86 protein-coding genes (2 of these 86 cut by a window edge) are annotated in these 115,343 nt (G+C 66.3%); 65 read left to right on the forward strand and 21 right to left on the reverse strand.

Annotated features, from left to right (window positions below):
- The 5 genes from LJ656_RS00265 to LJ656_RS00285 form a co-directional block, all read left to right on the forward strand.
- Positions 1-4,149, forward strand: partial view of a beta strand repeat-containing protein gene (locus tag LJ656_RS00265; RefSeq protein WP_230507213.1) — the 3' portion only. Its footprint begins 558 nt before the window's first position; only the last 4,149 of its 4,707 coding nucleotides appear in the window; its start codon lies beyond the left edge, outside the window; its stop codon occupies positions 4,147-4,149.
- A 401-nt stretch (positions 4,150-4,550) separates the two neighbouring features.
- Positions 4,551-5,711, forward strand: a complete 1,161-nt coding sequence (locus LJ656_RS00270) for a DUF2827 domain-containing protein (protein ID WP_230507216.1) — start codon at positions 4,551-4,553, stop codon at positions 5,709-5,711.
- Positions 5,708-6,868, forward strand: a complete 1,161-nt coding sequence (locus LJ656_RS00275; protein ID WP_230507217.1) for a DUF2827 domain-containing protein — start codon at positions 5,708-5,710, stop codon at positions 6,866-6,868. Before LJ656_RS00270 ends, LJ656_RS00275 begins: the two co-directional genes overlap by 4 nt.
- A 31-nt stretch (positions 6,869-6,899) precedes the next feature.
- Positions 6,900-8,027 carry a DUF2827 domain-containing protein gene (locus tag LJ656_RS00280; protein WP_230507219.1) on the forward strand — a complete coding sequence of 376 codons (1,128 nt, stop codon included), beginning with the start codon at positions 6,900-6,902 and terminating at the stop codon, positions 8,025-8,027.
- Positions 8,028-8,335: 308 nt separating this feature from the next.
- Positions 8,336-9,130: an SDR family NAD(P)-dependent oxidoreductase gene (locus tag LJ656_RS00285; RefSeq protein ID WP_230507221.1), complete on the forward strand. Its 795-nt coding sequence runs from the start codon at positions 8,336-8,338 to the stop codon at positions 9,128-9,130.
- Positions 9,131-9,237: 107 nt separating this feature from the next.
- On the opposite strand, the gene LJ656_RS00290 is transcribed toward LJ656_RS00285, so the two are convergent.
- Both LJ656_RS00290 and LJ656_RS00295 read right to left on the reverse strand, forming a co-directional pair.
- Positions 9,238-12,552: an ATP-binding protein gene (locus tag LJ656_RS00290; RefSeq protein WP_230507223.1), complete on the reverse strand. Its 3,315-nt coding sequence runs from the start codon at positions 12,550-12,552 to the stop codon at positions 9,238-9,240.
- Positions 12,552-13,205, reverse strand: coding sequence for a response regulator transcription factor (locus LJ656_RS00295; protein WP_329958768.1), 654 nt, complete (start codon positions 13,203-13,205; stop codon positions 12,552-12,554). The genes LJ656_RS00290 and LJ656_RS00295 overlap by 1 nt, the downstream gene beginning before the upstream one ends.
- A gap of 470 nt (positions 13,206-13,675) precedes the next feature.
- Here LJ656_RS00295 and LJ656_RS00300 point away from each other — a divergent pair, with 470 nt between their 5' ends.
- Both LJ656_RS00300 and LJ656_RS35080 read left to right on the forward strand, forming a co-directional pair.
- Positions 13,676-14,047, forward strand: coding sequence for a hypothetical protein (locus LJ656_RS00300; protein ID WP_230507226.1), 372 nt, complete (start codon positions 13,676-13,678; stop codon positions 14,045-14,047).
- 110 nt (positions 14,048-14,157) lie between these two features.
- Positions 14,158-14,487: a transposase gene (locus tag LJ656_RS35080; RefSeq protein ID WP_425605884.1), complete on the forward strand. Its 330-nt coding sequence runs from the start codon at positions 14,158-14,160 to the stop codon at positions 14,485-14,487.
- Here the strand turns inward: LJ656_RS35080 and LJ656_RS00305 are convergent.
- Positions 14,459-15,337, reverse strand: a complete 879-nt coding sequence (locus tag LJ656_RS00305) for a LysR family transcriptional regulator (RefSeq protein ID WP_230507228.1) — start codon at positions 15,335-15,337, stop codon at positions 14,459-14,461. The two genes, LJ656_RS35080 and LJ656_RS00305, sit on opposite strands and share 29 nt — an antisense overlap.
- Positions 15,338-15,484: 147 nt before the next feature.
- On the opposite strand from LJ656_RS00305, the gene LJ656_RS00310 reads away from it, so the two are divergent.
- From LJ656_RS00310 to rfbC, 8 genes are all read left to right on the forward strand, one after another.
- Complete coding sequence (locus LJ656_RS00310) at positions 15,485-17,251, forward strand: acyl-CoA dehydrogenase family protein (RefSeq protein ID WP_230507230.1); 1,767 nt, start codon at positions 15,485-15,487, stop codon at positions 17,249-17,251.
- Positions 17,248-18,531 carry a CaiB/BaiF CoA transferase family protein gene (locus tag LJ656_RS00315; RefSeq protein WP_230507231.1) on the forward strand — a complete coding sequence of 428 codons (1,284 nt, stop codon included), beginning with the start codon at positions 17,248-17,250 and terminating at the stop codon, positions 18,529-18,531. The genes LJ656_RS00310 and LJ656_RS00315 overlap by 4 nt, the downstream gene beginning before the upstream one ends.
- Before the next feature lie 100 nt (positions 18,532-18,631).
- Positions 18,632-19,945, forward strand: a complete 1,314-nt coding sequence (locus tag LJ656_RS00320; RefSeq protein ID WP_230507232.1) for an MFS transporter — start codon at positions 18,632-18,634, stop codon at positions 19,943-19,945.
- 177 nt (positions 19,946-20,122) lie between these two features.
- Positions 20,123-21,673 carry a cysteate racemase gene (gene cuyB, locus LJ656_RS00325; protein ID WP_230507233.1) on the forward strand — a complete coding sequence of 517 codons (1,551 nt, stop codon included), beginning with the start codon at positions 20,123-20,125 and terminating at the stop codon, positions 21,671-21,673.
- A 227-nt stretch (positions 21,674-21,900) separates the two neighbouring features.
- On the forward strand, positions 21,901-27,864 hold the full coding sequence (uvrA, locus tag LJ656_RS00330) for an excinuclease ABC subunit UvrA (RefSeq protein WP_230507234.1): 5,964 nt from the start codon (positions 21,901-21,903) through the stop codon (positions 27,862-27,864).
- A gap of 326 nt (positions 27,865-28,190) precedes the next feature.
- Positions 28,191-28,469: a hypothetical protein gene (locus tag LJ656_RS00335; protein ID WP_230507235.1), complete on the forward strand. Its 279-nt coding sequence runs from the start codon at positions 28,191-28,193 to the stop codon at positions 28,467-28,469.
- A gap of 147 nt (positions 28,470-28,616) precedes the next feature.
- A complete protein-coding gene (locus LJ656_RS00340; RefSeq protein ID WP_230507236.1) occupies positions 28,617-29,615 on the forward strand; it encodes a GlxA family transcriptional regulator in 999 nt (332 codons plus the stop codon).
- Positions 29,616-29,762: 147 nt separating this feature from the next.
- Positions 29,763-30,314, forward strand: a complete 552-nt coding sequence (gene rfbC, locus LJ656_RS00345) for a dTDP-4-dehydrorhamnose 3,5-epimerase (protein ID WP_230507237.1) — start codon at positions 29,763-29,765, stop codon at positions 30,312-30,314.
- A 240-nt stretch (positions 30,315-30,554) separates the two neighbouring features.
- Here rfbC and LJ656_RS00350 read toward each other — a convergent pair whose 3' ends face one another.
- Both LJ656_RS00350 and LJ656_RS00355 read right to left on the reverse strand, forming a co-directional pair.
- Positions 30,555-30,716 carry a DUF1328 domain-containing protein gene (locus LJ656_RS00350; RefSeq protein ID WP_075296833.1) on the reverse strand — a complete coding sequence of 54 codons (162 nt, stop codon included), beginning with the start codon at positions 30,714-30,716 and terminating at the stop codon, positions 30,555-30,557.
- Between the two features lie 271 nt (positions 30,717-30,987).
- Positions 30,988-31,437, reverse strand: coding sequence for a diacylglycerol kinase (locus tag LJ656_RS00355; RefSeq protein ID WP_230507239.1), 450 nt, complete (start codon positions 31,435-31,437; stop codon positions 30,988-30,990).
- 439 nt (positions 31,438-31,876) lie between these two features.
- Here LJ656_RS00355 and bcsB point away from each other — a divergent pair, with 439 nt between their 5' ends.
- Genes bcsB through LJ656_RS00400 form a run of 9 tightly spaced genes read left to right on the forward strand, consistent with a single transcriptional unit; the run spans position 31,877 to position 47,290 of the window.
- Positions 31,877-34,279, forward strand: coding sequence for a cellulose biosynthesis cyclic di-GMP-binding regulatory protein BcsB (gene bcsB / locus LJ656_RS00360; RefSeq protein WP_230507241.1), 2,403 nt, complete (start codon positions 31,877-31,879; stop codon positions 34,277-34,279).
- A 3-nt stretch (positions 34,280-34,282) separates the two neighbouring features.
- Positions 34,283-35,587 carry a cellulose synthase complex periplasmic endoglucanase BcsZ gene (bcsZ, locus tag LJ656_RS00365; RefSeq protein WP_230507243.1) on the forward strand — a complete coding sequence of 435 codons (1,305 nt, stop codon included), beginning with the start codon at positions 34,283-34,285 and terminating at the stop codon, positions 35,585-35,587.
- Positions 35,566-39,597: a cellulose synthase subunit BcsC-related outer membrane protein gene (locus tag LJ656_RS00370; RefSeq protein WP_230507245.1), complete on the forward strand. Its 4,032-nt coding sequence runs from the start codon at positions 35,566-35,568 to the stop codon at positions 39,595-39,597. The genes bcsZ and LJ656_RS00370 overlap by 22 nt, the downstream gene beginning before the upstream one ends.
- A 32-nt stretch (positions 39,598-39,629) precedes the next feature.
- Positions 39,630-41,810, forward strand: a complete 2,181-nt coding sequence (gene bcsE / locus LJ656_RS00375; protein ID WP_425605885.1) for a cellulose biosynthesis protein BcsE — start codon at positions 39,630-39,632, stop codon at positions 41,808-41,810.
- Positions 41,807-42,034 carry a hypothetical protein gene (locus tag LJ656_RS00380; RefSeq protein ID WP_230507247.1) on the forward strand — a complete coding sequence of 76 codons (228 nt, stop codon included), beginning with the start codon at positions 41,807-41,809 and terminating at the stop codon, positions 42,032-42,034. Before bcsE ends, LJ656_RS00380 begins: the two co-directional genes overlap by 4 nt.
- Positions 42,031-42,852: a cellulose biosynthesis protein BcsQ gene (bcsQ, locus tag LJ656_RS00385; protein WP_230507248.1), complete on the forward strand. Its 822-nt coding sequence runs from the start codon at positions 42,031-42,033 to the stop codon at positions 42,850-42,852. Before LJ656_RS00380 ends, bcsQ begins: the two co-directional genes overlap by 4 nt.
- On the forward strand, positions 42,849-45,380 hold the full coding sequence (bcsA, locus tag LJ656_RS00390) for a UDP-forming cellulose synthase catalytic subunit (RefSeq protein ID WP_230507249.1): 2,532 nt from the start codon (positions 42,849-42,851) through the stop codon (positions 45,378-45,380). Before bcsQ ends, bcsA begins: the two co-directional genes overlap by 4 nt.
- A 57-nt stretch (positions 45,381-45,437) precedes the next feature.
- Positions 45,438-47,027, forward strand: a complete 1,590-nt coding sequence (gene bcsG / locus LJ656_RS00395; RefSeq protein WP_230507250.1) for a cellulose biosynthesis protein BcsG — start codon at positions 45,438-45,440, stop codon at positions 47,025-47,027.
- Complete coding sequence (locus LJ656_RS00400; RefSeq protein ID WP_230507251.1) at positions 47,027-47,290, forward strand: hypothetical protein; 264 nt, start codon at positions 47,027-47,029, stop codon at positions 47,288-47,290. The genes bcsG and LJ656_RS00400 overlap by 1 nt, the downstream gene beginning before the upstream one ends.
- On the opposite strand, the gene LJ656_RS00405 is transcribed toward LJ656_RS00400, so the two are convergent.
- A complete protein-coding gene (locus tag LJ656_RS00405) occupies positions 47,274-47,918 on the reverse strand; it encodes a LysE/ArgO family amino acid transporter (protein ID WP_230507252.1) in 645 nt (214 codons plus the stop codon). The genes LJ656_RS00400 and LJ656_RS00405 overlap by 17 nt on opposite strands.
- Positions 47,919-48,031: 113 nt before the next feature.
- Here LJ656_RS00405 and LJ656_RS00410 point away from each other — a divergent pair, with 113 nt between their 5' ends.
- Positions 48,032-48,925 carry a LysR family transcriptional regulator ArgP gene (locus tag LJ656_RS00410; protein WP_230507253.1) on the forward strand — a complete coding sequence of 298 codons (894 nt, stop codon included), beginning with the start codon at positions 48,032-48,034 and terminating at the stop codon, positions 48,923-48,925.
- 30 nt (positions 48,926-48,955) lie between these two features.
- On the opposite strand, the gene LJ656_RS00415 is transcribed toward LJ656_RS00410, so the two are convergent.
- Complete coding sequence (locus tag LJ656_RS00415; RefSeq protein ID WP_230507254.1) at positions 48,956-49,906, reverse strand: LysR family transcriptional regulator; 951 nt, start codon at positions 49,904-49,906, stop codon at positions 48,956-48,958.
- Positions 49,907-50,030: 124 nt separating this feature from the next.
- Between LJ656_RS00415 and LJ656_RS00420 the strand changes: the two genes are divergently transcribed.
- Together LJ656_RS00420 and LJ656_RS00425 are read left to right on the forward strand one after the other, a co-directional pair.
- A complete protein-coding gene (locus LJ656_RS00420; RefSeq protein WP_230507255.1) occupies positions 50,031-51,203 on the forward strand; it encodes a M20 aminoacylase family protein in 1,173 nt (390 codons plus the stop codon).
- A gap of 127 nt (positions 51,204-51,330) precedes the next feature.
- Complete coding sequence (locus LJ656_RS00425) at positions 51,331-52,728, forward strand: MFS transporter (RefSeq protein WP_230507256.1); 1,398 nt, start codon at positions 51,331-51,333, stop codon at positions 52,726-52,728.
- Between the two features lie 102 nt (positions 52,729-52,830).
- Here the strand turns inward: LJ656_RS00425 and LJ656_RS00430 are convergent, their stop codons facing one another.
- Together LJ656_RS00430 and LJ656_RS00435 are read right to left on the reverse strand one after the other, a co-directional pair.
- Positions 52,831-54,090: an MFS transporter gene (locus tag LJ656_RS00430; RefSeq protein WP_230507258.1), complete on the reverse strand. Its 1,260-nt coding sequence runs from the start codon at positions 54,088-54,090 to the stop codon at positions 52,831-52,833.
- On the reverse strand, positions 54,087-55,232 hold the full coding sequence (locus LJ656_RS00435) for a PRC-barrel domain-containing protein (protein ID WP_425605886.1): 1,146 nt from the start codon (positions 55,230-55,232) through the stop codon (positions 54,087-54,089). Before LJ656_RS00435 ends, LJ656_RS00430 begins: the two co-directional genes overlap by 4 nt.
- A 421-nt stretch (positions 55,233-55,653) precedes the next feature.
- Between LJ656_RS00435 and LJ656_RS00440 the strand changes: the two genes are divergently transcribed.
- Together LJ656_RS00440 and LJ656_RS00445 are read left to right on the forward strand one after the other, a co-directional pair.
- Positions 55,654-57,036: an NCS2 family permease gene (locus LJ656_RS00440; protein WP_230507260.1), complete on the forward strand. Its 1,383-nt coding sequence runs from the start codon at positions 55,654-55,656 to the stop codon at positions 57,034-57,036.
- 108 nt (positions 57,037-57,144) lie between these two features.
- Positions 57,145-57,888 carry a DUF899 domain-containing protein gene (locus LJ656_RS00445; protein ID WP_230507262.1) on the forward strand — a complete coding sequence of 248 codons (744 nt, stop codon included), beginning with the start codon at positions 57,145-57,147 and terminating at the stop codon, positions 57,886-57,888.
- Between the two features lie 15 nt (positions 57,889-57,903).
- Here the strand turns inward: LJ656_RS00445 and LJ656_RS00450 are convergent, their stop codons facing one another.
- Together LJ656_RS00450 and LJ656_RS00455 are read right to left on the reverse strand one after the other, a co-directional pair.
- Entirely contained in the window at positions 57,904-58,086 is a 183-nt protein-coding gene (locus LJ656_RS00450) for a hypothetical protein (RefSeq protein ID WP_230507264.1), read from the reverse strand.
- A 188-nt stretch (positions 58,087-58,274) separates the two neighbouring features.
- Complete coding sequence (locus LJ656_RS00455) at positions 58,275-59,189, reverse strand: NAD-dependent epimerase/dehydratase family protein (protein ID WP_230507266.1); 915 nt, start codon at positions 59,187-59,189, stop codon at positions 58,275-58,277.
- Positions 59,190-59,651: 462 nt separating this feature from the next.
- On the opposite strand from LJ656_RS00455, the gene hutH reads away from it, so the two are divergent.
- The 10 genes from hutH to LJ656_RS00505 all read left to right on the forward strand — a co-directional run bounded on the left by hutH (position 59,652) and on the right by LJ656_RS00505 (position 71,263).
- Positions 59,652-61,172 carry a histidine ammonia-lyase gene (gene hutH, locus LJ656_RS00460; RefSeq protein ID WP_230507268.1) on the forward strand — a complete coding sequence of 507 codons (1,521 nt, stop codon included), beginning with the start codon at positions 59,652-59,654 and terminating at the stop codon, positions 61,170-61,172.
- Between the two features lie 26 nt (positions 61,173-61,198).
- Positions 61,199-61,894, forward strand: a complete 696-nt coding sequence (hutC, locus tag LJ656_RS00465; RefSeq protein WP_230507269.1) for a histidine utilization transcriptional repressor HutC — start codon at positions 61,199-61,201, stop codon at positions 61,892-61,894.
- Positions 61,895-61,957: 63 nt separating this feature from the next.
- The gene (gene hutU / locus LJ656_RS00470) at positions 61,958-63,646 is read left to right on the forward strand and encodes a urocanate hydratase (protein WP_230507270.1); all 1,689 of its coding nucleotides are present in this window, start codon (positions 61,958-61,960) and stop codon (positions 63,644-63,646) included.
- A gap of 20 nt (positions 63,647-63,666) precedes the next feature.
- Positions 63,667-64,293, forward strand: a complete 627-nt coding sequence (locus LJ656_RS00475; RefSeq protein ID WP_230507271.1) for a HutD/Ves family protein — start codon at positions 63,667-63,669, stop codon at positions 64,291-64,293.
- Positions 64,294-64,350: 57 nt separating this feature from the next.
- Positions 64,351-65,583: an imidazolonepropionase gene (gene hutI, locus LJ656_RS00480; RefSeq protein WP_230507272.1), complete on the forward strand. Its 1,233-nt coding sequence runs from the start codon at positions 64,351-64,353 to the stop codon at positions 65,581-65,583.
- 10 nt (positions 65,584-65,593) lie between these two features.
- Positions 65,594-66,991 carry a formimidoylglutamate deiminase gene (locus LJ656_RS00485; RefSeq protein ID WP_230507273.1) on the forward strand — a complete coding sequence of 466 codons (1,398 nt, stop codon included), beginning with the start codon at positions 65,594-65,596 and terminating at the stop codon, positions 66,989-66,991.
- Between the two features lie 79 nt (positions 66,992-67,070).
- A complete protein-coding gene (gene hutG / locus LJ656_RS00490; RefSeq protein ID WP_230507274.1) occupies positions 67,071-67,883 on the forward strand; it encodes an N-formylglutamate deformylase in 813 nt (270 codons plus the stop codon).
- Positions 67,884-67,972: 89 nt separating this feature from the next.
- Positions 67,973-68,311, forward strand: coding sequence for a hypothetical protein (locus LJ656_RS00495; RefSeq protein WP_230507276.1), 339 nt, complete (start codon positions 67,973-67,975; stop codon positions 68,309-68,311).
- A gap of 307 nt (positions 68,312-68,618) precedes the next feature.
- Complete coding sequence (locus LJ656_RS00500; protein ID WP_230507277.1) at positions 68,619-69,284, forward strand: hypothetical protein; 666 nt, start codon at positions 68,619-68,621, stop codon at positions 69,282-69,284.
- 53 nt (positions 69,285-69,337) lie between these two features.
- Entirely contained in the window at positions 69,338-71,263 is a 1,926-nt protein-coding gene (locus LJ656_RS00505) for a DUF3857 domain-containing transglutaminase family protein (RefSeq protein ID WP_425605887.1), read from the forward strand.
- Between the two features lie 73 nt (positions 71,264-71,336).
- Here the strand turns inward: LJ656_RS00505 and LJ656_RS00510 are convergent, their stop codons facing one another.
- The 5 genes from LJ656_RS00510 to glgC all read right to left on the reverse strand — a co-directional run bounded on the left by LJ656_RS00510 (position 71,337) and on the right by glgC (position 77,451).
- Positions 71,337-72,488: a branched-chain amino acid ABC transporter substrate-binding protein gene (locus LJ656_RS00510; protein ID WP_230507279.1), complete on the reverse strand. Its 1,152-nt coding sequence runs from the start codon at positions 72,486-72,488 to the stop codon at positions 71,337-71,339.
- Positions 72,489-72,934: 446 nt separating this feature from the next.
- Positions 72,935-73,396 (reverse strand): hypothetical protein, encoded by a 462-nt coding sequence (locus LJ656_RS00515; protein WP_230507280.1) that lies wholly within the window; start codon positions 73,394-73,396, stop codon positions 72,935-72,937.
- Between the two features lie 116 nt (positions 73,397-73,512).
- Positions 73,513-74,379, reverse strand: coding sequence for a pyridoxal kinase PdxY (gene pdxY / locus LJ656_RS00520; RefSeq protein ID WP_230507281.1), 867 nt, complete (start codon positions 74,377-74,379; stop codon positions 73,513-73,515).
- Positions 74,380-74,691: 312 nt separating this feature from the next.
- A complete protein-coding gene (gene glgA, locus LJ656_RS00525; RefSeq protein WP_230507282.1) occupies positions 74,692-76,152 on the reverse strand; it encodes a glycogen synthase GlgA in 1,461 nt (486 codons plus the stop codon).
- 39 nt (positions 76,153-76,191) lie between these two features.
- Positions 76,192-77,451, reverse strand: coding sequence for a glucose-1-phosphate adenylyltransferase (gene glgC / locus LJ656_RS00530; RefSeq protein WP_230507283.1), 1,260 nt, complete (start codon positions 77,449-77,451; stop codon positions 76,192-76,194).
- A 713-nt stretch (positions 77,452-78,164) separates the two neighbouring features.
- Here glgC and LJ656_RS00535 point away from each other — a divergent pair.
- From LJ656_RS00535 to LJ656_RS00545, 3 genes are all read left to right on the forward strand, one after another.
- The gene (locus tag LJ656_RS00535; protein ID WP_230507285.1) at positions 78,165-79,277 is read left to right on the forward strand and encodes an alpha/beta fold hydrolase; all 1,113 of its coding nucleotides are present in this window, start codon (positions 78,165-78,167) and stop codon (positions 79,275-79,277) included.
- 372 nt (positions 79,278-79,649) lie between these two features.
- The gene (locus LJ656_RS00540; RefSeq protein WP_230507287.1) at positions 79,650-82,220 is read left to right on the forward strand and encodes a toll/interleukin-1 receptor domain-containing protein; all 2,571 of its coding nucleotides are present in this window, start codon (positions 79,650-79,652) and stop codon (positions 82,218-82,220) included.
- Between the two features lie 591 nt (positions 82,221-82,811).
- Entirely contained in the window at positions 82,812-83,420 is a 609-nt protein-coding gene (locus tag LJ656_RS00545) for a hypothetical protein (RefSeq protein ID WP_230507288.1), read from the forward strand.
- 70 nt (positions 83,421-83,490) lie between these two features.
- On the opposite strand, the gene LJ656_RS00550 is transcribed toward LJ656_RS00545, so the two are convergent.
- Positions 83,491-84,486: an LLM class flavin-dependent oxidoreductase gene (locus LJ656_RS00550; protein ID WP_230507290.1), complete on the reverse strand. Its 996-nt coding sequence runs from the start codon at positions 84,484-84,486 to the stop codon at positions 83,491-83,493.
- Between the two features lie 370 nt (positions 84,487-84,856).
- Here LJ656_RS00550 and LJ656_RS00555 point away from each other — a divergent pair, with 370 nt between their 5' ends.
- The 20 genes from LJ656_RS00555 (at position 84,857) to LJ656_RS00650 (ending at position 107,776) form a co-directional block, all read left to right on the forward strand.
- Positions 84,857-86,458, forward strand: a complete 1,602-nt coding sequence (locus LJ656_RS00555; protein ID WP_230507291.1) for a rhodanese homology domain-containing protein — start codon at positions 84,857-84,859, stop codon at positions 86,456-86,458.
- Positions 86,459-87,045: 587 nt separating this feature from the next.
- Positions 87,046-87,597 (forward strand): outer membrane protein assembly factor BamE, encoded by a 552-nt coding sequence (locus LJ656_RS00560; RefSeq protein WP_230507292.1) that lies wholly within the window; start codon positions 87,046-87,048, stop codon positions 87,595-87,597.
- A 103-nt stretch (positions 87,598-87,700) separates the two neighbouring features.
- Positions 87,701-88,660: a patatin-like phospholipase family protein gene (locus LJ656_RS00565; protein ID WP_230507293.1), complete on the forward strand. Its 960-nt coding sequence runs from the start codon at positions 87,701-87,703 to the stop codon at positions 88,658-88,660.
- Positions 88,661-89,235: 575 nt separating this feature from the next.
- Positions 89,236-89,925: an ABC transporter permease gene (locus tag LJ656_RS00570; protein WP_230507294.1), complete on the forward strand. Its 690-nt coding sequence runs from the start codon at positions 89,236-89,238 to the stop codon at positions 89,923-89,925.
- A 5-nt stretch (positions 89,926-89,930) separates the two neighbouring features.
- Positions 89,931-90,644, forward strand: coding sequence for an ABC transporter permease (locus LJ656_RS00575; RefSeq protein ID WP_230507295.1), 714 nt, complete (start codon positions 89,931-89,933; stop codon positions 90,642-90,644).
- Positions 90,645-90,707: 63 nt separating this feature from the next.
- The gene (locus LJ656_RS00580; protein ID WP_230507296.1) at positions 90,708-91,499 is read left to right on the forward strand and encodes an ABC transporter ATP-binding protein; all 792 of its coding nucleotides are present in this window, start codon (positions 90,708-90,710) and stop codon (positions 91,497-91,499) included.
- 55 nt (positions 91,500-91,554) lie between these two features.
- Positions 91,555-92,598, forward strand: a complete 1,044-nt coding sequence (locus tag LJ656_RS00585) for a GlxA family transcriptional regulator (RefSeq protein WP_230507298.1) — start codon at positions 91,555-91,557, stop codon at positions 92,596-92,598.
- A 124-nt stretch (positions 92,599-92,722) separates the two neighbouring features.
- Positions 92,723-93,955, forward strand: coding sequence for an aspartate aminotransferase family protein (locus LJ656_RS00590; RefSeq protein WP_230507300.1), 1,233 nt, complete (start codon positions 92,723-92,725; stop codon positions 93,953-93,955).
- 79 nt (positions 93,956-94,034) lie between these two features.
- On the forward strand, positions 94,035-95,087 hold the full coding sequence (aruF, locus tag LJ656_RS00595) for an arginine/ornithine succinyltransferase subunit alpha (protein ID WP_230507889.1): 1,053 nt from the start codon (positions 94,035-94,037) through the stop codon (positions 95,085-95,087).
- Positions 95,084-96,121, forward strand: a complete 1,038-nt coding sequence (gene astA, locus LJ656_RS00600; RefSeq protein WP_230507302.1) for an arginine N-succinyltransferase — start codon at positions 95,084-95,086, stop codon at positions 96,119-96,121. The genes aruF and astA overlap by 4 nt, the downstream gene beginning before the upstream one ends.
- 2 nt (positions 96,122-96,123) lie before the next feature.
- Positions 96,124-97,587, forward strand: a complete 1,464-nt coding sequence (gene astD / locus LJ656_RS00605; RefSeq protein WP_230507304.1) for a succinylglutamate-semialdehyde dehydrogenase — start codon at positions 96,124-96,126, stop codon at positions 97,585-97,587.
- 9 nt (positions 97,588-97,596) lie between these two features.
- Complete coding sequence (astB, locus tag LJ656_RS00610) at positions 97,597-98,937, forward strand: N-succinylarginine dihydrolase (RefSeq protein WP_230507306.1); 1,341 nt, start codon at positions 97,597-97,599, stop codon at positions 98,935-98,937.
- Positions 98,921-99,991, forward strand: a complete 1,071-nt coding sequence (gene astE / locus LJ656_RS00615; RefSeq protein WP_230507308.1) for a succinylglutamate desuccinylase — start codon at positions 98,921-98,923, stop codon at positions 99,989-99,991. The genes astB and astE overlap by 17 nt, the downstream gene beginning before the upstream one ends.
- A 161-nt stretch (positions 99,992-100,152) precedes the next feature.
- On the forward strand, positions 100,153-100,947 hold the full coding sequence (locus LJ656_RS00620) for an ABC transporter substrate-binding protein (protein ID WP_230507309.1): 795 nt from the start codon (positions 100,153-100,155) through the stop codon (positions 100,945-100,947).
- Between the two features lie 226 nt (positions 100,948-101,173).
- Positions 101,174-101,836 (forward strand): PepSY-associated TM helix domain-containing protein, encoded by a 663-nt coding sequence (locus LJ656_RS00625; protein ID WP_230507311.1) that lies wholly within the window; start codon positions 101,174-101,176, stop codon positions 101,834-101,836.
- A 36-nt stretch (positions 101,837-101,872) separates the two neighbouring features.
- Positions 101,873-102,397 carry a DUF2271 domain-containing protein gene (locus tag LJ656_RS00630; protein WP_230507312.1) on the forward strand — a complete coding sequence of 175 codons (525 nt, stop codon included), beginning with the start codon at positions 101,873-101,875 and terminating at the stop codon, positions 102,395-102,397.
- A 79-nt stretch (positions 102,398-102,476) separates the two neighbouring features.
- The gene (locus tag LJ656_RS00635) at positions 102,477-103,301 is read left to right on the forward strand and encodes a DUF4198 domain-containing protein (RefSeq protein WP_230507313.1); all 825 of its coding nucleotides are present in this window, start codon (positions 102,477-102,479) and stop codon (positions 103,299-103,301) included.
- A 12-nt stretch (positions 103,302-103,313) separates the two neighbouring features.
- Positions 103,314-104,462: an FAD:protein FMN transferase gene (locus LJ656_RS00640; RefSeq protein ID WP_230507314.1), complete on the forward strand. Its 1,149-nt coding sequence runs from the start codon at positions 103,314-103,316 to the stop codon at positions 104,460-104,462.
- Between the two features lie 47 nt (positions 104,463-104,509).
- Entirely contained in the window at positions 104,510-106,156 is a 1,647-nt protein-coding gene (locus tag LJ656_RS00645; protein WP_230507315.1) for a flavodoxin domain-containing protein, read from the forward strand.
- 216 nt (positions 106,157-106,372) lie between these two features.
- Positions 106,373-107,776, forward strand: coding sequence for an EAL and HDOD domain-containing protein (locus tag LJ656_RS00650; protein ID WP_230507316.1), 1,404 nt, complete (start codon positions 106,373-106,375; stop codon positions 107,774-107,776).
- A gap of 111 nt (positions 107,777-107,887) precedes the next feature.
- Here the strand turns inward: LJ656_RS00650 and LJ656_RS00655 are convergent, their stop codons facing one another.
- Positions 107,888-109,345 carry an HDOD domain-containing protein gene (locus LJ656_RS00655; RefSeq protein ID WP_230507317.1) on the reverse strand — a complete coding sequence of 486 codons (1,458 nt, stop codon included), beginning with the start codon at positions 109,343-109,345 and terminating at the stop codon, positions 107,888-107,890.
- 94 nt (positions 109,346-109,439) lie between these two features.
- Complete coding sequence (locus LJ656_RS00660) at positions 109,440-111,257, reverse strand: putative bifunctional diguanylate cyclase/phosphodiesterase (protein WP_230507318.1); 1,818 nt, start codon at positions 111,255-111,257, stop codon at positions 109,440-109,442.
- A 391-nt stretch (positions 111,258-111,648) separates the two neighbouring features.
- On the opposite strand from LJ656_RS00660, the gene LJ656_RS00665 reads away from it, so the two are divergent.
- Together LJ656_RS00665 and LJ656_RS00670 are read left to right on the forward strand one after the other, a co-directional pair.
- Positions 111,649-112,950 carry an EAL and HDOD domain-containing protein gene (locus LJ656_RS00665; RefSeq protein WP_230507320.1) on the forward strand — a complete coding sequence of 434 codons (1,302 nt, stop codon included), beginning with the start codon at positions 111,649-111,651 and terminating at the stop codon, positions 112,948-112,950.
- A gap of 197 nt (positions 112,951-113,147) precedes the next feature.
- On the forward strand, positions 113,148-113,720 hold the full coding sequence (locus tag LJ656_RS00670; RefSeq protein ID WP_425605897.1) for a peroxiredoxin: 573 nt from the start codon (positions 113,148-113,150) through the stop codon (positions 113,718-113,720).
- Here LJ656_RS00670 and LJ656_RS00675 read toward each other — a convergent pair.
- Positions 113,686-113,838, reverse strand: a complete 153-nt coding sequence (locus tag LJ656_RS00675; RefSeq protein ID WP_230507322.1) for a hypothetical protein — start codon at positions 113,836-113,838, stop codon at positions 113,686-113,688. The genes LJ656_RS00670 and LJ656_RS00675 overlap by 35 nt on opposite strands.
- A gap of 114 nt (positions 113,839-113,952) precedes the next feature.
- Here LJ656_RS00675 and LJ656_RS00680 point away from each other — a divergent pair, with 114 nt between their 5' ends.
- Positions 113,953-114,417 (forward strand): hypothetical protein, encoded by a 465-nt coding sequence (locus LJ656_RS00680; protein WP_230507323.1) that lies wholly within the window; start codon positions 113,953-113,955, stop codon positions 114,415-114,417.
- Positions 114,418-114,436: 19 nt separating this feature from the next.
- On the opposite strand, the gene LJ656_RS00685 is transcribed toward LJ656_RS00680, so the two are convergent.
- Positions 114,437-115,343, reverse strand: the final stretch of a protein-coding gene (locus LJ656_RS00685; RefSeq protein ID WP_230507325.1) for an efflux RND transporter permease subunit. Its footprint extends 2,414 nt past the window's final position; only the last 907 of its 3,321 coding nucleotides appear in the window; the start codon falls outside the window, past its right edge — the gene reads right to left on this strand; the stop codon is at positions 114,437-114,439.

Genomic DNA, 115,343 nt, shown 5'->3' on the forward strand with positions numbered 1-115,343 from the left:
CTGAGCACGGCGACTAGCGGCATCAGCTCGCTATCGACGGGTTTGAGCACGACCAACAGCAATGTCGCTTCGCTGTCGGCGTCGACCTCGACGGGTCTGAGCACTGTGACCAACAATCTGTCCACCCTGAGCACGTCGATTACGAACGGCACGGTTGGCCCTGTCCAGCGTACCGGCACGGCAGGCACGCTGGCTCTCGTCGCGGCGGGTGGCACGGGTGCGACGCCGGGTGCTGCACAGGTGCTCACCAACGTGGCGAACGGCCAGGTGTCGGCGGCCAGCACGGACGCCATTAATGGAAGCCAGCTGTATTCGCTGTCGGCCTCTACCTCGACGGGTCTGAGCACGGCGACCAGCGGCATCGGCTCGCTGTCGACGGCGCTGAGCACGACCAACAGCAACGTTGCTTCGCTGTCGGCCTCGAGCTCGACGGGTCTGAGCACGGCGACGAGCGGCATCGGCTCGCTGTCGACGGGTTTGAGCACGACCAACAGCAATGTTGCTTCGCTGTCGGCCTCGACCTCGACGGGCCTGAGCACGACGACCAGCAACGTCGCTTCGCTGTCGACGGGTCTCGGCACGGTGACGAACAATCTGTCCAACCTGAGCACGTCGATTACGAACGGCACGATCGGCCCTGTCCAGAAGACCGGCACGGCGAACACGCTGGCTCTCGTCGCACCGGGCGCCACCGGAGCGAATCCGGGCGCCGCACAGGTTCTGACCAACGTGGCGAACGGCCAGGTTTCGGCGGCCAGCACGGACGCCATCAATGGCAGTCAGCTGTATTCGCTGTCCGCTTCGACCTCGACCGGCCTTAGCACCGTGACGAGCAACGTTGCTTCGCTGTCGACGGGTCTCGGCGCGGTGACCAACGATGTGTCCAGCCTGAGCACGTCCATTGCGAACGGCGATCTCGGTCCTGTCCAGTTGACCGGCACGGCGAACACGCTGGCGCTCGTCGCGCCGGGCGGCACGGGTGCGAATCCGGGTGCCGCACAGGTACTCACCAACGTGGCGAACGGCCAGATTTCGGCGACCAGCACGGACGCAGTCACGGGCAACCAGATGTATTCGCTGTCCGCCTCGACTTCGACCGGCCTGAGCACCGTGACCAGCAACGTCGCTTCGCTGTCGGCGTCGACCTCGACGGGTTTGAGCACGGTGACCAGCAACGTCGCGTCACTGTCGACCGGTCTGGACACGACGAACAGCAACGTCGCTTCGCTGTCGGCGTCGGCCTCGACGGGTCTGAGCACGGTGACCAACAATCTGTCCACCCTGAGCACATCGATTACGAACGGCGCGATCGGTCCCGTCCAGCAGACCGGAGCGGCCAACACGCTGGCGCTCGTCGCGGCGGGCGGCACCGGTGCGAATCCGGGCGCGGCACAAGTGCTGACCAACGTGGCGAACGGCCAGGTGTCGGCGGCCAGCACGGACGCCATCAACGGCAGCCAGCTGTATTCGCTGTCGGCATCGACCTCGACGGGTTTGAGCACGGTGACCAGCAACGTCGCGTCGCTGTCCACCGGTCTGGATACGACCAACAGCAACGTCGCTTCGCTGTCGGTATCGACCTCGACGGGTCTGAGCACGGTAACCAGCAACGTCGCGTCGCTGTCGACCGGCCTTGACACGACCAACAGCAACGTCGCATCGCTGTCGACGGGGCTGACCACGGTGACCAACGATGTAACCAACCTGAGCACGACCATTGCGAACGGCGCGATTGGCCCTGTCCAGCAGACAAGCACGGCGAACACGCTGGCTCTCGTCGCGCCGGGCGGCACCGGTGCGAATCCGGGCGCGGCACAGGTACTCACCAACGTGGCGAACGGCCAGGTTGCGGCGACCAGCACGGACGCCATCAACGGCAGCCAGCTGTATTCGCTGTCGGCATCGACCTCGACGGGTCTGAGCACCGTGACCAGCAACGTGGCTTCGCTGTCGACCGGCCTTGATACGACCAACAGCAACGTCGCGTCGCTGTCGACGGGGCTGGACACGACGACCAGCAATCTCACGTCGCTGTCGACCTCGACCTCGACGGGTTTGAGCACGGTAACCAGCAACGTCGCGTCGCTGTCCACGGGTCTCGACACGACGAACAGCAACGTCGCGTCGCTGTCGACGGGCCTCGGCACGGTGACCAACGATGTGACCAACCTGAGCACGTCGATTGCGAACGGCGCGATTGGCCCTGTCCAGCAGACCGGCACGGCAGGCACGCTGGCTCTCGTCGCGCCGGGTGGCACCGGTGCGAATCCGGGCGCTGCACAGGTGCTGACCAACGTGGCGAACGGCCAGGTGTCGGCGACCAGCACGGACGCGGTCACGGGCAACCAGATGTATTCGCTGTCGGTATCGACCTCGACGGGTTTGAGCACGGTGACCAGCAACGTCGCATCGTTGTCCACGGGTCTGGATACGACCAACAGCAACGTCGCTTCGCTGTCGGTCTCGACCTCGACCGGCCTGAGTACGGTGACCAGCAACGTCGCGTCGCTGTCGACGGGTCTGACCACGGTGACCAACGATGTGACCAACCTGAGCACGTCGATTTCGAACGGCACGATCGGTCCTGTCCGGCAGACCGGCACGGCAGGCACGCTGGCTCTCGTCGCGCCGGGTGGCACGGGTGCGAATCCGGGCGCCGCACAGGTACTCACCAACGTGGCAAATGGCCAGGTATCGGCGGCCAGCACGGACGCGGTCAACGGAAGCCAGCTGTATTCACTGTCGGCCTCGACCTCGACGGGATTGAGCACGGTGACCAGCAACGTTGCTTCGCTGTCGACCGGTCTGGACTCGACGAACAGCAATCTCGCTTCGTTGTCGACCTCGACCTCGACGGGTCTGAGCACGGTGACCAGCAACGTCGCTTCGCTGTCCACGGGTCTGGACACGACGAACAGCCACGTCGCGTCGCTGTCGACGGGGTTGGACTCGACCAACAGCAACGTCGCTTCGTTGTCGTCGGGTCTGGACACGACCAACAGCAACGTCGCGTCGCTGTCCACCGGTCTGACCACGGTGACCAACGATGTGACGAACCTGAGCACGAGCATCGCGAGCGGCAATATCGGTCCTGTGCAGCAAACGCCGGTGGCCAACCAGCTCACGCTGGTTGCTCCTGGCGGCACGGGTGCGAATCCGGGAGCGGCGCAGGTGCTGACCAACGTCGCGGCCGGCCAGGTTTCGGCGACGAGCACGGACGCCGTGAACGGCAGCCAGTTGTACGCGGTTCAGCAGCAGGTCAACTCGTTGAGCACGTCCGTGAGCAACGCCGTCCTGAACGACATGAACCAGGGCAATGCGAGCGGGGCAAACTCGAACGCGAACGGAGAAAATTCGCACGCGTCGGGCGATAACTCGACGGCAACCGGCCAGAACTCGAACGCGACGGGTGAGAACTCGACGGCGACCGGGGAAGCGTCGAACGCGTCGGGCGACAATTCGACAGCAATGGGTCAGGGCGCAACGGCGTCAGGCGACAACTCGACGGCCGAGGGTCAGGGCGCGATTGCTTCGGGCAACAACTCGAAGGCTGACGGTCAGAACGCACAGGCAACCGGCGACAACAGTACGGCGCTGGGCCAGGGCTCGATGGCGTCGGGTGATAAGTCGGTGGCAACGGGTCAAGGTTCGATTGCGTCGGGCGGTGGCTCGACCGCATTGGGGCAGGGCTCGACGGCTTCTGGCTCATCCTCGACCGCACTCGGCAACAATGCCCTGGCAACGGCGGACAACTCGGTGGCACTGGGTGCAAACTCGGTGGCAAGCGAGCCTAATACCGTGTCTGTCGGTTCGCCGGGTAACGAACGCCGGATCACGAACGTCGCGCCGGGCATCAACGGCACCGATGCCGCCAACATGAACCAGCTGTGGGGCGTTCAGTCGAGCGTCAATCAGGTGGCGCGTACCGCCTATTCGGGTGTGGCGGCGGCGACGGCGTTGACGATGATTCCGGATGTCGATCCCGGCAAGACGATCGCAGTCGGGATCGGTGCGGCAAGCTACCAGGGTTACGCCGCGTCGGCTCTGGGCATCAGTGCCCGGATTACCGCCAACCTGAAGGTGAAGGTTGGGGCGGGCATCAGCTCGAACGGCACGACCTACGGTGCAGGCGCGTCGTATCAGTGGTAGCGCAGTAGTCCCGGGCATACGTGCTACCTGAGGTATGCCGGGGTTATGTCGAGCAAATACTCGACATGAAACGCCAGTGATGTATGCAGGGGTTCAATGGGAGATAACAGTTCGCTGTTCCGACCATTGCTCCTGCTTTATATCCATCAGCGGAAAATCGCCGTCTGGCGACGTTATTGCATGCATCAGGTAATCCCGCAGCGCGGCTGCGACATGGGATTACCGGCTATTAGTGGAATTCGTGCAATAACGCCGCACTTTGGCTTCGAGTCATCTCAACCAATCTATCCGTTGGCGTTAGACATAGAAAAGCCTGCGCAGGGGCGCATGCGGCAAAGGCATTAGTCGGGAAAAAACTTTCCTGACTGATCGCAGGGCACTTTGAATTCATGGGCAAGAACATGCGCATTGGCATATCCGTGCTGACCCATTCAGGCCAGAACATCTGGCAGAATGGCCTGGGTCAGAACATCATTTTCCTTTCCGAATTATTTAAACGGCTGCCATTCGTGCAGTCGGTCTCGCTAATCGATGCCGGCGATCAGCTTGCCATGCCGCCCCAGGTGGACATGGGCCTGCACGATATACGCATCCTGAAGCCCCAATGGGCAACCGACGAAGTCGATGTCGTCATCGAAATGGGCGGCGCGCTCGATATCCAGTGGCTCGACCTCATGCGGGCAAGGGGGAAAAAGGTCGTCTATTTCTGTTGCGGCCAGCCGTTCGTCACGCTGGCCGAACCGGCCGTGTTCGACAACCCGACCCATGCGTGGCGCCCGGACCGTTGCGACGAGGTATGGCTGCTGCCCAAGGACACGGCATTCGTACCGATGATGCGGACGTTTCACCGCTGCGACGTGCATATCGCGCCTTACATCTGGCATCCGCATTTCGTCGAACGGCGCGCGCAGGAAGTGGTCGACAAGCTCGGCGCGCGCTACGGCTACCAGTCTCGCGCCGCGCGTCCGCGCGGCGAGCGTGCCGGTTTGCGCGTGGCCATCTTCGAGCCGAATATTTCGGTGGTCAAGACTTCGAGCATTCCGATGCTTGTATGCGACGAGGCATATCGGGCCGATCGCGAATCGGTCACGGCCATGCACGTGCTCAATACACTGCATCTGAAAGATCATCCCACCATGCTTTACCTTGCCAACTCGCTGGATCTGATTCGCGAGCACAAAGCGACGTTCCACGGCCGGCACGATATCGTCGGTTTCATGACGCAGTATGCCGATGCGGTGGTTTCGCACCAGTGGCAGAACGATCAGAACTACAGTTATCTGGACGCGTTGTACGGTGACTATCCGCTGATCCACAATTCGCCGTGGCTGCGCGAGGCGGGCTACTACTATCCGCAGTTCGATGCGCGCCAGGGCGCCGCGCAACTGCTACGGGCGGCGGCGGAACACGACGGCAATCTCGATGAATACCGTGCCCGCGCGCAACGTGTATTTCAAGCGGTCGATCCGTTCAACCCGAGCAATCTCGACGGCTATGCCGCGAGGTTGCTGCATCTGTGCCGCGACGCGAACTTCGCGAAGGCAGCGGGGAGCCGGGTATGAGCGTCGAAAAAAAACCCGTGTGCCGTCCCCGCAGATTGCGCGTCGGGGTGTCGATATACGTCCGCAAGGGCCAGCAATCGCTATGGGAAAACGGGATTTACCAGAACTGCGTTTTCCTCGTGATGCTGTTGATGCGCTCGCCATTGGTCGGCGCGACTTTTCTGGTCGCGGGCGGCGGTGACGGCGAACCGGCCGATGCGCAGAACTTTCTGGCCGATTCCCCGGTGCCGATCATCGATATGAACGAAGCCGCCACGGCGCTCGATGTGATGATCGAAATGAGCGCCCAGCTCAACCGGGAATGGGTGATCGCATTTCGCGAGCGCGGCGGAAAAATCGTCTCGATGAGAGTCGGCAACGACTACGTGATCGATATCGAACGCATGATATTCGGCAAACCGCAAGCGCTGCTGATTACCCGTGCGCCGTATCACGAGGTGTGGACGCTGGCGGAATACGAAAACACGTGCGTGCCGTACTTTCGCAGCACGTTCCGCTGTCCGGTGCGGGTGATGCCGCATCTGTGGAGTCCACTCGTGCTGCAACGCGAAGCGCAGCGGCTGCCCGAGGGCGTGAGCTTCGGCTATCGCCCCGGCCGCCGGCGCTGGCGTGTGGGCATTTTCGAGCCGAATATCTGCATGGTGAAGACGAGCTTTATCCCGCTGTTCACATGCGAGGCGGCGCACCGCGCCGATCCCGGCATGCTCGAACACGTGTGGGCCTTCAATACACTGGATCTGAAAGCGCATAGCGGCTTTAGCGAATTTGCCGGCAGCCTCGATCTCGTCAGGCACGGGCTGGCGTCGTACGAGGCGCGCTATCCGTTCTGTCAGATCGTCGCCGCCAACGTCGACGTGGTGGTCAGCCACCAGTGGGAAAACGCGCAGAACTACGTCTACTACGAAGCGTTGTACGGTGGTTATCCGCTCGTTCACAACTCGCATCTGATCGGCGAGTGCGGATATCGTTATCACGAATTCGATTGCGAGGAGGGCGGCCGCGCGCTGCAGCGGGCCTTTGCGGAGCACGATCGCGAGTTCGACGCGTACCAGCGGACCGCGCGGACGTTTCTCGCGCGACTCGATCCGGAAAACGAGGCCAACATACGGATCTATTCCGACGCGCTTGCCGCGCTGTATGAAGGTGAAAACGCATGATGTATTCAACCATTGCCGCGGCGAGGTGCGTATGAGCGGACTGCGCATCGGCATTACCATCGGTCTGCATCACGAGGCCGAAACGCTGTGGAATAACGGCATCAAGCAGAACGCTGCTTTTCTTGCCGAAGCGTTGCGGCATTGTCCGCAGGTGGCCGGCGTCGTGCTGGTCAACACGACGCAGGTTCCCATCACGCCGGCGTTGCCGTGGGATCAGACGCGCTATCCGACCCAGACCTTCGATGCCGCCAAAGATAACGTCGATGTGCTGATCGAACTCGGTGGCCAGATCGACGCGCTGCAGACCGCTTATCTGAAGCATCGCGGCGTGCGACTCGTGTCGTACTGCTGCGGCTTCGAGTACGTTCATGCGATGGAGTCGGTGTTGTTCAGCAAGCCGACGTGGGGCGCCAACCTGTTCGTCAACCAGCGCTATGACGATATCTGGATCATCCCGCAGGTCGAGAACATCAGCCGTTCGTATTTCGAGGTATTGCGCCGGCAAAGCGCTCGCGTGGTGCCATTCGTTTGGAGTCCCATATTTCTCGACGCACGTGTCGCGAACCTGCCGAATGCCGGCGAGTACCAGCCGCGTGAGGGCGCGAAGCGCCTGAGCGTGATGGAACCGAATATCAATGTCGTCAAATTTTGTCTGTATCCCGCCTTCATTGCGGAACTGGCGTATCGCCAGCGGCCCGACCGTATCGCGATTCTCCAGGTGACCAATGCCGACGGGATCGCGAGAAACAGTGCTGAGTTCATCGCGCTGATGAATCAGCTCGATATCGTGCGCGACCAGAAGGCGGTGTTTCTGGGCCGTCACGAAACGCCGGCCTTTCTTGCGAGCAACACGGACATTGTCGTGTCGCATCAACTGGAAAACCCGCTTAACTATTTCTATCTCGAAGTCTGCTGGCAGGGCTACCCACTGGTGCACAACGCGCATCTTTGCGCGGAGCTGGGCTATTACTACAAGAACAATGAAGTGAACGAGGGCGCGCGCCGCCTGCTCGAAGCGATTGAAACACACGATGCACAGGCATCGCACTATCGCCAGCGGCAACGCGCGCAAATAGCGCGTTATTTACCTGGCAATTCGCAACTCGTGGCAACGTACGACGCGCTGCTCAGCGAGCTGATGGCGCGACCCGTTCGCTAGGAAAACAGCGACGAGCACGGCCGACGTGGCCGCGCTCGTCAAACCGACTTGAACGGGGGACGCCACAAAGCCGGACCTTTCTAGCTGATAAGAAACCTTGCATCGCGCACGGCCGGTTTCGTCGTGCGTTGAGTTGTACTTCCCCAAACCGCCATCTTCCCGTTTCCTGATTTGGGCTTAAAATCCAGGCGGCCGCCTGATGCCGACCCGGTGCCTGGATCACGTTGTCTTCGATGCACCGCCGTGCGACGTCGCGCTCGATCAATTAAAAAATCGCGGTGTACGCGATTAATCAACACGGAAAGTCAATGGCAACTTCTAGCGAAAAATCTTCTGGGCAAGCACGTTACGCGAACTATCCCAGCCTGGTGGACCGGGTCGTGCTCATCACGGGTGGCGCGAGCGGCATTGGCGCTTCGTTCGTCGAGCACTTCGTCGCGCAAGGCGCACGTGTCGGCTTTCTCGACATCGACTCGAACGCGGGAGCAGCGCTTGCCGAATCGCTCGGTAACGCGCGCCATAAACCACTCTTCGTCGCCTGCGACGTTACCGACATTGCCGCGTTGCACGCGGCCATCGCCGAAGTGCGGGCCGCATTCGGACCGATCGAGGTGCTCGTGAACAACGCGGCGAACGATCGCCGCCACGCGCTCGCCGACGTTACCCCCGAGTCGTTCGATGCGGGCGTTGCGGTCAACGTGCGGCATCAGTTGTTCGCAGTGCAGGCCGTGGTCGAAGATATGAAGGCCGCACGCGCGGGCTCGATCATTAATCTCGGCTCGCATTGCTGGATGCTCAAGAGCACCCAGTTCCCGGTTTACGCGATGAGCAAGGCGGCTGTCCAGGGCCTGACGCGCGGGTTCGCCAAGGAACTCGGCGCGTATGGGATCCGCGTGAACACGCTGGTGCCGGGCTGGGTGTTGACCGACAAGCAGCGCAACCTGTGGCTCACCGACGAAGGCCGCGAAGAAATACGGCGCGGCCAGTGCATCGACGAGGAAATGGAGCCCGGCGATCTCGCGCGCATGGCGCTCTTCCTCGCGGCCGACGACAGCCGCATGATCACGTCGGAGGATGTGATGGTGACGGGTGGCTGGTCGTAAGGCCGATTCTCGCCCGGCGGTTTCGTCCATTCGTTGATTCGCATGCATGCGTCGTCGCACGGCATTGCGGGCAGGAGGACGAGCGGTAGCGGCGTGGCAATTGCCGATTAACCGCCGCGCCGCGTGTTGCGCTGCTCGGCTTCGCGCAATTCCTTCAGATCCTGGCCGATGGCCAATGCGCGATGTTCTATTTCGTCATCCCAAGCTTCGCTGCCGCACAGAACGGCGTGTAATTCCTGGCAGCGTTGCAGAAGTTTCGACGGCCCCAGCATCGACAGGCCGCCGGAGACGCCGTGCAGCCATCTGCGCAGCGTTGCGATGCTGCGTGCCGCGATGACGGTATCGAGTCCGGCGATGTCGAAAGCCGCCTGCTCGACAAACGCGGCCGAGTAGGCGGCCGGGACCGCCGGAAGCCTGGGCAGCGCCGCTTCCGTTGCGGCCGCGGCAGGGGCGGAAACGGTGCTGGCAACCGGGCCGGCCGCGCTATCGAGCACCCGTGTCAACACCGCCAGTGGAACGGGCTTGGTCAGATAGTCGGTAAATCCGCGTTGCCGGCCTTCGTTGATGTCGTCGGGATAAGCGCTCGCACTGACTGCATAGATCGGCATGCTCATCGCTCTCGCGCGAATCGCGTCGAGCAGTTCGCAACCGCCCAGAACCGGCATGTCGATGTCGGTTAGTACGATGTCCACCGGCTTGTCCGTCTGCTGTCTGACCAGCAGGGACAGCGCTTCTTCGCCGTTCGCGGCTTCGATCACGTTGGCGCCCAAGGTAGTCAACTGATCGCGCAGCAAGCTTCGATTGAGCAGATTGTCCTCCGCGATAAGTACAGTCAGTTTGCCGAAGTCTCGCCGCGACGACGGAACCTGCTCGCTCGGCCGCGTATCGGTTCTGCGTTGATACTCGGGCGCGAACATCTCGGTGGCCGACTTGATCCCCGACTGACTATATACAGAGATGTCCACGCCGCCGTCCTCGCGCGCGGCGGGCACGAGCGGGCCGTCCTGACTGAGCCAGACGATGTTGCGCGAGTTGCCCCACCACGCGAGCACATCCGCGCGATTGAACTCGTCGGTGGCGATCAGGTAATCGTGTTTGCGATGGTCTACCGGCTGACGCAGGTCGGAAAAGACCGTGACGATCGATCTCTCAGGATCGTAGAGACTCGTGAGCCATTCCTGGTATTCGCTGGCAAGACAAAGAACGGCGGGTTCGGTAGCGGGCAAGGTCCACTCCGCGCCCGCCGTCGGACCGTCGCCTTTGCGCAAAGGCAGCTTGACGGCAACGCGGGTGCCCACGCCGACCGTACTATCCACCGTGATGGTCCCTTTCATCAGTTCGCAAAGCCGCTCGCAGATCGACAGGCCGAGACCCGTACCTCGCGCCTGCGCGAGACGGTTGCTATTGCCTTGCGTGAACGGTTGAAACAACTGCTTCTTCAGTTCTTCGGAAATGCCGATGCCGGAATCGGCAATATCGATTTGCAGCGCTTCGTCGGCCCACCGCACCCGCATCACTATCTTGCCGGATTGCGTAAACTTGAAAGCGTTGCTCAGCAGGTTGTTGACGACCTGAGATATCCGCACGGGATCGAAGAACAATTGCGAAGGGATCGCCCGGTCCAGCACCAGATAAAACTTGAGTCCCTGTTTGACGGCCAGATGCGCGTGCGAAAGCGCGATACGCTTCATCAGAGTCGTGACCGATCCCCATTCCTCGTCGATCCGCAGTTCTCCGACATCAATCTTGGAAAAGTCCAGAACGTCGTTGACGACCTGAAGCAGGCCCATCGCCGACACCTGCATTGCCATCACGCGCGCCTCCTGTTCCGGCGCCAACGTGCCGAGCTTCAGCAACTCGATGTTGCCGACGAGAGAGGCGAGCGGCGTGCGAATCTCGTGGCTCATCGACGCAAAGAAGTTCACCTTCGCGCGCGCGACCGATTCGGTCGCCAGCTTGGCCTCACGCAGCACCTGTTCGGCCATCACGTGCTCGGTCGTGTCGGCGATCGCACAGAAAAAGATATCTTCGCGATTGAGCGTCGCCGGCGCAAAGGTAATTTTCAGATGTACGCTTTCTCCCTTCGTTCTTTCGAGCACGAACGGAAACTGAAAAATCCTCGTACCTTCGGCGAGAGCGAAAGACTCCTTGTTGACGCCCTGGTTTTTGAATTTCTCGCTGAGCGCCGCGGGCAGTGTGTCCGAATTCTCGATCCCGAGCGTGGTTCGCGCGATCTGGTTCGCGAGCACGATGCTGGAGTCGTCCTTTTTGACGATGCACAAGCCCACCGGCGTCGCGTGGACGAGCAGGTAGTTGAGCAGTTCGCTTTCGAGCGCTCGCGATGCTTGCGCGTAGGTGCGCGTCAAAAACCGGTAGTTCCAGTATCGAAACGTCGAAAGCAGAAGAACGACCAGCGCAGCCGTAACCGACAGCACCAGCAGCAGCTGATAACGCATCGTGACGATCTGTTGACGCAACGGCACGACGCGAATGACGTGACCGATGCCGAAAATGGTCGACGGACGCCGTAACGCCCAACCATAACCGGCGATCCAGTGAAACCTTCCGTCTGGAAGCGCGCGCGTCTGCGCGTCGATCGCGCGTGCCTGCGCATCGGGAATGTCGCCGATAACCACTACCGCGCCATCGCTCGTCACCCAGATGAAATTGGGAGACGATGGCAGGAACGATTTTCTGTTTTCGGCCTGCAAATCCACGCTGGTTAGCACCACGGCATAAATAGCGCCCCCGCTCGGAACGAGCGACGCTCCAACCGCGTGCGGCGGTTCTCCATCGTCGGCGCCGGGTATGCGCAGCCAGATAATCCGCTTTTCACGCGCCGCGAGAGCGGGGTCCAGGCCCAGCGCACGGTAGCGCCGAAGCACGAGATCGACGAGTTTGCGCGCGTCGTCAGGCGATTGGGGGCGCAGGGCCCGAGGCGTGCCGGTCGGCAGACCGAACTGATAGGCGACGCTGCCGTCGGTGAGAACGATTTCGATGGGAGGCGGGGGGCCCGACGCCGACAGCAATTGCACGGTCGCATCGCAACTTGCTTTGAGGACAGCCTGAGCTTGTGCGTCCGGGATGCTGGCTGTGCAGGTTTCGCCGGGGTGCATCGGCGTCTGCGGCAGCAGAACGCCGTTTGCCCGCAGCTCTATCACCAGACTGGCCGTCGTCAGTGCAATGTTGCGCTGTTGAAAACGGTCGAAAAGAGATTGTCCAAGCGATTGGGTGATTCGCTCTTCCTGATTCAACGCGCTGGTCAACAACGCCGAGACGGTGACCGCAGCCCCGGCGAGTGCGCCAAGAATCAGCAGGATGATCACCATTGAAAACACATGGCGCTCGCGCTTCAGATTCCGCTCGAGCGAGTGACGCGCCTGCAATGCGGGGTCCCCGATCAGATTCAGGGGCGCCGGCATCAGATCAGTCCCTGCTCTTGCGCGTATTTGACGAGATTGGCGTTGGTGTCTATGTGGAGTTTGCGCATCGCCGAACTCTTTTGCGTTGCCACCGTGGTAACCGAACGGTGCAGTTGCCCGGCGATCTCGGTCACGGACCATCCGAGAGCGAACAGACGGACCACTTCCAGCTCCCTCGGCGAGAGATCGCGGGCATCGCGAAACTCTTCCTCGGTGTTGCCTCGCTCGGCCAGGTGGCCGCTTAAACCCGGCGACAGAAAGGTCCGTGTTTCTTTCGATAGCGCCTTGATGCAGGCCTGTTCGAGCACGTCGAGGTTTTCGCCTTTGCCGACGATGCCTGCCACGCCAAGCTGACATAGCTGCTGCAAGATGCCGCCGTTCGTCAGCGACGTGAAGATGACGATCGGGATCGCGGGAAAGCGGCGCCGCAGCTGCATGACAAGACGGAGCCCGTCTTCGTCGGCGCCGAACGCCTGCATCGTGAAGTCGGTGACGATCAGGCCGCATGCCACCGTCGTCAGCATTTTCAGAAGTTCGGACCCCGATCTCGCGGCGCCGACGACCTCGAAAACAGGATTTGCGCTGAGTGTCTGGGTGAGCGCCACACGGATAACCGCGTGGTCGTCGGCCACCACTACCTGAATTCGGGACATAGGTTCCATAGACGCCAGCTGGTTTATTTGGAACTGCGAACAATCTTATTCCACCGGAGCAGCTTTTGCAGCGGAAAACGGTGGGCGCTGTTTCAACGCCGCGCAACCGCCGCGCGCCGAGCCATTGCGCGGGCGCGGAAATACCCCCGCGGCGCACTTAAACGCACTGTGCAACCGATTTCAACCTCGCGCTGTTGAAATGGCACGGTACTATTTACTTGTCAGACTTTATGGTTTTTTAAAGCGGACTGTAAGCCGGTGGGGCTTTCTTTCAGTCATTTTGCCTCACCGGATTCTTTTCGCAAGCAATGATTAAGAAAATTCGCGAGTACGCGCATTTTCGAATCCATTCTATAGGTGCCCGCGATAGAGGGGTCTATATTTTCTCCCCCGCAGCGGACAGTCGACGGGTTTCCCAATCTTCGAGGCCGCCGCGCGGCCGCAACGAGCGGCGGCGCCGGCGGCGCCCTTTGGAGCAGGCTCACCCATCTGCGCCGATGCGGCGAAAACAGCGGGGCATAACCGGTAAAGCGCTTTTTGGCGCGGGTTCTGGAGATTTCGTAATGGAAGACTGTGCTGGCTTTTCAGACAACGCGCGCAAGAACTGGGTATTTGTTGTTTGTGACTGGCTAGTCAATTTCATCCTGCCGCTGCTGTCATTGTTCTTTGTGATGTTTTGCTACATCCTGTTCCGCCTCTGGTTTTGCCCGAAACTCAGCTGGTGGCTGGTTGCCATGAACGTTTTTTTGATCGCGTGTATGGGAGCGGTGGCAGTGATGTTTGCCATTGGCTCTCGAGAGATCGGTCTGAAAGTGAAATCGTCGCACCAATCGAAACAATAGCGGCGCAGTCGCTGGATAAAGATTAAATTCGGTTAGGCCCCCTTCGAGCGGGGCGGCCATTCGTGGTCGCCGTGCGGTAACAATTTTTGTTTTGTGTGATTGGATTGGCGATGGAAGAATTCACACCGTTTCGGGAAATCACCGACGAACAATGGGCGCGCGTTTCCCCACTGTTTCTTCAGGAGCGTCCAGAGTCGAGTGACCGGAGAGGTCGCCCGCTCGTCGACGCACGCAGTGTGTTGAATGGCGTGCTATGGGTCATGTACTCGGGCGCGTGCTGGGCCGCGATGCCGAGCAGGTATCCACCTCATACGACATGCCACCGGCGCTTCAAGGCATGGAGCGATTCAGGCCTGTTCGACCGTGTGACGGATGCGCTGGCGGGCTGTCGAGTCATCAGAAAGCACCCGCTTAGCCCCCGTCCCGCAAATACTCGATAAACCGGTCCGCGACCGGCTCGGTCGCACCGCCGCGCCGCAGCAGCAACACTTCCGACAGCAACGCCTCGCCCTGCAACGGCACGAAGCACACGCGCGGATCGCCGATCTGCCGCAGCGTATAAGGCACCAGCGCGACCCCCATCCCGAATCCGACCATCGTCACGACGGTCTGCCACAGCCGCGCCTCGTGCCGGATCAACGGACTGAACCCCGCACTCACGCACTGCGCGATGATCAGATCGTGATAATGCGGCGACACGGTGCGCGGAAACAGAATGAACGGCTCCTGCGCGAGCGCGCGCAGATCGACCTTGCGTTTGCGCGCGAGCACGTGGTCGGCCGGCAAGCAGCACAGAAACGGCTCGGAAAACACCGTCGTCGATACCACCTCCGACGGGAAGTTGCCCCAATGCGCGTAGCCCATGTCGATCTGCATCCGCTGGATCGCCTGCACCTGCTCGCTGGTGTTCATCTCCTTCAGCACGATCTCGACGCCCGGGTGATCGGCCTCGAAACGGCCGACCGCCTGCGGCATCCCGCGATACAGCATCGAGTTCACGAAGCCGATCCGCAGCCGGCCCGCGAGACCGTGCGCGGAGCGCTGCGTGATGCGCTCGGCCTCGCTCGCCTGCAACAGCAGCCGGCGCGCTTCGCCGAGCAGCGCCTGGCCTGCGTTGGTTAGGGTGACTGACTTGTTGGTGCGCGCGAGCAGTTGCACGCCGAGCTGCTCTTCGAACTTGCGGATGTCGAAACTGAGCGCCGGCTGCGAAATAAACAGCCGCTTCGCCGCGCGGCCGAAATGCAGTTCTTCGGCGACCGCCACGAAATAGCGCAATTGCTTCAGTTCCATCGGTGTCTCCCCGGCAACGCTGTATCGATCGATAATGTTTGTTTATCGTACCGGATACAAGTTGTATTAGACGATTATCGAAGCCGCTTCTATGCTGCGTTCCACTACACGCCCGTTCAGCAGGGGCATCAGATGGAGACACACAGCATGGCCGACCTCATCGACCAGCCGGTTCACGGCTCGTCCAACATCCCCGACAGCCGCGGCATCAACTTCTTTTCCAGCGACCCCGAACTTGCACGTCTGCTGCGGCTCCATCTCGGCGACACGCTGTACGACGAACTCGAAAGCCAGTTCGTCACGCTCGGCCAGCGCGCGTCCGACGAACTCGACCTGTGGGCGCTGTCCGCCGACAAGCACCCGCCGACGCTGAACCATCGCACCCGCCGCGGCGAAGCGCTGCAAAGCATCGACAAACACCCGGACTACGTCGCGCTCGAACGCGTCGCGTACGCGGAACTCGGCCTTGCATCGATGAGCCACGCGAGCCACGACGGCAAGCCGCCGCCGCCCCCGCTCGTCAAATACGCGCTGACGTTCCTGTTCGTGCAGGCCGAATTCGGGCTGTGCTGCCCGGTCAGCATGACCGACTCGCTGACCCGCACGCTGCGCAAGTTCGGCGCGCCGGAACTGGTCGCGCGCTTTCTGCCGCTGCTCGCGTCGCGCGATTTCGACACGCTGTACCAGGGCGCGATGTTCATGACCGAGCAGGCGGCCGGCTCCGACGTCGCGCGCATCGCGACCCGCGCGGCGCTCGAAACCGGCGCGAACGGTGAGCAGCAATGGCGCCTGTACGGCGACAAATGGTTCTGCTCGAACGCCGACGCCGATCTGGCGATGGTGCTCGCGCGCCCCGACGGCGCACCGGACGGCATCAACGGTCTGGGCCTGTTCCTGCTGCCGAAAACGCTGCCCGACGGTTCGCGCAACAGCTACCGGATCATCCGTCTGAAGGACAAGCTCGGCAGCCGTTCGATGGCGAGCGGCGAGATCGTGCTCGAAGGCGCGCACGCGTATCTGATCGGCGAAGTGGGGCGCGGCTTTCACCAGATGGCCGACATGATCAACATGTCGCGGCTGTCGAACGGCGTGCGCGCGGCCGGGCTGATGCGCCGCGCGCTGACCGAGGCGCTGCATATCGCGCGCAATCGCGAAGCGTTCGGCCGCAAGCTGATCGCGATGCCGCTGATGCAGCGCCAGTTGATGAAGATGATGCTGCCGGCCGAGCAGGCGCGCTCGATGTTCATGCGCATCGCGCTGCTGCTGCAACAGGCCGATGCCGGCGATCGCCACGCGGCGAAATGCGTGCGCATCCTCACGCCGCTGATCAAGTTCCGCGCGTGCCGCGACGCGCGGCGCGTGACCGGCGACGCAATGGAAGTGCGCGGCGGCACCGGCTACATCGAGGAATGGAGCGACGCGCGGCTGGTGCGCGACGCGCATCTGGGCTCGATCTGGGAGGGCACCAGCAATATCGTCGCGCTCGATATCGCGCGGGCCGCGAAACGCGACGGCGCGCTCGAACCGCTGCGCGCGTATCTGCAGGATCAACTCGGGGTTGCCGGACTGCCTGCCGAAAGTCTCGCGCTGCTGCGCTGGACGTTGACCCGCGCATGCGACGCGCTTGCCGGCGTCGCCGACGCCGGCCGCGACGAATGGGTCCGCCAGGCGGGCTCGGCGCTGTATCACGCGAGCACGGCCGTGCTGATGGCCTGCGAAGGCGCGCGCCTTGGCCCCGACTATCGCCGGCTCGCGCTCGCGCATCTGGTGGTGCGGCACAAGCTGCTGCCGACCGATCCGCTCGATCTGCGCGGCGCGCAAGACGAAATCGAGGTGCTCGACGCGCTCGTCAACGACCGTCCGGTCACGCTCGCGCAAGCGCTGCAACTGCTGCCGGCCGGAGGCGCGCAATGACGCTTGCGACCCATCCAGGCCAGCAAGGCCGGCAAGGCCAGCCGCGCAACGACGGCTGCCACGGCGCGCTGCAAGGCATCAAGGTGGTCGATCTGAGCCGCGTGCTCGGCGGCCCGTACTGCACCCAGGCGCTCGCCGATCACGGCGCCCAGGTGATCAAGCTCGAACCGCCGGACGGCGACGAAACCCGCGGCTGGGGCCCGCCGTTCTTCGGCGACACCGCGTGGTACTTCGCCGGCGTGAACCGCAACAAGCAGGGCATCGCGGTCGATCTGTCGTGCGACGAAGGCCGCGCGATCCTGTGGAAGCTGCTCGAAGACGCCGACGTGCTGGTCGAAAACTTCAAGCCCGGCACGCTGCAGCGCTGGGGGATGGATTACGAAGGGATCCTGAGCAAACGCTTTCCGAAACTGATCCATTGCGCGGTATCGGGCTTCGGCCCGGACGGCCCGCTCGGCGGTCTGCCCGGCTACGACGCGGCAATCCAGGCGATGACCGGCCTGATGAGCGTGAACGGCGAGCGCGACGGTCCCGCCACGCGCGTGGGCCTGCCGGTCGTCGATATGGTCACCGGTCTGAACGCGCTGGCCGGCATCCTGCTCGCGCTCGCCGAGCGCGCGAAGAGCGGGCGCGGCCAGTCGATCGATATCTCGCTGTACGACTGCGGCGTGTCGCTGCTGCATCCGCATCTGCCGAACTATTTCGGTTCGGGCCGCACGCCGCAGCGCAGCGGCAACGCGCATCCGAACATCACGCCGTACGACAGCTATCGCACCGCGACCGCGCCGATCTTTCTGGCGGTCGGCAACGACCGCCAGTTCGCGAAGCTGTGCGCGCATCTGGGCGCGCCCGAGCTGGCCGAGGACCCGCGTTTCATCGACAACCGCAGCCGCTGCGGGCATCGCGAGCCGTTGAAGGCGGCGCTCGAAAGCCTGCTTGCACAGCACGACTGCGAGCCGCTCGCGCAGCAGCTGATCCGGCTCGGCGTGCCGTGCGGCCCGGTGCAGACCGTCGACGTGGTCGCGCGCCATCCGCATACGCTGCATCGCAAGCTGGTGGTCGAGATGGGCGAGTATCGCGGCACCGCGTCGCCGATCAGGCTGTCGCGCACGCCGGCCACCTATCGCAGCGTGCCGCCGACGCTTGGCGCCGACACCCGCGACGTGCTCGACGCGCTCGGCATCGATGCCGATACGCAGCAGCGGCTGTTCGACGCCGGCGTGCTGAAGTCGGCCGAGCCGCCACTTGCGATAGCCGAAGCGCAGGCGCTGAAAACCTGACGCGTCGCCGCGGCGACGCGGCACGCTTTTGCGGCGACGGCACATAGAAAGCCGCGCCACCTCGCGCAGCACCCATAAGCAGTATCAGGAGACAGACACCATGCACCGCGATCACGACCAACATGCCGCGAGCCGGCAACCCACGCGCGCGGCGGCCGCCGCGTTTGTCGGCACCACGATCGAGTGGTACGACTTTTACATCTACGCGACCGCCTCGGCGCTGATCTTCGGCAAGCTGTTCTTTCCCGGCAGCGATCCGTTCTTCGCGACGCTCGCGTCGTTCGGCACCTTCGCGGTCGGCTTCTTCGCGCGGCCGTTCGGCGGCCTCGTGTTCGGTCATCTGGGCGACCGGATCGGCCGCAAGAAGGCGCTGGTCGCGACGCTGGTCATCATGGGCGTCGGCACGGTCGGGATCGGTTTTCTGCCGACCTATGCGAGCGCGGGCGCGATCGCGCCGGTGCTGCTGGTGCTGCTGCGGGTCGCGCAAGGGATCGCGATCGGCGGCGAGTGGGGCGGCGCGGTGCTGATGGCGAGCGAGCACGCGCCGCAGAACAAGCGCACCTTCTTCGCGTCGTTCGCGCAGCTCGGCAGCCCGGCCGGCCTGATCCTGTCGCTGCTGGCGTTCCGCGCGGTCACGTCGATGGATCAGGACGCGTTTCTCAGCTGGGGCTGGCGTCTGCCGTTCCTCGCCAGCGCGGTGCTGCTGCTGGTCGGCCTCGCGATCCGCGCGGGCGTCAACGAGTCGCCGGAATTCGCGGCGGTGAAGGAACAGCGCCGCGTCGCCACGCTGCCGGTCGCCGAAGTGGTGCGCGACGCATGGCGCACCGTGCTGCTGTGCCTCGGCGCGAACGTGATCGGCGTGGCCGGCGCGTGGTTCGTCAACACCTTCATGCTCAACTACACGACGCAGACGCTCGGCCTCGACCGCAAGCTGATTCTCGACAGCCTGTTCGTGGTCGCGTTCATCCAGCTGTTCACGCAGCTCGGCTCGGGCTGGTTCGCGCAGCGCATCGGCACCGGACGCTTCCTGAAGGGCGCGGCCGCGCTCGCGATGCTGTCGCCGTATCCGATGTTCGCGCTGGTGTCGACCGGTCAGCCGGTCGCGATCGTGGTTGGCATCGCGCTCGCGGTGATGTGCATGTCGAGCTCATACGCGGTGATGGCCGGCTTCATGTCGACCGCGTTCCCGGTGCGGGTGCGCTACTCGGCGATCTCGCTGTCGTACCAGCTGTGCGCGGCGCTGGCCGGCGGGTTGACGCCGCTGATCGGCACCGTGCTCGCGCACCGGTATCCGGGCGCGTGGTGGCCGCTGGCGGTGTTCTATACGTGCCTCGCCGGGGTGTCGCTGGTGTGCATCGGCACGCTGGAGCGGCGCAAGCGCACGCCGATGGCGGGGGTCGCCGAGGCGGCCTGAGGCCGGGCGCCCGGCTTGGCGGGCGCAGGACGAGAGGGGAGCGGCGGGGCGGCATAAGCTGTCCCGCCGCTTTGTCGTTAACCCCAGGACATACGGGCGTCGCAAGATGTCATCCTCAAGCGCGCGGAAATTCACCCGTTAAGCATGGGTGGACCGACTAACGACGGGGGCATCATCATGAACCGGTTTCGTTCGCTGGGCGTGGCGACGGGCGCCGCGCAACTGGCCAGCGCCGACATTCTCAGCCGCATCGGCACGGCTTCGCGCCGGCCCGGCGCGGCGCACCGGTTCGATCTGATTCTCGAACCACGCGCGTGGCAGGGCCCGGCCGCGCCGGACGCAAACGACGCGCAGTTCAAGATCCACGTATTCGACACGCTGCGCGGCTTCGAAAAGCGCGGCGTCGATGCGATCGTGCTGCCGTGCTTTCTGAGCCATACCTTCATCGACGAACTCACGGCCAACCTCACGGTGCCGGTCGCCAACATCATGAGCGCGCTGTCCGCGCACGTGCGGCGCACCTATCCGTCGGCGCGGCGGATCGGCGTGTTGACGTCGGCGGCGATTCGCGCGAACGGCCTGTTCGAGCGGTATTTCGAGGCCGGCGCGTGCGAGCTCCGCTATCCGCGCGACGTGGCCGGCTTCGATTGCGTGACGAGCGCGGTCTACGGCGACGACGCAATTCGCCACGGCCGCCTGTCCGGCCGCCCGCTCGAACTGCTGCGCTCGGCCTGCGCAGATCTGGTCGCGCAGGGCGTCGAGCTGATCGTGCCGGGCCTCGCGGAGATCGGCATGGTGCTGCGCGCGTTGGGACCGGTCGGCGTGCCGCTCGTCGATACGAACCAGGTCTATGCGCGCTATGTCGCGCAGGCCCGCTATCCGCAGCCGCAGCCGGCGTTCCGGATCGGCGTGGTCGGCGGAATCGGGCCGGCCGCGACCGTCGATTTTCTCGGCAAGCTGGTGCGCAACACGCCGGCCGCGCGCGATCAGGATCACCTGAAGGTGATCGTCGAGCAGAACCCGCAGATTCCGGATCGCACCGACGCGCTGCTCGGCGGCGGCGCCGACCCGACGCTCGCGCTGTACGCCGCGTGCAAGACGCTGGAGGACAGCGGCGCCGATCTGATCGCGATGCCGTGCAATACCGCGCATGCGTTCGTCGAACGGATCCAGCCGGCGCTGCGGGTGCCGATCGTCAATATGCTCGACTGCACCGCCGATTATCTGCGCGACACGCTGCCGGAGCTGCGCGAGGTCGGCGTGCTGGCGACGAGCGGCACGCTCGCGAGCCGCGTCTACGAACACGCGCTCGACGCGCGCGGCTTCGTGCAGGTCGCGCCGTCGGCGGCCGCGCAGGCGCGGCTGATGAACGCGATCTATGGGCCGCGCGGCGCGAAGGCCGGCTACACGTCGGGGGAATGCTGCGACGACCTCGCGGCGGCGCTCGACGATCTGCTCGGGCAGGGCGTGCAGGTGATCTTGCTGGCTTGCACCGAACTGCCGCTGCTGCTGCGCGAGCCGGTGATCCCGTGTCCGGGCGGGCGGGTGGTGCGGCTCGTCGATCCGACCGAGGTGCTCGCCAGGCGCTGCGTCGCGTATGCGCTCGGCGACCGTGCGGCGCAGCAGCGCGGCGCGGAGTGTGCGGGGGACTGCGCGGAGGACTGTGGGGCGGACAGCGCGCCGGCGCCGGTGACAGGGCGCGCGCCGGTGGAAAGCGCGGTCGGCTAGCGGCATCACGCCCGCGACGCCCACCGGATCGGCGCCATGGAAAACTGTATAAACATACAGTATAGTATCCCGTTGCAACCAGGCAGCGGGCGCGGCACGCGACTTGCCTGCCGACTTGCCTGCCTTTAGCGCCGCGACGCGATCGCGCGCGGCGCCGATTTCACCGAACTTGCGCGGTCGCGAGCCGGCCGTGAGAGGTGATCCACTCCTTCAGACGGTCGGAAAAATTGTCCTCGAACGACGCTACCCGTGACACCCCCGCTGGCGAGGCCAGCCGCACTCCGAAAGGCACGATCCGCATCCGCGGCGCGCGCCAGCACAACCTGAAAAACGTCGACCTCGACGTGCGCACCGGCGAAATGACGGTCGTCACCGGGCCGTCCGGGTCCGGCAAATCGAGCCTCGTGTTCGACACGCTGTACGCGGAAGGCCAGCGCCGCTACGTCGAAACCTTCAGCGCGTACGCGCGCCAGTTCCTCGACCGGATGGACCGGCCGCAGGTGGACCGGGTCGACGGCGTGCCGCCGGCCATCGCGATCGACCAGACCAACCCGGTGCGCAGTTCGCGCTCCACGGTCGGCACGATGACCGAGCTGAACGACCATCTGAAGCTGCTGTACGCGCGCGCGGCCGAGCTGTTCGACCGCCAGAGCGCGCACCCGGTGCGGCACGACACCCCCGAGACGATCTACGCGGAACTGCTGGAGCGCACCGCGCAGGACGAGCCGCGCCTCGTCGTCACGTTCCCGGTCGAGCTGCCCGAGTCGGCCTCCGAGCAGGAAGTCGAGCAATGGCTGTCGGCGAGCGGCTACACGCGCGTGCAGGCGCAGCGCGAAGTCGAATCGGCGACCGGCAAGCGCAAGTTGCTCGACGTGGTCGCCGACCGCTTCCGCCTGGGTTCGGTCGACAAGGCCCGCGCGGTCGAAGCGATCGAGGCGTCGCTCAAGCGCGGCGGCGGGCGCGTCAACATCTACGTGCTGCCGGCCGCGTCGGACGAGCCGCAGGCGCCTGACGCCGAACCGCGCATCTGGCGCTTCTCCACCGGCCTGCACAGCCCCGACAGCGATCTGCGTTACGCGGACCCACAGCCGGCGCTGTTCTCCTTCAACTCGGCCTACGGCGCCTGCGACGTGTGCCGCGGCTTTGGCCGCGTGATCGGCGTCGACCTCGGCCTCGTGATTCCGGACGCGCGCAAGACGCTGCGCGAAGGCGCAATCAAGCCGATGCAGACGCCCGCGTGGAAGGAATGTCAGGACGACCTGATGCGCTACGCGGCCAAGGCCGACATCCGCCGCGACACGCCGTGGGGACAGCTGAGCGAGCGCGAACGCGACTGGGTGATCAATGGCTCGCCGGACTGGAACGGCAAGTGGCAAACGCATTGGTACGGCGTGCGGCGCTTCTTCGAGTATCTGGAATCGAAGGCGTACAAGATGCATATCCGCGTGCTGCTGTCGAAGTACCGCAGCTACACGCCGTGCGAAACCTGCGGCGGCGCGCGCCTGAAGACCGAATCGCTGCTGTGGCGGCTGGGCAGCAAGGCGAACGCGGACGAAGTCCTCGCGCCCGCGCAGCGCTTCATGCCGCGCGGCGTGCAATGGCAGCGCGCGCAGCTCGAAGCGCTGCCGGGTCTGACCGTGCACGACCTGATGCTGCTGCCGATCGAGCGGATCCGCCGCTTCTTCGACGACATCACGCTGCCGAGCGCATTGCTCGACGACGCGCTGAAACTGCTGCTCGCCGAAGTGCGCACGCGCGTCAAATATCTGTGCGACGTTGGCCTCGGCTATCTGACGCTGGACCGTCAGAGCCGCACGCTGTCGGGCGGCGAAGTGCAGCGGATCAACCTGACCACCGCGCTCGGCACCTCGCTGACCAAGACGCTGTTCGTGCTCGACGAGCCGAGCATCGGGCTGCATCCGCGCGACCTGAACCGGATCGTCGAAGCAATGCACCGGCTGCGCGACGCTGGCAATACGCTGGTGGTGGTCGAACACGATCCGTCGGTGATGCTGGCGGCGGACCGGCTGATCGATATGGGCCCCGGTCCGGGCGAGCGCGGCGGCTCGATCATCTTCGACGGCGCGCCGGGCGCGATTCGCGACTCCGGCACGCTGACCGGCGAGTACCTCGGCGGCCGCCGCCATGTCGCCGATGCCGCGCACTGGTCGCGTCGCGCGGTCGATGCGGACACGCCGCGCATCGTGCTCGAAGGCGCGACCGAACACAATCTGCGCGACGTGACGGTCGAAATTCCGTTGCAGCGGCTGGTCTGCGTGACCGGCGTGTCGGGGTCCGGCAAATCCACGTTGCTGCAGGACGTGCTGTATCCGGCGATGGCGCGCCACTTCGGCCTCGCCACCGAGTCGCCGGGCGCGTACCGCAGCCTGCGCGGCGCGGAGCAGGTGACGGACGTGGTGTTCGTCGACCAGTCGCCGATCGGCAAGACCGCGCGCTCGAATCCGGCCAGCTACGTCGGCGCGTTCGACGAAATCCGCAAGCTGTTCGCAAAGGCGCCGCTCGCGCAGCAGCGCGGCTATAGCGCCGGCATGTTCAGCTTCAACTCGGGCGACGGCCGTTGCCCGACCTGCGGCGGCTCGGGCTTCGAACACATCGAAATGCAGTTCCTCAGCGACGTGTACCTGCGCTGCCCGGATTGCGACGGCCGCCGCTATCGCGCGGAACTGCTCGAAGTGAAGATCGAGCGCGGCACGCCGGCGCGTGGGCTTTCGATTGCCGACGTGCTGGAACTGACCGTCAGCGAGGCCGCCGCGTACTTCGCGCAGGACGCCGAAGTATTGCGGGTGCTGCAGCCGATCGTCGACGTCGGCCTCGAATATGTGAAGCTCGGCCAGCCGGTGCCCACACTGTCGGGCGGCGAGGCGCAGCGTCTGAAGCTGGCCGGCTTTCTCGCCGAATCGGCGCAGGCGCGCAGCCCGCGCGGCGCGAAGCAGGCGCTGCCCAAGCGCCTGTTCATGTTCGACGAACCGACCACGGGCCTGCATTTCGACGACATCGCGAAACTGATGCAGGCGTTCGGCAAACTGCTCGCGAGCGGTCATTCGCTGATCGTGATCGAACACAATCTCGACGTGATCCGCGCGGCCGACTGGCTGATCGATCTCGGTCCCGAAGGCGGCGACGGCGGCGGTCTCGTGCTGTGCGCGGGCACCCCGGACGAGGTCAAAGCCTGCGCCGGCTCGCATACCGGCGAGGCACTGGTCCAGTACGACCGCGCGATGGCGGCGCTGAGCGCCGCGCGCGACGGCGCCGGCGCGTTCGGCGACGACACCACGCTGCACGGCATCCCGCTGCAAAAGGCGCTCAGCGCGGCGCGCGCGCGGCGCGCGATCGAAGGCGAGGACGTGGTGCGCATCGTCAATGCGCGCGAGCACAACCTGAAGGCGCTCGACGTCGATATCCCGCACGGCAAGTTCAACGTGATCACCGGCGTATCGGGCTCCGGCAAATCGACGCTCGCGTTCGACATCCTGTTCCACGAAGGGCAGCGCCGTTACCTCGAATCGCTGAACGCGTACGCGCGCTCGATCGTGCAGCCGGCCGGCCGTCCCGAAGTCGACGCGGTGTACGGCATTCCGCCGACCGTCGCGATCGAGCAGCGGCTCTCGCGCGGCGGCCGCAAGAGTACCGTCGCGACCACCTCGGAGGTGTGGCACTTCCTGCGCCTGCTGTATGTGAAGCTCGGCTTGCAGCATTGCGTGCACGACGGCACGCCGGTCACGTCGCAAAGCGCCGAGTCGATCGCCGCGCAGTTGCTGCGCGATCACAAGGGCCAGCACGTCGGCTTCCTCGCGCCGCTGGTCGTCAATCGCAAGGGCGTCTATACGGATCTCGCGAAGTGGGCGAAGGCGCGCGGCAATACCCATCTGCGGGTGGACGGCGAGTTCGTGCCGGTCGATCCGTGGCCGAAGCTCGACCGCTTCCGCGAACACACCATTGAGCTGCCGGTCGCCGATCTGGTGATCTCGGCGGATCACGAGGCCGAACTGCGCGCGGCGCTCGAACAGACGCTCGACGCCGGCAAGGGCGTGATGCATCTGCTCGCGCCGCTCGACGGCCTGCACGCGGCAATCAACAACGGCCACTCCACCACGCAGCTCGGCGCGGTGAAGGTGCTGTCCACCAAGCGCGCGTGTCCGGAGTGCGGCACCAGCTATCCGGAACTCGATCCGCGCATGTTCTCGTACAACAGCAAGCACGGCTGGTGCACGAGCTGCGTCGGCACCGGCCTCGCGCTGACCCGCGAGCAGCGCGCCGCGTACGACGACACGATCGCCGCCGACGACAATCGCGGCCGCGAACAAAGCCTGCCGTCGGAAGAGCAGGAACCGGAAGGGCTGGTCGACGAGCCGTGCGGCGATTGCGGCGGCACGCGGCTGAATCCGGTCGCGCGCGCGGTCACGTTCGACACCCAGGCGATCACCGACGTCGCGCAATGGACCGTGTCCGACACCCGCGCGTGGATCGACACGCTGGAGATGACCGGCCGCGACGCCGAAATCGCCCGCGACGTGGTCAGCGAAATCGGCAGCCGGCTGCAATTTCTCGAAGAAGTCGGGCTCGGCTATCTGAGCCTCGATCGCGCGGCGCCGAGTCTGTCGGGCGGCGAGGCGCAGCGCATCCGGCTGGCCGCGCAACTCGGTAGCAATCTTCAAGGCGTGTGCTACATGCTCGACGAGCCGACCATCGGCCTGCATCCGCGCGACAACCAGATCCTGCTGAACGCGCTGCGCAAGCTCGGCGACAAGGGCAACACGCTGGTCGTCGTCGAACACGACGAGGACACGATCCGGCGCGCCGATCACATCATCGATATCGGCCCGGGCGCCGGCAAGCGCGGCGGCTCGCTGATCGCGCAGGGCAGCGTCGCGGACCTGTCCGCGCAGCCCGACTCGCTGACCGGACGCTTCCTCGCACAGCCGATCGTGCATCCGCTGCAAGCGCGTCGCGAGGTCGTGCCGGCCGGCAAGCGTACTGCCGCGGTGCCGGAGAACTGGCTGACCGTGCACGGCGGCAAGCTGCACAACCTGCGCGACGTGACGGTCGGCATTCCGCTCGGGCGACTGGTCGCGGTCACCGGCGTCAGCGGTTCGGGCAAGTCGACGCTCGCGCGCGACGTGCTGATGACGAACCTGCTCGACGCGGTCGGCCGCTCGGTGCTGTCGTCGCCGGCCACCCGCCGTGCGCGCGCGGCGGCTGAAGAAAAGCCGGCCGCCAACCGGCGCTCGAGCGTGCTCGCGCGCAGCGCGCCGCGCGCGCCGTTGAACGTCACCCACAACTGGCAAGGCTGTGAGTCGATCAGCGGGTGGGAGAGCATCGACCGCGTGCTCGAAGTCGATCAGACGCCGATCGGCAAGACGCCGCGCTCGTGTCCGGCCACCTACATCGGCGTGTGGGATGCGATCCGCAAGCTGTTCGCGGGCACGCTGGAAGCCCGCGCGCGCGGCTATACCGCGTCGCGCTTCTCGTTCAATACCGGCGAGGGCCGCTGCCCGGCCTGCGAGGGCCAGGGCGTGCGCACGATTGGCATGAGCTTCCTGCCCGACGTGAAGGTGCCGTGCGACGTCTGCCACGGCCAGCGCTTCAATCCGGAGACGCTCGCGGTCACGTGGCGCGGCAAGAACATCGGCGACGTGCTGACGATGGAAATTGACGAAGCGGTCGAGTTCTTCGCGTCGATCACCAACATCGGTCATCCGCTGCAACTGATGAAGGACGTCGGGCTCGGTTATTTGACGCTCGGCCAGCCGTCGCCGACGCTGTCGGGCGGCGAGGCGCAGCGGATCAAGCTGGTCACCGAATTGAGCAAGGTGCGCGACGACATTACGCGGCGCGGCCAGAAACCGCCGCACACGCTGTACGTGCTCGACGAGCCGACGGTCGGCCTGCATATGGCCGACGTCGCGAAGCTGATCCGCGTGCTGCATCGGTTGGCCGACGGCGGTCACAGCGTGATCGTGATCGAGCACGATCTCGACGTGATTGCCGAGGCGGACTGGGTGATCGATCTCGGACCGGAAGGCGGCGTGGGCGGCGGCACGATCGTCGCGGCGACCGATCCCGATAGCCTGTCGCGGGTCGCCGCGAGCCACACCGGCGCGGCTTTGCGGCCGGTGCTCGCGCGTACGGCCACCGTTGAGTCGCTGGCCGGGGAAGGGACCAACGGTTGAGTTGAGTCGCCGGGGGCCGCCGCGGCCTCCCTGGCCGTTCTATCGGGCCGTTGTTGCAACCGCGTCGGTTGCAACAACGGCCCGACATTTCGCGTCACTGGAGCGCCAGATTGCTGCACTGCGTTCGGTCTTGCCGCGGGCAAAACGAACTCCGCGCGCCGCGTATTTTTAAATCATACGAAAAGCCCATCGATGTTTCAGAAATGAAACCTTTTTTGTCATTCGCTAAATCAGCATTTTGATATTAATTGGTGCCTTTTGTTAATCAGGTCAAAATGACCGGATCATGAAGCCGATAAATTCCCGCTTTGCGAATAAAGGGCGGAATGACTTGCATTATTTGCAATTTTCCGCTTTTCACGTTTGAAACATTTTTGAAGCCCGATCAAAAGCAGCAGCGGATCGGCGAATCACGCGGGCTTCGCATTATCGGCAAGTCGCATGACGCCGGCGAGCCAGCGCTGAATCAACGCGCCGATGTGCGCTCGGCGCAACCCGGGCGGGGCCTGCGCGGGTTGTGTGGCGGACCGACGCGCATGCTGATATCGAACGCTCAATTGCGGGTTTTCGTCAGACATTGTCCTTTCATTAATTGTGCGTTTTGAATTTACTAAAGCGGGCGCATCCGCTAACATCACGCTTAATCCTTTAAGTGGCGCTCGCCACGGCTTCTGTTGATTAATTCATTCTCTCGTTCCGCCTGGCTATAGGGCCATCGGGCTCCGCAACGTATGTACGTTTGGGGAAAGATCATGCCGCAAATGCACCTTGATTCAGCGAGAATTACGTGGCTTCATTCGCCGGCCCCCACTGTCCGTGCTGCGGCGCGGCGAATCGGCATTGTGCTGTTCGACGGCTTCTGGCTGCTGGGGCCGGGCACCGTGGTCGAGATGTTCCAGAGCGCCAATGAACTCGCGGGCACCCGCGCCGGCGAGGATCCTCCTTACGAAGTGCAGTTTCTGTCGATGGACGGCGGCAATGTCGCGAGTTCGTCGTCGGCGCGCATCTGGACCGAACGGATCGATCCGCGCTTCGGCGCCGGCTTCGACGTGCTGTTCATCGCCGGCGGCTATGGCGCGCGTGCGGCCGCGCGCGACGAACGTCTGCTCGGCTGGTTGCGCGCGGTGCAGGCGCGCACCCGCGCGATCGAGGCGATCGGCGAGGGCCGCAGCGTACTGGAGGCGGCCGGCCCGAGCGAGCATGACGGCATGCTGACGCGCTACCCGGTCGGCGCCGCCGCTACCCCGGAGGGCGCATTCGGCGCGGCCGCCGATCGCAACGACTGCGCGCGCAGCGCGCTGATGTTCATCAAGCGCGATCTGGGCGCGGAACTCGCGCGCAGCGTCGCCGATCGCGTGATGCCCGGGATGGCGGCGACGTGGGTGCCGTTGCCGGCCGAGGGCGGCACGCTCAGTGTCGCCGAGAAGATCCGCGCGGCCGCGCGCTGGATGGAGGCGAACTGCGACCGGCCGGTGTCGGTCGCCGACGCCGCGCAGGTCGCGGCGATGAGCGAGCGCAATTTCCTGCGCCGCTTCAAGCACGAGATGCAGGTCACGCCGTCGGACTACCTGTTGCAGGTGCGGCTACGCATCGCGTGTAACTTTCTCACCGAGACCGAATTGCCGGTCGACAAGATCGCCCGTCGCAGCGGTACCGGCAATGGCGATCGTCTTGCCAAAATCTTCCGCAAGCGCATGGCCCTGTCGCCAACCGAATATCGTGCCCGCAGCCGGGCGGCCAGCGAGGCGTAGCATGAGCGCATAGCGTCATGCGAACGGGCGCTTGCCCGTACGCTCCGGTTTTCAGATGCGGTCGCATTCGCGCCGGTATGCGCTTCGTTTCGAAGCGCGGCGCGTTAGCGGCCGTCACGCTGGCCAGCCTTTTTGCGAGTACAGGCGATGGGCAACAGGGTCATTGCGACGGCATTGCCGGAGGTCAAGCTCGTCGAGCCGGAAGTGTTCGCCGACGAATACGGCTTCTGCTACGAGAGCTTTAGCGCGGACGAATTCGCCGACGAGGTCGCGGCGGGATTCAATTTCGTCCAGGATCGACATCAACGCGCGGTGCGCGGCGTGCTGCGCGGTCTGCATTACCAGGTGCAACGTCCGCAGGGGCGGCTGCTGCGCGTGGTGCGCGGCGAGGTGTTCGACGTCGCGGTCGACGTGCGCCTGCATTCGCCGCACTTCGGCAAGTGGTGCGGCGAGTTGCTGAGCGACGCGAACCAGCGGCAGATCTGGGTGCCGCCCGGTTTCGCGCATGGCTTCGTGGTGCTGTCGGAGGTCGCGGAGGTGGTCTGGAAAACCACCGAGTACTGGTTTCCCGAACTCGAGCGCTGCCTGCTGTGGTCCGATCCCGACATCGGCATCGAGTGGCCGATCGACTACGAGCCGATTCTCGGCAGCAAGGATGCGGGAGGGCGGCGGCTGTACGAGGCGGAGAACATTCCGTGACTGTGCCGGCCGCGATGATCTGGATCACGAAGCATCGCCGCCGCGAGAGCAGCCAAAACGAGAGCCGTCAAAACGATGCCGCCGATCACCTATGCGTCCTCGTCGGAAACCGGGAAGGCGCATACGTGAGCGGCGGCATGGACATACAGGAAGGCTAGCGGGGCGGCAACAATTGCAAGACGGCGCGGCAACTATTGCAACAGCTCGGGCCTGGGACTACGAAAACGCTGTCTGCAACCGTCAGCGTCGAATCACGCCCATCAGCAAGGTGACGAGGAAGATCACGAGGAAGATGAAGAACAGAATCTTGGCGATTTCGGTCGCGCCCGCGGCGATGCCGCCAAAGCCGAACACCGCGGCGATGATGGCGATGATGAAGAAAATCACAGCGTATCGAAGCATGGTGCCTCCACCGATGGATTGTTGAAATGACGTTGGAACGGCGACCCGTTGCCGACGTCGAGCGTCGTCGCGGGGTGAGATGCCGGCGTAACGGGGATTCAGCAATAGCTGTGCCCACGGGCAGCGCGCTCGCCGCCGCGCCGCGTGATCGCAATCTTCGGGTGAAACGCGCGTGCCTATCGATGCGGTTCCTGCATATCGATGCACGCACAACCATCGCGCAAAATTCGTACGGATACCGTAACAGTGCCCGCTGGTCAGCTTGCAGCCGTCAGCCGCGCAGCCAGTGATACGCGAGCGGCGCAGCCAGCACGCCCCACGTCAACGCACAGATCAGCAGCGCCAGCGTGACCGCCGCGCTGCCGCAGTCTTTCGCGCGCTTCGACAGATCGTGCCGTTCGAGTGAAATCCGGTCGACGGTGGCCTCGAGCGCCGAATTGAGCAATTCCACCAGCAGCACCAGCAGCACCGACGCGATCAGCAACACGCGCGCGATCGGGTCCACCGGCATCCACAGCGCGAGCGGCACGAGCAGCGCGGCGAGCGCCGCTTCCTGACGAAACGCGCTTTCCGCGCGCAATGTCGCGATGAAGCCATCCCACGAATGACGCAGCGCGAATACTGCGCGCAGCGGACCACTGCGTTTCGCGGGCGCGGCGACGTTAGTCACAGAGTCGGGCGGCGCGGCCGAAGACACGGAAGAAGCGGGCTTTTTGCACATGATCGGACGCTGGGTAAAAGACCAGTAAAGCCGGAAGTCGGCAATTTTTGCGGCATTTGACGCGAACAGGAGCCCAAAGTGTTGCAAATTACCGTTCAAGTAGCAAATCAAGCAGCGAATCGTGATATCGTGGCGCCCGCCGACGAGCCGTCCCACCAGACGCGAGACAAGCCCCGTGGCTTGGCCCGCCGGCTTCGGAAAGATGACTGAGCGCATCACCGGTTGATCTGCTGCCCGGTATCGTCCTCGCGCCGGCGTCGCCCGCCGGCCGTCCCCCACTCAAGTTTTCGCCGGATTCTCCGTAATACGAGAAGGCGAGTGTTCATCACACCTGCGGCCCCCGTTTTCCACTTCGCGCGCTTGCGCGGCAGACCGGCTACGCATCGCACCCGAGCGGATCGGGACGCGCACGGTCGAGCTTCAACAAGCTGAGCTGTTCATGAAACCAGTTGTGTCATTGTGCGTTTCGCTGGCCGCGCTGGCGGGCCTGTCGGGCGCCTGCGCCGCGGGCGCGGCGCCGTCCGCTGCCGCGTCCGTCGAGCGCGCGGCCTTGTCCGGTACGGCGGCACGTGCTGCGACGCCCGCGCCCGCAGCCGCAGCCACGCCCGCGCCCATGCCCGCAGTCGCAGCCGCAGCCACAGCGACGCCAACGCCCGCCGCCACCGCCCCAGCCGCGCCGGGCGCAACCACCACTCAGCTCTCCTTCGCGACGCTCGGCGCCTATCAGCCGCTCGCGCTGCGCGGCGTCGAGGACGCCCGCACCGTCAATCTCGGCGTGCGGCTCGACCGCGTGGTCACCGCCGCGCGGCTGCGTCTGCGCTACACGTATTCGCCGGCGCTGGTATTCGGGCTGTCGCATCTGAAGGTGTCGGTCAACAACGAGGTGGTCGCGACCGTGCCGTTCGACCGCGAGCACGCGGGCCAGCTCGTGACCCAGGACATCGTGCTCGATCCGCGTTTCCTGACCGACTACAACCAGATCGGCCTGCGCCTGATCGCGCATTACTCGCTCGATCATTGCGAGGAGCCGGAAAACTCGGCGTTGTGGGCGGACGTAAGTCCGTCGAGCGAATTCATTCTCGACACCGCGCCGATCCGCTTGCCGGACGATCTCGCGCTGCTGCCCGCGCCGTTTTTCGATCGCCGCGACGCGGCGCGGCTGCGTCTGCCGTTCGTGCTGCCGGCGGGCGCCGGCAACGCGACGCTGCGCAGCGCCGGCGTGCTCGCGTCGTGGTTCGGCGCGCAGGCCGACTACCGTCAGGCGCGCTTCCCGGCGCTCGCGACCTTGCCGACCGACGCGCACGCGGTCGTGGTCGCGCGTGCCGCGCAGTTGCCGGCGGGACTTACGCTGCCGCCGGTCAATGGCCCGCTGCTGATGATCGCCGACAATCCGCTGGCGCCCGGCCGCAAGCTGCTGATCGTGACCGGCCGCGACGACGCCGAAGTCGACGCGGCCAGTACCGCGCTGGTGCTCGGCACGACCGCGCTCGCCGGCCCGGCGGTGCAGCTCGCGCGCGTCAGTGCCGGCGCGCCGCGCCAGCCGTACGATGCGCCGCGCTGGTTGCCGGTCGACCGGCCGGTCGCGTTCAGGGAGTTGATCGACGATCCGGCGCAACTGCAGGTGCGCGGCAGCTCGCCCGACGCGATCCGCCTGAACCTGCGAGTGCCCGCCGATCTGTATTCGTGGAACGGCACCGGTGTGCCGCTGAAGCTGAAGTACCGCTACACCGCGCCGACCGTGCAGAACAACTCGGCGCTCGCGGTGCAGATCAACGATCAACTGGTGAAGTCGTATCGCCTCGCGCTCGCCAGCGCCGACGATGCCCAGGGCCGTCTGCAATTGCCGGTGCTGTCGAACGCCAGCACGCGCAGCAGCAATGCGCTCGATATTCCGGCGTTCCGGGTCGGCAGCTCGAACCAGCTGCAGTTGCGCTTCAATCTCGATTCGCAGCGTACCGGGCTGTGCCAGGGCGTCGCGTCGAACCCGGTGCAGGCGGCGGTCGATCCCGATTCGACGATCGACTTTTCGAGCTTCGTGCATTTCGCGCGGATGCCGAACCTGGCGTTCTTCGCGAACAGCGGTTTTCCGTTCACGCGCTATGCCGATCTGGCGCAGACCGCGATCGTGATTCCCGAGCACCCGGCGCCGCAGGAACTCGAAAGCCTGCTGACGATGCTCGGCCACATGGGGCAGTGGACCGGCTATCCGGCGCTGCGGGTACAGATCGCGCGGCCGGGCGAGATCGCGCAGCTCGGCGGCAAGGATCTGCTGGTGATCGGCGGCAACGGTTCGGCGCCGTGGCTCGCGCACTGGCCGCGTGCGTTGCCGTTGAGCATCGCCGGCGATGCGCAGCGCGCGGATGGGCAGGGTGGACCGGGCGGACCGGGTGGACAGGGTGGGCTCGCGCGCGCGTCGTTCGCGGTCGACGCGCAATGGCGCAACGGCGCGCGGCTGGCGGACGGCGGCGCGCGAATCGAACGCGACGGCCCGCTCGCCGCGCTGATGGGCTTCGAATTGCCGGGCAGCAAGGGCCGCAGCGTGGTCGCGCTGACCGCGACCGATCAGCAGCATCTGCCGCAACTGCTCGACATGCTCGAAAAGCCCGAGCGCGTCGCGCAACTGCAAGGCGACCTCGCGCTGCTGCGCGATGGCCGGCTCGACAGCATGCGGGTCGGCGATACCTACGTGGTCGGCTATGTGCCGTGGTATGCGCGGCTGTGGAGCAAGGCGATCCAGCATCCGGTGCTGCTCGGCGTACTCGGCGCGTTCGCCGGGCTGCTGCTCGCGATCGGTGCATTCACCGCGTTGCAGGAACTCGCCGCGCGGCGCCGGGGAGTGTGAGTGATGAGGTTCGGGAAGGACGGGCTGCGAGTGGCGGCGCGAGCGGGGGTGTGGCGCGTGGGGGCACGCGCGTTGGCTGCGGCAGAAACGTTCGTATCGGCCGTTGTGGGCGCAGTCGCGTTGACTTTCGCGGCGAGCGGGTCGGCATCCGCCGCGCCGGCCGTGGCCACCGGCGCTGTAACCACTGCAATCGCCGCGACCGCCACGCCTACCGCAACCACCGCCACCTGCGGCGCCGCCGAATGGCCCCGCTGGCAGCAGTTCAAACGCGACTTCATCTCCGCCGACGGCCGCGTGATCGACGTCGGTTCGGCCGACGAGCGCACCGTGTCCGAAGGCCAGTCATACGCGTTGTTCTTCGCGCTCGTCGCGAACGATCGCGCGGCCTTCGACACGATCCTGCAATGGACCGAACAGCATCTCGCGCGCGGCGATCTGACCGCGCACCTGCCCGCATGGCTGTGGGGCCGCGACGCCGACAACCGCTTTGCGGTGCTCGACAGCAACGCGTCGTCGGATGCCGATCTGTGGATTGCCTATGCGCTGCTCGAAGCGGGCCACGCTTGGCACGAGCGCAGCTACACCGCGCGCGGCGCGGTGCTCGCGCGCCGCGTGCTCGACGAGGAAACGGCCAGCATGCCGGGTCTCGGTCTGACGCTGCTGCCCGGACCTGCCGGGTTTCATCCGGACGTCGATCTGTGGCGCGTGAATCCGAGCTATACGCCGCCGCAGGTGCTGCGCGGGCTCGCGACGCGGCTGCCCGACGATGCGCGCTGGCCGCGTCTGCTCGCGAGCGCGAGCCGCGTGCTGGTCGATACCGCGCCGCGCGGCTTCGCGCCGGACTGGGCGCTGTATCGCGCGCATCGCGGCTTCGCGCCCGATCCGCAGACCCATGCGGAGAGCGCGTATAACGCGATTCGCGTGTATCTGTGGGCCGGCATGCTGGACCGCCGCGATCCGCTCGCGGCGACGCTGCTCGCGCACTATGCGCCGTTCGCGAGTTTTATCGCCGCGCACGGCGCGCCGCCGGAAAAGGTCGATACGAGCAATGGCGAGGCCGGCGCGAACATGGGCAACGCCGGTTTCTCGGCGGCGGCCGTGCCGCTGCTCGACGCGCGCGGTCAGCGCGCACTCGCCGATGCGCAGCTCGCCCGCGCCGCGCAACTCGATCGCGATGGCGCGGCCGGTTATTACACCAGCGTGCTGAGCCTGTTCGCGCTCGGCTGGCGCGAAGGCCGCTATCGGTTCGCCGTCGACGGCACGCTCGCTGCGCAGTGGAGCACGCCGTGTCGCGTCGCGTTGCAATGAGACGCGCGGCGCGACTCGGCGTGCTGGCGGCTGTCGTGGCGGTGCCGGTGGCGGTGAGCGCCCGCGCGCGCGCCGATACCAGGGAGCCCGAAGCAATCCGCGCGGCGGCGGTGACGCGACCGGCGGGGGTCGCCGGCTCGCCAGCCACAGCCGCTCGCGTCAGCGCCGCAGCGGATTTCCCGCCGCCGGCCGATCCCGCCGCGCAGCGCCTGCTCGCGACCGCGCGGATGTGGTCGACCAAACATCGCGACGACCTCGCGCTGCAGGCGATCGACAAGGCGCTGCTGGTCGCGCCGGCCGACCCCGCGTTGCTCGCCGGGCAGGCGCGCATCCAGTTGCGTCTCGGCCGTGCGCAGGCCGCTCAGGCGACGCTCGCGAAGCTGCGCGCCAAAGCGCCCGACAACGCCGCGACCCAACAGATCGACGACGAATTCCGGGTCGCCACCAACGGCCGCGAAGAGCTGGCCACCGTGCGCCTGCTCGCGCGCAGCGGCCAGTCCGCCGAAGCGGTGCGCCGTCTGCAACGGCTGTTTCCGCACGGCGCGCCATCCGGCTCGCTCGGCGCCGAGTACTACCAGATCCTCGCCGGTACCCCCGATGGCCGCGCGCAGGCGTTGGCCGCGCTGCATCGGCGCGTCGCCGCCGATCCGGGCGACCTCGACGCGGCGCTGGTGCTCGCCAATCTGCTGAACGCGCGCGCCGATACGCGCGCCGAGGCGAACCGCATCGCGTGGAATCTGGCGACCCGGCCCGACTCCGACCGCGGCGCGTCGCTCGACACATGGCGTCACGTGCTGCAATCGGCGGGCGCGGATCCCGCGTATCTGGCCGCGCTGCGCGCGTATTTGCAGCTGGTGCCGGACGACAGCGAATTTCGCGAGCGCGTCGGCGTGCTCGAAGCACAGCTCGAAGCGCAGCGGCAACTCGAACGCAACCCCGACTACATCGCGCAGCAGCGCGGCTTGCAGGCGCTCGCGCACAACGATCTGGCCGCCGCCGAGACGCTGCTCGCGCGTGCGGCCCAAGCGCGCCCCGACGATGCGCAAGCGCTCGGCGGTCTCGGTCTCGCGCGGATGCGGGCGGGCCGGCACGACGAAGCGCGCGCGCTGTTTCTGCGCGCGGCCGCGCTCGCGCCCGACAATCGCGGCAAATGGGAAGGCCTCGCGCGCACCGCGCAGTTCTGGGGCACGCTCGCGCAGGGTCGCGAGGCCGCCGCCGCGGGGCGCGCGCAGGATGCCGAGCGGGCCGCGCGCGCCGCGCTCGCGCAGCAGCCTGACAACGCGGACGCGCAGCTGATGCTCGCCGACGCGCTGCTCGCGCAACACGACTGGCCCGCGGCCGAACCGCTGCTGCGCAAACTGCTGAACGCGCGCGAACCGAACCTCGCGGCGCTGCGCAGCACCCAGACGCTGTTCGAAAACACCGGCCGCGCCGCGCAGATCGAACCGTTGCTCGACGCGCTGCAAAGCCGCTTTACGACGGCCGACGCTCGCGCGAGCGTCGCGCAGCTGCGCGCCGATCTGCTCGCGAAACAGGCGGATCAACTGCTCGCCGACGGCGCGCGCGGGCCGGCCGCGCAGCGTTACGAAGCGGCGCTGCGCAGCGAGCCTGACGCGCCGTGGACCCGTTTCGCGCTCGCGCGTCTGTACCGCGATCTCGGATTGCCGCAACTCGGCCGCGCCGTGATGGACGAAGGTCTCGCGCTGTCGGGCTCGCCGCAAATGCGCTACGCGAGCGCGCTGTATCGCAATTCGCTCGACGACGTCGGCGGCGCGCAAGCGGTGCTCGCGCTGATTGCCGAGCCGGACCGCAGCGACGGCATGCGCGCGCTCGAACGCAATCTGCACACGCAGCAGCGGCTCGCCGACGCGCGCGCCGCATTCGCGCGCGACGATCGCGAGGCCACCGCGCGCGCGCTCGACGATGCGCGCACGCTCGCCGGCGACGATCCGAATCTGCTCGCCGCGGTCGGCGCGCAGTGGATCGACGCGGGCGAGCCCGACCGCGGTCTCGCGTTGCTCGGCGACTGGCTCGCCGCGCATCCGCGCGAGGCCCAGACCGACGTCGACCTGCGGCTGCGTTACGGCGACCTGCTCGGCAGCGCGCGCCGCGATGACGAACTAACCGCGTGGCTGCAACAGTTGCGCGACGACCGCACGCTCAAACTGGACGCCGCGCAAACCGCGCGGCTCGAAGACCAGGCGCTGCGCGCCGCGTTGCGCGAGACCGACGCGGCGCTCGATCGTGAGGATTTCGAAGCAGCGCGGCAACGGCTCGCGACGGTCAGCGCGGCGGGGCGGCGCGACCGACGCTACACGCTCGAACTTGCCGATCTGCAGCGCGCGCAAGGCGACTATGCGGCCGCGCGCGCGACGCTCGCGCCGCTGCTCGCCGCGCAGCCGGACGATGCCGACGCGCGACTGGCGCTCGCCCGCGTGCTGGAGCAGGACGGCGAGCGGCGCGCCGCGCTGCGGGTCGTGCACGACGTGCTCGAGAACGCCGCGCCCGACGACATCGATACGCGCCTCGCCGCCGCGCGCCGGCTCGCCGCGCTGAACCAGCCGCGCGACGCGCAGCAGGTCACCGCGGCGTTGCGCGTCGCGTATCCGGCGCGCGCGGACGTGACCGTGCAAAGCGGCCGCATCGCGGCAGACCTCGGTCACTACGAGGACGCGGTGTCGCTGTACCGGCTCTCGCTTGCGCAGGAACGCGCGAGCGGCGTCGGCGCGGGCCCGGACGGCACGCCCGCGCAGGCGGCGCTCGCCGATCTCGAACAGCGCCGCAATCCGCTGCTCGAAACCGGCTGGCTGCCCGCGTACAAATCGGGCGATGCCGGCATCTCGCGGCTGAGCGCCTGGCAGGTGCCGGTGTACGTGCAGATTCCGTACCGCTACGACGGCCATTTTTTCGCGCACATCGATACCGTGCGGCTCGATCCGGGCAAGCTCGACCTGAGCGCCGCCAATCAGTCCGCGCTGGACGGCTTCGGCACGATCGGCGCGGCCGACCGCAAGCTCGCGGCGCCGGTCACGTTGCCGAACGGCGTGGTGCTGCCGGGCGCGTCGCTAGACGATCGTCTCGCGCAGCTCGCGAAATCGCCGTATCTGCCGCGCCCGGTCACCGGCGTCGCGCTCGGCGCCGGCTATACGTCCGACGCATGGCGCGTCGATGCCGGCACGACGCCGCTCGGTTTTCCGGTGCATTACCTGGTCGGCGGCGTGCGCTATCGGTTCGATCTCGGCCCGGCGAGCTTCTCGGTGAGCGGCTCGCGCCGCCCGGTCACCAGTAGTCAGCTGTCCTACGCGGGTATGCAGGATCCGGTGACCGGCATCGTGTGGGGCGGCGTGCGCCGCGACGGCATCGACCAGCGCGCATCGGTCGATGTCGGCACGCTCAACCTGTTCGCCGAACTGGGTCTGGCCGAGCTGACCGGGCGCAACGTCGCCAGCAATCAGGAACTCACGCTGCGCAGCGGTTTCTCGCTGCCGGTCTGGCGGCGCGCGAATAGCCAGGTGAGCACCCAGGTGAGCACCGGCCTCGTCGGCAACGCGTGGCACTACACGAACAATCTGCGTTTCTATTCGTACGGGCAGGGCGGCTATTACAGCCCGCAACGCTATCTGTCGCTCGGTGTGCCGCTCGAATGGATCGGCCGGCGCGGCGCGCTGAAGTGGGATCTGAGCGCGACGCTGGGCGTGTCGAACTCGTATGAGAAAAGCTCGCCGTACTACCCGATCGGCTTGCCGTCGTCGCCGTCGCTGAACGGCGCGCCCGCGATCGGTCCGTACGAGGGCGGCTCGACGCGCGGCGTCGCGTTTTCGTACGGCGTGGCCGGCAGCGTCGAGTACCGCTTCAATCCGCATCTGCAGATGGGCGCGCAGTTCAGCATCGATCGTTCGCACGACTATGCACCGAGCGCGGGGCTCGTCTATCTGCGCTACACGTTCGATTCGCGCAAGCAGGACTACCGTCTGTCGCCGCAGCCGGTGCGACTTTATTCGAGCTATTGAACCGCGATGCCATCAGACGAGGGACAGCACCCGTGAACACCGCTTCCAGCCCAGCCGAACCTGGTCCGTCGGTCCTCGCGCTCGGCCGCCGGCTCTTGCGCGCGTTCGGGCGAGCCGGCGCGCAACGCGCCGCGGCGCGCGCGGGCCGGCTCGCGATCGAGGCATTGCCCGCCGAATGGGCGGCGCTCGAAACGGGCAAGCTCTACGCGATCTACGCGGCGCCGCGCACGCCGGGCACCGATGCGCTGCTGTGGGACAGCGCGCGCGCCGCGCGCACGCGCGACGTGACGGTGGTGCTCGCGCGCGAGCGCGCGGCGGTCGCCGCGCGACTGCGCGAGCTAGGCTTCGGCAGCGGCGCGCCGGCCGCGGGCTGGCCGCGCAATCTGAACGTGCTGGCGATGCCGCCGCTGACCGACGCGCACGCGCCGGGCGAGGGCGATGCGCATCGGCTCGCGGATGAGCCGGGGCCCGGCGGCGGCCAGCCGCACACCGCCGGTGATCCGGCCAGCGCGCTGCCGGCCGGGCGCGTCGCGCCGCTCGCCCGACTGTTCGGCGGCTTGCGCGCGCTCAAGCGTTTCGGCTTGCGCGCCCGCGCGCTGTATTTCATCGAAGGCGCGGAGCGCTGGTTCGACTGGGACGACGCGGCCGCGCTCGCGCACGAAGGCCGCATGCTGGCGAACTGGTGCGCGGCGCGCCGCATCACGATGGTGCTGCTGCTCGGCGTCGACAGCGAGGCCGCCGGTGACGAGGCCGGATCGTCCCCGTGCGGCGCGTTGCACAGCGCCGCCGGGCACGCCAGCCGCAACGCTTTCCACGCGGCCTGCGCGGGCGTCGCGCGGATGGAGTCGACGCACGGCGAACTGCTGTGGCACGCGGACTTCTGGCGCGCGGATCGCACGCTGGTGACCGGCGAAGTGCGCGCGCTGCGCTTTACCGAAGGCGGCCGCCTGAGCGTCGCCGCCGACACCCCGGCCGCGCTCGCCGCGCGCGGCGACGGCCTGCTCGCGCGCGACGAACAGCGCGTGGTGGTGAGCCGCGCGGTGGTGCGCGGCCACGAAGCGTGGCTGCCGCCGCAGTGGGAGGTGTACGCCGATCACGCCGCGGTGCTGACCGCGTGCGCCGATGCGCAGGCGGCGACCGTGGTGCTCGATTACGCGGGCGGCGCGCAGCTCGAAGCGCTGTGCGCGACGATCCACGCGCTGCGCCGCCGGGCCGGCCGCGCGCTGAAAATCGTGGTCGCCGAGCGCGGCGAAGTGCTGCGCCATCAATACGAACTGCTGGTGCTGACGCTCGGCGTGAACCTCGTGCTCGGCCGCGATCTGCCGTTCTCGCGGCTGCAGTCGCTGCTGCAATCGTTGCAGGGACAGCTCTATACACGCGCGCTGGTCGCCGACTATCGCAGCGCGTTGAGCGCCGCGCTGAGCGACGACGTGCGCGGCTATCTGCCGGCCGGCGCGTTCTGCGAACAGGTGCGCAGCGTGCTCGAACGCAGCGCCGCGTTGCAGTTGCCGCATGTGCTGGTCAAGCTCACGCTGCTGCCGCAAACCGCGCACGTCGACGCGCTGCGGCACTGCGTGCCGCGCCGCGCGGGCGACGTGCTGACCGCCGACGCATCGCACCTGTACGTGTTCCTGTTCGCGTGCCGGCTCGCCGATGCGGACGCCGCGCTCGCGCGCATCGTCGAGGTGCCGGTCGCGCAGCTCGCGGCGACGCTCGTGCATCTGCCGGAGCAGCGCATCGGCGCCGAGCTGGACGCGCTGGAGGCGCTGAACCGGCGCACGCGGATTGCCGATTACAGCGATCTGTTCGCCGCGCCGGCCGCGGGGCCGGCGGCGGCTGTGCAGGCGAGTTCGCCGCACGCGGCGCGGCTCGCCGCCGACCAGTTGGCGCAGGTCGAGGCGGCGCTGGTCGATGCGCGCGCGCAACTTCACCACGACGATTCGGGCGGCCACGCTGCGTCGCGGACGCCGGGTGCCTGGCACAGCGAACCAACGCGAATCGCTGTCGCGGGCGATCGAAGCGGCGCGACCGATGGCACTAGCGCGCCCGATGGAGCGCACGCAGCCGATGGCACGAGCGCGGCCGACGCCGCCGCCCGTGCGGCCGCCACCGCTCAATCGCCAGCGGCACCCACCCCCACCCCCACCCCCACACCCGCGCGCCGGCGCGCGCAACGCTGCGCGATGCCGGTACGCGCGAGGAGCGGCACATGATCGAATGGCTTCTGATGTGTTTCGCGACCGGCCTGTTGCTCGCGCTGCCGGTATGGATCGTCTGGCAGCGCGCCGGTTCGCGGCGCGCGCTCGCGGCGATGCGCGGCTTCGATCCGCGCGACGCGGTGCGCTGCGAGATCGAAGCGGTCGCGCTGCACGCGCGTCTGTTGCCGAGCGCGGACGCCGGCCCCGCAGCGGCCGCCGATAGCGGGGAGCGCCGATGAAAGCCATCGCGCTCGTCTCCACCGCGGGCGGCACCGGCCGCACCACGCTCACCGCCGCGCTCGCGGTCCTGCTCGCGCGCCGCGGCCGCCAGGTCGTCGCGCTCGACTTCGATCCGCAGAACCTGCTCGGCGCGCAACTGGGCATCGACGCGCTGCCGACCACCGGCCTCGCCCAGGCGCTGCTCGATGCGGGCACCGCGTGGCACGCGTCGACGTGGCGCAACGCGGACGGTGTGCTGTTCGTGCCGTACGGACAGGTGTCGGTCGCGGACAGCACGCATTGCGATGCGCGCCTTGCCGCCGAGCCGCGCTGGCTCGGCGACGCGCTCGCCGAACTCGATCTGCCCGAGGACGGCGTGGTGCTGCTCGACACCGCGCGCTATCCGTCGCAGCAGGCCGAGCACGCGCTGCGCTGCGCGGACCTCGCGCTGTGCGTGACGCCGCCCGAACCGGTCGCGTGCACGACGCTGGTCGCGCGGCTCGCCGCACTGCGCGCCGCGTGCGCGAATCTGCGCATCGTCGTGAACCGTCTGCATCCGGCCCGCGACATGCAACGCGACGTGCTCGCGATGCTCGGCGCCGCGCTCGGCGACGGCCTGCCGCTCGCGCAGCGCGTGCATCTGGACGTCGCGATGCCGGAGTCGTTCGCGCGCGGCACGTGGCTGTTCGACGACGCGCCGCATTCGCAGGCGTCGCACGATCTGCAAGGGCTCGCGAATTGGCTCGATGCGTGGCTGGAAGCATCGCTCGATGCACGACACGATGCACCGCTCGCCGGCCCGGCCATGGCGCCGCGCCGCGAGGACCCGTCGTCATGAGCGCCGCACCTGCGCGCGGCTGGCGCGAACGCCTGCTCGACTGGCTCGCGCGCGGCCTCGGTGTGGCCGCGCCGCGCACGCCGCACGACTGGCTGGTGCGGCTGTTTTTCCAGCCGCCCGCGCCGGGCCGTCCCGATTACGCGCGCCGCTGGCTGCGCGCGGCGGTGCTGCATTTCGCGCTGCAATGGGGTGTGCTCGAACCGCAGCGGCTGCGTGCGTGGCTGTGGCGCGCGTTCGTGCGCGCGCCGCGGGCGCCGGCCGAGCGCGTCGCGCCGAGGGTGCGCGCGCTGTTCGCGTGGGTCGATCGCTGGCTGGTGCCGCTGTGGCTGTGCGGCCGCCGCGTGCGGCGCCGCTTCGACGCGCTGCTGGACAGCCTGCCGTGGCAACGCTGGGGCGAGCGGCTCGAAACCGTCAGCGGGCGCGTCGGCCATGTGCGCTGGCTGCTGCCGCTGCTGCTGCTCGCCGGCGCCGCGTCGTGGAGCCTGATCGGCACCGCGCCGCTGCAGTCCGGCGGGCAGTTCGCTTTCTTCGCAGTACTGGTGGTCATCGCGTTGCTGGTGCGGCGCTTGCCCGGCCGCATGCCGGCGCTGATCCTGATCACGCTCGCGCTGCTCGCGATGGGCCGCTACGTGTGGTGGCGCATGACCCAGACGCTGTCGTTCCAGTCGCCGGGCGAAGCGGTGCTCGGCTATCTGCTGTTCGGCGCCGAAGCGTACACGTGGTTGATCCTGCTGCTCGGTTTCGTGCAGACCGCGTGGCCGCTGCAACGCACGGTCGCGAGCCTGCCCGCCGATCCGGCGAGCTGGCCGAGCGTCGATATCTATATTCCGACGTACAACGAACCGTTATCGGTGGTGCGGCCGACCGTGTTCGCCGCGCAAGGGATCGACTGGCCGGCCGGCAAGCTGCGCGTCTATCTGCTCGACGACGGTCATCGCGACGAGTTTCGCGAGTTCGCCGCCGCTTGCGGGATCGACTATCTGACCCGCGACGACAACCGCCACGCGAAGGCCGGCAACATCAACCGCGCGCTGACGAAAACAGCCGGCGAGTACATCGCGATCTTCGACTGCGATCACGTGCCGACCCGCTCGTTCCTGCAAACCGCGATGGGCACGTTCCTGCGCGATCCGCGTTGCGCGATGGTGCAGACCCCGCATCACTTCTTTTCGCCGGACCCGTTCGAGCGCAACCTCGGCACGTTCCGGCGCGTGCCGAACGAGGGCAACCTGTTCTACGGCCTCGTGCAGTCCGGCAACGATCTATGGAACGCGGCGTTCTTCTGCGGCTCGTGCGCGATCCTGAAGCGCTCGGCGCTCGAGGAAGTGGGCGGCGTTGCGGTCGAGACCGTCACCGAGGACGCGCACACCGCGCTCAAACTGCACCGGCGCGGCTACACCACCGCGTATCTGCCGACCGTGCAGGCGGCCGGCCTCGCGACCGAAAGCCTCGCGAGCCACATCAAGCAGCGCACCCGCTGGGCGCGCGGCATGGCGCAGATTTTCCGCATCGACAATCCGTTCCTCGGCCGCGGTCTGAGCTTCTTTCAGCGGCTGTGCTACGGCAACGCGATGCTGCATTTCTTCTACGGCGTGCCGCGGCTCGTGTTCCTGACGATGCCGCTGGCCTATCTGTTCTTCCAGATGTACTTCATCAACGCGTCGGCGACCACCATCGCCGGCTTCGTGCTGCCCTACATCGTGCTTGCGAACATCGCCAATTCGCGGATGCAGGGCAAGTACCGTCACTCGTTCTGGGCCGAGGTCTACGAATCGGTGCTCGCGTGGTACATCGCGCTGCCGACCACGATCGCGTTCTTCAGTCCGAAGCACGGCAAGTTCAACGTGACCGACAAAGGCGGGCAGATCGGTCAGGACTATTTCGACTGGTCGGTCTCGAAGCCGTACCTGGTGCTGCTCGGGCTCAATACCGCCGCGCTGCTGGCCGGCCTGTACCGGCTCGCGTTCGGGCAGGGCGGCGAGACGCCGACGATCCTGATGAACGTGTTCTGGACGCTCTACAACCTCGTGATGCTCGGCGCGGCCGCGAGCGTCGCGCGCGAGGCGAAGCAGGTGCGCGTCACGCACCGGATCGCGATGCGCGCGGCGGCGACGCTGCTGCTCGCGGACGGCACCACGGTCGCTTGCACGACCAGCGACTATTCGACCGGGGGCCTGGGTCTCGACGTCGAGCCGGGCTTGCAGCTCGCGCCCGGCGATAGCCTGGGCGTGTGCCTGAGCCGGGGCGACCGCCAGTTTCATTTCCCGGTGTACGTGAGCCGTTTTGTCGGCCGGCATCTGGGTGTGCGTTTCGACGGCCTCACGCTCGACCAGGAACGCCAGCTCGTGCAATGCACGTTCGGCCGCGCGGACGCATGGCTCGACTGGGACGAGCAGACCGAAGAGGACGCGCCGCTGCGCGGTTTGAAGGAAGTGCTGGCGCTGGGCGTCGAAGGCTATTCGCGGCTGTGGGGCGGCCTCGCGCGCGCGGGCGCCGCGCTGCTCGCGCTCGACCGCACCCGTTATTGAGGCCGCCCGCGCATCCGCACCTCGGTGCAGCGGCGCGGCCATTGAGAGAACCTGGTCATGACTGTGTGGAACCTGTATTTCATCGTCAAGCTGTACCTGTTCGCGGGCGGCCATCTGCAACCGCTGTGGCTCGCCAATCTCGGCTTCGCGCTCGCGCTGGCCGCCAGCTCGACGCTGCGGCGGCGCTCGCTGCGAATCTTGCGCAACCTGCTCGGTATCGCGCTCGGCGTGCCGCTGATGTACCACGAAGCGAACGTGCCGCCGTTCTCGCGGCTGACCGAGGAGTTCGGCAATCTGACCACTTTCAGCTTCGGCTACTGGCTCGAACTCGCACAGCGCTTCGTGCCGCCGATGCTGCTGCTCGCCGCGCTCGGCGTGCTGGTCGGCTATCTGATCGTCAATCGCTGGGTGCGGGTCGCGACCTTCGTGCTGATCGCGCTGGTCGCGATTCCGCTGTGGCACGAGGGCGGGGCGGTGCTCGCGCAACTGCGCGGCGCGGCGGCCGGCGCCACGAGGGCAAACGGGAACGCAAACGCGAACGCGGCCGGCAACGGCGCGAATGCGCCGGCCGCGCAGCCGCTCGACCATAACGCGGCGCTCGCCGCGTTCCGTACCCAGGAGTCGCAACGGCAGGTCAGCTTCGGCCATCTCGCCGCCGACGCGAACCAGCAGTTCGACGTGATCGTGCTGCATATCTGCTCGCTGTCGTGGGACGACCTCGACGTCGCGAAGGCGCGCAATCATCCGCTGCTGAGCCACTTCGACTATCTGTTCACGAACTTCAGCACCGCCGCGAGCTACAGCGGGCCGGCCGCGATCCGCGTGCTGCGCGCGAGCTGCGGTCAGCAGGCGCACGCGGACCTGTACAAAGACGCGCCGCAGCAGTGCTACCTGCTCGCCGATCTCGCGCAGGCCGGCTACACGCCGCAGACGCTGCTCAATCACGACGGCCACTTCGACAACTTCCTGCAACTGATCCACGACAACGCCGGCGTGCCGAACGTGCCGCTGATTGCGAACACCGCCGCGCCGGTCGCGATGCACGCGTTCGACGGCTCGCCGATCCGTGACGACTACGCAACGCTGGCCGCGTGGTACGCGCAGCGCAGCAACGTCGCCGGGCCGGTCGCGCTGTACTACAACACGATCAGCCTGCACGACGGCAACCGGCTGCCGAACAGCAATCTGTCGAGTATCGATTCGTACCCGCTGCGCGTGAACCGGCTGATGAGCGACTTCGATCGTTTCGCGGATCTGATCGCGTCGTCGGGGCGGCGCGCGGTGATCGTGTTCGTGCCCGAGCACGGCGCGGCGCTGCGCGGCGATACGAACCAGGTTGCGGGGCTGCGCGAAATTCCGACTCCGCGCATCGTGCACGGGCCGGTCGGCGTGCGGGTGGTCGGCTTCCAGGGCAGTCATGGCGCGACCACCGTGATCGACAATCCGTCGAGCTTTCTGGCGGTGGCGCAGCTGCTGTCGAACCTGGTGTCGAACAGTCCGTTCAAGCCGGGCGCGAGTCTGTCGCAGTACGCGGCGAATCTGCCGCAAACGCAGATGGTCGGCGAAAACGAGGGGACGGTGACGATGAAAACCGCGTCCGGCTACGTGGTGAAGACGCCGGACGGCGTGTGGGTGGACGGCAAGTGATGAAGACCGGCAACGCGGTGAAGGACAACGGGCGCGGCGGCTGGCCGCTCGACGATATCAGCGGCCTCGCGCAGCGCTTGCCGGAAGTCGAGCCGCGCCGCTATTTCGATGCGCAGGCGCAGGACGCTTATCGGCAGGCGCTGCTGAAGTGGCCGGTGCTCGCGCGGCTGATGACGCTGCTGCCGGCGGACGGCGATGAGGGCGAGGGCGGCGCGCCGAACGTCGCGGTGGACGTCGCGCAGGGCCTCAACGAAACTGCGTGACCGCCAGCAGCAATACCATGCTGCCGATCGCGCCATCGAGCACCCGCCACGCGCTCGCGCGGCGAAACAGCGGCGCGAGCAGGCGCGCGCCATAGCCGAGACCGACGAACCACAACGCGCTCACCGCCATCGCGCCGAGCGCGAACGCGACCCGCGCGCCTTGCGGTTCTCTCGCGCCGGCCGTGCCGATCAGCAGAAACGTATCCAGATACACGTGCGGGTTGAGCCACGTGAACGCGAGCGTCATCAGCACGATCGGCAGCGCGCGTTGCGCGGGCGGCGCCGGGTTTGCCGAAGCAGTCACCGAAGCGTTGGCCGTGCCGCCGTCGAGCACCGCATGGCCGGGCCGCACCGCGCGGCGCAGCGCGTTGATCCCGAACCACGCGAGATACGCGAGCCCGACATACAGCATCGCGTGCACGAAGCGCGGGAAACGCTCCATCAGCACCGCGGCGCCGCCGACGCCCGCGCCGATCAGAATGAAATCCGACAACGTGCACAGCAGCACGATCTTGCCGACGTGCGAGCGCATGATCCCCTGGCGCAGCACGAAGGCGTTCTGCGCGCCGATCGTCACGATCAGCGACGCGCACAGCGCTGCGCCGTGGGAAAACGACAACCAGTTCATAGAAGGTCCCAAAAACGGAAGAGGCGATGGACGAAGCGAAACATTGGCGCTAGTCTGCGGGCTGGGCTCTCATAAGAGAAGCTAATTTACTTAATGCCGATTAAGGAACGCTAATGTTGGACTATGCGCTGCTTGACGCGCTGGCCGCCGTGGTCCGCCACGGCTCGTTCGACCGCGCCGCGAGCGAACTCAATATCACGCCGTCCGCGGTGTCGCAGCGGGTCAAGCTGCTCGAGGAGCGAGTCGGCAGCGTGCTGGTCAAGCGCGGCCAGCCGTGCGTCGCGACGCCGTCGGGCGCGCTGCTGTGCCGTCATACCGAGCGCGTGCAACTGTTGGAAGCGGAACTGAACGGCCGCCTGCCGGCGCTGCCCGGCGCGCTGGTCGAGCAGCGGCCGGCGCTGCGGGTCGCGGTCAACGACGACAGCGTCGGCACCTGGTTCATCGATGCGGTCGCGCCGTTTTGCGTCGAGCGCGAGATGCTGCTCGATCTGGTGATCGACGATCAGGACCACACCGCGCAGCGGATTCGCGATGGCAGCGTGCAAGGCGCGATCACCACCCAGGCCGAACCGGTGCAAGGCTGCCGCTCGGTGCGGCTCGGCCGGATGCGCTATCTGGCGGTGTGCTCGCCCGCGTTTCGCGACCGCTATTTCGCGGCCGGCGTCACGCGCGACAGTCTGCGGCGCACGCCGTGCGTCGATTTCAATCCGAAGGATCAACTGCAACGGCGCTTCATGCGCCGCATCACGCGCGCGGAACTGGAGCCGCCGCTGCACTGGATTCCGCACGTCGGCGGTTTTCTGCGCGCGTGCGTGACGGGGCTCGGCTGGGGGATGTGTCCGGAGCGGATGATCGCCGGGCACCTGGCGCGGGGCGAGCTGGTCGAGATCGCGCCGGGCAAGCATATCGACGTCGATCTGTACTGGCAGAGCTGGCGGTTGTCGATCGGCTGGCTCGACGATTTCAGCGCGATGCTGAGAAAACGCGCGGGCGAGTTTCTGGATTGATTCGAGGCGAGGCGGCCGCCACCCGCGCCGCTACAGCAGCAATTCGATCGAGTGAAATAGCCGCTTCATCTCCGGCTCCGGCGAGCGCGCGCCGGCGTCGATCGTCTCACGCAGGCAGTCCAGAAAACATTCGGCCGCCGGGCTCGTCGGCGCGCCGCGCCGCGACGTGATGCTGACCAGCGTTTCGTCGACGGTTTCGCGCAATTGCAGTGCCGCGAGGTTTTCCTTCGCGAGCATCACCTCGACGAGCGGCCACGGAAAGATGCTCAGCATGTCGGTGTGCGCGAGCAGACCGAGCACGATCGCCAGCGAATGCGCGAGCAGGATCGTGTGCGGCACGCGCATCCCGCGCTGGCGGAACAGGTTGTCGGCGATCGACTCGCGGCTCGCCGGGTCGTAGTTCAGCACCCACTCCGCGTCCTGCAATTCGAGCAGCGTGCGGCAGCCGGCCAACGGATGCTCGCGCCGCGCGACCACCGCCGAATGGGTCGAAAACAGCGGCACGTTATGAAACTCCGATTGCGGCGACGCGGGCGGCGGCCGGCCGATCGAAAAGTCCAGACTGCCGTCGCGCAAACGCGGCTGCACGACCGCGAGCAGGCCTTCGAAAAATTCCAGCTGCACTTCCGGCATCCGTTCGCGAAAGCGCTGCACCGCGGGCGGCAGGAAGGTCAGCGCGACCCACGGCGTGACACCGATCGACAGCTTCCCCGCGGCCGCGCCGCGCATCGCCTCGATCTCCGCTTCGGCGCGCTGCAACTGGCCGAGCACGAGCCGCGCATGCACGACCAGCGCGCGGCCGAATTCGGTGAACGCGACCCCGCTCGCGCCGCGCACGATCAGCGGCGCGTGCAGATCGGCTTCCAGCTCGCGCATCGCCTTGGTCACGGCGGCCGGCGACAGCTCCAGCGAGCGTGCCGCGGCCCGGATACTTCCGGTATCCGCGATCGCCGCCAGGGTATTGAGTTGATGCAGTTTCATCTCATTTGCACGGGGGAGGGTGGCAACCGCTGGTTGCTGGCGGAACGATTCTACGCCTGCCGCTCGAATATCGGCGTGGCTATGCTTGGTTCACTTTTCAGCTAGTACGACAGAGGAGACACCCGTGAACACGATGGTCATTCCCGCCGGCATCGCCGCAGTCGAAGAAGAAATGATCGAGTTGCGCCGCCGCATCCACGCGCATCCCGAACTCGCGTATGAGGAATTCGCGACCGCCGATCTGGTCGCCGAACGCCTGACCGAATGGGGCTACAGCGTGCATCGCGGGATGGGCGAGACCGGCGTGGTCGGACAATTGAAAGTCGGCAACGGCGCCCGCCGGCTCGGTCTGCGCGCCGACATGGACGCGCTGCCGATCCACGAAACCACCGGCCTGCCGTACGCGAGCAAGGTGCCCGGCAAGATGCACGCATGCGGCCACGACGGCCACACCGCGATGCTGCTGGCCGCCGCCAAACACCTCGCGCAGGAAAAGAACTTCGACGGCACGCTGAATCTGATTTTCCAGCCGGCCGAGGAAGGTCTTGCCGGCGCGAAGAAAATGCTCGAAGACGGGCTGTTCGACGAGTTCCCGTGCGACGCGGTGTTCGCGATGCACAACATGCCCGGCCATCCGACCGGAAAATTCGGATTCCTGCCGGGTTCCTTCATGGCGTCGTCGGATACGGTCGTCATCAAGGTGATCGGGCGCGGCGGCCACGGCGCGGTGCCGCATAAGGCGGTCGATCCGGTCGTCGTGTGCGCGCAGATCGTGCTCGCGTTGCAGGCGATCGTCGCGCGCAACATCGCGCCGCTCGACATGGCGATCATCACGGTCGGCGCGATCCACGCGGGCGAAGCGCCGAACGTGATTCCCGAGACCGCCGAGATGCGCCTGTCGGTGCGCGCGCTGCGCCCCGAGGTGCGCGACCACCTGCAGGAACGCATCACCGCGGTCGCGACCGGTCAGGCGGAGATCTTCGGCGCGCGCGCCGAGGTCGATTATCAGCGCCGCTATCCGGTGCTGGTGAACGACGTCGAAATGACCGCGCTCGCGCGGCAGGTCGCGCTCGACTGGCTCGGCGAAGACGGGCTGATCCGCGATATGCAGCCGCTCACCGGTAGCGAAGACTTCGCGTTCCTGCTGGAGCGCTGCGCGGGCAGCTATCTGATCATCGGCAATGGCGACGGCGAGGGCGGCTGCATGGTCCACAACCCCGGCTACGACTTCAACGACGACGCGCTCGCAACCGGCGCCGCGTACTGGGTCAAGCTCGCGCAGACGTTCCTGGTCTGACGCGGCGGCGCGGCGGCGGCATTCGCCGGCCCGCTCCGGCAGTGATGGCAGTGTTGGCCGTGCGCGCAGCGAGGGCCACGCCCGCAGCGGCGCGCAGGCCGCGCAGTAAAACACGATGGAGACTCAGATGAACTATTCCGCCACCCCCCAGCCCGCGGACCGCGACGCAGCGCAGCGCGTTGCCACGGCCGCCGGCGGCGCGCCAACGGCGCTTGCGCCCGAAAAACGCGCGAGCCACGCCAAGGCGATTGCCGCGATCACGCTCGGCAACGGCCTCGAATTTTTCGACTTCACGATCTACAGCTTCTTCGCGACGATCATCGGCAAGCTGTTTTTCCCGGTCGAAGGGCAGCTCGTGCAACTGATGCTCGCGGTCGGCACGTTCGGGGTCGGCTTCATCATGCGGCCGGTGGGCGGCGTGATTCTCGGCGGCTATGCCGACCGCGCGGGCCGCAAGGCCGCGATGAGCCTGACGCTGTGGCTGATGACGCTCGGCTCGGCGATCATCGCATTCGCGCCCGGTTACGCGACGATCGGCGTGGCCGCGCCGCTGCTGATCATCGTCGCGCGGCTGATTCAGGGCTTCGCGCTGGGCGGCGAGGTCGGCGCATCGACCGCGCTGCTGCTCGAATACGCGAGCGACCGCACGCGGGGTTTCTACGGCAGCTGGCAGTTCGTCAGCCAGGGCGCGAACACGGTGGTGGGCTCGCTGCTCGGCGTCGCGCTCGCCTCGACGCTGTCGCCGGCCGCGCTCGAAAGCTGGGGCTGGCGCGTGCCGTTCGTAATCGGCATGGCGATGGGGCCGATCGGCATCTATATCCGGCGGCATCTGGACGAGACCTTGCCGGGTGTCGAGGATGGGGCGGCGCAGGCGGCCTCGACCCCGCTCGCGAAGCCGGCCGAACAACCGGCCTCGCTGCCGGTGCGCAAGCTGTTTCGCGACCACGCGCGCTCGATCACGACCGGCACGCTGACGACGATCGGCGGCACCGCGGCGAACTACATCGTGCTGTTCTATCTATCGACCTACGCGATCAAGATCCTGCATCTGCCGATGGCGTCGGCGTTGTGGGCCGCGTGGACCGGCGCGGTGGTCACGGTGATCTGCTCGCCGCTCGCCGGCGCGCTGTCCGACCGGCTCGGCCGCAAGCCGGTGATGGCGGTGTCGCGCGTGCTGCTGATTCTGGCGGTCTATCCGGCCTTCATGGCGATCAACGCGGTGCCGACGGTGCCGGTGCTGCTCGCGGTGGTCGCCGCTCTCGCGGTGCTGGTCGCGTTCACCGCGGTGCCCAATATCGTGATGCTGCCGGAGCTCTTTCCGCGCGCGATCCGCGCGACCGGGATGTCGATCGTGTATTGCCTGGGCGTATCGATTTTCGGCGGCTTCGCGCAGTTTTTCGCAACGTGGCTGATCCAGATTTCCGGCAGCAATCTCGCGCCGGCGTGGTATCTGATCGGGTGCAGCGTGGTGTCGCTGCTGCCGTTGCCGTTGATGCGGGAGACGGCGGGCAAGCCGATCGATTGAGGACGCGACGCGCGGCGCCGCGCGCACAATGACCCGCAAAAAAAGAGGCGCGATCGAAAGATCGCGCCTCTTTTGCCATCCGCCAACGGTCCCGCGCAACACTCACCGCGCGGTCGATTTCCCTCCATTGGTCACCGGCGTCCCATCGCCATTGCCGGCCGGCGCATCGCGCGTCTCCGGCATCGCCGCCCACACCAGCAGCACCGCGAGCGCGCCCGCCGCCGCGAGGCAGAAGAAGCTCACCGCATTGCCGAAGTGATCGGCGACGAAGCCCGCCGCGGTCGTGCTGAGCGTCGCGCCGATCCCGGCCGCGAGCCCGAACAGACCGATACACAGGTTGTAGCGGCCCTTGTCGCCGGCCACGTCGGCGGCGATCAGCGGCAGCATCACGCCGAACACCGCGGCGCTCAGACCGTCGAGCATCTGCACCGGCACCAGCAGATACGGACTGCTGATCCCGGCGAACAGCAGCGCGCGGATCGGCAATGCCGAGAAGCCGAGCAGCAGGATCGGCCGACGACCCCAGCGCTCGGCCGAGCGGCCGACCCACGGCGACATCATCGCGACGATCGCCTGCGGGACGATGATGCACGCGGCAATCACCAGCTGCACGTTGTCGCCCATGCCGGCCGTCACTTCGCCGGCCGCGAGATTGAGCATCGCCGCGTTCGACAGATGGAACAGCACGATGCATGCGGCGAACAGCAGCAGACGCCGGTCGCGCAGCAACTCGCGCAGGCTCTCGCGCCGCTCCAGCTGCTCGGGTGTCGGCGCCGCTTTGGGCAGCTCGATCGTGTCGGTGCGCTGGATCATCGATAGCGCGATCAGCGCCGGCACCGCGAGCCCCGCGGTCAGAAAGAACACCGCGCGCGGCGAGTAGTACTCGCCAAAGAGACCCATCAAGCCGGCGGCGACCGCGCTGCCGATCGACGCCCAACGCGCGTTGCGGCCGAGCCGGTCGCCGAGATTGGCGCGCCCCACCAGCGCGAACGAGATCGCCGCGAGCGCCGGCGTCAGCATGCAGCTTGCGAAGCCGTGGAACACCTCGGCGGCGATCACCGGCAGCACGGTCGGGCTGACCGCGAGCAGCATCGCGCTGAGGATGATCGCGACGATCGCCCACGCGGCCGCGCCTTTCTTGTTGCGCAGCGCATCGACCGCGGCGCCGCCGGGCACCTGGCTGACCATCGCGCTGATCGTGCCGACCGACAGCACCATGCCGATCTCGCCCTGGGTCCACTTATGCGATGCCAGATACGACGCGATGAACGGCCCGAAACCGGTCTGCACATTGGCGACGAAGAAGTTCAGCCAATCGAGCGCGCGCAGACTGCGGGCCGTGACTACTGTGCGGACCGTCATCGGACCGCCCGTGCGTTGGAGACCGCCACGGCGGTCGAGCCGGACGGCGCCGAGCCAGTCGTGCCGCCGGCCGAGCCGCCAGCCGGGGAGCCGCCGGCCGATGCGCCCGGCGCGGACGCGGCGGGCACCGCGGAGGCGGCGGGCGCCGGCGCCGGACCGGGCGACACCGCGCGAATCGGTTTATCGGCGGCGTACGGCGGCGTTGCGTTGATCTGCGCGTCGCTCAATTCGAGCAGCGGATGCAGTTCCTTGTCGCGCGTGACGAAGCGCAGCGCGGACCAGTTCGCGGCGATCGTGCGGCGCTCGGTGCTGACCATCCCGCTGACGTCGAGCACCACCGCCTGCGGCTGCGCGTTGCCGTCGATCAGCACGTCGACCACCCGGCCGACCTTCGCGCCGTTCGCGCGCTCGACGGTTGCATCGAGCATCGGCAGCTGCGGCGCGCTCGCCTTGTTCGCGGCGGCCGGCACCGCGCCCGCGTTCAGCGTGATCGGTGCTTCCTTCGCGCTCGGCGTGAAGCGGAACGCGCTCCACGGGAAGTTCACCTTGCGGTCGCCGACGCCGAGAAAGCCCTGCAGATTGACGACCATCTCGAGCGGCTTGCCGGCGGCGTCGGCGATCATGTCGACCGCGCGGCCGACCGGCTTGCCGTCGGGCTTCTGCACCTGGCTGTCGAGCAGCGTGTGGGCCGCGTTGCGATCGATCGCGCGCAGCAGGATCAGCTGCCGCGGCGGGGGCGGCGGCGGGGGCGGGGGCGGCGCGGCGACGGGCGGCGACGGCTCGACCCGGCGCGGCTTGACGACCGGCTTCTTCGGTTTCTTCGGCTGCTCCGGCTCGTTGCTCGCGGTCTCGGCCGGCTCCGGCTCGGACGCCGCGACCGGCGCGCTGGCCGGCTCGACCGGCATCACCGTCGCATCGACGATCGGGGCCTGCTGGGTGCCCCACAGCATGGTGCTGCAGCCGCTCAACGCGGCGAGCGCGAGCAGCGCGGCCAGCGCCGCGAGCATGCGCGCGACCCGCAGCAGCGCGTGCAGCGCGAACGGTTCGAACGGGGGACGCGCCGCGATCGGTGCACTCGATGCGATCGATGCAATCGATGCAATCGGCAGGCGCCCGACAGGACGCGGAAAACCGCCAGTCATCGGGAAAAGCTCCACGTAGCAGGTGCGGGCGGAGGCGAGGAGCCGCCGCGATTGGATGAGATAGGGGCAGAGTTTAACCTGCACGGCTCGCCGGCCCCGGTTTCGCGCGCGCCGCGGCGCGGCTCGCGATGCACGGCGCGTGCCCGCCGCGGGCGTCACATGGGGCGCGCGCGCTCGCCCGGCAGGCTGCTCGGCGCGTAGGTGTAAACGCGCGGCGTGCGTACGCGCTGTGCCGTCGCGCCAAAGATATAAGTCGCGCGACATGTCCGGCATGCCATTCATGCGATTGGACCCATATTTGTGTTCCCCTACATTGCGACTCAGAAAAGCGCCATTCGAATTCAATACATCCACGAGACAACCCTGACGACGGCTCGCCCGCTGCGGCCGTTTCAGCACGCTGATAAAGGAGGCAGTCATCATGATGGAACCCCAGGCCCTCGCGACACCCGAGGTCGCGCCGGAGTCGTTCGACTCCAAAGGCTTTCTCGACCGCTACTTCGATATCACCGCGCGCGGCAGCACGCAGCGCGCGGAAATCGTCGCCGGCATCACGACCTTCCTCGCGATGGTCTACTCCGTGTTCGTGGTGCCCGGCATGTTCGGCAAGGCCGGCTTCGACACCAGCGCGGTGTTCGTCGCCGTGTGCCTGACCACCGCGTTCGGCTCGCTGCTGATGGGCGTGTGGGCGCGTCTGCCGATCGCGATCGGCTGCGCGATCTCGCTGACCGCGTTCACCGCATTCGGCCTCGTGCTCGGCAAGGGCCTGCATCCGACCGTCGCGCTCGGCGCGGTGTTCCTGATGGGCGTCGTGTTCACCGCGATTTCGGTGACCGGCGTGCGCTCGTGGATCCTGCGCAATCTGCCGGAGGGCATCGCGCACGGCACCGGCATCGGCATTGGCCTCTTTCTGCTGCTGATCGCCGCGAACGATGTCGGCCTCGTCGTGAAGAATCCGGGCGCCGGTCTGCCGGTCTCGCTCGGCCATCTCACCGCGTTGCCGGCGCTGATGTCGGTGGCCGGGCTCGCGGCGATCGTCGGGCTGGTGCGCCGGCGCGTGCCGGGCGCGATCCTGATCGTGATCGTCGCGATTTCGGCGCTCGGGCTCGCGCTCGATCCGGCCGTCGCGTTTCACGGCGTGTTCGCGGTGCCGTCGCTGTCCGCGCCGGGCCATGCGTCGCTGATCGGCGCGATGGACGTGAAGGGGGCGCTCTCGATGGCGGTGTTGCCGAGCGTGCTCGCGCTGGTGATGACCGCGGTGTTCGACGCGACCGGCACGATCCGCGCGGTCGCCGGCCAGGCGGGGCAGCTCGATGCGAATGGCCGCATCATCAACGGCGGCCGCGCGCTGACCGCCGATTCGGTCAGCTCGATTTTCTCGGGACTGCTCGGCGGCGCGCCGGCGGCCGCGTATATCGAATCGACGGTCGGCGTCGCCGCCGGCGCGAAGACCGGGATGGCGGCGGCGGTGGTCGGGCTGCTGTTCCTCGTGGTGATGTTCTTCTCGCCGCTCGCCGCGCTGGTGCCTTCGTATGCGACCGCGCCCGCGCTGATGTACGTCGGTCTGCTGATGCTGTCGAACGTCGCGAAGCTGCATATGGACGACATGGTCGATGCGATGGCGGGGCTCGTGTGCGCGGTGTTTATCGTGCTGACCGCGAATATCGTGACCGGCATCATGCTCGGCTTCGCGACGCTGGTGATCGGCCGGGTGGTCAGCGGCGAGTATCGCAAGCTCAATGTGGGCACGGTGGCGATCGCGGCGGTGCTGGTCGGGTTTTATGTCGGCGGCTGGGCGATCTGACGCTAATCGGGGATCTTGAGCGAAATGGGCGGCGCTGCTTGACTTTCGCGTGGGCATCGCCCAACGCTTCAGTCGTTCAGCCCGCATGCCGCGGGAAAGGAGACGCAGATGGATCCCCAACACCGCACAGCCACTCGCGAGGAATGGCTCGCCGCGAGCCGCGCGCTGCTCGCCGAGGAAAAAGCCCATATGCGCGCCGGCGACGAACTGGCGCGCAAGCGGCGCGAATTACCGTGGGTCAAGGTCGACAAGACCTATACGTTCGATACGCCGCAAGGCCGCAAGACGCTCGCCGGGTTGTTCGACGGACGCAGTCAACTGATCGTCTATCACTTCATGATGGGACCGGATTGGCAAGAGGGCTGCGTCGGCTGCTCGTTTCTGTCGGACCATATGACCGGCATCGTCACCCATCTGGAACATCACGACGTCAGCTACGTGACGGTGTCGCGCGCGCCGCTCGCGAAGATCGAGGCGTTCAAACAGCGGATGGGATGGAGTTTTCCGTGGGTGTCGTCGCATGGCAGCGACTTCAATTTCGACTACCACGTGTCGTTTACGCCCGAGCAGCTGGCGAGCAAAAACGCGTTCTACAACTTCAGCGAGCAGGACGTCGGCATCGACGAGCAGCATGGCCACAGCGTGTTCTACAAGGACGTGAACGGCGGCGTGTATCACACGTACTCATGCTTTGGACGTGGCGACGAGCGCTTCATCAATACCTACGCGCATCTGGACGTGACGCCGAAAGGGCGCAACGAACGGAGCAATCTGACCGATTGGGTCAGGCATCACGACCGCTATGACGGGAACGGGAAGGCGGACGGCGGTTGCGCGGCGTGCGGACAGTGAGGGGGAGCGGGCGCGCTATAACGCCATCTCGAACGCGGGCCGGAAAAACATTTCCATCGCCATCACGACGAGGCTCATCGCGGCCGCGGCGAGCGTCAATACGCCATATTCGTCATAGCGCGCGTCGTACAGGCACGCTATGACGAACAGAATCGCCAGCAGGTTGGTTAGCCAGTCGAAATTCAGCGCAAGGGTCATCGATCGGGTCCGGGCTCATGTGCGACGGTCTGAGCGCACTTCAAGGCCGGCGCGATTCTATCGAAACGAGCTTACGGATTCGCAACGATTGCGCTTACACAGCTTACGGTTGCACGCGCGTGTGAGGACACCTGAATAACGTGTTTGCGCGGGCTGCGTGGCAACTGCGCCGCGAGCCCGCGGCGCGCCTAGCGGGAGTGCGGATCCGCCATCATGTCGCGCTCGATCCACTCGATCACCGACGTGCGGCGCGGCTGCCAGCCGAGCAGCTTGCGCGCGCGTTCGCCGCGCACCCGGCTGTTCGAGCCGAGCCCGTACGACGCCATCTCGTAGCCCCATTCCTCTTTCGCGTCTTCGAGCGGCCAGTTTTGCGGCGCGCCCAGCTTCAGCGCGCGGGCGATCGCCGCGCTCATCTCCCGGAACGACGCTTCGCCGCTTTCGACGAAATAGAACGCGCCGGCCGGGGTCTTTTCGAGCGCGAGCCGATACAGCTCGGCGACGTCGTCGATATGGACGTTCGACCAGATGTTGCCGCCGCTGCCGACATGGCGCACCACGCCGCTCTTTTGCGCCTGCCGCACGAGGCGCGGCAACTGCACGCTCGCGCTGCCGTCGACCGCGCCGTGGCCGTAGATCAGCGTGTTGCACAACACCGCCGAACGGATGTTCTTGCCGGCGGCGTCGAGCACCAGGCGATCAATCGCGACGCGCGCGGCCTTGTCGGCGGTCGGCTCGGGCAGCGCGTCTTCGTGATAGATGCGCGCGTTGCCGCGCTCGCCGCCCGACGCGTCGCCGACGATGCTCGAACCGCTGGTGTGCAGCAACACCTTGCCGGAGCCGGCGAGAGCGTCGATCAGCGCGCGCACCGCGCCTTCGTGGTCGCTGCTCGCCGCGTTGATCACCGCGTCGGCGGCTTGCGCTTCGGCGTGCAACCGCGCGCTGTCCTCGAGCGTGCCGACCACCGGTTCGATGCCGAGCCGGCGCAATTGCGCGCTGTGTTCGGGACTGCGGATCAGACCGCGCACCTGATGGCCGGCGCGCGCGAGATACGCGGCGATCGAGCCGCCGATAAAGCCGCTTGCGCCTGTAACGAAAATCTTCAAGACGTTCTCCTGTGTGCCTGGCCTGAGTGCCTGAACGGGGACCGCGAGCGCGATCGAAAGGCGTGCAGTATGGCGTCGAAAATTTCTCGCAAAAAGGCGCCTGGTTTCAAATCAATCTTGATTTGAAATCAATAATCGCAGTTGCCGGCGGGTTCTCCTATCACTGTTTTATCGCTGACTCCTGGGGCGCCGGGAGTGCCGCCGCGCCGCCGGACTGGCCGTTGCTTTGGCCGATATTTCGTACACGTGTATATACAAGTCTGCCGCCGGAGTGCTGTAACCCGGCCCGCGCAGGTGTGTCCAAATCGTCCGCGGACGCCTTTGCCAAGCTATCAAGCGCCCGACCGCGCGTCCTCAGCTCCGCTCATGGAAATCCCCAGGCGGGAAATCTTGAAAAAGAAGTTGTATATACAACAGCGGCCCGCTAGACTTATTCGAACTTGTATAGACAGGACCACAACCATGATTCTCAAGCCCGGCTATCTGACCCTCCCGCAACTGCGCCAGATCGCGCGCGAACAGGTCACGCTGCAACTCGATCCCGCCAGCCACGCCGCGATCGACGCGTGCGCACAGGCGGTCGCCGACATCACCGCCAGGGGCGAGCCGGCTTATGGCATCAACACCGGTTTCGGCCGCCTCGCCAGCACCCACATCCCGCGCGACCAGCTCGAGCTGCTGCAACGTAACCTCGTACTGTCACACGCGGTCGGCGTCGGCGAGCCGATGTCGCGTCCGGTCGTGCGTCTGCTGATGGCGCTGAAGCTGTCGAGCCTGGGCCGCGGTCACTCGGGCATCCGCCGCGAAGTGATGGAAGCGATGATCAAGCTGTTCAACGCGGACGTGCTGCCGGTCATCCCCGTCAAGGGTTCGGTCGGCGCTTCGGGCGACCTCGCGCCGCTCGCGCATATGTCGGCGGTGCTGCTCGGCGTCGGCGAAGTGTTCGCGAAGGGCGAACGCATCGCGGCCACCGACGGTCTCGCGCTGGTCGGCCTGAAACCGATGACGCTGCAGGCGAAGGAAGGTCTCGCGCTGCTGAACGGCACCCAGGCATCGACCGCGCTCGCGCTCTACAACATGTTCGCGATCGAAGACCTGTACCGCACCGGTCTCGTGGCCGGCGCGCTGTCGGTCGACGCGGCGATGGGCTCGGTCAAGCCGTTCGATGCGCGTATCCACGAACTGCGCGGCCATCAAGGCCAGATCGATGCGGCGGCCGCCTACCGCTCGCTGCTCGAAGGGTCGGGCATCAACGTGTCGCACGCCGATTGCGACAAGGTGCAGGACCCGTACAGCCTGCGCTGCCAGCCGCAGGTGATGGGCGCGTGTCTGGACCAGATGCGCCAGGCCGCGCAAACGCTGCTGACCGAAGCGAATGCGGTGTCGGATAACCCGCTGATTTTCCCGGACACCGGCGAAGTGCTGTCGGGCGGCAACTTCCACGCCGAGCCGGTCGCGTTCGCGGCCGACAACCTCGCGCTCGCCGCGTCCGAAATCGGCGCGCTCGCCGAGCGCCGTATCGCGCTGCTGATCGACGCGACGCTGTCGGGCCTGCCGCCGTTTCTCGTCAAGGATGGCGGCGTGAACTCCGGCTTCATGATCGCGCACGTGACCGCGGCCGCGCTCGCGTCGGAAAACAAGACGCTCGCGCATCCGGCCTCGGTCGATTCGCTGCCCACATCGGCGAACCAGGAAGACCACGTGTCGATGGCGACGTTCGCCGCGCGCAAGCTCGGCGACATCGCCGAGAACACCGCGAACATCCTGTCCATCGAACTGCTGGCCGCCGCGCAGGGCGTCGATCTGCGCGCGCCGCACAAGACCAGCCCGAGCCTGCAAAAGGTGATGGACCTCGTGCGCGGCGAAGTCGCGCATTACGAGCTCGATCACTACTTCGCGCCGGACATCGCGGCGATCACCAGGCGCGTGCAGGACGGCTCGATCGCGAAGCTGAGCCCGTTCTCGTTCGTGTCGGAACAGTAAGTTTTGACTGTGCGCGGATCACGCCGATGAACGCACCCGCTTATCAGGGCATCAAGGACTTCATCCTCGCGCGCATTCACGCGGGCGAGTGGGCCGAAGGCGACCAGGTGCCCTCCGAAAACGAGCTTGCGCGCGAGTTCAACGTCGCGCGCATGACGGTCAATCGCGCGCTGCGCGAATTGACCTCGGAGCAGGTGCTCACACGCGTGCAGGGCTCGGGCACGTTCGTCGCCCGGCCCAAGTACGAGTCGACGCTGGTCGCGATCCGCAGCATCTCGGACGAAATCGTCGCGCGCGGTCACCACTATCAGGCCAAGGTGCTCAGCATCGGCGCGAGCATCGCCGACGAAGCGCTCAGCGAGGAAATGCAGCTGAAACCGGGCAGTCCGCTGTTTCATTCGCGGCTGCTGCATTTCGAAAACGACGAGCCGGTGCAGCTGGAAGAGCGCTGGGTCAATCCGGCGGTCGCGCCCGACTACGCGCTGCAGGACTTCACGAACACCACGCCGAACCAGTACCTGGTGCGCGTCGCGCCGTTGCAGCGGGTCGAGTACCGGATCGAGGCTTTAGCCGCCGACGCCGGCACCCGCGACCTGCTCGACATGGACGAGCGCGAACCATGTCTGGTGCTGCACCGGCGCACGTGGTCGCAAGGGCAGGTCGCGTCGGTCGCGAATCTGTGGCACCCGGGCACGCGCTACCGCTTCACAGGTCATTTCTGAACGGGTTTTTTCCGCTTACCACCGAATCTTTATCGAATATCTTCGAGCATCGCGAGGGACACCATGAACAATCCGAAACACATCGATCCGCGTCTTGACCCGACCCGCACGATCCGCGCACCGCGCGGCGCGGACAAGACCTGCAAGACCTGGATCGCGGAAGCCGCGTACCGGATGATCCAGAATAATCTGGATCCCGAAGTAGCCGAGCACCCGCACGCGCTGGTCGTGTACGGCGGCATCGGCCGCGCCGCGCGCAACTGGGATTGCTTCGACCAGATTCTCACGTCGCTCAAGGACCTGAACGAAGACGAAACGCTGCTGATCCAGTCGGGCAAGCCGGTCGGCGTGTTCCGCACCCATGCGGACGCACCGCGCGTGCTGCTGGCCAATTCGAACCTGGTGCCGCACTGGGCGACGTGGGAACACTTCCACGAACTCGACCGCAAGGGCCTGATGATGTACGGCCAGATGACCGCCGGCAGCTGGATCTACATCGGCAGCCAGGGGATCGTGCAGGGCACCTACGAGACCTTCTTCTCGGTCGCGAACCAGCATTTCAACGGCGACCCGAAGGGCCGCTGGATTCTCACCGGCGGCCTCGGCGGGATGGGCGGCGCGCAGCCGCTCGCGGCGACGATGGCGGGCTTTTCGATGATCGCGGTCGAATGCGACGAGACCCGCATCGACTTCCGTCTGAAGACCCGCTACGTCGATAAAAAAGCGAAGACGCTCGACGAAGCGCTCGCGCTGCTCGACGAAGCGAAGCGCGCCGGCAAGCCGGTGTCGGTCGGTCTGCTCGGCAATGCGGCCGACGTGTTCGCCGAGTGCGTCGCGCGCGGCATCACGCCGGACTGCGTGACCGATCAGACCAGCGCGCACGATCCGATTCACGGCTACCTGCCGCAAGGCTGGCGCGTCGAAGACTGGCGCGAGCGGATGAAGACCGCGCCGGACAGCATCGTCACGCCGGCCAAGCAGTCGATGGCGGCGCAGGTGCGGGCGATGCTGACGCTGCAGGAGCGCGGCGCGGCGACGCTCGACTACGGCAACAACATCCGCCAGATGGCGCTGGAAATGGGCGTTCAAAACGCGTTCGATTTCCCCGGCTTCGTGCCCGCGTATATCCGCCCGCTGTTCTGCGAGGGCAAGGGCCCGTTCCGCTGGGTCGCGCTGTCGGGCGATCCCGAGGACATCTACAAGACCGATGCGAAGGTCAAGGAACTGATCCCCGACGATCCGCATCTGCACAACTGGCTCGACATGGCGCGCGAACGCATCGCGTTCCAGGGTCTGCCGGCGCGGATCTGCTGGGTCGGCGTGAAGGATCGCTATCGTCTCGGCCAGGCGTTCAACGAGATGGTCAGGAACGGCGAGCTGAAGGCGCCGATCGTGATCGGGCGCGATCACCTCGACACCGGTTCGGTCGCGAGCCCGAACCGCGAAACCGAAGCGATGAAGGACGGCTCGGATGCGGTCAGCGACTGGCCGCTGTTGAACGCGCTGCTGAACACCGCGGGCGGTGCGTCGTGGGTCTCGCTGCATCATGGCGGCGGCGTCGGCCTGGGCTTCTCGCAGCACTCGGGCGTCGTGATCGTCGCCGACGGCACGCAAGCCGCGCACGAGCGTCTGGGCCGTGTGCTGTTGAACGACCCGGCGACCGGCGTGATGCGTCACGCGGATGCCGGCTACGAACTCGCGCAGCAGACCGCGCGGGAAGCCGGCCTGAAGCTGCCGATGCTGGGCCGCTGATCGTGGCGCAATCGGGCAGCATGGCAAGCGTCACGCTGATTCGCGGCGCCGAACTGGTGGCGGCGCCGTGGAAGAACGGCGGCGGCGTCACGCGCGAAGTGGCCGCGTTTCCCGCCCAGGCGGGCGGCGCGGCGGCCGGCGATTTCATGTGGCGCGTGAGCGTCGCCGAGATCGCGCAGGCCGGGCCGTTTTCGCGCTTCGACGGCGTCGAACGGACCCTCGTGCTGCTCGCCGGCGCGGGCATGCTGCTCGACGAACTCGACGGCGCGAGCGTGGTTCACACGCATGCGTTGCGCCAGCCGCTCGATATCGCGCGTTTCGCGGGCGAGACGCGCATCGATGCGCGGCTCGTCGACGGTGCGACGCGCGACTTCAACCTGATGGTGCGGCGCGACGTGGCGCAGGGCGAACTGGATGTGTGGCAAGCCGAGGAGCAGGCGAATGCGCTGCGCGTGCTGGACGCCGACGTGGTGCTGCTGTTTTGCGCGAGCGGCGCGGTGAGCGTGACGTTGACCGCGGGCGAAGAAGCGCAAACGTCGCGGCTCGATTGCGGCGACACGCTGCGCATCGACGCGCCGGAGGCGTTGCACTGCGCGCTCGCGGGAGACGGCGCGGTGCTCGCGATCAACATCCGCTATACGCGCTGACGCGTCACTCAAACGGCAACACCCACAGACACGCAACCCGCTGCAACGAGCAAAGCGATGAAGCAAACCGTCTGGCATCACCTGAACTTGTGCCCGCAGGGCGACCCTCGCCACACGCTCGCCGACGCGGCGCTGGCGGTCGAGGACGGCCGCATCGCGTGGCTCGGCGCAGCGGGCGAACTCCCCGCGCAATATGCGGCGTGGCCGCGCGAAGATCTGCACGGCGCGTGGGTCACGCCCGGGCTGATCGACTGCCATACGCACCTCGTGTACGGCGGCCAGCGCGCGGACGAATTCGCGCAGCGCCTGGCCGGCGTCAGCTATGAAGAGATCGCGCGGCAGGGCGGCGGCATCATCTCGACGGTGCGCGCGACCCGCGCCGCCGACGAAGCGACGCTGTTCGCGCAGGCGGCCGCGCGGCTCGAAGCGCTGCTCGCCGAAGGCGTGAGCGCGATCGAAATCAAATCCGGCTACGGCCTCGGCCTCGCGAGCGAGCGCAAGATGCTGCGCGTCGCGCGGCAACTGGGCGAGCGCTATCCGGTCAGCGTGTACACCACGTTCCTCGGCGCGCATGCGCTGCCGCCCGAATTCGCGGGCCGCGCCGATGCGTATATCGACGACGTCTGCAACACGATGCTGCCCGCGCTCGCGGGCGAGGGCCTCGTCGATGCGGTCGACGTGTTTTGCGAGCGGATCGGTTTTTCGCTGGAGCAGAGCGAGCGCGTGTTCAACGCGGCCGCGCGCTTCGGGCTGCCGGTCAAGATGCACGCGGAGCAGCTGTCGAATGGCGGCGGCGCCGCGCTGGCCGCGCGCCATCGCGCGCTGTCCGCGGATCACCTCGAATTTCTCGACGAAGCGGGCGTCGCCGCGATGAAGGAGGCGGGCACCGTCGCGGTGCTGCTGCCGGGCGCGTATTACTTCATCCGCGAAACGCAGTTGCCGCCGCTCGATTTGCTGCGCCGTTACGAGGTGCCGATCGCGATCTCCACCGACAGCAATCCGGGCACCTCGCCCGCGACCTCGCTGCTGTTGATGATGAACATGGGCTGCACGCTTTTCCGCATGACCGTGCCCGAAGTGCTGCAAGGGGTGACCGCGCATGCGGCGCGCGCGCTCGGCAAGAGCGACGTGCACGGCGCGTTGCAGGTCGGGCGTGCGGCCGACTTCGCGGTGTGGTCGGTCGATTCGCTGGCCGAGCTCACTTACTGGATCGGCCGGCCGTTGTGCGCGCGTGTGGTGCGCGGCGGTCAGACCGTTTATACGCGGCGCGAAACGCGTGCTTCGAACTAGAACCTGAGAGATGACCCAAGCCAATCAATCGCTGTTCGCCGCCCACGCGTATCTGCCCGATGGCTGGCGCCGCAACGTGCTGCTCGAATGGGACGCGGCCGGCACGCTGACCTCGGTGAAACCGGATCAGGCCGGCCAGCCCGCGGGTGTAGCGCAGGCCGCGGGGCCGCTGATGCCAGGTATGCCTAACCTTCATTCGCACGCGTTCCAGCGCGCGATGGCGGGGCTCACCGAATATCGCGCCGCATCTGGCACAGGCGCAACCGATAACTTCTGGTCGTGGCGCGAGCTGATGTACCGCTTTGCCGCGCGCGTCACGCCGGAAGGCCTCGCGAGCATCGCGCGCTGGCTGTACATCGAAATGCTCAAGGCCGGTTATACGTCGGTGTGCGAGTTCCACTACGTGCATCACGCGCAGGACGGCCAACGCTATGCGAACCCGGCCGAGCTCGCGCAGCGCGTGGTCGATGCGGCAGCGGCGAGCGGCATGGGCATCACGATGCTGCCGGTGCTGTATCAGTACAGCGGCTTCGGCGCGCAGGCGCCGCGCGACGATCAGCGCCGCTTCATCAATACGCCGGAAAGCCTGCTCGGACTGCTCGGCACGCTGCGCGCCGCGCGGCCCGAACACGCGGCGCTGCGCTACGGCGTTGCGCCGCATTCGCTGCGCGCGGTGTCGGAAGCGTCGCTGCGCGCGCTGCTCGGCGGCCTCGGTGCGGATGCGCCGGTGCATATCCATATCGCCGAACAGACCGCCGAAGTCGACGCGTGTGTCGCGACCGTCGGCGCGCGGCCGGTGCAATGGCTGCTCGATCGCTTCGATGTCGATGGCCGCTGGTGCCTCGTGCATGCGACTCACGTCGATGCGAGCGAAACGGCCGCGCTCGCGAAGAGCGGCGCGATCGCCGGTTTGTGTCTGACCACCGAAGCGAATCTCGGCGACGGCATTTTCCCGGCGCCGCAATATCTGGAGGCGGGCGGACGCATCGGTGTCGGTTCCGACAGTCATATCGGGGTGGACTGGCGCTCGGAATTGCGGCTGCTCGAATACGGCCAGCGTTTGACGCGCCGGCAGCGCAACGTGCTCGCTTCGGCGGACGCGACCTATGTGGCCGACCGTCTGTACGACGCCGCGCTCGACGGCGGCGCGCGCGCGACCGGCCGCGCGGTCGGCGCGTTGCAGGCCGGCCGGCGCGCGGACTGGCTGGTGCTCGATAGCGCGCATCCGAACATCGCCGGGCATGCGCCGCACGCGTGGCTGTCCGGCGTCGTATTCTGCGAGCACGGCGACACGCCGATCCGCGATGTCTATGCCGGCGGCGTGAAGGTCGTCGACCAGCGCCGGCATCGCGACGAAGAGGGCGCTTATGCGCACTATCGCGCGGCGCTCGCCGAACTGCTGAAATAGACTGGACCACGCTCGAATGAGCCCGGTGCGCGACGGCCGCGCGCGGCTCTCTTTCCGCTCCAACCGACTCCGGACCGACATGACTGCTTCCAACCCCCCAGCGGTTTTCTCGCTACAGCAAGGCAGCCTGCCGCTGCTGATCTCGATCCCGCATCTGGGCACCCAGATTCCGGCCGACATCGCCGCGACGATGACGCCGGCCGCGCAACGCACCGACGATTGCGACTGGCATCTCGATCGCCTGTATGGTTTCGCGCAGCGGCTCGGCGCATCGATCCTGACGCCGCGCTACGCGCGCTACGTGATCGATCTGAACCGTCCGCCCGACGGCGCGAATCTGTATCCGGGCCAGGACACCACCGGGCTGCTGCCGGTCGATACGTTCGACAAGGAGCCGCTCTATCGCGACGGCCACCTGCCCGACGACGCCGAAATCGCGCGGCGTCGCGACGCGTATTGGAAGCCGTATCACGACGCGCTGGCCGGCGAACTCGCGGCACTCCAAGCGCGCCACGGCAAGGTGCTGTTGTGGGAAGCCCATTCGATCCGCTCGCGCGTGCCGCGCTTTTTCGAAGGCCGTTTGCCCGATTTCAACTTCGGTACGTCCAACGGCGCGAGCGCGGTGCCGGGTCTCGGCGAGGAACTGGCCGCGCTGGTCGAGCGTCACGGCGGCTATACGGCGGTCGCCAACGGCCGCTTCAAGGGCGGCTACATCACGCGTCAATACGGGCAGCCGGCGCAGGGCGTGCATGCGGTGCAACTCGAACTGTCGCAGATCACCTACATGCAAGAGCAGATGCCGTATGCGTACGACGAGACTCTGGCCGCGCAGGTCGGGCCCTTGCTCGAAGCGCTGGTGAGCACGGCGCTGGAGCGCGTACAAGCAGCCTGATTGCAGTCTCGGCGAACAATGATGAAAGCAGCGCGAAATGAATCGCGCTGCTTTTTTTTCGCCGCCGCAACGCGAACGTGTAACAGCATGTGTCCGCGATTGCGCGCGCCCGCGTTCCTGTGGAATGGTTTGAACGTCGCACGCGCGCGGCCGCGCGTGCAGGTTCGATCGGCGGCGCGCTGCGCGTAAAAAAAGCCCCGCAAAAGCGGGGCTTTTCGATGTGCGCCATGTCTGCGGACATGGCATCACCGCCATTAGTGGCAGCGCTTTTCCCAGTGATGATGAATGTGCACCTTGTGGCACTCGTGATGATGCTGATAGGCCTGAGCAGGAGCGATTGCACCGAGAGCGGCGACGGTTGCGGCGATGGCGAGAACGATCTTCTTCATTACAAAACCCTTAAGTCGATGTTGTGGAGCAAACGATGAAGCACGGTGCGTGCCGCATCGGCGCGTAAGCATGCCACAGCGCGCGGCCAAAGCGTAGGAACAAGCTGCGAATCCAGCTCTCGAAACAACGGATGATGCGCGCTGGGCCCTGTTTCAAGCTGCGTTGCGCCGATTCGGCCCAGTCAAGTTCGCAACCCGCGTAACTTCGGCATGAAAGCGACACCTATGATTGAGCCAGCGAGCCGGCGTTGCGCGTTGCGCTGCAATGCGGCTACCCTTTCAAAACGATGACGCGCACGGTGCGCGTATCCATTTTTCATCGGGCAATCAGATGGACGACCGAGCGATGGAAGATTCCGACCAATTGCAGCTGCCGGTCTGGCGCGCGAACCTGGTGCTGCTGACCAGCGAAGTCGGTGCCGCGAGCCGCCTCGCGCGGATGATGACGTTCTCCGCGAGTTATCTGAAGCTGATGCTGGCGGGGCAGCGCGAATTCAGCGAGGAATTCGTGCGCGGGGTCGAGGCGGTCACCGGTTTGCCGGCCGGCTGGATGAACGTGCCGCACAGCGCGGACGAGATTCCGCCGAACGCGCGCAACGCGATTGACAACGAACAGCCGCTCGCGCGTTTTCGCGGCACCGCGCATCCGGTGCGCAAGAAAACCGTGCTGCGGCCGCCCGAGCCGATCTTCGGGCAACCGGGGCCGGCGCGGCGCATCGAGGAAGAAACGCTCGATGTCGAAGCGCATCGGCGGCAAGCGCATTTTCGCAAGGTGCGCGAGGTCGCGACCCAGGAGGTGCGGCGCTTCGAGCGGCACCTCGTGCATGCGCCGGTCGAACTCGCGTCGATGCGCGCGAAGGTCGAGGAGGTGATCGCCGCGGCCGAACTCGACGACCACGTGCAGGCCGATCTCGCGGGCCGCCTCGAACAGATCGACAAGCATCGGCATTTGCTGCTCAGGCACGTCGAGAAACTGCAGGCGTTGCTGAGCCAGCTTGGCGAAGGGGAGTGAGCGCGCGGCGGCGATTGGCTAGCAGCGCGATAAGGCGCGGGCCGGGGTGCATCTTGGGCAAACTTGTCGGCAGGTTGCGATCGCCCCGCGCGGTGCCGTTCGCCGCGGCGCTTGCGTTGTTCCATGCGGTCCTGATCCTGCCGTCGGCGAGCGCAGCCGAAATCAGCACCGCCTCCGACGAGCGCGCGCCGTCGACGATCGAGCGCGATGTGCATCTGTTCGTGATCCAGAAAGACGGCTCGGTCGAGGAGCACGACGACACGGTGCTGCGCGCCGACACCGCGAGCGGCGTCGACGAGATCGCGCAACGCTACGTGTGGTTCAACAAGGACATCGAGCAGGTGCAACTCTTGGCCGCCGAAACGCTCGATCCCGACGGCGGCGCGCATCCGGTCGGCCTTGATGCGATCCGCGACGTGCAGGAGCCGCGCTCGGCCGGCGCGCCGAGTTTCGAGGACGGCGTGTTGCGCACGGTGATCTTTCCCGGCGTGCAGACCGGCTCGCGCGTGCATCTGGCGTTTCGCAAGACCCGCACGCGGCCGTTGCAGACGGGCACTTTCGGTTATCTGGTCGAGCCGACCCGCGAGCCGGTTCAGTTGCAAAGGCTGATCTTCGATTTGCCGGCCGACGTGCCGCTCTATGCGGACGCGCGCGGCTATGTCGCGCTGCCGCCGCTCAGCGCGAACGGCCGCACCCGCTACGAGTTCGAGTACCGGCACGGCCCGTATGCGCGGCAGGAGGCGGGCGCGGTCGGCTACGCAAACTGGGGCGACCGTCTGATGGTGTCGACGGTGCCGGACTTCGCGGCATTCGCCGGGCGCTACCGGGGACCGGCCAGTGCCGACCCGAGCCGCGCCGATCCATCGATCGTGCAGCTTGCGCACGCGTTGACAGCGGGCCTGACCGAGCCGCGCGACGAGGCTCGCGCGCTATACGACTGGGTGCGTCTGAATATCCGCTACGTCGCGCTGTTTGTCGGCGAGACCGCGGCGATTCCGCACCGCGCGGCCGATATCCTGCGCAACCGCTACGGCGACTGCAAGGATCAGGTCGCGCTGTACGGCGCGCTGCTCGCCGCGCTCGGCATTCGCAGCGAGCCGGTGCTGCTCAACCTCGGTCCGTACTACAGCCTGCCGGCGGTGCCCGGTTACGGCGCGAGCGCGATCAATCACGCGATCATCTGGATTCCTGAGCTTGCGCAGTTCGCCGATACGACCGCGGGCGGCACCGAATTCGGCTATCTGCCGAGCGCGGTGATGGACCGGCCGGTGCTGCTGGTCGATAGCGGCGTGCTCGCGCGTACGCCGGCCACGCAGCGGCGCGAACGGCGCGCGCGCGTGCAGCTCGACATCGACGACACCGGCGCGGCGAACTACGCGTACCGGGTCGAGGAGGCTGGCTTTACCGCCGAGCTGGAGCGCAACACGTTGCGCCGCGCGAGCGGCCAGCGCGCGCAGCAGATCGCCGCGAACCGGCTGCTGCAAACGGGCCTGCACGGCAGCGCTCAATTGCAGAGCGATGACGTCGCCGCCACGCACGGGCCGTTCGCGACGTCGATGCAGGGCAGCGTCGCGCATCTGATCTGGAAGGACGGCACGACCGCGCTGCCGGTGCTGACGAGTTTGGCCGGCGGGATCGCGTCGCAGGTTCAGGCGTGGCTCGCGGAACCGGTGCGAACGCAGCCGTGGGCATGCATCGGCGGAGAGTTCGACGAAACGCTGGAACTGAGCCTGCCGCGCTTCGCGCGGGTGACCGATCTGCCCGCCGACAGCACGGTCGAGAACCCGCGGCTCGCGTACAGCTCGCGCTACGTGTTCGATCCGGCGACGCGGACCTTGCAGGTCACGCGCCACCTGCGCGCCGCGTTCGGCCATCAGATGTGCAGCGCGAACGAATTCGCGGCGCTGCGCGACGACCTCGTGCGGATCGAACGCGACCTCGCTGCCCAACTGATCGTGAAGGCGGTGCGCACGCAGTGATCCCGTAGTGAGCCCGCAGTGAGCCCGCAGCGAGCGCACGGGTCGTGCACAGTGAGCGCACCGCCGTGCCGCGTTACACGCCGCTCTTCGTGACGATCGGCACCCACTTGCCGTTCTTCACCTGATACAGCGTCGACGCGCCGCTCTTCAACGCGCCGGTGTTGTCGAACGAGATCTTGCCGGTCACGCCGTCGTAGTCGATCGCCTTCAGCACCGGACGGTACACGTTCGGCGAGTCGGACTTCGCCTGCTGCATCGCCTTGATCGCGACCCACGCGCCGTCATAGCCGAACGGCGCGTACGACAGGATATCGGCGCCGAACTGCTTCTTGAACTTCGCGGAGAAGTCCTTGCCGCCCGGCAATTGCGACAGCGGGCGGCCGTATTCCCACGCCATCACGCCGTCGGCAGAGTCGCCCGCGAGCTTGATGAAATCGTCGTCCATCACGCCGCCGCCGCCGACTAGTTGCGCGTTCAGACCGAGCTGCTTCATCCGGCGCGCGAAGCCGGCTGCCTGGCTGTCGAGCCCGCCGAAGAACACCAGGTCCGCATTCGCGCCTTTGAACTTGGTGATCTGCGTGGAGAAATCGACCGCGTGGTTGTCGGTGTACTCGCGCGCGACGATCGCGCCGCCATGCGCCTTCACCGCTTTCTCGAACTCGTCGGCCTCGCCCTGGCCGAACGCGGTGCGGTCGTCGATGATCGCGATGCGTTTGGCCTTGGTCACGTCGACCGCGTAGGCGCCGGCATTGCCGGCGTTCTGCGCGTCGGTCGAGATCACCATGAACGCGTTCGCGAAGCCGCGGCCGGTGATGATCGGATTGGTCGCGGCCGGGTCGAGCACCGGAATGCCGGCCTGCTCGTAGACCTGCGAGGCCGGAATCGTGGTGCCCGAGTTGAAGTGGCCGACCACCACCGCGACGCCCGAGTCGACCAGCTTCTGCGCGGCCTGCACGCCGACGCGCGGATCGGCCTGATCGTCCTGCGAGACGATCTCGAAGCGCGCGAGCTTGTCGCCGATTTTGATCTTCTGCGCGTTGGCTTCGGTGATCGCGAGCCTCACGCCGTTTTCCAGGTCCTTGCCGTAGCCGGCGTTGGCGCCGGTCAGCGGTGCGGCGAACCCGATCTTGACCACCAGGTCGTCGGCGAAACTGGCGAGAGGCGCGACGGCGAACAGCGCGCCTGCGAGCATCGCGAGGGGTTTCAGCGTGTTGCGAAGACTCATGGTCTCTCCTTGCATCGACGGTTGTTATGAAACGCAGGACAACAAGGCTGCTACGACACGGGCGGCCACGAAGGCGGCCGCGCGAATCGCACGGCTGGCTACGACGGATCGGGCGCCGCATCGCGATGCCGGACTGCTCAGCGGCAGTCGCTTCGGGGTACGAAGCGGCCGTCGGCGCTCGATCTGACGCGAATATAGGAAGCCAATTTGCGGCCGTCTTGGCTGAACGTGGCGTGTTCAATGCGCATTTCGGCACAGGGCGGCTCGCGTGCGCAGGCTGCGCAGCAAGCGTGCGTATCAGGTGCAAACGCGGGCGCGTGATGGGGCGAGAAGCTCGCGTGCGGTGCGAGTCTCGAAGAGGGCTGCGAATTAGTGCATGTGCTCGAGAAGCCGGCGCGAGAAGAGTGGCGCGCCGGCGGGGTGGGGCGAGTGTCGCCCGAGGTTTTTTAGCGCTCGCCCTGCAGGCGCAGCAGCTCTTCGCGCAGACGCAGCAACGGCGCCTTGGTGTCGTCGTCGGCCCACGTGTCGAGATCGTCGATCGCGCGCTGGCAGCCGTCGAGCACGAGGTCGAGATCGACCGGCACGCCGTTGTTCAGCGCGAACTCGATGGTCTCGGCGAACTGCTGGCACTCGTCCTCGCCGTACGAGATGTCGAGGTTGTCGGCGATCACTTCGGCGATGTTGCTGCGCGCCTTGTCGTCGGCGGTGACCATATCGACGATGCCGCGCGCGACGGCCGGCGAGTAGTAGAGCGCGATGTCGAGCCACTGCGCGGGATCGAAGTCGGGCTGGTCGAACTGGTTCTCGAAGAACTCGATCGCTTCCTGTTCGTGCGCTTCGTCCGCGTCGACGCTGATGCACAACTGCTCAAAAAATTCTTCCCGCTCGCTGCGGATATGACCGTCCATCGATGCCTCGTCTGCTAAATGCCGGATACCTGAAAAATGCCGTGGACGCCGCAAATGCCCGGGTCCACGCGGCTCGCATTATAGGACGAGTGCGCGAGCGGGGCGCGCAACGCCGGTCAGACGGTCTCGGCGACCCACGCATCGAACCACTCGCGCGGCTGCGCGATTTCGCTTTGCGACGCGACCAGTTCCAGCTCGTAGCGCCCGGCTTTCCAGGTGGTCCTGACGACCGCGTTGACCGCCGCGAGCGTGTGCTCGAACGCCGCGCGGACCGAGTCGCCGAGCAGCGTGCGCGCGACGAACACCGCGCTGGTCAGATCGCCGACGCCGACCGGCTGGCGCGCGAACGGATAGAGCGGGCGCTGGCCCATCCACGCTTCGCGCTCGGTGACCACCAGCATGTTGAAGCGGTCGGCGGGGCTGTTGCGATCGAGCAGATGCTTGACCAGCACCAGTTTCGGTCCGCGCGCGAGCACTTCGCGGCAGGCCGTCACCGCTTCTTCGAAGGTCTCGATCTCGCGGCCGACGAGGCGCTGCAATTCGGTGTGGTTCGGCGCGATCGCATCGGCGACGGCCGGCATCTCGCGCACCAGAAACTCCTGGATGCCCGGCTCGACCGAGCAGCCGCCGGCGGCGCCCATCACCGGATCGCAGAAATACCAGGCGCGCGGATTGACCGCCTTCACCGCCTTGACGATTTCGATCACCGCGCGGGCCTGCTCCGGCGTGCCGAGATAGCCGGACAGTACCGCGTCGCAGCGCGGCAGCATGCCGATCGCGCCGATGCCCTCGACCAGTTCCTCCATTTGCGACGCGTCGATCGCGCTGCCGCTCCAGTGGCCGTACTGGGTGTGATTCGAAAACTGCACGGTGTTGAGCGGCCACACGTTGACGCCGAGCCGGGCCATCGGGAAGGTGGCCGCGCTGTTGCCGGCGTGGCCGAATACGACATGGGACTGGATACTCAGAACGTTTTTCGTCATGGTAGGGCTCGCGCAGGGTCTCGCGCGCGATCAGTAAAGCGGGAAGAGGGCTGGTTGGGCGGGCCGCTCGGGCTCGCGCCAGACATGCGTATTCCAGGTGACGCGCAGGAAAAATGCCTGCGCCGCGGCGCAGGCAGTTGAGCAAACGATACAGGAGTTTGGCGGATGCGAGTTGATCCGTCCCCCTGTTGTTGCGTCTAACCATCAAAGCGCGTGCGAAGTTTGACCAAAACTCACAAAGGCCAGCGCCGCCGATGCGTTGGATCGTAGCTGGCGGCCGGCGCTTTTCAGCTTATGCTTTCAACCCGTGCTTCACACCAGTTCGCGGTACAGCGCGAGATAGCGTTCGGCCGACGCGCCCCAACCGAAGTCCTGGCGCATCGCGCGCCGCTGCGTGGCCTTCCATTCGGTGCGCCGTCCGTACAGCGCGAACGCGCGGCGGATCGCGGCGGCGAGGCCATGCGGCTCGAAGCGCTCGAACACGAAGCCGGTCGCGCGATCGTCGGCGAGATTTTCCAGCGATGCGTCGGTCACCGTGTCGGCCAGACCGCCGACGCAATGCACGAGCGGCAGCGACCCGTACGCGAGCGCATAGAGCTGGGTCAGCCCGCACGGCTCGAAACGCGACGGCACCGCGACCACGTCGCTGCCGGCGATGATCGTATGGGCGAGCGCCTCGTCAAAGCCGAGTTCGACCGCGACCGCCTCCGGATGCGCGTGCGCGACCATCTTCAGACCGCCTTCGAGCACCGGGTCGCCGGTGCCGAACACGACCAGCTGGCCGCCGCGCTTGACGATCTCGGGCACCGCGCCGAGCAGCAGGTCGAGGCCTTTCTGCTCGGTCAGGCGACTGACCACGCCGAACAGCAGCGCGTCGCTTTTCTGCGCGAGGCCGAAGCGCTTTTGCAGCGCCTCCTTGCACGCGAGCTTGCCGGCCAGACGCGACGCGCTGTAATGCGTCGCAAGCAGTGCGTCGCTGGCCGGGTTCCACACCGTGTAATCGACGCCGTTCAGAATCCCGCTCAGATCGTGCGCGCGATGCCGCAGCAACGCGTCGAGGCCGCCGCCGTGCGCGATCGTCTGAATCTCGCGCGCGTAGGTCGGGCTGACCGTCGTGATGCGATCGCTGTAGTAGAGCCCGGCTTTCAGAAACGATAGCTGTCCGTAGAATTCGACGCCGTGCATGTCGAAGAAATCGGCCGGCAGACCGAGCAGGCCGAACTGATGCGCGGGGAAAACGCCCTGGTAGGCGAGGTTGTGGATCGTGAAGACGCTGCGCGCCGGCGCGCGGCCGTGCTCGCGTTCGGCGGCTTTCAGATACGCGGGCGCGAGGCCCGCGTGCCAGTCGTGCGCGTGCACGATCTGCGCGGACCACGCCGGGTCCAGCTGCTGCGCGAGTTGCGCGGCGACCCAGCCGAGCAGCGCGAAACGTTGCGCGTTGTCGCCGTACGGCACGTGCGCGTCGTCCAGATACGGGTTGCCGGGCCGGTCGTACAGCGACGCCGCGCGGATCACGTAGACGTTCAGGCCGTTGCCCGGCAGCGTGCCGCGCTCGAGCGTCACGTCGGGCGTGTCGAAGCGGCGCCCCAGCCGCGCGACCGGTTGCAGATCGCGCAGCCCGGCGAGCACCGCCGGAAAGCCCGGCAGCAGCACGCGCACGTCGGCGCCGCGCTCGATCAGCGCGGACGGCAACGCGCCGGCGACGTCGGCGAGGCCGCCCGTCTTGAGGAGGGGATACAGCTCGCTGGCGACGTGCAGCGCGCGAATCGTCATAGGCGGGGTCCCGGTCGGGTTACGAAATTCGGTGCGTTGCTAGGGCTTGGCCAACGCTTCCTGGGTGACCAGCACGACGCCGTCGTCGGTGCGGTAGAAGCGCTCGGCGTCGCGCGCCGGGTCTTCGCCGATCACCGTGCCTTCCGGAAGCGTGCAGCCGCGGTCGATCACCACCTTCTGCAGGCGGCAGCTCGCGCCGACCGTCACCTGCGGCAACAAGACTGCCTCACTGATGTGACAGAACGAGCTGACCTTCACGTTCGACGACAGCACCGAGCGCGAAATCTGCGAGCCCGAAATCACGCAGCCGCCGCATACGATCAGGTTGTTGCCCGAGCCCTGCAAGCCCTTCAGGTCGCGCACGAACTTCGCGGGCGGCAGCTGTTCCTGATACGTCCAGATCGGCCAGCTGCGGTCGTACAGGTCGAGCGTCGGGATCGTCGATGCGAGGTCCAGATTTGCTGCCCAGTACGCGTCGATCGTGCCGACGTCGCGCCAGTACGGCTCGACGCTCGGATCGGACGACACGCACGACATGCTGAACGGATGCGCGATCGCGACGCCCTGGGTCACGACGCGCGGCAGGATGTCCTTGCCGAAGTCGTGATCGGTGTCGATCATCGCGATGTTTTCTTCGAGCAGCGAGTACAGGTAGTCGGCGTTGAACACGTAAATGCCCATGCTCGCGAGCGCGATGTCGGGGCGGCCGGGCATCGCGGGCGGGTCGGCCGGTTTTTCGACGAAGCCGGTCACGCGACGGTTTTCGTCGACCGCCATCACGCCGAACGCGACCGCCTCCATGCGCGGCACCTCGATGCAGCCGACCGTGCAGTCGGCGCCGCTCTCCGCGTGATCGGCGATCATCCGCGTGTAGTCCATCTTGTAGATATGGTCGCCGGCCAGCACGACCACGTACTTCGGGCGGATCGAGCGGATGATGTCGAGGTTCTGGAACACCGCGTCGGCCGTGCCGCGATACCAGTGCGCGCCTTCGACGCGCTGCTGCGCGGGCCACAGATCGATGAACTCGCCCATCTCGCCGCGCAGAAAACTCCAGCCACGCTGCAGATGGCGCAGCAGCGAATGAGCCTTGTACTGGGTGACGACCGCGATGCGGCGGATGCCTGAATTCAGGCAGTTGGACAGCGCGAAATCGATGATCCGGTATTTGCCGCCGAAGTGCACCGCCGGTTTGACGCGCTTGTTGGTCAGCGGTCCGAGCCGGGTGCCGCGTCCGCCGGCGAGCACGATCGCGAGGGTGGTGCGCTGCAAGTCGTTCAGCCGTGCCGGAGTGTTCATGTTCGTCTCCATCCCATGCGTTTGCGCGATCGATGGGAGCCTGGGCTCCGGTCTCGCGCCAGAGGGTTGTCTGGTTCTGGTGGTCTGTTTCTGTTTCGCCCCGGGTGATCTGCTCGCTTGCTCGCCTGTTCGGCGATGGTTCTTCGTGCCGGAATCCTTGTACCTGCAGGCCGCGTCGGCGTGCATCGCGTTTTGCGTGGCTGCCGCGCGTTTGCCTGATTCGCGGCCTGCTTCGCGGCCCGATTCGCGGCCCGATTCGCGGCCCGATTCGCGGCCCGATTCGCGCGCGACCTCGCGGCAAAAATTTGCCGCCGCGTTGCCGTTTTTTCACGGCCGGCCTGGCGCTGCCCGGTCGTGGGTTCGTCACGTAGTTCTAGCACCGATTGGCTGCAAGCAAATAATTTTCTTGCGCAGGCCGCGTATGCGGCCCTCCTTGCACGATCGGCTGTTGCCGCGCGCGCATCCGTGCGGCGCAGCACATAGGGCACGAGGTCGCGACGGCGCGCGCGCTAATGCGCATCGACGCAACATGCATGCCAGCAACGGGAGCGCGCGGTCGATGCGCGGGCCAAGCGCACCCATGAGCGGCTTCGACGCCGCGCCCGCGCGCAGCGTCGTAGAATCGTGCGCTGCTGGCAGGAGGCGCGGGCGCCGGCAGTCATGCGGCCCGAGCCTCGCACGTTCCACTGTTGCGCTTTTCCCGGACTATTTCGATGAGTTTTCGTCGCCCGTTTCCGCTTGCCCTGTCGACTGTTTGCACTGTTGCCGCGCTGACCGCGATGTCGGCGGCGCTTGCTGCCACGCCGGCCAGCGTGGTTAGCGCTGTGGACGGAGCGAGTCCGGCTGCCGCGAGCGCCACCACCGCCGCCGACGATTCCGGTCCGGCCTACGGCCCCGAACTGCAGGGCTTCAACTATCCGGCGCCGGTCGAGCGTTTTACGTTCACCTCGCAGGGCGTGCCGCTGCAGATGGCCTACATGGACGTGAAGCCCGCGCACGCGAACGGCCGCACGGTCGTGTTGCTGCACGGCAAGAATTTCTGCGCGGCGACTTGGGACGCGACGATTCACCGGCTCAGCGATGCCGGCTACCGAGTGATTGCGCCGGATCAGATCGGCTTCTGCAAATCCAGTAAACCCGAGCATTACCAGTACAGCTTCCAGCAACTCGCGCGTAATACGAATGCGCTGCTCGAATCGCTCGGCGTGCATCACGCGACCGTGGTCGGCCACTCGACGGGCGGGATGCTGGCGGTCCGCTATGCGCTGATGTATCCGCAAGCGACGCAGCAACTTGTGCTGGTCAATCCGATCGGTCTCGAAGACTGGAAGGCGAAGGGCGTGCCGTCGCTAGCGGTCGACGAGTGGTATCAGCGCGAACTGAAGACCAGCGCGGACGGGATTCGCCGCTATGAGCAGAACACCTATTACGCGGGGCAGTGGCGTGCCGATTACGAGCCGTGGGTGCAGATGCTCGCGGGAATGTATCGCGGGCCGGGCAAGCAGATCGTCGCGTGGAATTCGGCGCTGCTTTACGACATGATTTATACGCAGCCTGTGGTTTATGAGTTCGGCCAGTTGCAGATGCCGACGCTATTGCTGATCGGGCAGAAGGACACCACCGCGATCGGCAAGGATGCCGCGCCGCCGGCGGTGCGGGCGAAGCTTGGGCGTTACCCGGAACTGGGTCGCGCGGCCGCGCAGGCGATTGCGCATGCGACGCTGGTCGAGTTCGCGGGGCTCGGGCACGCGCCGCAGATGCAGGATCCGGATGCGTTTCATAAGGCGCTGCTGGAGGGGTTGGCGGCGGTGCCGGCGAATCGGTGAGGGGAATGGTGCGCTGTCCGACTTGAAACTCCTTCGACTACCGTTTTTGTCGAAACTGCCTAATGGCTAATTCAGGATTTGCGTGAAAACTCTTGCTGAACGACTGGGGTAATTGGCAACGCATTGCGAACCGGTCGGTTGCTCGGCCGATCGTACTTATCTTATGCTATTTGCAAGTAAATGTGGAATAAGCGGAAGACGAGAGCCGTATGGTTGCATGTCTTTGTGCCGAAAAGCAGGTGTTTCCAACTAAGTTTTTTTACTCATCGGGTCTTCAGGGGGGCGAGATTTTGCCGTTAGTACGTGAGGCAACCTTGCCGAAAGCAGTACGCAAAAATACCCTGCAACTAATAACGTATAGCTGAGACCCCGATGTCATCTAAAGCCTTTTTTTCTCACTCCAGTGCAGATAAAGATATTGTACGTCCGACTTTTGAAATGCTAGGAGCGGGCCTTGCACATTACGATGAACGGACCTTTGAGCCGGATAGCACAAGCGCAGACGTCATTCTCGAAAGCTTAATGAACAGTCAGGTCTTCGTCTACTTTTTCAGCGAGCATGCCATCGATTCGAACTGGGTGTCGCGAGAGTTGACGTATGCTCAGCACTTATTTTTCAACGGAACAATAAAAAGGGTGATGGTCATCCCTTTGTCCGAAATATCACGGCAGAAGCTTCCTGTGTGGATGAGCCCTTTTGTTGTTCAGCAATTATTAAATCCGAAGTTTATTGCTGCCCGAATCCGCAGCGCTTTGCAGGAGCTCGACGTGAGCTCACAGTCCGCAGCGGAATTGTTTTTGGGGCGAGATGCGGAACTTGCAAATCTTAAATCCGACCTCACGCGTAGTGATCAGCCAAGAGTTACATCACTTTTTATCTCCGGGATCGATGGAATCGGCCGGCGAAAACTGCTCCAACGCGCCTATGCTGACGTGTTTTCGTTTTTGCCTCGTGTTCACATTGAGATTGAACTGCATCGTTTCGAGGGTGAGGTAGAGTTCTACGACAAGCTCTTAACGGTATCGAGCCCTCTTCGAGACGCAGGAAATGGTTTCCCGCGTGCAGAGGAATTTTTGCTGCTTGAGGCAGACGATAAAACCGATCAGTTGGTCAGATTATTAAATATTGTAAGCAACTGTCGCCAAACGATAGTTTTAAAGGGTGGAGAGGAGCTATACGACGAACGGGGCCATATTACCGATTGGTTAGAAACGCTCCTTTTGCGCCTCGACACGGCTTATCCCGTATTAGCGGTTGTTTCGAGCCGTAAGCCGAGATTAAGTGCGTCGACCGATAGTTCGCGTATTGCGTTCTCACATCTTTCAAGTTTGAGCACTGAGGCAAGTAAGTCCCTCTTGCAATTCGCTGCGTTTCCTGATGAAAGACCAGATCCGAATATCAACCTTAATAGCATGATGGACTTTGTTGAGGGGCATCCAGGACTTATTCATATGGCCGCGAGTGCGATCCGGCGTAAGCAGTTGGGTGCCATTGATGTCCAAAAAAGAATTCTCGTGACCGTCGGCGAGCGAGCGGCATTGCTTGTTGAACGATTTGCTTTTTCTCCAGAAGAAATCAGAATTATTTCGCTGGTGGACGAACTGGGTGCCCTAACCATTTCGGATCTGGAAATCGTGTTCGAGAATGGTGACAAGTTGGATTATTTGCCTCTCGTAACTAAGCTAGAGGGCTATGGAGTACTTGAAAGTTGGGCGGGTACGGTGCGCATCGCCCCCTTTTTGCGTAGGGCACTTATTCATTCTCGAAATCTTCCCGAGATCGAACAATTCCTCTCGCGCGCGAGAAAGAAACTCATTGATTTTGTTAACAAACTTGGACCGACCGAGGGGGATGGTATTAATCTATTGTCCGCTGCGATTGTCGCGTCCATCAGGGAAACTGGGGATTTTAATAGTGTTCTCGCGCCGAGACCGCTCGTCGCTAGTCGTTTCTTACAGGTCGCGCGCAGATTATATGATAATTCAGATTACAAAAATTCACTTGCCATAGCCAATAAGGCCTATGAACTTCGAATCGCACTCAGCGATGAGGCTCAAATCGAGGCACTTCGTTTGCGAGGGCTCTGCGCCGCTCGGCTTGAAAAAACGGAGATATTAGAGGATGCGAAGGAAGAGTTGCTCAATGTTGGCACGGTAAAAGCTCGAAGAATTTCCAAATTTATGGATGGGCTTGCGAGTAGGTTAGGTGGAAGTTTTGATATTGCGGCTTCGCGTTTCGCCGAAGCTTATGCATTAGATGGGGATGGCGATTATCATGTTCTGCGTGAAAGAGCGTTTATTTCTCTTTTTGAGGAGGATTTGGATTCGGCTGAGCGATTCGCGAGGGCAGCTTTGCGAGTTGCCCCTACCAATCCGCATGCGATAGATATTCTTCTTCGGGTTTTGATAAGGCGATTTGAATTAAATAGAACTTCTGGTGCAATTGTGTTGGAGATAGAAGATCTGATGCTTGCATTAAAAAAATATAAGGCGAATGCGGACAGATTTTATGAGTTAAACGAGATTAGGTTGGAGATAGCAAAGCGTAACTACTCGCAAGCGGAGAAGCTTTTATTGCAATACTCTGCTGACCGCGCCATAACGCAAACAGAGCGAATGATGCTTACGATGCAGCTAAACTTGGTGCAGAAGCACTATAGTAAGGCGCTTGAGACGCATGGTGCGCTGGAGAAATTTGTAAAGAACAACAGAACTGGTGGCCGTCAGATGCTGGTACTTGCCAAAGCATTGTTGGTGGAAACCTTGATAGCATCAGAAGTTTTCCCGAGAGCCCACGACGAATTGAAAGATGCCGAAGTGAGATTGCCACGCGGATTGGTGAAAAATTTGGAGACCTCACTCGCTAATGGGATTGCACACGCGAGGTACTCGATCGATAGCCGGCTGAAAGAGTGGGCAAAACAAGTGCTTGGACGCGCTTAAGTCGACGGGCTTCGAGTTTGCTATTGTTGCCGTCCAGCTGGTCAGACATTTATCGGACCAGCTGGATTCTTGACCGCAGCCGGCAATAAGAGCGCCCCAAAGCTAGGGGGTACTGACGTTGGAAAGTCTAAAGTCAGTAAGAGCGTCTTCCTTGGGAAATCCGCGAAGAGATTATTTTTGCCTCCTGCCATTTTTATTTCACTCAGAGGCCTCTATGGGAAGAGTTTGGGAGCATCCATGAAGGGTTTTACAGTGTTGGGGTGTTGCAAGCAGCCAGTGTTATGCGAGCTTGGGCAACTGTCGATGCTGTTGCTGAGCGCGCAGAAGGAAACCCATCGAGAATTGCGCCACGGGTACACGATTCGGGCGTGTTTCATCGGGCGCTACTGGAAGGTTGGCGGCGGCGCTGAAACTCGGTTCACGAAACCGGGCCTTCAACGGCACTGTATGATCCACGCACGTGGCTACGCCGTGGAGCGGAGATCATCCGCGCGATGCTGCGAGTAATACATGGCCGTATGCGCTGGCCCGCAGGTTTCCCGCAGGTCTCCCGCAGGTCTCCCGCAGGTTTCCATTAACCCGCCCCACCGCATGCTCACCATCACTGACGACCTCGCCGCGACATTCGGAGCGATCGGCTCGGCCGTATCGCTTCTGGCGGCCATTCCTTATGGCCTCGCGATCGTCAGGCGTACTGTCCGTCCGCATCTGTTCACCTGGCTGATCTGGGCGTTGGTCACGACGATCGCAGCGGCCGGTCAGTTCGTTGCGGGCGCCGGTCCTTCCGCGTGGTGTACCGCGGCGATCGCGCTCACGTGCATTCTGATTTTCATTGCCAGCATCCATCGAGGCGAGCGAAGCCGCACGCGATCCGACTGGTTCTTTCTCGGCGCGGCGCTGTCGGCGATCCCGCTATGGCTGGCGACCGACGACCCGGCTCTGTCGATCTACCTCGTCACGCTGATCGAACTCGCGGGTCTCGCTCCGACGATCCGCAAGACCTTCTCCGATCCGTGGGGCGAAAGCCTCGCGTATTTCGTGCTGTGTGTCGTCAAATACGCGCTTGCGTTGCTGGCCTTGCGGCACTGGAGTCTCGCGGTCGCGTTTTATCCGGGCGTCAACGTTGTGGCGTCGATCGGCATTTGCGTGCTGATGGTCGTGCAGCGTTATCGGCTGCGCTCAAGCGGCGCGATTCAATAACAGTAGGAGAAGTGCAAAGGGCGGCTGTGCAAGAGCCGCCCTTTTGCAATGGATGCGCAAGCAGGCCGTGCTACTTCCCGCCGTTCAACTCTTCCCAGATCTGCGCACCAATCTCGAACGAGCGCAACCGCGCGTCGTGATCGTAGATCTGCGCGGTCAGCATCAACTCGTTCGCGCCGGTCTGCTCGATGATCGACAGCAGTCCTTCGCGAACCGTGTCGCGATCGCCGAGCACCGTACAGGCGAGCGAGTGCGCGACGTTGTTCAATTCCATCTCCGATGCTTCGAGCCGGTCGACCGGCGGCTGCAACTGCCCCGGCGTGCCGCGCCGGAGATTGATGAACTGCTGCTGCAACGACGTGAACAGCCGCGCGGCCTCGTCGTTGGTATCGGCCGCGAACAGATTGACGCCGACCATCGCGTATGGCTTGTCGAGCGTCGCCGACGGCCGGAACTGCGCGCGATACATTTGCAACGCGGTCAGCATGTAATCGGGCGCGAAGTGCGATGCGAACGCGAACGGCAGACCGAGCGCGGCCGCCAGTTGCGCGCTGTACAGCGACGAGCCGAGCAGCCACAGCGGCACCTGCAGGCCGGCGCCGGGCACCGCGCGAATGCGCTGCCCCGCGACCGGCTCGGCAAAATAGCGCTGCAATTCGACGACGTCGTCGGGGAAGCTCTCGGCGCTGTTTTGCAGGTCGCGGCGCAGCGCGCGGGCGGTGGTCTGATCGGTGCCGGGCGCGCGGCCGAGGCCAAGATCGATCCGCCCCGGATAGAGCGACGCAAGTGTGCCGAACTGTTCGGCGATCACGAGCGGTGCGTGGTTCGGCAGCATGATGCCGCCGGAGCCGACCCGGATCGTTTTCGTGCCGCCGGCCACGTAGCCGATCACAACCGAAGTCGCCGCGCTCGCGATGCCGGTCATGTTGTGATGCTCGGCGAGCCAGAAGCGCTTGTAGCCGAGTTTTTCCGCATGCTGCGCGAGCGAAAGCGTGTTTCTGAATGCATCGGCCGGCGTGGCGCCGGCGGTGACCGGCGAAAGGTCGAGAACCGAAAAGGGGATCATGGTTGATTGATTGCGAGTGGCGGCGCTTTCGCGCGATGGGCCATTGTGGCAAAGCCGGCATTTTTCTGCTGGCGACGCCGCGATGTCCCTGCCGGCCGAAGGGTTTGTCGTGGGTGCACTCAGCGCCGCACTGGGGGCCCGCTTCGCATCGCCCGTTGCGTGGCGCGGAAATTGCGCCCGCGTAGCGTGTCAGCGCGGTGTTTCGCGCGCCCGTACCATGTATTTGCGGCGCACGCATATAAGCAATCCCGTGAGTGACCGTGCGCCGATCCTTATTCAAGTGTACGGTTAAGTATCGGTGCGGCGACCCGGCGTGATGATCCCGCGTGTCGTCGGCTATCTCGCATGATGTGAAGGAGTCTCCGATCCCATGAATGTCAGCAAAGAGTTTCGTACCCGCTCATTTCAGGACGTGTGCCACGCATTGCTCGACCGCGGCGAGATCGCGCTTGTCGATGTGCGTGAGGAACAGCCGCACGCGCGCAGTCATCCGTTGTTTGCGGCCAATCTGCCGCTGTCGCGGCTCGAACTGGAGGCGCCGCTGCGGCTGCCGCGCCTGGGCGTGCCGATCGTCGTGTTCGATGCCGGCGAAGGTCTCGCGCGGCGCGCGGCCAGCCGCTTCGCCGAACTCGGCTATACCAACGTCGCGTTGCTCGAAGGCGGCCTGCACGGCTGGCGCGAAGCGGGCGGCGAGCTGTTCAGCGGCGTCAACGTGCCGAGCAAGGCGTTCGGCGAACTGGTCGAGAGCGTGCGGCATACGCCGTCGTTGTCCGCGCAGGAAGTGCAGGCGCTGCTCGATCACGAGGCCAATGTAGTGGTGCTCGACGCACGCCGCTTCGACGAATTCCAGGCGATGAACATTCCCGGCAGCATCAGCGTGCCGGGCGCGGAACTGGTGCTGCGCGCGCGCCAGCTCGCGCCGGATCCGGCCACGCGGATCATCGTCAATTGCGCGGGACGCACGCGCAGCATCATCGGCGCGCAGTCGCTGATCAATGCGGGTGTGCCGAACCCGGTCGCCGCGCTGCGCAACGGCACGATGGGCTGGACGCTGGCCGGACAGCCGCTCGCGCACGGCAGTTCGCGGCGCGGCGGCGGCCCGCTCGACGACACGTTGCGCCTCGTCGCCGCCGAAGCCGCGCGCGCGCTCGCCGATCGCGCGCGGGTCGGCCGCACCTCGCGCGACGAAGCGCGCCGCTGGGCCGGCGAAGAGGTGCGTACCGTGTACCGCTTCGACGTGCGCTCGCCGGACGAATACGAAGCGGGCCACGTGCCTGGTTTTCGCAGCGCGCCGGGCGGGCAACTGGTGCAGGAAACCGACGTGTTCGTGCCGGTGCGCGGCGCGCGCGTGATCGTCGCGGACAACGACGGCGTGCGCGCCAACATGACCGCGTCGTGGCTCGCGCAGATGAATCTGGAAGTGTTCGTGGTCGACGGTTTGACGCCCGCCGATTTCGCCGAGAAGGGCGCGGCGCCGCCGCCGCGTTATGCGGCGACGCCGCCCGAAGTCGACGAGATCGAGCCGGCCGAACTGGCCGCGCTGCTGCAGGCGCCGGGCACCGTGGTGCTCGATTTCGCGAGCAGCACGAGCTATCTGAAGCGCCATGTGCCGGGCGCGTGGTTCGTGATTCGCAGTCAGCTCGACGCCGCGTTGCGCACGCTGCCCGATGCGAAGCGCTACGTGGTGACCGGCTGCGGCGCGATCCTCGCGCGCTTCGTCGCGCCGGAACTGGCGGCGGCGAGCGGGCGGCCGGTGCAGGTGCTGCGCGGCGGCACGCGCGCGTGGATCGACGCGGGGCTGCCGGTCGAGGCGGGCGGCACGCGGTTCGCGTCGCCGCGCATCGACCGCTATCAGCGGCCGTATGAAGGCACCGACAACGCGCGCGAGGCGATCAGTGCGTATCTGGAGTGGGAGCAGGGTCTGCTCGCGCAACTCGCACGCGACGGCACGCATGGGTTCCGGGTGATCTGACGCGTCGACCGGGTTCGATACGGGCCTTGCGTCCATGCGCGAATCATCTGCCGATTCGGTGTAAACGCGCTCTCGCCTAACCCGTCCAATGCGTTTAAATTAACGCCATCTGGAAGGCTTTTCGAGGGACCAGGGCGGCCGTAAAAGGCAGCGGTTTGTCATCCCGGCGAGGGCGTGAGGTGAGTGGCCAAGGTTGCTCATCGCCGCGTCGGAGCAGACCGCTGCGCGTCGTCCGTGGTGCTTCGCTCGAGGCGGCGAACGAGCCGCCGTCACTTTCCGGTTGACCGTATCGACCGAGCTGGCGACGCATTGCACTGCGTCGCCTTTTTGCTTGTGGCGCGGGTTTTTTGTGTGCGCCGCTTGTCATCCTGCGCTTGCCATCCTGGTGGCTTGCCGCCGAGCCTTTTCATCCGTTCACCCGCTTTACCACGCGCGCAACACTTGCGTGCGCGATCGTACTCGCGCGGGCCGCGTCGCTCGCGCTTTTACCGAGGCCCGGTTATGCTGGCAGCACCCACTACAAACCGGTGTGGCGCGCCTGCATCGCATGAATCGCGGGTTTCGCGCGCCGCCGGACAGGACCCGCCGTGAGTCTCAAACCGCTCGGTGTCGCCCTGCTGGCAGCGTGTTTTACGCTTGCCGGATGCGACCAGCAACAAAGCGATCAGGCCGTGCAAAAACTCAAAGACTTTTTCAACGCCGTTAAACCGGATGCGCTCCTGCTGAAGGACATGACGCCGGGGCTCACCACCGAAGCGCAGATTCGCGCGCAGATGGGCAAACCGGAAACCGAACGGACCTTCACCGACGGTTCGAAGCGCTTCGAATATCCGCGCGGCCCGCAAGGGCTGAACACCTACATGGTCGACATCGATCGCGACGGCAAGCTGCAGGCGATCACCCAGGTGCTGACCGCGGCCAACTTCGCGAAGATCCGCAGCGGCATGACCGAAGACGAAGTGCGCCGGCTGCTCGGCAAGCCTGGCGAGATCGCGGTGTTTCCGCTGAAGCCGGAAACCGTGTGGAGCTGGAAATGGCGCGAGGGCGGGGTGACCGAGGAAGGCATCTTCAACGTGCATTTCGATCAGAGCAAGCGGGTGTACACCACGTCGCGCTCGGATGTGATCCGGGGGCGATAGAAGCAACAGCGCGGCGAGAACGTGGAAACCGCGCGCAAAGCAACGTGCAAGTCGCCCGGCGGCGACGCGCGGCGACACGACAGCAACAAAGCGGGGTGGGGCGATGATACGTCGACGTCGATACAGCCGGATCGGGCTGGTGTTGGGAGGCGGCGCCGCGCGCGGCTGGGCGCATATCGGCGCGATCCGCGCGCTGCACGACGCGGGCATCAAGCCCGACGTGGTGTGCGGCACGTCGATCGGCGCGCTGGTCGGCGCGGTCTATGCGAACGGCGATCTCGACTGGCTCGAGGAATGGGTGTCGCGCCTGACGTGGCAGACGGTGGTGCGGCTGCTCGATCTGCGCATCTCGGGCGGCCTGCTCGGCGGCCGCAAGGTGATTCAGCTATTCGCGGACAAATTCGCCGGCCGCTCGATCGCGCAACTGGCCATGCCGTTCGCGGCGGTCGCCACCGAGCTCGACAGCGGCCGCGAAATCTGGCTGCAGGACGGCAGCACGATCGACGCGGTGCGCGCGTCGATCGCAATCCCGGGGATCTTCACGCCGGTGCTGCACAACGGCGTGTGGCTGGTCGACGGCGGGCTGTGCAATCCGGTGCCGGTGTCGGTCGCGCGCGGGATGCGCGCGGACTGCGTGATCGCGGTCGATCTGAACAACGACATCCTGAACGGCCGCGACTTCGGCGGCGCGATCGTCGAAACCCCCGCGCTCGACCCGGCCGCGCCGCCGCCCGTCGCGCTGCGCCGCAACGGCAAGCCATGGCCGCGCTGGCTCGCGCCGGCCGACCCGGCCGCCACCCCCGCCGACGTGAGGGTGGCGCCGAAGCCGAGCGTGCACGTGCCGTCGATGCTCGCGTCGATCGCGCAAAGCATCGACATCATGCAGGTGCGGATCTCGCGCAGCCGGCTCGCCGGCGAGCCGGCCGACATCCTGATCCAGCCGCGCCTCGGTGGGATGGGCATTTTCGATTTTCATCGCGCGGCGCCGGCGATCGAGGAAGGGCGCGCGGCGGTCGAGCACATGCTGCCGGCGATCCGCGCGCGGCTGGCAATGGATCAGTGACGGCGGCCTCGCGGCCGGGCGGGCACCCGCCACGCTCGACGCGCTGAGCGCGGAGGTGTCAGCGTCGACCAGCCCTACGCCGACCACCGCCGCAGCTTCGAACACCGCGCCGATCGAGCAGCGCGGATCGCCTTTTTTATCCGCTGCACGAGGCTGCGCGACACTCCGACGCGCTCGGCGAACTGCGCCGCGGTAAGAAAAATCAGTCAATGACTCATGTGTGAGTCACCAAGGCCCTTTATGACTCATAGGTGAGCCAATCGGACGGGGCGCGCTCGGCCATCCTCCAGCGGCCATCCCCGCGCGTTATATCGAAAAAGCGACCGCAAACTTGCAAAATCGCGGCACCCCGCCGCGCGCCGCTCCCGCCTGACAAACAGATAACCCCTGTCACACCAAGCGCTCCGGGCGATTCAGTACGTCGGAGAGCCGCATGCTGCGTCGCAGCAAAGCAATCGACCGGTATTTGAGAAATTGATTTTCGCTTGCGAGACTGCGCGCCACGCCGGAGCAACGGGCAGGTCCAAAGGCCGCCGGGCGCCGCGTAACTTCAACAAACCTGGACGGAGACACGCGTGTTCCTTTATGGCTTCGGACCCGTGCTGCTGGCCGGCACGCTCAAGACGATCGAGCTGTCGGTGCTATCGCTGGCGGCCGCGGTGCTGCTAGGCCTCGCGGGCGCGGCGGCGAAACTGTCGCTGAATCGCCCGCTGCGCATGCTCGCGACCGGCTATACGACGCTGATCCGCTCGGTGCCCGATCTCGTGCTGATGCTGCTGCTGTTCTACAGCATCCAGATCTGGCTCAACGATCTGACCGACCTGTTCGGCTGGGATCAGATCGACATCGATCCGTTCGTGGCCGGCGTGCTGACGCTTGGCTTCATCTACGGCGCCTACTTCACCGAAACCTTTCGCGGCGCGTTCCTCGCGGTGCCGCGCGGCCAGCTCGAAGCAGGCAGCGCGTATGGGATGAGCGGCGCGCGCGTGTTCACCCGCATCCTGTTCCCGCAGATGATGCGCTTCGCGCTGCCCGGCATCGGCAACAACTGGCAGGTGCTGGTGAAGGCGACCGCGCTGGTGTCGATCATCGGTCTGGCAGACGTCGTGAAGGCCGCGCAGGACGCGGGCAAGAGCACCTTCAACATGTTCTTCTTCATTGCGGTCGCCGCGCTGATCTATCTGGCGATCACCACGGTCTCCAATCTCGTGCTGATCCGGCTGAACCGCCGCTATTCGATCGGCGTTCGACACGCGGAGCTCTGAACCACATGATCGACATCCTCAATCAGTTCTGGCGCGCGTACCTGTTCTGGGACGGTCAGCGTCTGTCGGGTCTCGCGGTCACGTTGTGGCTGCTGGTCGCGTCGATCTCGATCGGCTTCGTGTGCGCGATCCCGCTCGCGGTCGCGCGCGTGTCGAACAGGCGCTGGCTGTCGATGCCGGTCCGCGCGTACACCTACGTGTTTCGCGGCACGCCGCTGTACGTGCAATTGCTGCTGATCTACACCGGCATCTACAGCCTCGAATTCGTGCGCTCACACAGCCTGCTGGACGCGTTTTTCCGCAGCGGCTTTCATTGCGCGATTCTCGCGTTCGCGATGAACACCTGCGCATACACGACCGAGATCTTCGCCGGCGCGATCCGTTCGACCTCGCACGGCGAAGTGGAAGCGGCCCGCGCGTATGGGATGAGCTGGTTCACGATGTACCGGCGCATTGTGATACCGTCCGCGCTGCGCCGCGCGTTGCCGTTGTACAGTAACGAAGTGATCCTGATGCTGCACGCGACCACGGTCGCGTTCACGGCGACGGTGCCGGACATCCTGAAGGTCGCGCGCGATGCGAACTCGGCGACCTATCAGTCGTTCAACGCGTTCGGGCTCGCGGCGCTGCTTTACCTCGTGGTGTCGTTCGCGCTGGTGGCGCTGTTCCGGCGCGCCGAGCGTCGCTGGCTCGCGTATCTCGCGGTGCGCACGCACTGAGCCCGCATTGAGCCCGCACTGAGCCTTCTTCACCCCGATCCGACTCTTCACAGGGAGAGCATCTTGCTCCATACGACCCAGACCGAAGCCTGCAAGCTCGCCATTCAGGACATCCACAAGCGCTACGGCGACAATGAAGTGCTCAAGGGCGTGTCGCTCAACGCGAACAAGGGCGACGTGATCAGCATCATCGGCGCGAGCGGTTCGGGCAAGAGCACCTTCCTGCGTTGCATCAATTTTCTCGAGCGGCCCAACGCCGGGCAGATCATCGTCGACGGCGAAGTGGTGAAGACCAAGGCCGATCGCGCGGGCAACCTCGAAGTCGCCGATCACAAGCAGTTGCAGCGCATCCGCACCAAGCTCGCGATGGTGTTCCAGCACTTCAATCTGTGGGCGCATATGACGGTGCTCGAGAACGTCGTCGAGGCGCCGATCCATGTGCTCGGCTTGCCGCGCAAGCAAGCCGAAGAGCGCGCGCGCGAATATCTGGAGAAGGTCGGCCTCGCGCCGCGTTTCGAAAAGCAGTATCCGTCGCATCTGTCGGGCGGCCAGCAGCAGCGCGTCGCGATTGCCCGTGCGCTGGCGATGGACCCCGACGTGATGCTGTTCGACGAACCGACCTCCGCGCTCGATCCGGAACTCGTCGGCGAAGTGCTGAAGGTGATGCAAAAGCTCGCCGAGGAAGGCCGCACGATGATCGTCGTCACGCACGAAATGGGCTTTGCACGCAACGTGTCGAACCACGTGATGTTCCTGCACCAGGGGCGCACCGAGGAAGAGGGCGATCCGGCCGAGGTGCTGAGCGCGCCGCGCAGCGAGCGCCTCAAACAGTTCCTGTCCGGCAGCCTGAAGTAACGCGCGGCTCGCGCGGCTTCGGTTCCCGTCCATCTTTTCGCGTCGATCTCCAGCGATGGCCCGTCCGTCCAGCCCGGCTCGCACGACCCAGGTCGCGATCGTCGCGTTGCCGCCGGTGTCGATGTCGGGCGTCGGCCCGCTCGTCGATACGCTCAATCTCGCCAATGAAATCGATGGCCGCGCGCTGTACCGCGTGCAGGTGTGCTCGTGGGACGGCCGCCCGGTGCCGCTCGCGGGCGGCGCGCAGTGGCCGGCCGATGCCGCGTTCGGCGACGCGATCGCGTGCGACTGGCTGATCGTGATCAGCGAACGCTTCCAGCAGTTCGCCGACTATCGGCTGTTTCTCGCCAGCCTCGCGCGGGTCGGCCAACGCACGCCGCTCGTCACCGGCATTCACCACGGCGTGTGGTGGCTGGCGATGGCGGGCCAACTGTCCGGCTATCGCGTCAGCGTGAACTGGGAGACGTATCAGCAGTTCTCCGAACAGTTCGAGCGCTCGATCGTCACCCAGCAGATCTTCGAAATCGACCGCGATCGCGCGACCTGCGCGGGCGGCCAGGCGAGCGTCGATTTCATGCTGGCGATGATCGGCCGCGAACACGGCCCCGAACTCGCGGAGCGGATCGCCGACACGCTCGGCGTCGGCGTGCTGCGCGCAGGCGAGGAGCGTCAGCGCATTCCGTTCGTCACCGCGCCGGGCGAGCGGCATCCGCGCCTGAACGATGCGCTGCTGCTGATGGAAGCGAATATCGAAGACCCGCTGACCAGCGATGAAATCGCCGGCCTCGTCGGCGTGTCGCGGCGTCAGCTCGAACGGCTGTTTCGCCAGTATCTCGGCTCGATGCCGTCCAAATACTATCTGGGCCTGCGGCTCTCGAAAGCGCGCACGCAGTTGCAGCGCACCAGCAAGTCGGTCGTGCAGATCAGCCTCGCGTGCGGCTTCGCATCGGCCGCGCACTTTTCGAATGCGTATCGCGAGCGCTTCGGGGTGACGCCGCGCGAGGATCGCCGCAACTGGATCGAGCGGCAGACCGGCGCGCATGGCGGCGCGAGCGAGCCGCGCCCGGCCGCGCTGATCGAGCGGCCGGAAACGGATTGACGCCCGGCGCCCGGCGCCCGGCGCCGCGCGGAACCCCACAGAAAGCGTCGCGTATGCGCAAGACGGAAGGCGCGCGGTTTCCTACACTAGCGGTATTACCTGTTACCCGAAACGAGGATTTGCCATGAACGACCTGACTGTGACACGCCAGACCTTCGACGAAGTCATGGTGCCGGTGTTTGCGCCGGCCGCCTTCGTACCGGATCGCGGTCTCGGCTCGCGCGTGTGGGACACGCAAGGCCGCGACTATGTCGACTTCGCCGGCGGCATCGCCGTCACCGCGCTCGGTCATGCGCATCCGGAACTGTTGAAGGTGCTGCACGAGCAGGGCGGCAAGCTGTGGCACATCGGCAATGGCTACACCAACGAGCCGGTGCTGCGGCTCGCGAAGCGCCTCGAAGACCTGACGTTCGCCGACCGCGCGTTCTTCGCGAACTCGGGCGCCGAAGCGAACGAAGCCGCGCTGAAGCTCGCGCGCCGCGTCGCGTTCGACCGGTTCGGCGCGGACAAGGCCGAAATCATTTCCTTCACGCAGTCGTTCCACGGCCGCACGTTGTTTACCGTTAGCGTCGGCGGCCAGCCGAAGTATTCGGAAGGCTTCGGTCCGGTGCCGGCCGGCATCACGCATCTGCCGTACAACGACATCGAGGCCGCGAAGCGAGCGATCGGCGCGCAGACCTGCGCGGTGATCGTCGAGCCGATCCAGGGCGAGGGCGGCGTGATCCCGGCCGATCCGGCGTTCCTGAAGGCGCTGCGCGAAGCCTGCGACCAGCACGACGCGCTGCTGATTTTCGACGAAGTGCAAACCGGCGTCGGCCGCAGCGGTTATTTCTACGCGTATCAGGACACCGGCGTGACGCCTGACATCCTGACCACCGCGAAGGCGCTCGGCAATGGCTTTCCGATCGGCGCGATGCTGACCACCAACGAGCTGGCCGCGCACTTCAAGGTCGGCGTGCACGGCACCACCTACGGCGGCAATCCGCTCGGCTCGGCGATCGCGGAAAAGGTGGTCGAACTGGTTAGCGATCCGAAGCTGCTCGAAGGCGTGCGTTCGCGCGGCGAAGCGCTGAAGGGTCATCTGGCCAGACTCAACGAACGCTTCGGTCTCTTTACCGAAGTGCGCGGCAAGGGTCTCCTGATCGGCGCCGAACTGAACGACGCGTTCAAGGGCCGCGCGAAAGACTTCGTCACCGCGGCCGGCCAGCATGGCGTGATCATGCTGATGGCGGGTCCGGACGTGCTGCGCTTCGTGCCGTCGCTGATCATGCCGCTCGACGACATGGCCGAAGGTTTCGCGCGTCTGGAAAAGGCGTTCGGCGAACTGGTCGGCGCCGCGCAGGCCGCGTCGAAGTGATGGCGCGGCAGTCCAACCTGCACGCGAACTCGCGGATGCGCATCCCACGCGCGCTGCGTCACATTGAACAGGAACGATGATGCTCTTCGTACGTCCAGGCCGCCTCGCCGATCTCGATGCGCTCGAGCAGATGGCGCGCACCGCGCAACCGGTGCTGCATTCGCTGCCGCACGACCGGCGCGCGCTCGAAGCGCGCATCGCGTTGTCGGAAGACTCGTTTCGCGCGGAAGTCGATTTTCCGGGCGAGGAGTTCTATCTGTTCGTGCTCGAAGATTCGCAGACCGGCAAGCTGATGGGCACCGCGAGCATCGTCGCGGCGGCCGGTTACGCGGACCCGTTCTACGTGTTTCGCAACGACGCGCTGATTCACGCGTCGCGCGAGCTGCACGTGAACCGCAAGATCCACGCGCTGACGATGTCGCACGAGCTGACCGGCAAGAGCCGGCTCGCCGGCTACTACATCGACCCGTCGCTGCGCGGCGACGCGGCCGCCCAACTGATTTCGCGCGCGCGGATGATGTACATCGCCGCGAATCGCAAGCGCTTCACGCCGGAAGTGTTCTCGCTGCTGCTCGGCGTGACCGACGAGAACGGCGTGTCGCCGTTCTGGGAAGCGCTCGGGCGCAAGTTCTTCGGCCGCAATTTCGCCGATATCGAAGTCGAGTCGGGCGGCCGCAGCCGCACCTTCATCGCCGAAGTGATGCCGACTTATCCGGTCTACGTGCCGCTGCTGCCGGAAGCGGCGCAGCGCGTGCTCGGCGAGCCGGATGCGAACGCGCTGCTCGCCTATGAGATCCATCTTGAGGAAGGCTTCGAGACCGACCGTTACGTCGATATCTTCGACGCCGGTCCGGTGCTGACCGCGCAGGTCGATCGCAGCGCGAGCGTCAGGTACAACGAAACGCGCCTGGTGCGCGAGGCCGCGGCGCCGCAGGGCGACACTTATCTGATCGCGCACAACGGCGCCGACGGCGAGTTCCGTTGCGTGCTCGGCGAACTGGCGGCCGGCAAGGAAGCCGGCGCGGTGCTGTCGCAGGCGGCGCGCGCCGCGCTCGGCGTACGCGACGGCGATGCGGTGCGCTGCGTGCCGCTGCATCGGCCGCAGGATGAACATTCGGGAGACGCGCAATGATCGTCGTTCGCGTAGTGCAACGAGGCGATGTGGATGCGCTGATGCGGCTCGCGCAGGAAACCGGCCCGGGGCTGACCACCTTCAAGCCGGATCGCGACGCACTGGCGGCGCGTGTCGAACGCGCGCGCCGCACGATGGAAGATCAGGCCGCGCCGCACGAGGCCGGCTATTTCTTCGTGATGGAAGACACCGCGACCGGCGACGTGGCCGGCGTATGCGGGATCGAAACTGCGGTCGGTCTGCAGCAGCCGTTCTACAACTATCGCGTGAGCACGGTCGTGCACGCGAGCCAGGACCTCGGTATCTGGACCCGGATGCATGCGCTGAACATCTCGCACGATCTGACCGGCTATGCGGAAGTGTGCTCGCTGTTTCTGAGCCCGCGGTATCGGACGAGCGGCGTCGGCGGTCTGCTGTCGCGTTCGCGCTTCATGTTTCTCGCGCAGTTCCGCGAGCGCTTTCCGCAGCGGTTGTGCGCGGAGCTGCGCGGCCACTTCGACGCAGAGGGCTCGTCGCCGTTCTGGCGCGCGGTCGGTTCGCACTTCTATCAGATCGATTTCAATGCGGCCGATTATCTGAGCTCGCATGGCCGCAAGGCGTTTCTCGCCGAGCTGATGCCGCGTTATCCGGTCTACGTCGAGCTGCTGCCGGAAGAGGCGCAGCGCTGCGTCGGGCTCACCCATAGCGACACGCTTCCGGCGCGCCGGATGCTCGAAGCGGAAGGGCTGCGCTACGAGAATCACGTCGATATCTTCGACGCCGGTCCGGTGCTCGAATGCCATATCGCCGACCTGCGCACGGTGCGCGAGAGCGTGCTGGTCGCGGCGGAAATCGCACAGCACGATGACAGCGCGCCGCAGGACGGCCCGAAGTCGATGGTGTCGAATACGTCGCTCGGCGATTTTCGCGTCGGCGTGGTGGCCGGGCTCGCGCAGAACGGCGTGTTCCGTCTGAGCGCGCTCGAGGCCGCCGCGCTAGGCGTAAAGGCCGGCGAGCCGCTGCGGGTGCTGCCGTTGAAACACAAACAGGGATGATCATGAGCGAGCTTTTCATCGACGGCGCATGGGCCGCCGGCACAGGACCCGTCTTCGCATCGCGCAACCCGGGCACGGGCGCGGTGGTGTGGGAAGGCAACAGCGCGTCGGCGGACGACGTCGATCGCGCGGTACGCAGCGCGCGGCGCGCGTTCGCCGCGTGGTCGGCGCTCACGCTCGACGAGCGTTGCGCGGTGGTGCGCCGCTTCGCCGCGCTGGTTAACGAGCGCAAGGAAGCGCTCGCCGACGCGATCGGCCGCGAGACCGGCAAGCCGCTGTGGGAGGCGCGCACCGAAGCGGCGTCGATGGCCGCGAAGGTCGAGATTTCGATTCAGTCGTACAACGAACGAACCGGCGAAAAGCGTTCGGCGATGGCCGACGGCACCGCGGTGCTGCGGCATCGTCCGCATGGGGTGGTCGCGGTGTTCGGGCCGTACAACTTCCCGGGTCACCTGCCGAACGGGCATATCGTGCCCGCGCTGATCGCCGGCAATGCGGTCGTGTTCAAGCCATCCGAACTCGCGCCCGGCGTCGCCGCGCTGACGGTGCGGATCTGGCACGACGCGGGACTGCCCGCCGGCGTGCTCAATCTCGTGCAGGGCGAGAAGGAGACCGGCGTCGCGCTCGCGAACCATCGGCAGATCGACGGGCTGTTCTTCACCGGTAGTTCGGATACCGGAACATTGCTGCACAAGCAGTTCGGCGGCCGGCCGGAGATCGTGCTGGCACTCGAGATGGGCGGCAACAACCCGCTCGTGATCGGCCCGGTCGCGGACCTCGACGCGGCCGTCCATCACACGATCCAATCGGCGTTTCTGTCGGCGGGGCAGCGCTGCACCTGCGCGCGCCGCATCTTCGTGCCGGACGATGCATTCGGCGAGCGTTTCCTCGCGCGCCTGACCGAAGTGACCGCGCGGATCGGTGTCGGCGAATACGACGCGCAGCCGCAGCCGTTCATGGGCGCGGTGGTGTCGGCGCGCGCAGCCGCGCGCTTGATCGCCGCGCAGGAGCGTTTGCTGGCTAGCGGCGCCAAGGCGCTGCTGAAGATGGAGCAGCGCGATCCGCAACTGGGCTTCGTCACGCCCGCGATTCTCGACGTGACCGCTGTGAAGGACCTGCCGGACGAAGAACACTTCGGCCCGCTCGCGCAGATCATCCGCTATCGCGGTTTCGACGCAGCGCTCGAACAGGCGAACGACACCGAGTTCGGTCTGTCCGCGGGCCTGCTCGCCGACGACGAAGCGCTGTGGACGCAGTTCCAGCGCACTATCCGTGCGGGCATCGTGAACTGGAACCGGCCGACCAACGGCGCGTCGTCGGGCGCGCCGTTCGGCGGGCCGGGCCGCTCCGGCAATCACCGGCCGAGCGCGTACTACGCGGCCGACTACTGCGCGTACCCGATGGCCTCGGTCGAGAGCGCGCAACTGAACATGCCCGCGAGCGTCTCGCCGGGCCTCCAATTCTAAGGATCGACGATGCAAGCCACTGAAGCCAATTTCGACGGCCTGGTCGGCCCGACGCACAACTACGCGGGGCTGTCGTTCGGCAACGTCGCGTCGCAGAACAACGAGAAATCGGTCGCGAATCCGAAGGCGGCCGCGCGCCAGGGGCTGCGCAAGATGAAGCAGCTCGCCGACCTCGGTTTCCATCAGGGCGTGCTGCCGCCGCAGGAGCGGCCGTCGATGCGCCTGTTGCGCGAGCTCGGCTTTTCCGGCGACGACGCGAGCGTGATCGCGCGCGTCGCGCAGCAGGCGCCCGAGCTGCTCGCGGCCGCGAGTTCGGCATCGGCGATGTGGACCGCGAACGCGGCGACCGTCAGCCCGTCGGCCGACACCCACGATGGCCGCGTGCATTTCACGCCGGCCAATCTGTGCAGCAAGCTGCATCGCGCGATCGAGCATGAATCGACGCGCCGCACGCTCGGCGCGATGTTTAGCGATCACGATCGTTTCGTCGTGCACGAGGCCTTGCCCGGCACGCCAGCGCTCGGCGACGAGGGCGCGGCCAATCACACGCGTTTTTGCGAGCAGTACGGCGCGCGCGGCGTCGAGTTCTTCGTGTACGGGCGCAGCGAGTATCGACGCGGGCCGGAGCCGAAGCGCTTTCCGGCGCGCCAGACGTTCGAGGCGAGCCGCGCGGTCGCGCATCGTCACGGGCTGCAGGACGCGGCGACCGTGTTCGCGCAGCAGAACCCCGAGGTGATCGACGCGGGTGTGTTCCATAACGACGTGATCGCGGTCGGCAATCGCAACACGCTGTTCTGCCATCAGCTCGCGTTCGTCGAGCAGAACGCGGTGTACGACGAACTGCGCGCGAAGCTTGGGCATCTGCAAGCCGGCTTCAACGTGATCGAGGTGCCGGACGCGCAGGTCGGCGTCGCCGATGCGGTGTCGTCGTATCTGTTCAACAGCCAGTTGCTGACGCGCCCCGACGGCAAGCAGGTGCTGGTGGTGCCGCAGGAGTGCCGCGAAAATCCGCGCGTGGCCGCGTATCTGGACGAGCTGACCGCGCACAGCGGACCGATCGACGACGTGCTGGTGTTCGATTTGCGCGAGAGCATGAAGAACGGCGGCGGCCCCGCTTGCCTGCGTCTGCGGGTCGTGCTCGACGACGCGGAACGCGCGGCGGTCGCACCGGGCGTGTGGATCAACGACGCACTGTTCGGCCGCCTCGACGCGTGGATCGAAAAGCATTATCGCGACCGTCTCGCGCCGGCCGATCTGACCGATCCGCAACTGCTGATCGAGTCGCGCACCGCGCTCGACGAACTCACGCAAATTCTCGCTCTGGGCTCGCTGTATGACTTCCAGCGCTGAGCACGCGATGCCGGCGCCGCTGCCGCTGCTCGACGATTTCCTCGCGTGGTCGCTGGCCGGCTCGACGCCCGCTGCGGATCAGGCGCGGGGCAACTGCGCGAACGGCGTGCGCTATGCGTGGCTCGACGACGGTGTGCTGTTGCTGGAACCGGCGCCCGCGCATGAGCCCGGCGACGTGCGCAGAGTGCTGGTGTCGGCCGGCGTGCACGGCGACGAAACCGCGCCGATCGAACTGCTGTCGCGCATCGTCGCCGATATCGCGCACGGCCGCGCGGCGCTCGCGTGCCGCGTGCTGGTGGTCCTCGGCAACCTCGACGCGATGCGCGAAGGCTGCCGCTATCGCGACGACGACCTGAACCGGCTGTTCAGCGGCCGCCATCGGCAACTGCCCGAGAGTCACGAAGCGCCGCGCGCGGTCGTGCTGGAGGAGGCCGCGCTGCGCTTTTTCGCGGAAGCTTCCGATGCGCCCGGCGCGCGCTGGCACATCGACATGCACACGGCGATCCGCGCATCCGCGTTCGAGCGTTTCGCGCTGCTGCCGCACACCGGCAAGCCGGTGTCGCGCGCGATGTTCGAATGGCTCGGCGACGCACGCATCAGCGCGGTGCTGCTGCATACGACCAAGGGCAACACCTATTCGCATTTCACCGCGCAAGCGTGCGGCGCCGATGCGTGCACGCTCGAACTCGGCAAGGTGCGCCCGTTCGGGCAGAACGATCTGACGCGCTTCGCGGGCGCCGACCTCGGCGTGCGCGCGTTGCTGGCCGGCACGCGGGTGGAGGAACGGAGCGACGCCACGCTGCCGCGCGTGTTCACCGTGATCGATCAGTTGACCAAACAAAGCGACGCGTTCGAGTTGCTGGTCGCGCCGGACGTGCCGAACTTCACGCCGTACCCGCAGGGCACCGTGCTCGCGCGCGACGGCGCGTACAGCTACACGGTGCGGCACGACGAAGAGCGTCTGGTGTTTCCGAACGCGACGGTCAAGCCGGGCCTGCGCGCCGGTCTGCTGGTGATCGACACGACCGCCGACACGCTGTCCAAGCTTGTCTAGACAGGTAGCGTGTACAATCGCGGGCGTCGCGGCTCCGGCAGCAGGCTTTGTTCTGTCCGATCGGCCGGCCGCGCGAGTCCGCTGCGCGGCGGGCGCGGCACGCGTCGCGCCGCCCGCCGGTCCGGCTCCGTTTTAGTCAATACCGTAGAGGAACACCCGTAATGAAGATGAATTGGCCCAACCTGGCCGCGCTCGCGCTGTGCGCGTCGGCGGCACTGAGCGCGGGCTCCGCGTCGGCGGCGGAAATCAAGGAAGTGCGCTTCGGCGTCGAGGCGTCGTATGCGCCGTTCGAATCGAAATCGCCGACCGGCGAGCTGCAGGGCTTCGACATCGACGTCGGCAATGCCGTGTGCGCGAAGCTGAAGGCCAAATGCGTGTGGGTCGAGAATTCGTTCGACGGCCTGATCCCGGCGCTCGCGGCGCGCAAGTTCAATGCGATCAATTCGGACATGACGATCACCGAGCAGCGTCGTCAGGCGATCGACTTCACCGATCCGATCTACACGATCCCGAACCAGATGATCGCGAAGAAGGGCAGCGGCCTGCAGCCGACCCCGGCTTCGCTGAAGGGCAAGCATATCGGCGTGTTGCAGGGCACGATCCAGGAAACCTATGCGAAGGCGCGCTGGGCGCCGGCCGGCGTCGACGTCGTGCCGTATCAGACCCAGGACCAGATCTACGCGGACCTCGTGTCGGGCCGTCTCGATGCATCGTTCCAGGACGCCGAAGCGGGCTCGAAGGGTTTCCTGAAGAAGCCGCAGGGCGCGGGCTTCGAGTTCGCCGGTCCGGCCGTCAGCGACGAGAAGCTGCTCGGCGCGGGCGTCGGCTACGGCGTGCGCAAGAACGACACGGCGCTGAAGGACGCGCTGAACGGCGCGCTGAAGGAACTGAAGGCGGACGGCACGATCGACCGCCTCGCCGCGAAGTACTTCGACGTGAAGGTCGTGCTGAAGTAAGCGCGACGACGCCGCGAAGTTGTACCGCAACAACGGCCGCTGATGCGGCCGTTGTTGCGTTTACGCGCCCCGGGCGTGCGCGAACCCATCCGGGCGGCGGCGACATCGCCTCGAAATATTCGGTAACCCGAATGGGCTTTGCTTACAAATGAAAACGATTATCATTCGTGGCGGTCATTTTCCAGCGCCGGCGCGTCAGGCCGCCGGCATATTTGCGATAGCCAGGATGGGAACAACGAAAGTGGTAGAGGCGGGGACATTCGACGCAGGCCAGCGCAGCCGCGCGTTCTGGCTGCGTCAGCTGCGCCAGTGGCACTGGATCAGCTCGGCGCTCTGCCTGGTCGGCATGCTGCTGTTCGCGCTCACGGGCTTCACGCTCAATCACGCCGCGCAGATCGAAGCGCATCCGCACGTCGAGCGACGCAGCGCGAGCGCGCCGGCGGCGCTGCGCGACACGCTCAGCCACATATCGCCTCGCGACAAAAGTCCCAAGGGCTCGGTCCCGCCGGAGTTGTCCGCATGGCTTTCCAGCACGCTGCACATCAACACCGCGGGCCGCACCGCCGAATGGTCGGGCAACGACGTCTATATCGCGCTGCCGCGCCCGGGCGGCGACGCATGGGTCAGCGTCGATTTCACGACCGGCGAGACCCAGTACGAACTGACCACGCGCGGCTGGATCGCGTATCTGAACGATCTGCACAAGGGACGCAATGCCGGCGCCGCGTGGAGCGTCTTCATCGACATCTTCGCGGCCGCCTGCATCGTCTTCAGCGTGACCGGGCTGTTGCTGCTCAAGATGCACGCCCGCGGGCGCGTGTCCACGTGGCCGCTGGTCGGCTTCGGACTCGTCGCGCCGCTCGTGCTCGCGATCCTGTTCATTCACTGATCCCTTCCGTATCCATTTCATCGAGGAATCCTTAGCATGCGTCGACTCATCGCCGTTACCCTCACCGGGGTGGCCGCCGGCCCGCTCGCGGGCGAGGCCCTTGCCGCCGAAATGACCGTCAACGTCGATCTGCCGCGCCTCGACGTCGCCGAATATCACCGCCCGTATGTGTCGATCTGGGTCGAGCGTGCCGATCAGACGCCCGTCACCACGCTGGCGGTCTGGTACGACCAGAACAAGCGCAACAACGAGGGCACCAAGTGGCTGAAGGACATGCGCCAATGGTGGCGCAAGGCCGGCCGCGATCTGCAGATGCCGGCTGACGGCGTGTCCGGCGCGACCCGCGCGCCGGGCCAGCAGGTGGTGTCTTTCGTCGACGGCAAGGCGCCGCTCGGCAAACTGCCGGCCGGCGAATATCAGCTGGTGGTCGAGACCGCGCGCGAAGCGGGCGGCCGCGGCGTGGTGCGGGTGCCGTTCGTGTGGCCGCCGGCGTCGGCGACCACTACGTCGGCCAAGGGCGAGCAGGAGCTCGGCACCGTCACGGTGAACGTCAAGCCTTGACGCGCTCTTGCGTGGCCGGCTTGGGCTTCCGCCTGGGCTTGGGCTTCTTCCACATCACTTTTTCGAGCGCAATCCAATCATGAAACTTGCCACTGCCAGGCTTTCCCGCCACGCCTTCGCATTTGTTCTCGCCGCCGCGTTGCCGCTGGCCGCCCATGCGGACCGGATGTGGTTGCTGCCGTCGACGACCGAGCTGTCGGGCAACGATGCGTGGGTCACGGTGGACGGCGCGATCTCCGACACCGTGTTCGCCGCCGATCACGCGGCGCTGCGTCTGGACGGCCTGACGATCACCGCGCCCGACGGCTCGGCCGTGAAGGAACAGAACGCGATCACCGGCCGCTATCGCAGCGTGTTCGACGCGCAGTTGCCGAAGGACGGCACCTATCGCTTCAGCGTGCAGAACCGCCTGCTGTTCGCGTCGTATAAGGTCGGCGACGAGCGCAAGCGCTGGCGCGGCAATGCCGACGCGTTCGCGAAAGAGGTGCCCGCCGACGCGCAGGATCTGCAGGTGACCGAAAACGATCTGCGCGTCGAGACCTTCGTCACGCGCGGCAAAGCGGATACGGGCGCGCTCAAGCCGAGCGGGCGCGGTCTTGAACTCGTGGCCGACAGCCATCCGAACGAGCTGGTCGCGCTGACCCCCGCGAACTTCCGGCTGATGCTCGACGGCAAGCCGGCGGCGAACGTGAAGGTGTCGGTGGTGCCGGGCGGCACGCGCTATCGCGACAACCTCGACGAGATGACGATCGTCACCGATGCGAGCGGCAAGTTCGCGATCAGATTCCCCGCGCCGGGCGCCTACTGGGTCGGCGCGCAGGTGCGCGACGACCGCACGTCGGTCAAGCAGGCGAAGGAGCGCCGCGCGTCGTATGCGGCGACCTTCGAGGTGCTGCCGCAATAAGTAGACGTGCGAATGAATCACCGTTCCAGTTCGCACGACGCGCGCGCGGCGATGCCCAATCCGCCGGCGCGCCGGGTGCTGGTGCCGGCCGCTATCGACGGCGGCGCGCTCGCGCCGGTGCGGGGCGGGCGGATTGTGTCGTTCGGCGGCGAGACGATGGGCACCATCTGGTCCGTGCGCTGCGTGTTGCCTGAAGACGATGCCGTACAGCGGGACAGGCGTGCGCTCGCGGCAGCACCGGATGACTCGCTCGAAGCATCGCTGGATACCGTGATTCGCCGCGTGCTCGACGACGTGATCGCGCAGATGAGCAACTGGCGCGACGACTCGGACGTGAGCCGCTTCAATCGCGCGGCCGCGGGCAGTTGGGTGAGCGTGCCGCCGGCCTGCTTCGACGTGATCGAAGCCGCGCTCGCGGTCGCGCGCGACAGCGGCGGCGCGTACGATCCGAGCGCGGGTCCGCTGGTCGATGTGTGGGGCTTCGGACCGGCGCCGCGCGCTGCCGGCTCACCGTCAGTTGAACTGATCGAAGCCGCGCGCGCTCGCTGCGGCTGGCAGCGCGTCGCGACCGAGCGCGCGAACCTGCGCATCTATCAGCCCGGCGCCATCGCGCTCGACCTGTGCGCGATCGCGAAAGGCTATGCGGTCGATGCGGTGCGCGACGCGCTGCTCGCGTGGGGCATCGCGCACCTGCTGGTCGAAATTGGCGGCGAGCTGCGCGGCGACGGCGTCAAACCCGACGGTCTGCCGTGGTGGGTCGAACTCGAAACGCCGCCGCTCGATCACGCGGACCACGCGCACGACGCAACCATCGCTGCGCCCGAAGCGCCGCCGCCCACCATCGATCTGATCGCATTGCACGGACTCGCGGTCGCGACTTCGGGCGACTATCGCCGCTATTACTTCGACGCGGGCGTGCGCCGCGCGCATACGCTCGATCCGCGTACCGGCTATCCGGCCGATCACGCGCTCGCCAGCGTGACGGTGCTGCACGCGAGCTGCATGCTCGCCGATGCATGGTCGACCGCGCTGACCGTGCTCGGCCCCGACGCCGGCCTCGCACTCGCGCAGCGCAAGCGGCTGGCCGCGCGCTTTATCGTGCGTACGTCGACGGGATTTCGCGAACTCGCGAGTCCCGCCTATCGGGCGTTGCTCGAATGAGCGGCACGGGGCGGTTCAATCGTTGGCGCGGTTTTGGGCTCAGTCGTTTGCTCGAACCCGCGCGGCTCGCGTGGCTGCTCGCCGCTGCCGGTGCGCTGCTCGCGTGGGCCAGTCCGGTGCGCGCCGGCAGCGCGGCGGGCGTCGGCTTCGCGTATCTGTGCGCGTGTGCGGCGATCGTCGCCGCGCATCGGGCGCGCGGGCAGGCGGCTCTGGCAACCGGCACCGATACGCCGGAACAAGAACAAGACGACGTAATCCTCGTCGCGTACGCGAGCCAGACTGGCAGCGCCGAACAGCTCGCCACGCAAACGCGCCGCGTGCTCGAAGCGGCCGGCACGCGCGTTCGTCTCGCGCCGCTCGGCTTGTTGAAGAGCGACGACCTGCTCGCGCATGCGCGGGCGTTATTCGTCGTCAGCACGACCGGCGAAGGCGAGCCGCCCGATCACGCCGCGCCGTTCGTCCGCCGGGCGATGCAGGCGGAACCGCACGACAGCCACGCGACCCAGCTGGCGACGCTGCGCTACGCAGTGCTCGCGCTCGGCGACCGCGCCTACGCGAACTATTGCGCGTTCGGACACCGCGTCGCCGGCTGGCTCAATCATCGCGGCGCGCAGCCGCTGTTCGACACGATCGAGGTCGATAACGGCGACGCGCTGGCGCTGCGCCGCTGGCAAACGCAACTGTCGACGCTCGTCGGCAGCGACGTCGATACCGCATGGATGCCGCTCAACGACAGCATCTGGACGCTCGATCAGCGCGAGTTGCTGAACCCCGGCAGCGCGGGCGCGCCCGCGTATCACATCGGCTTGAGCCCACGCGATGCCGCTACGCTCGACTGGCAGGCCGGCGACATCGCCGAAATCCAGCCGCGTCAGCCGGCGCATCGCGTGCAGCGCTGGCTCGCGCGGCATGGGCTCGACGGCGCGGCACCCGTGCATTGCGAGGGCCGCGCGATGCGCTTCGAGCAAGCGCTGGCCACCCGCCAACTGCCGAGCGAAGACGACGACCGCAACGACGACCGCAACGACCATCGCGGCCTGTCACCGCAAGACTGGATCGACACGCTTGCGCCGCATGCGCGGCGCAGCTATTCGATCGCGTCGCTGCCCGCCGACGGCCGGCTCGAACTGCTGATCCGCCAGGCGCGCGCCGGCGATGCGAGTGCGGCCGGCGGCTACCGGCTCGGACTCGCGTCCGGCTGGCTGACCGCGCACGCCGAGCCCGGCGACGAGATCACGCTGCGGGTGCGCACCAACCGCGCATTTCATGCGCCGCGTGACGCGCGGCCGCTGATCCTGATCGGCAACGGCACGGGCCTCGCGGGCCTGCGCGCGCATCTGAAGCAACGCGCGCGCGACGGGCAGCGCCGCAACTGGCTCATCTTCGGCGAGCGCAGTGCCGCGCACGACTTCTTCTATCGCGACGAAATCGCCGCGTGGCAGCGCGACCGGGTACTCGAACGCACCGACCTCGCGTGGTCGCGCGACGGCGGCGAATTGCGTTACGTGCAGCACGCGCTGAGCGCGGCGGCCGATGCGCTGCGCGAATGGCTCGACGCGGGTGCGGCGATCTACGTGTGCGGCAGCCTCGATGGGATGGCGCCGGACGTGCATCGCGCGTTGCTCGCGATCGTCGGCCAGCAGCGTCTGGACGAGTTGATTTCAGCGGGCCGCTACCGGCGCGATGTGTATTGACTCGAACGCGCCCCCGCGCAACCTCCGGCGCGCCACACCTTGCCAATTATTTCGAGATATTCGTGGGGTAAGGATGTCGGTGTCTGAAGCGCTGCGATAAAATCGTCGCGCACGTTGACGCGCGATGGCGCTCATACCATCGAAAAAGCGCTCGACGCTGCGACGAAAAACAGAACATGAGCGGCCAGGCGCCGGCGGCGCCGAGCGGGGACAGACATGACCAGCATCGCAATCGAGACTCCGGGCGCGAGCGTCGCGACCGACGGCGCGTCGGCCGTCGCCAGCTTCGCGCGGCAACCGATCCTGAACCGTGAAGGGATGCTGTGCGGTTACGAGCTGAAAGTGCTCGCGCCCGACGTGCCGCCCGATGCGCCGCCCGACGGCAGCGAACCGCCGGACATGGCCATCACCACCGCCGCCGCACAATCCGACACCGCCACCACCGCCGACAGCCTGCCAAGCCGCGCGCCGACCCCGGCGCAACGCATCGCGCGCGCGATCGTCAGCGCTCTCGTGCAAGCCGACGTACGCGGCGCGCTGACCCGTCACCCGGCCTACGTCGACGTGAACCGCGACCTGCTGCTCGACGACGCGATCCTGCGCCTGCCGCGCGAGCGTTTCATCCTCGAACTGCCGCCGTCGCTCGAAGTCGACGACACGTTGATCGAACGCATCGTCTATCTGCACGGCCGCCGCTATCGCTTCGCGCTCGACGACGTCACCCAGCCCACCGACAGCTTCGCGAAGCTGCTGCCGTACGCGGAGATCATCAAGATCGACGTCGCGCGGGTGCCGCATGCGCTGCTGCCGAAGCTCGCGAGCGTGCTGAAATCGGCGGGCAAGCTGCTGCTCGCGCTGCGCGTCGATGCGCAGGACGCTTTCGACACCGCGCACGGGCTCGGCTTCGATCGCTTCCAGGGCTATTACTTTGCGCGCGCGCAGAGCGCGGCGACGCGCCGGGTCAGCGCGCCGCGTCACGCGCTGCTCAATCTGCTGCAACTGCTGGCGGGCGAGCCGACCGTCGCGCAGCTCGAAGCCGAGCTGAAGCTGAACCCCGTGCTGGTCATGCATCTGATGAAGCTCGCCAATTCGAGCGGCCTCGCGCTCGGTCATCGGGTGACGACGCTGCGCGACGCGATCAACGCGACCGGCACCGACCGCATCGCGCGCTGGACCCAGTTGCTGCTGTATGCGGACGGCCGCAAGGTCGCGCTCGAAGACGACCCGCTGCTGCAACTGGCTGCAAGCCGCGCGCGCTTCATGGAACTGGCGATCGAGCGGCTGCCGGAAGCCGGCCGCGACGAAGCGGACGCGGCGTTCCTGACCGGGGTGTTTTCATTCGTCGATGCGGTGTTCGGCGGCTCGCTCGAAAAGACACTGAACGTGCTTACGTTGTCGCGGCCGATCCAGGCCGCGATCCTGCATCGTGAGGGCAGGCTGGGGCTGCTGCTGAGCGCGGTCGAGGCGCTCGAAAGCGGCGCATGGGACAGGCTCGGCGAACTGAGCGACGAGTTGCAGCCGTTGACGCTGGAGGAGCTTGCGCGGTTGGGACTCGCGGCCGGCGCATGGGCCGGCGTCGCGGATCGCAGCGCGGAAGGGCTCGAACGGATCGAGGATTGAAGGCGGGGCGGGTCCTAGAACAGGCAGCCGGACGCCACGCAAACGATTTTTTCCGGGCAAACACAGGAACGAAACAACGTGAAGCAGCCGATCAACGATCGCGCCAGGTCTTCACATCATCTCCATTTCCCGCATCTGCCCCTGGCCGAAAAAACGTCCTAACTCCCTGGCCAGTTCGTTGAGCACGCTCATCTCCTTCTGCGAGATGCGCCGCGCCTCCTGGGTATGCGACCAGTCGCCGTACAGCAGCGCGACGCTCTGATCGGTTTCGTCGATCACCGGCAGCAGCACGAACGCGCGGGCGTCGTCGAACGAGCGGCGGAACCACTCCGGCAGCCGCGCGACCATCTTCGGGTCGCGCGCATTCTCGATGAAGATGCCGACCGAGTTCGCGATCGCCAGATGAAACACGTCGGGCTCGAACGCGGTGCTGAAGGTGAGCCGCGGCAGCGCCGCGTCGATCTTCGGCCCGAGACCCAGCCGCGCCTTGAAGGTGCCGTTGCTGTGTTTGACGAACACCACCACGCGCGCGAAGCCCAGGCCGGCGAGCACGGTTTCGGCGGCCATCGCGAGCGCGGGCGCGAGCGGACTCGCTTCGGGCAGGCCGCGCAGATCCTTTACGCCGACCGCGATGCGCGCCTCGGGCGACAGCGCCTCGCGCGCGATCGCATCGGCATTGGCGCGCAGTTCGGAAATTTCCGCCATCACGCCGTCGCCGCCTTCTTCGCGCGCGAGCGCAATGCTCATCTGCAGCAGCACTTCCGGATCGGTGTTCAGCGCGCCGCCGTATTGCTGCGCGAGTTCGCCGATGCGCGCCTCGCGCTCCAACTCCGGCATGTTCTGCTGGGTCAGGATGTCGGCGACCGCGGTCGAGTAATTGGTGATCGCGCGCAGCCACTGCACCTGGCGCGGCTGCGTGACGTCCTGCGGATCGAACTCGCCCATCCCCTGACGGATCGTGTCGGGCAGGCGCCAGCGCACCGCGGCCTCGGCGCCGATTTCGTCGAACGTGACGCCGAGCACCAGCACGCACGCGTCGTTCTCGAGCGCGCCGCTGTCGATATGGCGGCGAATCTGGTCCCATTCGGCGTCCAGATAGAACACCACCAGCAGCTTGCCGATCTGCCGCATCAGCGTGCAGACCACCGCTTCCTCGCCGGCGCGCAGATCGCCGCGCTCGGTCAGCTTGCGCGCGACGCAGCCCGACAGCAGCGTGCGGTTCAGTTCCAGTTTCGCGTCGATGCGGCGCGGCGCGCTTTGATGAAAGTGATCGACGAGCTTCAGCCCGACCACCAGATGGCCGACCGCATCCATGCCGAGCACCATCAGCGCGCGCGACACGGTCGTGATGTTGCCGCCGAACGCCATGTACATCGCCGAGTTCGCGAGCCGCAGCACCTTCTGCGTGAGCGCGAAGTCCGACAGCACCACCTGCACGAGGCCGGTGAAGTCGAGGTCGTCGTTGTTGACCGCCGTCATGGTGGTGCGCAGCGATTGCGACAGCATCGGGAAATCGCCGCGCTCGCTCATGCGCGTCCAGAGCCGGTCGAGCACTGCCGCCTTTACCATGTGAGTCCCGCCAAAACCATACATGTTCCAGTGAATGCCACGCCGGGAGTGAGCCGGCTTGTTCCGCTGCGTGGGCGCCGTGCGTGCATGCCCGTTACGCGTGATGCAACTGTAGCTCGCGCGCGAGGAAGCGCTGTGCGAGTTCCTCGGACGGCAGCGCCTTGCAGACCAGCCAGCCCTGAATGTGATCGCAGCCCATCTCGGTGAGCAGCGCGCGTTGTGCTTCCGTTTCGACGCCCTCGGCCACCAGTTCGAGATCGAGCGTTTGCGCGAGACCGACCACCGCGCTGACGATGGCCTGATCGTTGCGCGAGGTTAGCAGATTCTCGACGAAGCTCCGGTCGATCTTCAGCTTGGCGAGCGGGAAGCGTTGCAGATACGCGAGGCTCGAATAGCCGGTGCCGAAATCGTCGACCGCGAAACGGATGCCCATCGCGGTCAGTTCCTCGAGCAGTCCCTTCGCATGCGCGGGGTCGTGCATCAGCAGGCTCTCGGTGATTTCGAACACGAGCCGGCGCGGATCGATGCCGGTCAGCTGCAACGCCTCGCGCACCGAGTCCTTGAAGCGCGGATCGCGAAACTGCTGCGGCGACACGTTGACCGCCACGTATTGCAGCGCGATGCCCTTGGCGTCCCATTGAATCAGCTGCATGCACGCGACCTTCAACACCCAGTTGCCGAGAAAGTTGATCAGCCCAATCGACTCCGCGAGCGGAATGAACATCGACGGCGGCACGAGGCCGTGCACCGGATGCGCCCAGCGGATCAACGCCTCGACGCCGACCACGCCGTGCGTGCGGCTGCTCGTGATCGGCTGGAAGTGTAGCGAGAACTCGCCGTTGCGAACCCCGTCGTAGAGGTCGGCCTCCAGTTTCAGGCGTTCGGCGTCGGCCGGGTCGTCGTCGGGCACGTAGAACGCGAGCGTGTTGCCGCCGGCCGCCTTGGCCTGCAGCAGCGCGTGATCGGCCCAGCGCAGCAGATGCGTGTCGTGGCCGCCGGTGTCGTTCGCGTGCCGCACGTCCGGATACAGCGCGATGCCGATGCTCGCCGACAGGTGCACCTGCTGGCCGCGGAATACATACGGCTGCTGGATCGCGGTCAGCAGCCGGCGCGCCAGCGCCTCGGCGGTCGCGGCCGCGTCGGTGCGGTTCGCGGCCGGCTTGACGAGGATCGCGAACTCGTCGCTGGCGATGCGCGCGACCGTTTCGTTCGGGCTCGTCATGTTGAGCAGCCGTCGCGACGTATCGCGCAGCATCTCGTCGCCGGCGTCGTAGCCGAGCGCGCGGTTCACGCGCTGATAGTCGTCCAGATCGAGCAGCAGCAGCGCGACCGGCGTGCCGTGCGCGTCGGCCTTGTGCTGCGCGTCGAGCAGCGTCTGCACGAGGCCCGGCAGATTCGGCAGGCCGGTCAGGCGATCCAGATGCAGCGCCTGGGTCAGCCGTTCCTCGGTCGCGCGCCACGACGACACGTCGAAGCCGGCGATCGCATAGCCGTCGACGCCGTCGTGGCTGCTGCGCACCACCCGCAGTTCGACCGTGATCGGATAGGTCAGCGACTTGACCAGTTCGAGCGTCGCTTTCTCGACGTTGCCCGACACCGCCGCGCGCTTGAGCAGCGCGTCCAGAGCCGGCGCGTCGGCCGGCGCGACGAGGTCGTGCAGCGTCGCGGTCTCCAGATACTCGCGGTGATAGCCGATGAAGCGCAGGCTCGCGTCGGACACGTAAATGAAGCGCAGCGCGTCGTCGACGTGCGCGAGCAGGTCGACCGCGCCGACCACCTGTTCCAGTTGCGGCGCGCGGTTCGGGCTGACGGCCGGGCGGATCTCGTCGGCGCGACGGCCGAACGCGCGCAGCCGGTCGATGACCGTGCGCAAGGAGCCCCGGCGGGGCGCGGTGATCCTGTTCGCTTCCATGTTTGTCGCTGGCAACCTGAGTTCGTCCGCTGGCGGCGGGGCTGCTGGGTCCCCGGCGGGGGCGGCCGGTAGCTAGCAGGTCGCCCTATCAGAACGGGATAACGACGCGCGGGCGAATTTCTTTAGCCTGCCGCGCAGAAAAACATCCGGTAAACAGGCGCCGGGTGCCGCGCTCTCGCGATTGGGCTAAAGTGGCGCCGCATCGCGACCGTTAATACGGCGAAGTCCATTGATACGGCCAACCCCAGTGTGCTGCGCCGGCCGCGAAGCCGCGACCGCGCAGCCTTTCCGAACCTTGCAACGATGATCCAAGTCCGAATGCTCCGTCGCCAGGTCCTTCGCGCTGCCACCGCCCGTCCGGGCCGCATCGCCCGCTGCGCGGGACGGCGCGGTGCGTGATCCGTACGCCGACGCCGCGCGCGGCGGCCAGCCGGGCGAGAGCGCGCAGCACGTCCCGCAGTACGTGTACGTGGGACGGCAGCCGATACTCGACCGCACCGGCGCGCTCAACGCGTACGAGCTGCTGTTCCGCGCGGGCGCCTACAACTACGCCGAAATCAGCGACGACGCCCAGGCGACCGCCCAGGTGGTCGCGCGCACGATCGGCGGGATCGGCGTGCCGGCCGTGCTCGGCGCGCACCGCGGCTTCGTCAATATCGACCGCACGCTGCTGTTCAGCGACATCGTTCACCTGATGCCGCCGGAGCGCTTCGTGCTCGAAATTCTCGAGACCGTGCGTTTCGACGCTACGCTCGCGCGCCGGCTCGACGAGCTGCGCGGCGCGGGCTTTCAGGTCGCGCTCGACGACGTCGGCGAGATCACCGACGAGCTGCTCGCGAAGCTGCCGTACGCCGACATCGTCAAGATCGATTTTCTGCAGACGCCGCCCGCGCTGGTCGCGAAGCTCGCGTCGATGCTGCGCGGCCAGGGCAAGACGCTGGTCGCCGAGAAGGTCGAGACGCGCGAGGACTTCGCGCTCGCGCACGAACTGGGCTTCGACCTGTTCCAGGGGTATTTCTTCGCGCGCCCGCAAGTGCTGGCCGCGCCGCGCAACCGCTCGCTGCGCCCGGGGCTGCTGCGGCTGCTCGCGCTGCTGTCGCGCGATGCCGGCATCGTCGAACTCGAGGCCGAACTGAAGCTCAATCCGAGCGTGGTCGTGCAGCTGTTGCGGCTGGTCAATTCGAGTGCGTTCGGGCTCGGCCGCAATATCGCGTCGCTGCGCGAGGCGATCATCGCGACCGGCACCCGGCAGATCTCGCGCTGGGCGCAACTGCTGCTGTACGCCGATACCGGCGATCTGCCGTGGCGCGCCGATCCGCTCGTGCAGCTGGCGGCAACACGCTCGCGTTTCATGGAGCTGGCCGCGAACTGGCTGCGTCCGGCCGACGGCGAATTCGCCGACGCCGCGTTCATGACCGGGATCTTTTCGCTGGTGCACGTGGTGCTCGACAGCACGCCGGAGACGGTGCTCGAAAAGCTCGGCCTCGCCGCGCAGATCCGCGACGCGATCGTCGCGCGCAAGGGCGAACTCGGCGCGCTGCTGCTGATCGCCGAAGTCGCGGGCGAGGGCGGCGACGCGGCGCCGGTCGCGGCGGCGGCGGGCTTTGCCGCGCTCACGCCCGAGGTGCTGTCGGAGTTGAATCTGTCGGCGGCTGCGTGGTTCGGCGCACATGTGGCGGAGCCGCCTCGCTGACTGGCGTCGCCAGGGTGCCGCGGTGCCGCGGCGACGCTGCGCGGTGGATCCTTTCGATCGGCTTGTGCTCGCCGCGCGAGACGACACGCGTCGCGTATCCGTGCTCCAATAGATTGTTCGGCGACGCCCGGCGTGGGGCCGGGACGCTGCTGGCAATGAAACGGATCGAACGCGTGCCCGCACGCATGGAGGAGCAGATGCAGTTGAAGATAAAACAGTTACCCGTGTCGCTCGCCGCCGTCGTGATGGCGCTTGGCTGCGCGATGCATGCGCCGCTCGCGTCGGCGACGCTCAAGCCCGGCGATAGCGCGCCGGTGTTCACCGCCGACGCGTCGCTCGGCGGCAAGACCTACACCTATTCGCTCGCCGACGAATTGAAGAAGGGGCCGGTCGTGCTGTACTTCTATCCGGCCGCGTTCACCAAGGGCTGCACGATCGAGGCGCACGAGTTTGCCGATGCGGTCGACGAATACAAGAAATACGGCGCGACGGTGATCGGCGTGTCGCACGACAACATCGATACGCTGACGAAGTTCTCGGTCAGCGAATGCCGCAGCAAATTCCCGGTCGCCGCCGATGCCGACGCGAAGGTGATCGGCGCATACGACGCCGGCATGCCGCTGAAAGCGGGGATGGCCAACCGGGTCTCGTACGTGATCGCACCGGACGGCAAGATCATTTACGAATACACGAGCCTGTCGCCGGACAAGCATGTCGAGAACACGCTGAACGCGGTCAAGCAGTGGGCGGCCGCGCATAAGGGGCAGTGAGCGGCACGGCAATCAGCGGCACGGCAATCAGCGGCAGGGCAATCAGCGGCATGGCAATGAGCAGCATGGCAATGAGCGGCAGGCGGCGCTGGTTAAGTTCGGCAAGCGCCGGGATCAACTCGCGCCCGGGCCGCCGCGGAGATCACGCCACCGCCCGCTTCGCGCTGCCAGCTTCACGCGGCCCCGCGCCACCCCCGTGCTAGGCTAGGCCCTTTTTCCGGGTGAGCTAGCGATGCCGATTCTGGTTGCATTGTTTGCGCTGATCGCGCTGGTGTACGGCGCGGTCCGCGCGTTTGACGGTCTCGAAGCCGCGTTCGGTCTGGGGGTGGCGATTGGCGTCGCGGTGCTGGCCGGCGCGCTGGTCGTCGCCGCGCTCGCGTACTGGTGGCAGCGCCGCCGCGAAGTCGCGCCGAATCTGCGCGACGGCGACTGGACGCATGAACTCAAGGGCAGTTGGGGCTCGGTGCGGCTCGCGGCGCCCAAGCGGCTGTGCGAGATTCGCGTCGGCGACGCGCAGGGCGCATATATATTCGCCGACCTGCTCGGCGCGCAAGTGCAGGGCCGTGATGCGCAGGCGCATGTCGCGCTCAAGGTGAAGGACCCGCGCCACGGCGAATGGCTGGTGCCGATGACGGGCGAGCGGCAGGCGCGTCAATGGCAGCGGATTTTCTCGCTGGCCATCGAGCAGAAGCTGTAACGCCCGCCGCCTCACACCATCACACCGCACCCGTCGCCGCATCCCCGCGGCGGCGCGCCTTGCGCGCTTCCCAGCGCACCCGCAGGCGATCCATATACAGGTAGACCACCGGCGTCGTATAGAGCGTCAGCATCTGGCTGACGATCAGCCCGCCGACGATCGAGATACCGAGCGGCGCGCGCATTTCCGCGCCTTCGCCGCCGCCGAACGCGAGCGGCAGCGCGCCGAGCAGCGCCGCGAAAGTGGTCATCATGATCGGCCGGAAGCGCAGCAGACAGGCCTGGTAGATCGCATCGCGCGAGGACAGCCCCTTGCGCGACGCGTCGATCGCGAAGTCCACCATCATGATCGCGTTCTTCTTCACGATCCCGATCAGCAGGATCACGCCGATCAGCGCGATGATGCTGAACTCGGTCTTGAACAGCAGCAGCGCGAGCAGCGCGCCGACGCCCGCGGACGGCAGCGTCGACAGGATCGTCAGCGGGTGGATGTAGCTCTCGTACAGAATCCCGAGCACGATGTAGACCGCCGCGAGCGCCGCGAGGATCAGGATCGGCTGATCGGACATCGACTGCTGGAACGCCTGCGCGGTGCCCTGGAAGCTGCCGTGAATGGTGGCCGGCATGCCGATCTCGGCCATCGTGTCGTAGATCGCCTGGGTCGCGGTTGAGAGCGACACGCCCGGCGGCAGGTTGAACGAGATCGTCGACGCGACGAACTGGCTCTGGTGATTGACCGACAGCGGCGTGGTGCCGGGCCCGAAGCTCGCGATCGTCGACAGCGGCACCATCGTTTCCTTCGAGGTCGACACCGCCGAGCCCGACGACGCGCTCGACTTGCCGCTCGCCGCGATCGAGTTGATCGCCTGGTTGCGCGCCGAATCGGCGGCAATGCTGGCCGCGCTGCCGGCGGTGGTGGCCGCGGTG

The organism is Paraburkholderia sejongensis (assembly GCF_020880815.1).
GTDB classification, from domain to species: domain Bacteria; phylum Pseudomonadota; class Gammaproteobacteria; order Burkholderiales; family Burkholderiaceae; genus Paraburkholderia; species Paraburkholderia sejongensis.

Coding starts and splice junctions, on each gene's coding strand:
- LJ656_RS00275 (WP_230507217.1), top strand. CDS start 5,708: ATGAGCGTCGAAAAAAAACCCGTGTGCCGTCCCCGCAGATTGCGCGTC.
- LJ656_RS00575 (WP_230507295.1), top strand. CDS start 89,931: ATGATCGACATCCTCAATCAGTTCTGGCGCGCGTACCTGTTCTGGGAC.
- LJ656_RS00515 (WP_230507280.1), bottom strand. CDS start 73,396: ATGGACGGTCATATCCGCAGCGAGCGGGAAGAATTTTTTGAGCAGTTG.
- cuyB (WP_230507233.1), top strand. CDS start 20,123: ATGAACCGGTTTCGTTCGCTGGGCGTGGCGACGGGCGCCGCGCAACTG.
- LJ656_RS00435 (WP_425605886.1), bottom strand. CDS start 55,232: ATGACTGGCGGTTTTCCGCGTCCTGTCGGGCGCCTGCCGATTGCATCG.
- LJ656_RS00680 (WP_230507323.1), top strand. CDS start 113,953: ATGCCGATTCTGGTTGCATTGTTTGCGCTGATCGCGCTGGTGTACGGC.
- LJ656_RS00475 (WP_230507271.1), top strand. CDS start 63,667: ATGGCAAGCGTCACGCTGATTCGCGGCGCCGAACTGGTGGCGGCGCCG.
- LJ656_RS00320 (WP_230507232.1), top strand. CDS start 18,632: ATGCACCGCGATCACGACCAACATGCCGCGAGCCGGCAACCCACGCGC.
- bcsQ (WP_230507248.1), top strand. CDS start 42,031: ATGAAAGCCATCGCGCTCGTCTCCACCGCGGGCGGCACCGGCCGCACC.
- rfbC (WP_230507237.1), top strand. CDS start 29,763: ATGGGCAACAGGGTCATTGCGACGGCATTGCCGGAGGTCAAGCTCGTC.
- astB (WP_230507306.1), top strand. CDS start 97,597: ATGCAAGCCACTGAAGCCAATTTCGACGGCCTGGTCGGCCCGACGCAC.
- LJ656_RS00410 (WP_230507253.1), top strand. CDS start 48,032: ATGTTGGACTATGCGCTGCTTGACGCGCTGGCCGCCGTGGTCCGCCAC.
- LJ656_RS00425 (WP_230507256.1), top strand. CDS start 51,331: ATGAACTATTCCGCCACCCCCCAGCCCGCGGACCGCGACGCAGCGCAG.
- LJ656_RS00445 (WP_230507262.1), top strand. CDS start 57,145: ATGGATCCCCAACACCGCACAGCCACTCGCGAGGAATGGCTCGCCGCG.
- astE (WP_230507308.1), top strand. CDS start 98,921: ATGACTTCCAGCGCTGAGCACGCGATGCCGGCGCCGCTGCCGCTGCTC.
- LJ656_RS00400 (WP_230507251.1), top strand. CDS start 47,027: ATGAAGACCGGCAACGCGGTGAAGGACAACGGGCGCGGCGGCTGGCCG.
- LJ656_RS00650 (WP_230507316.1), top strand. CDS start 106,373: ATGACCAGCATCGCAATCGAGACTCCGGGCGCGAGCGTCGCGACCGAC.
- pdxY (WP_230507281.1), bottom strand. CDS start 74,379: ATGACGAAAAACGTTCTGAGTATCCAGTCCCATGTCGTATTCGGCCAC.
- LJ656_RS00590 (WP_230507300.1), top strand. CDS start 92,723: ATGAACGACCTGACTGTGACACGCCAGACCTTCGACGAAGTCATGGTG.
- LJ656_RS00640 (WP_230507314.1), top strand. CDS start 103,314: ATGAATCACCGTTCCAGTTCGCACGACGCGCGCGCGGCGATGCCCAAT.
- LJ656_RS00625 (WP_230507311.1), top strand. CDS start 101,174: ATGGGAACAACGAAAGTGGTAGAGGCGGGGACATTCGACGCAGGCCAG.
- LJ656_RS00555 (WP_230507291.1), top strand. CDS start 84,857: ATGAATGTCAGCAAAGAGTTTCGTACCCGCTCATTTCAGGACGTGTGC.
- LJ656_RS00535 (WP_230507285.1), top strand. CDS start 78,165: ATGAGTTTTCGTCGCCCGTTTCCGCTTGCCCTGTCGACTGTTTGCACT.
- astA (WP_230507302.1), top strand. CDS start 95,084: ATGATCGTCGTTCGCGTAGTGCAACGAGGCGATGTGGATGCGCTGATG.
- LJ656_RS00510 (WP_230507279.1), bottom strand. CDS start 72,488: ATGAGTCTTCGCAACACGCTGAAACCCCTCGCGATGCTCGCAGGCGCG.
- LJ656_RS00500 (WP_230507277.1), top strand. CDS start 68,619: ATGGAAGATTCCGACCAATTGCAGCTGCCGGTCTGGCGCGCGAACCTG.
- LJ656_RS00350 (WP_075296833.1), bottom strand. CDS start 30,716: ATGCTTCGATACGCTGTGATTTTCTTCATCATCGCCATCATCGCCGCG.
- LJ656_RS00305 (WP_230507228.1), bottom strand. CDS start 15,337: ATGGAACTGAAGCAATTGCGCTATTTCGTGGCGGTCGCCGAAGAACTG.
- LJ656_RS00550 (WP_230507290.1), bottom strand. CDS start 84,486: ATGATCCCCTTTTCGGTTCTCGACCTTTCGCCGGTCACCGCCGGCGCC.
- hutG (WP_230507274.1), top strand. CDS start 67,071: ATGACTGCTTCCAACCCCCCAGCGGTTTTCTCGCTACAGCAAGGCAGC.
- aruF (WP_230507889.1), top strand. CDS start 94,035: ATGCTCTTCGTACGTCCAGGCCGCCTCGCCGATCTCGATGCGCTCGAG.
- LJ656_RS00290 (WP_230507223.1), bottom strand. CDS start 12,552: ATGCCGGCGCCCCTGAATCTGATCGGGGACCCCGCATTGCAGGCGCGT.
- LJ656_RS00655 (WP_230507317.1), bottom strand. CDS start 109,345: ATGGTAAAGGCGGCAGTGCTCGACCGGCTCTGGACGCGCATGAGCGAG.
- LJ656_RS00310 (WP_230507230.1), top strand. CDS start 15,485: ATGGCCGACCTCATCGACCAGCCGGTTCACGGCTCGTCCAACATCCCC.
- astD (WP_230507304.1), top strand. CDS start 96,124: ATGAGCGAGCTTTTCATCGACGGCGCATGGGCCGCCGGCACAGGACCC.
- glgA (WP_230507282.1), bottom strand. CDS start 76,152: ATGACGATTCGCGCGCTGCACGTCGCCAGCGAGCTGTATCCCCTCCTC.
- LJ656_RS00405 (WP_230507252.1), bottom strand. CDS start 47,918: ATGAACTGGTTGTCGTTTTCCCACGGCGCAGCGCTGTGCGCGTCGCTG.
- LJ656_RS00355 (WP_230507239.1), bottom strand. CDS start 31,437: ATGTGCAAAAAGCCCGCTTCTTCCGTGTCTTCGGCCGCGCCGCCCGAC.
- LJ656_RS00415 (WP_230507254.1), bottom strand. CDS start 49,906: ATGAAACTGCATCAACTCAATACCCTGGCGGCGATCGCGGATACCGGA.
- bcsA (WP_230507249.1), top strand. CDS start 42,849: ATGAGCGCCGCACCTGCGCGCGGCTGGCGCGAACGCCTGCTCGACTGG.
- LJ656_RS00660 (WP_230507318.1), bottom strand. CDS start 111,257: ATGGAAGCGAACAGGATCACCGCGCCCCGCCGGGGCTCCTTGCGCACG.
- bcsB (WP_230507241.1), top strand. CDS start 31,877: ATGAAACCAGTTGTGTCATTGTGCGTTTCGCTGGCCGCGCTGGCGGGC.
- LJ656_RS00545 (WP_230507288.1), top strand. CDS start 82,812: ATGCTCACCATCACTGACGACCTCGCCGCGACATTCGGAGCGATCGGC.
- hutI (WP_230507272.1), top strand. CDS start 64,351: ATGAAGCAAACCGTCTGGCATCACCTGAACTTGTGCCCGCAGGGCGAC.
- LJ656_RS00670 (WP_425605897.1), top strand. CDS start 113,148: ATGCAGTTGAAGATAAAACAGTTACCCGTGTCGCTCGCCGCCGTCGTG.
- glgC (WP_230507283.1), bottom strand. CDS start 77,451: ATGAACACTCCGGCACGGCTGAACGACTTGCAGCGCACCACCCTCGCG.
- hutH (WP_230507268.1), top strand. CDS start 59,652: ATGATTCTCAAGCCCGGCTATCTGACCCTCCCGCAACTGCGCCAGATC.
- LJ656_RS00450 (WP_230507264.1), bottom strand. CDS start 58,086: ATGACCCTTGCGCTGAATTTCGACTGGCTAACCAACCTGCTGGCGATT.
- LJ656_RS00585 (WP_230507298.1), top strand. CDS start 91,555: ATGGCCCGTCCGTCCAGCCCGGCTCGCACGACCCAGGTCGCGATCGTC.
- LJ656_RS00440 (WP_230507260.1), top strand. CDS start 55,654: ATGATGGAACCCCAGGCCCTCGCGACACCCGAGGTCGCGCCGGAGTCG.
- hutU (WP_230507270.1), top strand. CDS start 61,958: ATGAACAATCCGAAACACATCGATCCGCGTCTTGACCCGACCCGCACG.
- LJ656_RS00485 (WP_230507273.1), top strand. CDS start 65,594: ATGACCCAAGCCAATCAATCGCTGTTCGCCGCCCACGCGTATCTGCCC.
- LJ656_RS00340 (WP_230507236.1), top strand. CDS start 28,617: ATGCCGCAAATGCACCTTGATTCAGCGAGAATTACGTGGCTTCATTCG.
- LJ656_RS00315 (WP_230507231.1), top strand. CDS start 17,248: ATGACGCTTGCGACCCATCCAGGCCAGCAAGGCCGGCAAGGCCAGCCG.
- LJ656_RS00635 (WP_230507313.1), top strand. CDS start 102,477: ATGAAACTTGCCACTGCCAGGCTTTCCCGCCACGCCTTCGCATTTGTT.
- hutC (WP_230507269.1), top strand. CDS start 61,199: ATGAACGCACCCGCTTATCAGGGCATCAAGGACTTCATCCTCGCGCGC.
- LJ656_RS00565 (WP_230507293.1), top strand. CDS start 87,701: ATGATACGTCGACGTCGATACAGCCGGATCGGGCTGGTGTTGGGAGGC.
- LJ656_RS00280 (WP_230507219.1), top strand. CDS start 6,900: ATGAGCGGACTGCGCATCGGCATTACCATCGGTCTGCATCACGAGGCC.
- LJ656_RS00430 (WP_230507258.1), bottom strand. CDS start 54,090: ATGACGGTCCGCACAGTAGTCACGGCCCGCAGTCTGCGCGCGCTCGAT.
- LJ656_RS00540 (WP_230507287.1), top strand. CDS start 79,650: ATGTCATCTAAAGCCTTTTTTTCTCACTCCAGTGCAGATAAAGATATT.
- LJ656_RS00335 (WP_230507235.1), top strand. CDS start 28,191: ATGACTTGCATTATTTGCAATTTTCCGCTTTTCACGTTTGAAACATTT.
- LJ656_RS00380 (WP_230507247.1), top strand. CDS start 41,807: ATGATCGAATGGCTTCTGATGTGTTTCGCGACCGGCCTGTTGCTCGCG.
- LJ656_RS00285 (WP_230507221.1), top strand. CDS start 8,336: ATGGCAACTTCTAGCGAAAAATCTTCTGGGCAAGCACGTTACGCGAAC.
- bcsZ (WP_230507243.1), top strand. CDS start 34,283: ATGAGGTTCGGGAAGGACGGGCTGCGAGTGGCGGCGCGAGCGGGGGTG.
- LJ656_RS00630 (WP_230507312.1), top strand. CDS start 101,873: ATGCGTCGACTCATCGCCGTTACCCTCACCGGGGTGGCCGCCGGCCCG.
- bcsG (WP_230507250.1), top strand. CDS start 45,438: ATGACTGTGTGGAACCTGTATTTCATCGTCAAGCTGTACCTGTTCGCG.
- LJ656_RS00270 (WP_230507216.1), top strand. CDS start 4,551: ATGCGCATTGGCATATCCGTGCTGACCCATTCAGGCCAGAACATCTGG.
- LJ656_RS35080 (WP_425605884.1), top strand. CDS start 14,158: ATGGAAGAATTCACACCGTTTCGGGAAATCACCGACGAACAATGGGCG.
- LJ656_RS00620 (WP_230507309.1), top strand. CDS start 100,153: ATGAAGATGAATTGGCCCAACCTGGCCGCGCTCGCGCTGTGCGCGTCG.
- LJ656_RS00295 (WP_329958768.1), bottom strand. CDS start 13,205: ATGTCCCGAATTCAGGTAGTGGTGGCCGACGACCACGCGGTTATCCGT.